General features: G+C 36.2%; 97 protein-coding genes, 4 pseudogenes and 1 other annotated feature (2 of these 102 cut by a window edge). Of the genes and pseudogenes, 74 read left to right on the top strand and 27 right to left on the bottom strand.

From position 1 onward, the window contains the following. The 6 genes from AB1279_RS20040 to AB1279_RS20015 all read left to right on the top strand — a co-directional run. Positions 1–571 carry the final stretch of an ABC transporter ATP-binding protein gene (locus AB1279_RS20040; RefSeq protein ID WP_429760622.1) on the top strand. The gene continues 1,184 nt to the left of window position 1, outside the view, so 571 of the gene's 1,755 nt are visible here — the last part of the coding sequence; the start codon falls outside the window, past its left edge; it ends in the stop codon at positions 569–571. After that, entirely contained in the window at positions 568–2,568 is a 2,001-nt protein-coding gene (locus AB1279_RS20035; RefSeq protein ID WP_429760621.1) for an ABC transporter ATP-binding protein, read from the top strand. The genes AB1279_RS20040 and AB1279_RS20035 overlap by 4 nt, the downstream gene beginning before the upstream one ends. A 5-nt stretch (positions 2,569–2,573) precedes the next feature. After that, on the top strand, positions 2,574–3,005 hold the full coding sequence (locus AB1279_RS20030; protein ID WP_429760619.1) for a hypothetical protein: 432 nt from the start codon (positions 2,574–2,576) through the stop codon (positions 3,003–3,005). 286 nt (positions 3,006–3,291) lie between these two features. Next, positions 3,292–4,098: an amino acid ABC transporter substrate-binding protein gene (locus AB1279_RS20025; RefSeq protein ID WP_429752002.1), complete on the top strand. Its 807-nt coding sequence runs from the start codon at positions 3,292–3,294 to the stop codon at positions 4,096–4,098. After that, positions 4,085–4,786, top strand: a complete 702-nt coding sequence (locus AB1279_RS20020; protein WP_429754368.1) for an amino acid ABC transporter permease — start codon at positions 4,085–4,087, stop codon at positions 4,784–4,786. Before AB1279_RS20025 ends, AB1279_RS20020 begins: the two co-directional genes overlap by 14 nt. A gap of 27 nt (positions 4,787–4,813) precedes the next feature. Continuing rightward, entirely contained in the window at positions 4,814–5,548 is a 735-nt protein-coding gene (locus AB1279_RS20015; protein ID WP_429760618.1) for an amino acid ABC transporter ATP-binding protein, read from the top strand. A gap of 49 nt (positions 5,549–5,597) precedes the next feature. On the opposite strand, the gene AB1279_RS20010 is transcribed toward AB1279_RS20015, so the two are convergent. Beyond that, positions 5,598–5,798, bottom strand: a complete 201-nt coding sequence (locus AB1279_RS20010; RefSeq protein WP_377885095.1) for a small, acid-soluble spore protein, alpha/beta type — start codon at positions 5,796–5,798, stop codon at positions 5,598–5,600. A gap of 252 nt (positions 5,799–6,050) precedes the next feature. Between AB1279_RS20010 and AB1279_RS20005 the strand changes: the two genes are divergently transcribed. Together AB1279_RS20005 and AB1279_RS20000 are read left to right on the top strand one after the other, a co-directional pair. After that, positions 6,051–6,245, top strand: coding sequence for an alpha/beta-type small acid-soluble spore protein (locus tag AB1279_RS20005; protein ID WP_230575247.1), 195 nt, complete (start codon positions 6,051–6,053; stop codon positions 6,243–6,245). A gap of 53 nt (positions 6,246–6,298) precedes the next feature. Then, entirely contained in the window at positions 6,299–6,544 is a 246-nt protein-coding gene (locus AB1279_RS20000; protein WP_336483360.1) for a hypothetical protein, read from the top strand. A 75-nt stretch (positions 6,545–6,619) separates the two neighbouring features. Here AB1279_RS20000 and AB1279_RS19995 read toward each other — a convergent pair whose 3' ends face one another. After that, the gene (locus AB1279_RS19995; protein WP_429760616.1) at positions 6,620–7,687 is read right to left on the bottom strand and encodes a YheC/YheD family protein; all 1,068 of its coding nucleotides are present in this window, start codon (positions 7,685–7,687) and stop codon (positions 6,620–6,622) included. Between the two features lie 291 nt (positions 7,688–7,978). Here AB1279_RS19995 and AB1279_RS19990 point away from each other — a divergent pair, with 291 nt between their 5' ends. Beyond that, positions 7,979–8,329 carry a YlbF family regulator gene (locus AB1279_RS19990; RefSeq protein WP_429751995.1) on the top strand — a complete coding sequence of 117 codons (351 nt, stop codon included), beginning with the start codon at positions 7,979–7,981 and terminating at the stop codon, positions 8,327–8,329. A 44-nt stretch (positions 8,330–8,373) separates the two neighbouring features. On the opposite strand, the gene AB1279_RS19985 is transcribed toward AB1279_RS19990, so the two are convergent. Then, positions 8,374–8,988 carry a DNA-3-methyladenine glycosylase gene (locus AB1279_RS19985; protein ID WP_429760615.1) on the bottom strand — a complete coding sequence of 205 codons (615 nt, stop codon included), beginning with the start codon at positions 8,986–8,988 and terminating at the stop codon, positions 8,374–8,376. 73 nt (positions 8,989–9,061) lie between these two features. Further along, positions 9,062–9,607 (bottom strand): NADPH-dependent FMN reductase, encoded by a 546-nt coding sequence (locus tag AB1279_RS19980; protein ID WP_429760614.1) that lies wholly within the window; start codon positions 9,605–9,607, stop codon positions 9,062–9,064. A gap of 166 nt (positions 9,608–9,773) precedes the next feature. On the opposite strand from AB1279_RS19980, the gene AB1279_RS19975 reads away from it, so the two are divergent. From AB1279_RS19975 to AB1279_RS19940, 8 genes are all read left to right on the top strand, one after another. Then, positions 9,774–10,646: a Cof-type HAD-IIB family hydrolase gene (locus AB1279_RS19975; protein WP_429760612.1), complete on the top strand. Its 873-nt coding sequence runs from the start codon at positions 9,774–9,776 to the stop codon at positions 10,644–10,646. Between the two features lie 172 nt (positions 10,647–10,818). Then, entirely contained in the window at positions 10,819–12,309 is a 1,491-nt protein-coding gene (locus AB1279_RS19970) for a coproporphyrinogen III oxidase (RefSeq protein ID WP_429760611.1), read from the top strand. A 142-nt stretch (positions 12,310–12,451) separates the two neighbouring features. Continuing rightward, a complete protein-coding gene (locus tag AB1279_RS19965) occupies positions 12,452–14,011 on the top strand; it encodes a fatty acid--CoA ligase (protein WP_429760609.1) in 1,560 nt (519 codons plus the stop codon). A gap of 172 nt (positions 14,012–14,183) precedes the next feature. Continuing rightward, on the top strand, positions 14,184–14,849 hold the full coding sequence (locus tag AB1279_RS19960; protein ID WP_429751983.1) for a PspA/IM30 family protein: 666 nt from the start codon (positions 14,184–14,186) through the stop codon (positions 14,847–14,849). Between the two features lie 109 nt (positions 14,850–14,958). Continuing rightward, the gene (locus tag AB1279_RS19955) at positions 14,959–15,363 is read left to right on the top strand and encodes a DUF350 domain-containing protein (protein ID WP_429760607.1); all 405 of its coding nucleotides are present in this window, start codon (positions 14,959–14,961) and stop codon (positions 15,361–15,363) included. A 21-nt stretch (positions 15,364–15,384) separates the two neighbouring features. Next, positions 15,385–15,891, top strand: a complete 507-nt coding sequence (locus tag AB1279_RS19950) for a DUF4178 domain-containing protein (protein WP_429751980.1) — start codon at positions 15,385–15,387, stop codon at positions 15,889–15,891. A gap of 12 nt (positions 15,892–15,903) precedes the next feature. After that, the gene (locus AB1279_RS19945; protein ID WP_429760605.1) at positions 15,904–16,716 is read left to right on the top strand and encodes a DUF4247 domain-containing protein; all 813 of its coding nucleotides are present in this window, start codon (positions 15,904–15,906) and stop codon (positions 16,714–16,716) included. A gap of 144 nt (positions 16,717–16,860) precedes the next feature. Beyond that, positions 16,861–17,550: a pseudouridine synthase gene (locus tag AB1279_RS19940; protein WP_429760603.1), complete on the top strand. Its 690-nt coding sequence runs from the start codon at positions 16,861–16,863 to the stop codon at positions 17,548–17,550. Between the two features lie 47 nt (positions 17,551–17,597). Here the strand turns inward: AB1279_RS19940 and AB1279_RS19935 are convergent, their stop codons facing one another. After that, positions 17,598–18,071: a hypothetical protein gene (locus AB1279_RS19935; protein WP_429760602.1), complete on the bottom strand. Its 474-nt coding sequence runs from the start codon at positions 18,069–18,071 to the stop codon at positions 17,598–17,600. Positions 18,072–18,339: 268 nt separating this feature from the next. Here AB1279_RS19935 and AB1279_RS19930 point away from each other — a divergent pair, with 268 nt between their 5' ends. Then, positions 18,340–18,708 (top strand): hypothetical protein, encoded by a 369-nt coding sequence (locus tag AB1279_RS19930; protein WP_429751973.1) that lies wholly within the window; start codon positions 18,340–18,342, stop codon positions 18,706–18,708. 83 nt (positions 18,709–18,791) lie between these two features. Here the strand turns inward: AB1279_RS19930 and AB1279_RS19925 are convergent, their stop codons facing one another. Together AB1279_RS19925 and secA2 are read right to left on the bottom strand one after the other, a co-directional pair. Next, positions 18,792–19,670, bottom strand: coding sequence for an accessory Sec system S-layer assembly protein (locus tag AB1279_RS19925; RefSeq protein WP_429760601.1), 879 nt, complete (start codon positions 19,668–19,670; stop codon positions 18,792–18,794). Between the two features lie 13 nt (positions 19,671–19,683). Continuing rightward, positions 19,684–22,047, bottom strand: a complete 2,364-nt coding sequence (secA2, locus tag AB1279_RS19920; RefSeq protein WP_429760600.1) for an accessory Sec system translocase SecA2 — start codon at positions 22,045–22,047, stop codon at positions 19,684–19,686. Between the two features lie 437 nt (positions 22,048–22,484). Between secA2 and AB1279_RS19915 the strand changes: the two genes are divergently transcribed. Continuing rightward, complete coding sequence (locus tag AB1279_RS19915) at positions 22,485–24,023, top strand: putative polysaccharide biosynthesis protein (RefSeq protein WP_429761506.1); 1,539 nt, start codon at positions 22,485–22,487, stop codon at positions 24,021–24,023. A 124-nt stretch (positions 24,024–24,147) separates the two neighbouring features. Further along, a complete protein-coding gene (csaB, locus tag AB1279_RS19910) occupies positions 24,148–25,233 on the top strand; it encodes a polysaccharide pyruvyl transferase CsaB (protein WP_429751967.1) in 1,086 nt (361 codons plus the stop codon). A 45-nt stretch (positions 25,234–25,278) separates the two neighbouring features. On the opposite strand, the gene AB1279_RS19905 is transcribed toward csaB, so the two are convergent. Then, a complete protein-coding gene (locus tag AB1279_RS19905; protein WP_429760599.1) occupies positions 25,279–26,721 on the bottom strand; it encodes an ArnT family glycosyltransferase in 1,443 nt (480 codons plus the stop codon). 346 nt (positions 26,722–27,067) lie between these two features. On the opposite strand from AB1279_RS19905, the gene AB1279_RS19900 reads away from it, so the two are divergent. The 3 genes from AB1279_RS19900 to AB1279_RS19890 all read left to right on the top strand — a co-directional run bounded on the left by AB1279_RS19900 (position 27,068) and on the right by AB1279_RS19890 (position 32,736). Continuing rightward, complete coding sequence (locus tag AB1279_RS19900; protein WP_429760598.1) at positions 27,068–28,924, top strand: S-layer homology domain-containing protein; 1,857 nt, start codon at positions 27,068–27,070, stop codon at positions 28,922–28,924. A gap of 530 nt (positions 28,925–29,454) precedes the next feature. Further along, positions 29,455–32,127, top strand: a complete 2,673-nt coding sequence (locus AB1279_RS19895; RefSeq protein ID WP_429760597.1) for an S-layer homology domain-containing protein — start codon at positions 29,455–29,457, stop codon at positions 32,125–32,127. Between the two features lie 450 nt (positions 32,128–32,577). Then, entirely contained in the window at positions 32,578–32,736 is a 159-nt protein-coding gene (locus tag AB1279_RS19890; protein WP_429760596.1) for a hypothetical protein, read from the top strand. Positions 32,737–32,972: 236 nt separating this feature from the next. On the opposite strand, the gene AB1279_RS19885 is transcribed toward AB1279_RS19890, so the two are convergent. Continuing rightward, complete coding sequence (locus tag AB1279_RS19885; protein ID WP_429760595.1) at positions 32,973–34,352, bottom strand: O-antigen ligase family protein; 1,380 nt, start codon at positions 34,350–34,352, stop codon at positions 32,973–32,975. Between the two features lie 364 nt (positions 34,353–34,716). On the opposite strand from AB1279_RS19885, the gene AB1279_RS19880 reads away from it, so the two are divergent. The 3 genes from AB1279_RS19880 to AB1279_RS19870 all read left to right on the top strand — a co-directional run bounded on the left by AB1279_RS19880 (position 34,717) and on the right by AB1279_RS19870 (position 36,282). Further along, the gene (locus AB1279_RS19880; RefSeq protein ID WP_429751958.1) at positions 34,717–35,505 is read left to right on the top strand and encodes an enoyl-CoA hydratase; all 789 of its coding nucleotides are present in this window, start codon (positions 34,717–34,719) and stop codon (positions 35,503–35,505) included. 87 nt (positions 35,506–35,592) lie between these two features. Continuing rightward, a complete protein-coding gene (locus AB1279_RS19875; RefSeq protein WP_429760594.1) occupies positions 35,593–35,931 on the top strand; it encodes a hypothetical protein in 339 nt (112 codons plus the stop codon). Positions 35,932–35,955: 24 nt separating this feature from the next. Then, positions 35,956–36,282: a nucleoside triphosphate pyrophosphohydrolase gene (locus tag AB1279_RS19870; RefSeq protein ID WP_429760593.1), complete on the top strand. Its 327-nt coding sequence runs from the start codon at positions 35,956–35,958 to the stop codon at positions 36,280–36,282. 259 nt (positions 36,283–36,541) lie between these two features. Here the strand turns inward: AB1279_RS19870 and AB1279_RS19865 are convergent, their stop codons facing one another. The 3 genes from AB1279_RS19865 to AB1279_RS19855 all read right to left on the bottom strand — a co-directional run bounded on the left by AB1279_RS19865 (position 36,542) and on the right by AB1279_RS19855 (position 38,671). Beyond that, positions 36,542–37,075 carry a chloramphenicol phosphotransferase CPT family protein gene (locus tag AB1279_RS19865; protein ID WP_429760592.1) on the bottom strand — a complete coding sequence of 178 codons (534 nt, stop codon included), beginning with the start codon at positions 37,073–37,075 and terminating at the stop codon, positions 36,542–36,544. 263 nt (positions 37,076–37,338) lie between these two features. After that, entirely contained in the window at positions 37,339–38,337 is a 999-nt protein-coding gene (locus AB1279_RS19860) for an HAAS signaling domain-containing protein (protein ID WP_429760590.1), read from the bottom strand. Beyond that, positions 38,324–38,671 (bottom strand): PadR family transcriptional regulator, encoded by a 348-nt coding sequence (locus AB1279_RS19855; protein ID WP_429760589.1) that lies wholly within the window; start codon positions 38,669–38,671, stop codon positions 38,324–38,326. The genes AB1279_RS19860 and AB1279_RS19855 overlap by 14 nt, the downstream gene beginning before the upstream one ends. Before the next feature lie 206 nt (positions 38,672–38,877). On the opposite strand from AB1279_RS19855, the gene AB1279_RS19850 reads away from it, so the two are divergent. From AB1279_RS19850 to AB1279_RS19840, 3 genes are all read left to right on the top strand, one after another. Beyond that, positions 38,878–39,927, top strand: coding sequence for a M42 family metallopeptidase (locus AB1279_RS19850; protein WP_429760588.1), 1,050 nt, complete (start codon positions 38,878–38,880; stop codon positions 39,925–39,927). A gap of 235 nt (positions 39,928–40,162) precedes the next feature. Beyond that, the gene (locus tag AB1279_RS19845; protein ID WP_429760587.1) at positions 40,163–41,257 is read left to right on the top strand and encodes a lactonase family protein; all 1,095 of its coding nucleotides are present in this window, start codon (positions 40,163–40,165) and stop codon (positions 41,255–41,257) included. A 245-nt stretch (positions 41,258–41,502) separates the two neighbouring features. Continuing rightward, positions 41,503–41,787 (top strand): DUF4183 domain-containing protein, encoded by a 285-nt coding sequence (locus AB1279_RS19840; RefSeq protein WP_429761504.1) that lies wholly within the window; start codon positions 41,503–41,505, stop codon positions 41,785–41,787. A gap of 36 nt (positions 41,788–41,823) precedes the next feature. Here AB1279_RS19840 and AB1279_RS19835 read toward each other — a convergent pair whose 3' ends face one another. The 4 genes from AB1279_RS19835 to AB1279_RS19820 all read right to left on the bottom strand — a co-directional run bounded on the left by AB1279_RS19835 (position 41,824) and on the right by AB1279_RS19820 (position 45,689). Then, on the bottom strand, positions 41,824–42,723 hold the full coding sequence (locus tag AB1279_RS19835) for a DUF4183 domain-containing protein (protein ID WP_429761503.1): 900 nt from the start codon (positions 42,721–42,723) through the stop codon (positions 41,824–41,826). Between the two features lie 220 nt (positions 42,724–42,943). Further along, the gene (locus AB1279_RS19830) at positions 42,944–43,531 is read right to left on the bottom strand and encodes a hydrolase (RefSeq protein ID WP_429760586.1); all 588 of its coding nucleotides are present in this window, start codon (positions 43,529–43,531) and stop codon (positions 42,944–42,946) included. Between the two features lie 11 nt (positions 43,532–43,542). After that, positions 43,543–44,754 carry a multidrug efflux MFS transporter gene (locus AB1279_RS19825; protein ID WP_429760585.1) on the bottom strand — a complete coding sequence of 404 codons (1,212 nt, stop codon included), beginning with the start codon at positions 44,752–44,754 and terminating at the stop codon, positions 43,543–43,545. Positions 44,755–44,858: 104 nt separating this feature from the next. Beyond that, on the bottom strand, positions 44,859–45,689 hold the full coding sequence (locus tag AB1279_RS19820) for an AraC family transcriptional regulator (RefSeq protein WP_429760584.1): 831 nt from the start codon (positions 45,687–45,689) through the stop codon (positions 44,859–44,861). Between the two features lie 326 nt (positions 45,690–46,015). On the opposite strand from AB1279_RS19820, the gene AB1279_RS19815 reads away from it, so the two are divergent. Together AB1279_RS19815 and tyrS are read left to right on the top strand one after the other, a co-directional pair. Further along, entirely contained in the window at positions 46,016–48,043 is a 2,028-nt protein-coding gene (locus AB1279_RS19815; protein ID WP_429760583.1) for a glycoside hydrolase family 13 protein, read from the top strand. A gap of 185 nt (positions 48,044–48,228) precedes the next feature. Next, positions 48,229–48,445 (top strand) — a binding site (T-box leader). Between the two features lie 72 nt (positions 48,446–48,517). Beyond that, positions 48,518–49,780: a tyrosine--tRNA ligase gene (gene tyrS, locus AB1279_RS19810; protein ID WP_429760582.1), complete on the top strand. Its 1,263-nt coding sequence runs from the start codon at positions 48,518–48,520 to the stop codon at positions 49,778–49,780. A gap of 181 nt (positions 49,781–49,961) precedes the next feature. Here the strand turns inward: tyrS and AB1279_RS19805 are convergent, their stop codons facing one another. After that, complete coding sequence (locus AB1279_RS19805; protein ID WP_429751942.1) at positions 49,962–50,114, bottom strand: hypothetical protein; 153 nt, start codon at positions 50,112–50,114, stop codon at positions 49,962–49,964. 372 nt (positions 50,115–50,486) lie between these two features. Here AB1279_RS19805 and AB1279_RS19800 point away from each other — a divergent pair, with 372 nt between their 5' ends. From AB1279_RS19800 to AB1279_RS19715, 18 genes and pseudogenes are all read left to right on the top strand, one after another. Next, positions 50,487–51,953, top strand: coding sequence for an amino acid permease (locus tag AB1279_RS19800; RefSeq protein ID WP_429761501.1), 1,467 nt, complete (start codon positions 50,487–50,489; stop codon positions 51,951–51,953). Positions 51,954–51,998: 45 nt separating this feature from the next. Then, positions 51,999–53,327 carry a 4-aminobutyrate--2-oxoglutarate transaminase gene (gene gabT / locus AB1279_RS19795; RefSeq protein ID WP_429760580.1) on the top strand — a complete coding sequence of 443 codons (1,329 nt, stop codon included), beginning with the start codon at positions 51,999–52,001 and terminating at the stop codon, positions 53,325–53,327. A 36-nt stretch (positions 53,328–53,363) separates the two neighbouring features. Beyond that, positions 53,364–54,806, top strand: a complete 1,443-nt coding sequence (locus AB1279_RS19790; protein ID WP_429760579.1) for an aldehyde dehydrogenase family protein — start codon at positions 53,364–53,366, stop codon at positions 54,804–54,806. 32 nt (positions 54,807–54,838) lie between these two features. Beyond that, positions 54,839–55,198 carry a DUF3870 domain-containing protein gene (locus AB1279_RS19785; RefSeq protein WP_429760577.1) on the top strand — a complete coding sequence of 120 codons (360 nt, stop codon included), beginning with the start codon at positions 54,839–54,841 and terminating at the stop codon, positions 55,196–55,198. Between the two features lie 141 nt (positions 55,199–55,339). Further along, positions 55,340–55,483 carry a hypothetical protein gene (locus AB1279_RS19780; RefSeq protein WP_429760575.1) on the top strand — a complete coding sequence of 48 codons (144 nt, stop codon included), beginning with the start codon at positions 55,340–55,342 and terminating at the stop codon, positions 55,481–55,483. A gap of 259 nt (positions 55,484–55,742) precedes the next feature. Further along, positions 55,743–56,681, top strand: coding sequence for a glutarate dioxygenase GlaH (gene glaH, locus AB1279_RS19775; protein ID WP_429760574.1), 939 nt, complete (start codon positions 55,743–55,745; stop codon positions 56,679–56,681). Between the two features lie 82 nt (positions 56,682–56,763). Next, positions 56,764–57,996 carry an L-2-hydroxyglutarate oxidase gene (gene lhgO, locus AB1279_RS19770; protein ID WP_429760572.1) on the top strand — a complete coding sequence of 411 codons (1,233 nt, stop codon included), beginning with the start codon at positions 56,764–56,766 and terminating at the stop codon, positions 57,994–57,996. A gap of 374 nt (positions 57,997–58,370) precedes the next feature. Then, the gene (locus AB1279_RS19765) at positions 58,371–58,754 is read left to right on the top strand and encodes a hypothetical protein (protein WP_429760570.1); all 384 of its coding nucleotides are present in this window, start codon (positions 58,371–58,373) and stop codon (positions 58,752–58,754) included. Positions 58,755–58,804: 50 nt separating this feature from the next. Continuing rightward, the gene (locus tag AB1279_RS19760) at positions 58,805–59,110 is read left to right on the top strand and encodes a WXG100 family type VII secretion target (RefSeq protein WP_429760569.1); all 306 of its coding nucleotides are present in this window, start codon (positions 58,805–58,807) and stop codon (positions 59,108–59,110) included. Positions 59,111–59,130: 20 nt separating this feature from the next. Then, a complete protein-coding gene (locus AB1279_RS19755; protein ID WP_429760567.1) occupies positions 59,131–59,862 on the top strand; it encodes a DUF5081 family protein in 732 nt (243 codons plus the stop codon). After that, positions 59,862–60,194, top strand: a complete 333-nt coding sequence (locus AB1279_RS19750) for a hypothetical protein (RefSeq protein WP_429761500.1) — start codon at positions 59,862–59,864, stop codon at positions 60,192–60,194. The genes AB1279_RS19755 and AB1279_RS19750 overlap by 1 nt, the downstream gene beginning before the upstream one ends. 31 nt (positions 60,195–60,225) lie before the next feature. Beyond that, the gene (locus tag AB1279_RS19745) at positions 60,226–61,953 is read left to right on the top strand and encodes a DNA/RNA non-specific endonuclease (RefSeq protein ID WP_429760565.1); all 1,728 of its coding nucleotides are present in this window, start codon (positions 60,226–60,228) and stop codon (positions 61,951–61,953) included. Positions 61,954–61,970: 17 nt separating this feature from the next. Then, on the top strand, positions 61,971–62,426 hold the full coding sequence (locus tag AB1279_RS19740) for an immunity protein YezG family protein (RefSeq protein ID WP_429760563.1): 456 nt from the start codon (positions 61,971–61,973) through the stop codon (positions 62,424–62,426). A 323-nt stretch (positions 62,427–62,749) separates the two neighbouring features. Beyond that, positions 62,750–62,965, top strand: coding sequence for a hypothetical protein (locus AB1279_RS19735; protein WP_429760561.1), 216 nt, complete (start codon positions 62,750–62,752; stop codon positions 62,963–62,965). Between the two features lie 35 nt (positions 62,966–63,000). Next, a complete protein-coding gene (locus tag AB1279_RS19730) occupies positions 63,001–63,441 on the top strand; it encodes a DNA/RNA non-specific endonuclease (protein ID WP_000804098.1) in 441 nt (146 codons plus the stop codon). Next, positions 63,442–63,927 carry an immunity protein YezG family protein gene (locus AB1279_RS19725; RefSeq protein WP_429760559.1) on the top strand — a complete coding sequence of 162 codons (486 nt, stop codon included), beginning with the start codon at positions 63,442–63,444 and terminating at the stop codon, positions 63,925–63,927. Positions 63,928–64,507: 580 nt separating this feature from the next. Then, positions 64,508–65,290, top strand: a pseudogene (locus AB1279_RS19720) (recombinase family protein). A gap of 158 nt (positions 65,291–65,448) precedes the next feature. Continuing rightward, positions 65,449–66,684 (top strand): IS110 family transposase, encoded by a 1,236-nt coding sequence (locus AB1279_RS19715; protein ID WP_429760557.1) that lies wholly within the window; start codon positions 65,449–65,451, stop codon positions 66,682–66,684. 282 nt (positions 66,685–66,966) lie between these two features. On the opposite strand, the gene AB1279_RS19710 is transcribed toward AB1279_RS19715, so the two are convergent. Then, on the bottom strand, positions 66,967–67,884 hold the full coding sequence (locus tag AB1279_RS19710; RefSeq protein WP_429760555.1) for an AraC family transcriptional regulator: 918 nt from the start codon (positions 67,882–67,884) through the stop codon (positions 66,967–66,969). A 194-nt stretch (positions 67,885–68,078) separates the two neighbouring features. Between AB1279_RS19710 and AB1279_RS19705 the strand changes: the two genes are divergently transcribed. From AB1279_RS19705 to AB1279_RS19690, 4 genes are read left to right on the top strand one after another with little or no spacing between them, the layout of a single operon-like run. Continuing rightward, positions 68,079–68,810 carry a ThuA domain-containing protein gene (locus AB1279_RS19705; protein ID WP_429760553.1) on the top strand — a complete coding sequence of 244 codons (732 nt, stop codon included), beginning with the start codon at positions 68,079–68,081 and terminating at the stop codon, positions 68,808–68,810. 24 nt (positions 68,811–68,834) lie between these two features. Beyond that, entirely contained in the window at positions 68,835–69,860 is a 1,026-nt protein-coding gene (locus AB1279_RS19700; protein WP_429760551.1) for a Gfo/Idh/MocA family protein, read from the top strand. 12 nt (positions 69,861–69,872) lie between these two features. Further along, positions 69,873–70,886, top strand: coding sequence for a Gfo/Idh/MocA family protein (locus tag AB1279_RS19695; RefSeq protein WP_429760549.1), 1,014 nt, complete (start codon positions 69,873–69,875; stop codon positions 70,884–70,886). 1 nt (position 70,887) lies between these two features. Further along, on the top strand, positions 70,888–71,856 hold the full coding sequence (locus tag AB1279_RS19690; RefSeq protein ID WP_429760547.1) for a sugar phosphate isomerase/epimerase family protein: 969 nt from the start codon (positions 70,888–70,890) through the stop codon (positions 71,854–71,856). Between the two features lie 57 nt (positions 71,857–71,913). On the opposite strand, the gene AB1279_RS19685 is transcribed toward AB1279_RS19690, so the two are convergent. Beyond that, the gene (locus AB1279_RS19685; protein WP_429760545.1) at positions 71,914–72,198 is read right to left on the bottom strand and encodes a hypothetical protein; all 285 of its coding nucleotides are present in this window, start codon (positions 72,196–72,198) and stop codon (positions 71,914–71,916) included. A gap of 648 nt (positions 72,199–72,846) precedes the next feature. Between AB1279_RS19685 and AB1279_RS19680 the strand changes: the two genes are divergently transcribed. Beyond that, complete coding sequence (locus AB1279_RS19680) at positions 72,847–73,776, top strand: 2-oxo acid dehydrogenase subunit E2 (protein ID WP_429760543.1); 930 nt, start codon at positions 72,847–72,849, stop codon at positions 73,774–73,776. A gap of 773 nt (positions 73,777–74,549) precedes the next feature. Continuing rightward, positions 74,550–75,997: pseudogene (locus AB1279_RS19675) on the top strand (RNA-guided endonuclease InsQ/TnpB family protein). Here the strand turns inward: AB1279_RS19675 and AB1279_RS19670 are convergent. Next, positions 75,983–76,240: a hypothetical protein gene (locus AB1279_RS19670; RefSeq protein ID WP_429760541.1), complete on the bottom strand. Its 258-nt coding sequence runs from the start codon at positions 76,238–76,240 to the stop codon at positions 75,983–75,985. The pseudogene AB1279_RS19675 and the gene AB1279_RS19670 sit on opposite strands and share 15 nt — an antisense overlap. A 427-nt stretch (positions 76,241–76,667) precedes the next feature. Here AB1279_RS19670 and AB1279_RS19665 point away from each other — a divergent pair, with 427 nt between their 5' ends. From AB1279_RS19665 to AB1279_RS19645, 5 genes are all read left to right on the top strand, one after another. Continuing rightward, a complete protein-coding gene (locus AB1279_RS19665; protein ID WP_429760539.1) occupies positions 76,668–78,248 on the top strand; it encodes an N-acetylmuramoyl-L-alanine amidase in 1,581 nt (526 codons plus the stop codon). A 557-nt stretch (positions 78,249–78,805) separates the two neighbouring features. Continuing rightward, positions 78,806–79,081: a winged-helix domain-containing protein gene (locus AB1279_RS19660; protein ID WP_429760537.1), complete on the top strand. Its 276-nt coding sequence runs from the start codon at positions 78,806–78,808 to the stop codon at positions 79,079–79,081. A gap of 233 nt (positions 79,082–79,314) precedes the next feature. Further along, the gene (locus tag AB1279_RS19655) at positions 79,315–80,319 is read left to right on the top strand and encodes a proline racemase family protein (RefSeq protein ID WP_429760535.1); all 1,005 of its coding nucleotides are present in this window, start codon (positions 79,315–79,317) and stop codon (positions 80,317–80,319) included. Positions 80,320–80,401: 82 nt separating this feature from the next. After that, complete coding sequence (locus AB1279_RS19650) at positions 80,402–81,379, top strand: ornithine cyclodeaminase family protein (protein WP_429760533.1); 978 nt, start codon at positions 80,402–80,404, stop codon at positions 81,377–81,379. A 132-nt stretch (positions 81,380–81,511) separates the two neighbouring features. Next, positions 81,512–82,048: a GNAT family N-acetyltransferase gene (locus tag AB1279_RS19645; RefSeq protein ID WP_429760532.1), complete on the top strand. Its 537-nt coding sequence runs from the start codon at positions 81,512–81,514 to the stop codon at positions 82,046–82,048. A gap of 203 nt (positions 82,049–82,251) precedes the next feature. On the opposite strand, the gene AB1279_RS19640 is transcribed toward AB1279_RS19645, so the two are convergent. Continuing rightward, complete coding sequence (locus tag AB1279_RS19640) at positions 82,252–83,142, bottom strand: LysR family transcriptional regulator (protein WP_429760531.1); 891 nt, start codon at positions 83,140–83,142, stop codon at positions 82,252–82,254. A 98-nt stretch (positions 83,143–83,240) separates the two neighbouring features. On the opposite strand from AB1279_RS19640, the gene AB1279_RS19635 reads away from it, so the two are divergent. Further along, entirely contained in the window at positions 83,241–84,548 is a 1,308-nt protein-coding gene (locus AB1279_RS19635) for a purine/pyrimidine permease (protein WP_429760530.1), read from the top strand. Positions 84,549–85,635: 1,087 nt separating this feature from the next. On the opposite strand, the gene AB1279_RS19630 is transcribed toward AB1279_RS19635, so the two are convergent. Continuing rightward, positions 85,636–86,073 (bottom strand): ester cyclase, encoded by a 438-nt coding sequence (locus AB1279_RS19630; RefSeq protein WP_429760529.1) that lies wholly within the window; start codon positions 86,071–86,073, stop codon positions 85,636–85,638. Positions 86,074–86,455: 382 nt separating this feature from the next. Here AB1279_RS19630 and AB1279_RS19625 point away from each other — a divergent pair, with 382 nt between their 5' ends. Continuing rightward, a complete protein-coding gene (locus AB1279_RS19625) occupies positions 86,456–88,303 on the top strand; it encodes a PD-(D/E)XK nuclease family protein (RefSeq protein WP_429760528.1) in 1,848 nt (615 codons plus the stop codon). A 191-nt stretch (positions 88,304–88,494) separates the two neighbouring features. On the opposite strand, the gene AB1279_RS19620 is transcribed toward AB1279_RS19625, so the two are convergent. Beyond that, entirely contained in the window at positions 88,495–89,886 is a 1,392-nt protein-coding gene (locus tag AB1279_RS19620; protein ID WP_429761498.1) for a Sau3AI family type II restriction endonuclease, read from the bottom strand. Between the two features lie 355 nt (positions 89,887–90,241). On the opposite strand from AB1279_RS19620, the gene dcm reads away from it, so the two are divergent. Continuing rightward, entirely contained in the window at positions 90,242–91,525 is a 1,284-nt protein-coding gene (gene dcm / locus AB1279_RS19615) for a DNA (cytosine-5-)-methyltransferase (protein WP_429760527.1), read from the top strand. A 1,721-nt stretch (positions 91,526–93,246) separates the two neighbouring features. After that, positions 93,247–94,068, top strand: coding sequence for an HNH endonuclease (locus tag AB1279_RS19610; protein ID WP_429760526.1), 822 nt, complete (start codon positions 93,247–93,249; stop codon positions 94,066–94,068). On the opposite strand, the gene AB1279_RS19605 is transcribed toward AB1279_RS19610, so the two are convergent. After that, positions 94,027–94,767, bottom strand: a complete 741-nt coding sequence (locus tag AB1279_RS19605; protein WP_429760525.1) for an endonuclease NucS domain-containing protein — start codon at positions 94,765–94,767, stop codon at positions 94,027–94,029. The genes AB1279_RS19610 and AB1279_RS19605 overlap by 42 nt on opposite strands. A 648-nt stretch (positions 94,768–95,415) precedes the next feature. Here AB1279_RS19605 and AB1279_RS19600 point away from each other — a divergent pair. Beyond that, positions 95,416–96,192 carry a BglII/BstYI family type II restriction endonuclease gene (locus AB1279_RS19600; protein WP_429760524.1) on the top strand — a complete coding sequence of 259 codons (777 nt, stop codon included), beginning with the start codon at positions 95,416–95,418 and terminating at the stop codon, positions 96,190–96,192. Positions 96,193–96,336: 144 nt separating this feature from the next. Here the strand turns inward: AB1279_RS19600 and AB1279_RS19595 are convergent, their stop codons facing one another. After that, on the bottom strand, positions 96,337–97,632 hold the full coding sequence (locus tag AB1279_RS19595; protein ID WP_429760522.1) for a DUF3883 domain-containing protein: 1,296 nt from the start codon (positions 97,630–97,632) through the stop codon (positions 96,337–96,339). A gap of 386 nt (positions 97,633–98,018) precedes the next feature. Here AB1279_RS19595 and AB1279_RS19590 point away from each other — a divergent pair, with 386 nt between their 5' ends. The 8 genes and pseudogenes from AB1279_RS19590 (at position 98,019) to dptH (ending at position 111,817) form a co-directional block, all read left to right on the top strand. Continuing rightward, the gene (locus AB1279_RS19590; RefSeq protein WP_429760520.1) at positions 98,019–99,320 is read left to right on the top strand and encodes a hypothetical protein; all 1,302 of its coding nucleotides are present in this window, start codon (positions 98,019–98,021) and stop codon (positions 99,318–99,320) included. Then, complete coding sequence (locus tag AB1279_RS19585; protein ID WP_429760519.1) at positions 99,317–101,113, top strand: SNF2-related protein; 1,797 nt, start codon at positions 99,317–99,319, stop codon at positions 101,111–101,113. The genes AB1279_RS19590 and AB1279_RS19585 overlap by 4 nt, the downstream gene beginning before the upstream one ends. Positions 101,114–101,499: 386 nt before the next feature. Beyond that, on the top strand, positions 101,500–102,012 hold the full coding sequence (locus tag AB1279_RS19580; RefSeq protein WP_429760517.1) for a protein NO VEIN domain-containing protein: 513 nt from the start codon (positions 101,500–101,502) through the stop codon (positions 102,010–102,012). Positions 102,013–102,205: 193 nt separating this feature from the next. Then, positions 102,206–102,477: pseudogene (locus AB1279_RS19575) on the top strand (DEAD/DEAH box helicase family protein); the annotation flags it as partial. Then, positions 102,469–102,711 (top strand): annotated as a pseudogene (locus AB1279_RS19570) (DNA cytosine methyltransferase); the annotation flags it as partial. The pseudogenes AB1279_RS19575 and AB1279_RS19570, both read left to right, overlap by 9 nt. 288 nt (positions 102,712–102,999) lie before the next feature. Beyond that, positions 103,000–105,369, top strand: a complete 2,370-nt coding sequence (gene dptF, locus AB1279_RS19565; protein WP_429760515.1) for a DNA phosphorothioation-dependent restriction protein DptF — start codon at positions 103,000–103,002, stop codon at positions 105,367–105,369. A 3-nt stretch (positions 105,370–105,372) separates the two neighbouring features. Then, positions 105,373–106,758: a DNA phosphorothioation-dependent restriction protein DptG gene (dptG, locus tag AB1279_RS19560; protein WP_429760514.1), complete on the top strand. Its 1,386-nt coding sequence runs from the start codon at positions 105,373–105,375 to the stop codon at positions 106,756–106,758. Then, entirely contained in the window at positions 106,739–111,817 is a 5,079-nt protein-coding gene (dptH, locus tag AB1279_RS19555; RefSeq protein ID WP_429760512.1) for a DNA phosphorothioation-dependent restriction protein DptH, read from the top strand. Before dptG ends, dptH begins: the two co-directional genes overlap by 20 nt. A gap of 258 nt (positions 111,818–112,075) precedes the next feature. On the opposite strand, the gene AB1279_RS19550 is transcribed toward dptH, so the two are convergent. Continuing rightward, positions 112,076–113,104 (bottom strand): HNH endonuclease, encoded by a 1,029-nt coding sequence (locus AB1279_RS19550; protein WP_429760511.1) that lies wholly within the window; start codon positions 113,102–113,104, stop codon positions 112,076–112,078. Positions 113,105–113,668: 564 nt separating this feature from the next. Beyond that, the gene (locus tag AB1279_RS19545) at positions 113,669–114,673 is read right to left on the bottom strand and encodes a hypothetical protein (RefSeq protein ID WP_429760510.1); all 1,005 of its coding nucleotides are present in this window, start codon (positions 114,671–114,673) and stop codon (positions 113,669–113,671) included. Positions 114,674–115,080: 407 nt separating this feature from the next. Between AB1279_RS19545 and AB1279_RS19540 the strand changes: the two genes are divergently transcribed. Continuing rightward, positions 115,081–115,343 carry the beginning of a hypothetical protein gene (locus tag AB1279_RS19540; RefSeq protein WP_429760508.1) on the top strand. Its footprint extends 505 nt past the window's final position, so 263 of the gene's 768 nt are visible here — the first part of the coding sequence; it begins with the start codon at positions 115,081–115,083; its stop codon lies beyond the right edge, outside the window.

Genomic DNA, 115,343 nt, shown 5'->3' with positions numbered 1-115,343 from the left:
TACAGTATCCGGTGCATCGCTTCAAAATATACACATTGATTATGTATTAAGCTGGGTTGGATATGTCCCGCAAGAACACATCCTTTTTTCGAAAACAGCACGGGAAAACATTTTATTTGGAAACCGAGAAGCAAGTGAAGAAGAGCTGCAAAAGGCAATTGAAATTGCTGCTTTCAAGAAAGACTTAGAATTTTTGCCGGATGGATTAGAAACACTTGTTGGAGAAAAAGGTGTATCACTATCAGGGGGACAAAAACAACGTATTTCTATTGCACGAGCAGTCATTCAAAATCCAGAAATTTTAATTTTAGACGATTCATTATCAGCTGTTGATGCAAGAACAGAAGCTGCAATTATTGAAAATATTCGAAAAGAACGCAGTGATAAAACAACAATCATTACGACGCATCGTTTATCCGCTGTAGAGCATGCTGATTGGATTCTTGTAATGGATAATGGGGAAATCATTGAAGAAGGAACGCATGACATGCTTATTCAACAGGGCGGTTGGTATACAGAGCAATTTGAAAGACAACAAGGGGAAATCGTAGAAGGCGAGGTGAAAATATGAGCGTTGGAAAACGATTATTTCAATATGCAATGAAAGTAAAAGCAACGATTGGAGTGGCTTTAGCAATGTTATTTATTTTCGTTATTGCTGAATTAGCTGGTCCGTTTGTTGCAAAAACGATGATTGATGAACATATCGTTGGGATTGAAAAGCCTTGGCATGAAACGATAAAAGGAGACGATACTGTTTTTTATAACGGTGCTTGGTATAAGCGAAGCGATCGGTTTAAAGCAGGAGAACAGAAAGGAAAAGAAGTTCATATTGTTCAAATTGGCAGTGATTATTATTTCATTCCTAACAAAATTGCATTTGATGGAGCACGTTCAGTGAAAGGGAATATGATTACAATTCAGAAAGGGAAAGCAACGCAAGTATATAAAGGGGCTAAGCTTACAGGTAAGGAAGTTTTCTCGTTTTATCAGCCAGAAATAAAACGACTATTTTTACTCGGAAGCGGATATTTAGTGCTTTTACTTGTTGTCTCTCTCTTTGCATACGGCAAACAATTTTATTTACAAAAAGCAGCGAATAAAATTATTCAAATTATGCGAGAGGACGTATTTTCTCATATTCAAACATTGCCGATTCGTTATTTTGATCATTTACCAGCAGGAAAAGTTGTTTCTCGTGTGACAAATGATACGGAGGCAATTCGAGAGATGTACGTAACAGTACTATCGACATTCTTTTCTAGCTTTATTTACATTATTGGTATCTTCATTGCCCTATTCTTATTAGATGTGAAGCTTGCGCTCATGTGTTTAATCCTTATTCCGATTTTATGTGTGTGGGCGATTTTCTACCGCAAGTATGCGTCTGTGTACAATCATAAAATGCGCTCACGTTTATCAGATATTAATGGAACGGTCAATGAATCCATTCAAGGAATGCCTGTTATTCAAGCGTTTCGTCAAGAACGTGCGGTAAAACAGGAATTTGAACAGCTAAATGAAGAGTATTATATGTATCAAAATAAAATTTTGAGTTTAAATGCAGCAACGTCTCACAACTTAGTTGGTGTGCTCCGCAACATTGCGTTTACAGCTGTGATTTGGTACTTTGGCGGCGCATCATTAAGTGCAGCGGGGGTAATTTCATTAGGTGTGCTATATGCGTTCGTTGATTATTTAACACGATTATTTTCACCAATTACCAATATGGTGAATCAGTTAGCAAATTTAGAGCAAGCACGCGTGGCTGCAGAGCGTGTGTTTGAATTGTTAGATGAAAAGGGAGAAAAAGTAAAGGAAGAGCACATCCCGCGTTTACGAGGAAATGTTCGGTTTGATAACGTTTCGTTTTCTTATAACGGGAAAGATGAAGTTCTGCGAAACATTTCTTTTGAAGCGAAGCAAGGAGAAACGGTTGCGTTAGTCGGGCATACAGGATCAGGGAAAAGCTCGATTATGAATGTACTCTTTCAATTTTACGAATTTCAAAAAGGGAACATCACGATTGATGGATATGATATAAAGGCTATCTCAAAACAGGCGCTTCGCGAGCATATGGGAATTGTACTGCAAGATCCATTCCTATTTACAGGAACGGTAGCTTCAAATGTAAGTTTAGAGCAAGAACAAATTTCGAAGGAACAGATTATGAAGGCGCTGCGTGATATTGGAGCGGAACGTTTTGCAAATAATATCGGGGAGGAAGTAGCGGAAAAAGGAAGTACGTTTTCAACTGGTGAGAGGCAGCTTATTTCCTTTGCACGTGCACTTGCATTTGATCCAGCAATTTTAATTTTGGATGAAGCAACATCCAGCATTGATACAGAAACAGAAGCAATGATTCAACAGGCGCTCGAAGTCGTGAAAAAAGGGCGCACGACATTTATTATTGCCCATCGGTTATCAACAATTAAAAGTGCCGATCAAATTATCGTACTGGATCGCGGAATGATTCTTGAAAAGGGTTCACATGAAGAGTTGATGGCAAAGAAAGGCCGTTATTATGAAATGTATAAAACGCAAATTGCAGGTAGTCAAAGTGCGTAACGTTCATGGAATGTTCAGAAAATTTTAAAACAATGTTTACAAGTACGACGTATTCTTCCTTTGTCTACATGATATTTTGGGATAAAGTGAAACTTCCAGCAGTGGGAGGGTTTCCCCACTGCTGGTTAGTTGAACCAATCGGGCGTTTACGGGCAGTTATCCCTCATTCAATGCTTATAGGTTATATGGATTACTGCCCGTTAATGCGGGATAAAGGGGGAATATATGATGGAGGAATTATCAGTTACATTCAACATCGCATTCTTTTTGTTACTATGTGGAATGATTGGATATTGTGTATTAGATTCTTGAGGAACTTGCCGCCTTGGCAAGTTCTTTTTTTACGTGTCCGTCAATATATCGGCGAAAGTGAGAAATTTATCGGTGCTTCGACAGAATATAAAGTGAAACTTCCATCAGTGACGTTTTTTCACTGATGGAAAGCTCTCACCAATCGGGCGTTTTTCTTCCCTGATCTTCGCCATCCTTTACTGCCCGCGAATAGCGGGATAAAGACCTTTCGGTGATGTTCGACACAAGAGAAGTTGGGCCGCTGGAACTTTAAATAAAATTTAATTTCTACATGTATTTATATAATTGTTTGATTTTGAACGAAAAGGATACACTAAGTGAAAACATTTTGATTGAAAAATATTGCGAGATTGAATACAATAATCAATATTGTTCTTAAATTCCTATCAGAATACTTGGAGGACTGTCGTTATGAAAAAATTACTTTCATTTTTCGTACTTGCACTATTGGTTGTGGGAGTTGTAGCAGGTTGCGGAAAACAAGCAAAAGATAATACAGCGCAAGGCACTAAAACAGATGCGCTTGATCAAATTAAAAAGAGCGGAGAGATTGTAGTTGGAACAGAAGGTACATATCCGCCGTTCACATTCCATGATGCAAGTGGAAAGTTAACAGGGTTTGATGTTGAGATTGCAGAAGAAGTAGCAAAACGCCTTGGCGTGAAACCGGTATTTAAAGAAACACAATGGGATAGCTTATTTGCTTCGCTTGACGCAAAGCGTGTTGACATGATTGCAAACGAAGTTGGGATTCGCGATGATCGTCAAAAGAAATATGATTTCTCTAAACCATACGTATCTTCTTCAGCAGTACTTGTCATTCCGAAAGATAAAGACAAACCAGCGAAATTCGCAGATGTAAAAGGTTTAAAAGCAGCACAATCTTTAACAAGTAACTTTACTGACATTGCGAAGAAAAATGGTGCGGAAATCGTTGGTGTAGAAGGCTTTAACCAAGCGGTTGAATTATTAAAATCTGGTCGTGTTGATTTGACAATTAATGATCGTTTATCTGTATTAAACTACTTAAAAACAAAACCAGATGCAGCAGTAAAAATTGTTGATACAGAAAAAGAAGCATCACAAAGCGGATTGATGTTCCGTAAAGGCAGCGATAAACTTGTTGCTGAAGTAAATAAAGCGTTAGATGATATGAAAAAAGACGGCACTTACGACAAAATTTCGAAGAAATGGTTTGGTGAAGATGTATCTAAGTAATGCTATATTTGATTTAGATCGGTTATCTGTTTGGGTTGATATAACAAAAGCATCCTTCATGCCTATGCTGAAGGGTGCTATTTCTGATACGATACCGCTGACGTTGATTTCATTTGCAATTGGTTTAGTGTTAGCGACGTTAACAGCACTATGCCGCATTTCTGGAAATCGCGTATTAGAATGGATTGCACGCATCTATGTATCTATTATTCGCGGTACACCGCTCCTTGTTCAGTTATTTATTATTTTTTATGGACTTCCGACAATTGGGATTACAATTAATTCCTTTCCAGCAGCGATCATTGGTTTCTCGTTAAGTGTCGGAGCGTACGCTTCAGAAATTATTCGCGCTGCTATTTTATCGATTCCGAAAGGGCAATGGGAAGCTGCATATACCATTGGTATGTCGTACCCGCAAGCGCTGCGCCGTGTTATTCTACCGCAGGCAACACGCGTTTCGATTCCGCCTCTTTCCAATACATTTATTAGTTTGATTAAAGACACATCGCTGGCGTCAATGATTTTAGTAACAGAAATGTTTCGGAAAGCGCAGGAAATTGCAGCGACAAACTATGAATTCTTAGTTGTTTATACAGAAGCGGGACTCATGTATTGGGTAATTTGCTTCTTATTATCTATTGTGCAGCAAATTCTTGAAAAACGAACAGAGCGTTATACTTTAAAATAATCCTTGTTAAAAGGAGTTTTGGTTTATATGATTTCAATTCAACATTTACAAAAAAGTTTCGGTGATAATACTGTCCTAAAGCATATTGATATGGAAGTAGAAAAAGGTGAAGTTGTTGTTATTATTGGACCTTCTGGTTCTGGTAAGACAACATTCCTTCGTTGTCTAAACGTATTAGAAACCCCTAATAGCGGTGTAATTCGTATCGGTGATGAAACACTCGATTTTTCGAAAAAGGTGACGAAGCAGGGTATTGTAGAGCTGCGCACGCAAACAGGTATGGTGTTTCAGCATCACAATTTATTCCCGCATTTTACAGCACGTGAAAATGTGATGGAAGGCCTTGTAACCGTTAAGAAAGTTTCAAAAGAGAAGGCAAAAGAAAAAGCGGAGTATTTTCTGAGAAAAGTTGGACTCGGTGATAAGATGGATTTATATCCATTTCAGCTTTCAGGTGGACAACAGCAGCGCGTAGGGATTGCACGCGCGCTTGCGATGGAGCCACAAGTGATTTTATTTGATGAACCGACATCAGCGCTCGATCCTGAACTTGTGCAAGAAGTACTAAAAGTAATGAGAGAACTTGCGCAGGAAGGAATGACGATGGTAATTGTCACGCATGAGATGCGTTTTGCTCATCAAATTGCGAATCGTGTTATTTTTATGGATGGTGGTGTGATTGTGGAACAAGGCACACCAGAAGAAGTGTTAGTACATCCGAAAGAAGAACGGACAAAGAGATTTTTACAAATGCTGCAGTAGAAAATAGAAAGGTCTCAAGCGATGCTTGAGACCTTTTTGCCATATCTATTTATTTTTGAAATCCGCCAAGGCTTTGTTCAGCCATTGCTACTAAACGCTTTGTAATTTCTCCACCTACTGAACCATTTGCACGAGCTGTTGCATCAGCACCTAATGTTACTCCAAATTCAGTTGCAATCTCGTATTTCATTTGGTCGATTGCAGCAGTTGCACCAGGTACTACTAATTGATTAGAACTTTGGTTTGTCATAGGAAATGTCCTCCTTAGTGTGAGTTTTGGTTGGATTAGCTGGAGTTGAACCAGAATCGCCCCATTTGGCGCTAATCCATCGTGTGGAGTGATTGTAATCATAGTATGGATGATACGTAGAAAGATATGCGGAATGTTAGTTTGTAAAATTTGTAAAATTAAATAATGCCAAAAATTACAAATGTCCTGTTTGCATAGAAATAATTCGCTTTTACATACTATGAATACACCAATACAAGGAGGTGATATAACATGGCTAGAAACAATAGTCTTGCAGTTCCTGGTGCACAAGCTGCTTTAGATCAAATGAAGTATGAAATCGCAACTGAGTTTGGCGTACAACTTGGACCAGATTCAACTGCACGCGCAAACGGATCTGTTGGCGGTGAAATTACAAAACGCCTTGTGTCTTATGCAGAGCAACATTTAGGTGGTTTCCAAAAATAAATCAAAATGGCTATAGGGGACGGGAATACCGTCCCTTTTTTGGAGGAATCAAAATGGCGATATGTCCGCTTTGTAATGCATTAGAATATAAAGCTTATACTTGTCCTACTTGTACGAGTATACTCCAAGATTATGGAAAAACAGTCGATTATATTGGTCCATATAGTGCTTATATGGAGCAAGAACTTTTAGAAAAAGTCGATGGATTATCCGCGCATGATTCGCAGCAATATTGCCTTCATCTTTTATATTGTCCTACATGTGAAAAGCAAACAGAAGTAACTGTACAGCTTATATGAAAATCCGTCTCAGTAAGAAGTTGAGACGGATTTTTTGTAATACAGAAAGTTTCTATAACCTATTTCATCTTCATCTTACAGTTCCTGTTTCTCTTTGAAGGAAAGTAATGATTGATAATAACGAAGAGGTGCTGTGTATATTTTTTCAGCAGCATCGATATTATGCCGAATAAAGGCTGTATAAGTAGGTTTTGCATCTATGTGGTATAACCAAACGGCACCACTTGCATCTATTACAATAGAGAGCTCTAATTCAAAAAGATGAGAAAAAGTATTTTCTAAAACTCGAGGCGTTTCTTTCGTAATAGTGTGTAGACCATCCTGTAAGAATGCAAAGTCAATTTTTGATAGGTGATGTTGCCAATTTTTAAATGCAGTAAACTTCGTTTGCTCTGTAAGGGGAAATAAGAAAGAGTAAGGTGCGTTGTCTATTTGAATGACTTTTTCTAGTTCTTCCCATGTACCTGCTTTATTTTTTTGTAAAATAGAGCGAATATGAACAGGAGATGTGGAGTGAGGTAATATAGGCTGTACTGTATAATCACCTGTTTGAAGTAACGATTGTAACCAAGGTAAAAATGTATCTTTTGTTGGGAATTTTTTTGTTGGAAAGCGATTTCGTTCTAATGCAGTAACATGAAATGTGCGATTTCGATAAAAAATGTGGTACATATTTTGCTTTGAAAGTGAATGCAATGGCTTTATAATCACATCTTTTTTTGTTTGTAATAGCTGTAACGTTGTTGTTTTACTTGCTTGTTTTATTGCAGGTATATACGGTACGAGTTGGTTGTTTTTTGTAAGAATTTCATACATATTTGCATCATTTGGAAGCTCATCATTTAAAAATATTGATTCTGGGCGGCTTTGAAGCCAATGTATGATAGGGAGTGCCTTTTTAACATTTTTTTCATCTTTGTATGAGCATCGATTGTATATACGAGATGGAATCATGAATTGCTGCTCTATCCAATCCTGTTTTTCGGTATCAAAGAGAAGTCCGTTAACAAGCTCTGTTTGCGGGTCGATGCTAAAGGGAGTAAACTGTACAACGACAATATGATAGGAGCGTGCACGTTTTGCAATTTCTGTGTAGTATTCTCGCTCGTGATGAAAACGCGATGTTAATATTCCGAGAACCATAAAAAAACCTCCTTTTATATGGCAAAAAACATGTGTTTAATTGAGTAATATTCAAAGAAATGTGTCTTATACCAACTGCATCGAATATAATGAGCAGTATTTTTTATAGTGGGCTAGTTGGAGCATTGTAGAGCAGTTATAATGAAGGGGATGTATATATGAATTACAATGTCATAAAGTGAATTTACTTCACATATCATACATAGTCTGATATCGTAAGAAGAGTATGTAAGGACTGAAAAACATATAAACAGTGTGATATTATATCACATTGCAAGGAGGATATATAAGATGGCAAAAAACATGCATGATGCTGCTTATGAATTACAAAAAGCAATTACAGAAAATCCAGATTTTCAAGCATTAAAAGTAAGCTATGCAGAAGTACAAGCAGATGCAGAGGCGAAACAATTATTTGATCGTTTCCGTATGATGCAAATGGAACTTCAGCAAAAAATGATGCAAGGTGAGCAATTAACAGACGAAGATAATCAAAAGGCGCAAGAAGTTGTAGCATTCGTACAGCAAAATGTAAAAATCACAAACTTAATGCAAGCAGAGCAACGTCTAAATGTCTTAATTGGTGATTTAAATAAAATCATCATGAAGCCGCTTGAAGACTTATATAACACATACATGTAATCATAAGAAAAAGGCACTTTCTCGTAAGCGAGGAAGTGCCTTTTTCATTTCGAAACAAACGGATGACCTTGAAAGTAAAAACGCCACGGATAGTGCACTGCTTCTTCTGCGTAATCAATATTAATGCGGGGACCGGCAGTAATGTTGTATGTTTGAGAAAGGTGATGGTCTTCGGTAACCCGTTCAACATATAACTCATCACTCGTAAGCAGCAATCCTTTTTGCTCTAACGTAATTCCCATTGCTTTGCATAACTTGCCAGGTCCATTTGTTAAGTTTTTGAACTGCGATTTTGTAATATCTGTTTTCCCGTATCTTGCTTGCTTCATATCTTCTATACCTTCTACGGGCTCTAATGCTCGAATTAACACTCCTTGCGGTATACCTTCTGGTGCCGTAATAACATTAAAGCAGTGATACATGCCATAAATAAGATATACATAAGCATGACCAGGAGTACTAAACATAATGTCTGTTCGTTCTGTGCGGCGGCCGCCATAGCTATGTGCGGCTTTATCATCAGGCCCTTTATATGCTTCTACCTCTACAATGATTCCGCCTCGCTTTACTCCGTTAACAACGTGAACGAGTTTATGTCCAAGCAATCGCTTTGCAACGTCTAATGTATCGCCTTCATACCAAGAAAGTGGCCATTTCATTTAGCAAATTCCTTTCGTAAGACTTTAAATGAGTAAAGCAGCATCCTTTTGTATGGATGCTGCTTTTAATAAATCAATCATGTAATTCTTGCAGTATACCATGAATGAGAGAAATAAGGTCTTGCTTTGTTTGTTCATCTGTGACTGTAGCATCCTTATTAAATTTAGTTCCGACAGATGAAATGAGAACGGATCCATTTTGAACAATAGTAACATCCAACATACCGAGTGTAAGTAGTAAAGATTCATGTGCCTTGTCTCCGCCGGTAATTGATGGAGAAGCTGTTATAACAGCCACTGGTTTTTTGTAAAGTTCAGCTGATGAGACAAGCCATTCTAATGCATTTTTCAAAACTCCTGGTACACTTTTTGCGTACTCTGGTGTACAGATAATGAGTGCATGCGCTTCAGCTAGCGTCTTTCGAAAATCTTCAACAACAGTTGGTGCCTGAATGCGATCAATATCTGGATTAAAATGAGGAAGTTCTTGTATTCCGTTATAAATATTATAATCAATATTTTCGGGAATAAACGCTGCTAAAGTTTTTAATACATTGGTGTTGGAGGAACCTTTTCGAATACTTCCAGAAATAGCTATTATCTTTTTGCAGTTACCCATATCATCACCTCTACAAACAGAATACTCCCTTAACTAGAAAGAAATCAAAAATATTGAACGATTTTATCGTAAACGTATTATCTGGATTCTAACTCGTTCTAATTAACAGCATCGTCTCATAAGTTAATAATAGAAAAGTGCAGCTAAGAAGAGGAGGTACTTCATCATGATTTATCGTTTATTAGCTCTTAATATAGATGGAACACTCTTACTTCCAAATGGGAAATTACAAAAAGGAACGCGTGAAGCGATTGAATTTGTAAAGAGAAAAGGTGTATATGTTACGCTGTTTACGAACCGAAATTTTCAATCCGCTCATAAAATAGCAAAATCATTAAAATTAAATTCTATATTAGTGACGCATAGCGGTGCATTTATTTCATCTTCATTAGATAAACCGTTAATTCAAAAACGATTATCAGAAGAAGTGACATTTAATATTGTGCAGGTACTCGAGCATTTTGAATGTAACATTCGCATTTCTCATGAAAGATTTTCGATTGGAAATCGGCATCAACATACGCCAAATTTAATTGCGCGGACAGTCTTATCAACTTCTGATCCGCTATTTTACCCGGTTCAATTTGTAGATTCACTCGGTGATACACTTCGTGACCAGCCGGTAGCTGCACCGAAAATTGATGTTACATTTGCGAGTCAAAGTGAAAAGCAGCGTGCGCTCACAACCTTAAAAAAATCATTTGAAAATGTCCATTTGGTAGAATGCGGGAAAGAACAAATTGAAATATTACCGCTTCATGTCTCGAAATTACGTGGATTGCAATTATTGGGTGAGCATCTTGACATTGAATTAAAGGAAATGGTAGCAATTGGAGATAGTTTGGAAGATTTAGACGTTATCGAAAGCGTTGGATTAGGAGTGGCAATGGGGAATGCTCCGGTTGCTTTAAAGAAAGCAGCCGATTGGATTACGCGTTCAAATCATGATAATGGTGTGCAATATATGATTAAAGAACATTTTCGAAAGCAGTTTCCAATTAAGTTCTTGAACAATCATATACAAATGAAGAAATGGTAAGTAAAAACCTCAGGTAAATGCCTGAGGTTTTTTAGGCTGATGGTAAAATTTCATCAAAAACTTAGGATATTTGCTTCTAAAAATTAGAAGCCTCATCCCCAATAGTTCTTTGTTGACCTACTATCAGCCTTCAAGTAAACTAAAGGAAGCTTGAAAATAGAAAAGGTGATGATTGTTGTTAATTTCAATTAAAACGTTACAAGATGATCGTTTTTTACGTCCGCTGCAAAATATTAGCGGCTTATTTTTTGAAGAAAGTACGGTAGCATTTGAAAAAGAAAATGCAAATATCATTGTTGATATAAATATAGAAGGAAATGTAACAGCTTCTGCACGTTTAACAGAAGTTGAGACAGGAAACGTGTATGAAGAGACGTTTTCTAAAGATTTATCGTCCTTTACGGAAGAAAAGGAACGTATGAAGCAAGTGAAGCACGTTGTCTCTTATGTATATCTGTCTGTTCTTCAGCAGTTAACAGGTGTGGAGCAAAAATGGGGGATTTTAACGGGTGTGCGCCCAACGAAGCTTCTTCATAAAATGTTACAAAGCGGTATGACAAAAGAGGCAGCGCATGACGAACTTCGTGAAAGTTATTTAATTCATGATGAGAAAATTGAGCTTATGCAACGTATTGTGGATTGCCAACTCGCTGTTGTGCCAGATCTATATCGTTTAAAAGAAGAAGTAAGTATTTATATTGGAATTCCGTTTTGTCCAACAAAATGTGCATACTGTACATTCCCGGCTTATGCGATTAATGGACGCCAAGGATCTGTCGATTCATTCTTAGGCGGCTTACATTATGAAGTTCGTGAAATCGGAAAGTTTTTAAAAGAAAAAGGCGTGAAAGTAACGACAATTTACTATGGCGGCGGTACGCCAACAAGTATTACAGCAGAAGAAATGGACATGCTGTATGAAGAAATGTATGAGTCGTTCCCAGATGTGAAACAAGTTCGTGAAGTAACAGTAGAAGCAGGACGTCCAGATACAATTACACCAGAGAAGTTAGAGGTGCTAAATAAATGGAATATCGACCGAATTAGTATTAATCCGCAGTCGTACCATCAAGAAACACTAAAAGCAATTGGACGTCACCATACAGTAGAAGAAACAATTGAAAAATACCATCTTGCTCGCGAAATGGGTATGAACAATATTAATATGGATCTAATTATCGGTCTTCCAGGTGAAGGAATAGACATCTTTAAGCATACATTAGATGAAACAGAAAAGCTTATGCCAGAATCGTTAACGGTGCATACATTATCCTTTAAGCGTGCTTCTGAAATGACGCAAAATAAGCGCAAATATAAAGTGGCAGGCCGTGAAGAGATTACAGCAATGATGCATGAAGCAGAAGAGTGGACGAAAGAGCATAATTACGTACCGTATTATTTATATCGTCAAAAGAATATTTTAGGTAACTTGGAGAACGTTGGTTATGCAATGCCAAGTCAAGAAAGCATTTATAACATTGTGATTATGGAAGAAGTGCAGTCTATTATCGGTCTTGGCTGCGGTGCATCAAGTAAATTTGTTCATCCAAAGACAGGTGCTATTACGCACTTTGCCAACCCGAAAGATCCAAAATCATATAATGATGGCTATATAAAGTATACAGAAGATAAACTTAAAATTTTACAAGAGTTATTCGGATAAGAAGCTGCCAGTTTGGCGGTTTCTTTTTTTATGTAAAACGCTGTCGAGAATGATCAGAAAAAGGAAGTAAAAATTAGCAGGAGATGTCTAAATGTGAACGAAATCATAAAATTATGAAAACTTTAAAGGGGGAAAATGCGACATGTATATGACGATTGGCAGAATTTTTGATCTAGCTGTGCAAAAATATCCACAAAAAGAAGCGTTAGTAGAAGCTGCAAAGAACATTCGCTGGACATATAAACAGTGGGATAATATGGTGAATAAAACTGCACACGCACTACTTGCAGAAGGGGTAAGAAAAGGGGACCGCGTTTCCGTTTACTTATATAATTCACATGAATTTGTAACAGTTTACTTAGCTTGTACAAAGATTGGCGCAATCTTTAATCCGATCAATTTCCGTTTAAAAGCAAAAGAAGTTTCCTACATATTGCAAGATGCTTCCTCTAAAGTTGTTGTGTTTGAAAAAGAAGTTGAATCAACAATTTCTATGATTGAACGTGATTTTCCGCATACTTCATTTTGGTACATTGAAGATGATGTGCCGTCTTATGCTGCTTCTTATCATGAAAAAGTAAATGAAGCGAAGGCAGAACCAATTGACATTGAAGTTGACGAAATGGACTATTGTTCTATGCTATATACGAGCGGTACGACTGGGAATCCAAAAGGCGTGCTGCATCGCCATCGGGACATGGCTGAGCATAGTATGATTTGTACGTATTATATAAAATATACACGTGATAGCGTCGGATTAAGTGTAGCACCGCTATATCACTGCGGTGAATTAAACGCTGGTTTTCTGCCGCGCATTCAAGTTGGCGGGAAAAACGTTATTTTACACCATTTTGATACGAAAACAGTGTTAGAAACAATTCAAGAAGAAAAAATTACAACGTTCTTTGCAGCACCGACAATGTGGAACATGCTGCTGCAAGAAGATGTAACAAAATACGATTTAACTTCAATGAAGATAGGGGTTTACGGCGGAGCGGCCATGGCGCCGGCGCTTGTGAAAGAATGTAAAGAACGTCTTTATATCGATCTTGTGCAAATTTACGGGATGACAGAATTTGGACCTGTTGTTGCATTTCTTGTAGAAGAAGATCAACTTACAAAAGCAGGATCAGCGGGGACACCTTGCTTTAGTCATGAAGTGCGCATCGTGAGGTCAAATGAAGATGAACCATCAGAACCAGACGATGTCCTTCAGCCTTACGAAGTTGGAGAAATCATTTTACGCGGACCAACTATGATGGCTAGATACCATAACCGCGAAGAAGCAACTAAAAAAGTAATGTATAAAGGCTGGTATCACTCCGGTGATCTTGGCTATTTTGATAAAGATGGTTATTTATACGTGGCAGATCGTGTTGACGATATGGTCATTAGCGGGGGTGTGAACGTTTATCCGCGTGAAATTGAAGACTTCTTGCACAGCCATGATGGTATTTTAGATGTTGCTGTACTCGGCGAACCAGATGAATTATGGGGAGAACGTGTAGTAGCGGTAGTTGTGAAGAAAGACGAGTCATTAACAGCTGAGGAGTTAGATCGTTATTGTAAGGAAAGTGATGAATTAGCCGATTATAAACGCCCTCGTCATTACGTATTTGCGAACGAACTTCCGCGTAATGCGAGCGGAAAATTGCAGAAGTTTGTACTGCGTGAATCTTTGAAGGAAGCGAAGAAATCGTAGTATAAAATGAAAGCACAGTTTCATTTTGAAACTGTGCTTTTCCTGTTGAGTTTGTTATAATAAACACATAATTTGGAAAATGTGAATATTCTTACTTTGTGGTAATATTTACGTTTTGTGTTGTCTACAATTGAATTTGAATTGTTATTTCATTTATAGGAGGAATTTTTTTATGTCTATGTTTAAAAGATTGCGCGATTTAACGATGTCAAATGTATATGCATTAATTGAAAAAGCTGAAGATCCAGTTAAGATGACAGATCAATATTTACGTGATATGCAAGAAGATGTAGAGGAAGCGGAGAAGAGTGTAGCTGCTCAAATTGCACTTGAGAAAAAGTTTAAATTATTATATGAAGAACAATCTGCACTCGTAACGAAGCGTGAGGAACAAGCACATATGGCTGTACAAGCAAATAATATTGATCTTGCGCGCCGTGCTTTAGAGGAAAAGAAAACTGCAGAACAAAAAATGAATGAGTATAAAACGAGTTATGAACAAAATAAGCTGGCAGCTGATAATCTTCGTGCAAAATTAGAAGAGATGCGTAAGCAATTGACGGAGTTAAAGAACAAACGTGAAACACTTGTTGCAAGGGTGAACGCAGCGAAGGCGCAAAAGAATATTAATAAGGCGATGTCTGGATTTGATTCCAATACAGCAAAAGCAGGTTTAAGCCGTATGGAGGAAAAAGCTCTTCAACTGGAAGCGGAAGCAGAAGCAAGCGGTGAAATATACAAAAAAGAAAAGTCGTTAGATGAAGAGTTTGCGAATATGAATAAAGATAAGCAGGTAGAAGATGAGTTAGCTCGTATTATGAAGCAGTACGAGAAATAATTGAACGAGAAGACACTATAGAAAATGTATGTGAAGAACCGGCATGTCGTCAAGAGTAGATGATGTCGGTTCTCTATTTTTACTTAAAAGGGGTAAGGGAGGATTTGTAATGACATGGATGAATATTGCGGCAATGTTCGTATGGACGCTCTCAAGTGCTATTCTTTTATTTGTGCTCATGTGGATAGATTCGATCTTTACTAAATATAAAGATTTAGCCGAGATAAAAAAAGGAAATGTTGCTGTAACGACCCGCTTTATTATGAAGTTTTTTGCACAAGGATATATTTTGTCACAGTCAATCATAAAATCAAACGATTTATGGCAAGCGTTATTGGCCTCTGTTGTTTCTTTTGTTATTTTATTTATTTTAGAAATGTTTGTAGAACTCATTTTGAAGAAGGTAGCCGGCTTAGATTTGGAGGAGGGGACTGTGCAAGGAAAAGTTGCTCATGCGCTTGTAGCAGGTTCATTGCATATCGTTGGTGCTCTCATTTTAGCGGCGTGTCTATAATAAGAAGCGGAGGGATAGCTTTTGAGTTTATTTAAACGTATTAAAAATATATTGAAAAGTCCTGAACCTGTTAAGCCTGAGAAAAGCGTGTTGTCTTTAGAGCCTGGGGATATTCTTGAGGTATCTTTGGTCACTTATGAAATTATAGGAAAAACTCGTATGCATGAACGAAACGAGATTTTCTTAACATTGCAGGACGGAAATACGATTCGTTATTTAAAGGTTGAAAATCGCGAAAAAGTTTATTATGAACTATATGCGCCAATTGATGGACGATTAGATTCCTTCAATGAAATCCCTACGACAATTGAAATGGATGATTTAGAATATTATCTAGAGGAACAATACTCTTGCAGGGCATCTGTTACAGGGCGAACACCGTTTGCAATATCAGGTGAACAGCATATTTGGGAGTTTCAGTCTGATAATCGGAAATTACTTAGAATTGAATGGCAAGAAGGGCGTACAATGATGTACGAAGGGGAAACAACTCTTCCTGCAGATGTGCAAATTATACGAGCGACGTAAGGGGGTGCAATCATGTTAAAACGATTGTTTATCATGATGAAAGCATCTATAGGATTTACCATTGCAGCTTCTATTATATTCGTAATCGCTCTTTTCGCTTTGTCGGGTTGCGATAATGATAACAAGGTTAAAGATCTTTATCCGTTAGAATCCGTTGTAAAAGACGGAAAGCAAGAATCATATGTATATAGGGCCGCCAATGAATCAGTCCCCGCCATAGCCAAAAAGCTAGCCGACCAAAAAAAGCCGGAGCAAATATCTAAAGAAGATGAAAATCAAATGTTTCTCGTGTATCCTGATGAGTTGTATAACATTCAGAAGGATAAGGAGAAACCATCCGATACATTAATTGAAGTAAGTAATAAGGAGTTTGTTCGTCAAAATTATCAACCATCTTTTTTAGAAGGTTACATTGTAGGAAGTATAGTCAGCAATTTATTTGATTCTCATAAATCGTATTACGGTGATTACCGCGGGTATACAAGCCGGAAAACGTACAAACCGATAATTGATTACCGTCCGCCTACTGCTCAAGAGAAAAAAACGCTGCCGCCACTAACAAAACAAGGCACTGGCTCTATCATTAAGAGAAGTGACAAAGTAAATAATTCTGGTACATCTGTCGGAAATGAAGATGGTGTTACGAAAAAGGAAAATCAAACCGTTCCGCCGTCTGAACAGAATAAAGGGAAAATTATCAAATCACCCGATAATTCAAGTGGTTCAGATGTTAAACCGAAGTCATCTAATATAAGTCCTCCAAAGAATAACTCTCCCCCGAAAACAAGGGTTGGAGGTTCTGGGACAATTACGAAGAGACGGTAAAGTGAAGTTTTACTCCTTGTGAGTGCAGGATAAAAAAACACACACCCATGAGCATGGCGTTGTGTGTTTTTTTGTAATACGCACTCATGATAGAATGGTGAAAGTGCTAGCATATGTGAATTGCAAATAGGAAAGGAATTTTGCATGAGAATTAATAAATTCATTAGTGAAACGGGTTACTATTCAAGAAGAGAAACGAATCGCCTGATTGAGGCAAAGCGAATTACTGTTAATGGAGAGATTTGTGAACCAGGTCAAGAGGTAGAGCCTGGTGACATTGTGCTTGTTGATGGGAAGCCGATTCCAACTAAGACACACCATATTTATATAGCTTTAAACAAACCTGTAGGTATTACTTGTACAGCAGCGAAGCATATAGAAGGAAATATTATCGATTTTGTTAATTATCCAGAGCGTATTTTTCCGATTGGCCGCTTAGATAAAGCGTCGCAAGGATTAATTTTAATGACAAATGACGGTGATATCGTAAATAAAATGATGCGCTCTGAGTATGGCCATGAGAAAGAGTATATTGTAACGGTGGATAAGCCATTTGACGATGCTTTCTTAGAAGGAATGGCCGGTGGTGTAACGATTCGTGATGGAAAAACAGATCCGTGTAAAATATATCGTATAAGTGATTGCGTATTTCGGATTATTTTGACACAAGGAATGAACCGTCAAATTCGCCGTATGTGCCGAGCATTCGGATATACAGTTACTAGGTTAGAACGCATTCGGATTATGAATATTACAGTAGATGGTCTTGAAACGGGAGAGTGGCGTGACCTTACTGAGGAAGAGCTGAGTGAGCTCCTTGCATTATTGGGTTAAAAAGATAATAAGAAAAACGCTCTTTCTACTTGGAAAGAGCGTTTCTCTTATTTGCGTGTAAATCCTTCTTCATCCAGGTACTGTGCCGCTTCTTTGTAAGAGTTAAATGTACCATCCAACAGCGTTCCAGCATAAACGTTCCACATATCTTCATCTTCTTGTATGAGAGTTAGTATATGTTTGTCTTCGTTGATCCACTCTTCCTCTTGGAAATCTTCAGTAAGTGTGATTTCTTCTACTGGTTCTTGTGAAAGGGCATGAAGTGATTTTTCAAGTAATGAGCGAAGTTCTTCCGCGGAAAAATCACGGATATTTACCATGCCTTTATCGTTCGTCTTGTAGCCTTTTAAATGTCCTGCGTATACGAAGCCATTTCCATTTGGATGTAAATGATACACAACGTTCTTTTTATCTAGGCGGCTTTCTTCATAATGAAAGTTAATGCGCCCTAGGGATACGTTTTTTCTTTCTAGCCCTGGAAAAGATTCAATAATCGTTAATTTTTCTTCAAAAGTTAGCATAGGACCCTCCATGATTGTAATAAATGTAATGGTTCATTATACCACGAAAGAATATAAATAGAGAAAGTTACTGAATTTGTTGATTTGTACACTTATTAGAAACGCTTCCATCAATTGGTTTTGATAAGCGAAGAAAGGTAAATTTACTAGGTTTTTAAACTAATATATTTACATTTTAGACTAGCAATATGTTAACATATTGTTTATACGCATTGAATGCGTTATGAGTTATTGTAAGAAAATGCTTCAAGCTGGAGGGAAAATTTTGATGTATAAACAGTTACCACATGGTGTCAAAATGGGAATTACGCGATCAATTGTTACTTCTTTTGAAGATTACATGAAGAAGATTGAATGGCGTGAAGAGAAATTTGACATGCAGCACTTCCTTGAACAATGGAAAGATTACATATATACACAATCGACATGGATTCATAAAGTGGATGATAAGGTAAAGGAACATGCAGATTTTCACCAAGCGTTAGCAACAAAAGTGAATGAGAAAATCGCTGAATTGGTTAACGAAGACCCGACAGAAGAGCAGGTGCACATTTTGAAGGAACATGGCGTGCAACATATAGACTCATTCTGTAAATTGGAAGCGCAATATCGTATTGATCATTTAATCGTGAAATAGTTGCCGCTACGTAGCGTATAATGAAAAGTCGTACCCCGTATAAATGGGGGTACGACTTTTTTGGTTAGTATCTAAAAATCTGATTATTGTGGTACAAAAGCTTTCCATGTTGATAAATCAATATCTTCTTTTTTTACTAAAGAAGCGGGGAAGATGAATGTCCATGGTTTTGTTGTATTTGCTTTCACTTCAAAATTTGTTAACGTAAACGAACCTTGTGCAACTACGTCTCCGGATGCATCGGCAATGTGAAGAGGAAGCTGTTCTAATTGAATACTTCGGTTATATCCACTACGTATTAGAATGGTTGTATGTAAATCACCGTTTTCTTGTTTGTGTGCTTGTAATCCTAAGAAGTTAATTTCACCTTCTGTAGGAGGTGTTAAATTCGCAACAAATTCACGTAGTTGCATTTTACTTTCTTCTGGTAGTTCTGTTTCCCATGTAGGATCTAAATCTAATTGATGCTTGTCTTTTATTTCAAATGCTAATTGCCAATCTTCATTGGATAAAGGGGCATGAGTCGTTGTTTCTTTATCGAAAGTAAATATCCAAGGCATATTCACATTTGTAGGAATGTCACCTAATTCCGACAAATCAAAGGTTTTACGTGCACACACTTGCTCATCTTTATTTAATAATAGTAGAGTTGTAGCCCCAAAGTTAATTGATTTTGGAATGCTGCTACGAATAAAGGCAGCAACGTGATAAGAGTCATCTTGGGTTTTAACTTCAATACCTGCTAATGAAATTTGGTTTTCTTGTAAGCTAGGTAACTCCTTGTGTAAAAATTGATAAATATATTTTTGTTCTTGTCCAACTTCCCCCCAAGAAGGATGGAAATATAGGACTGGTTTAATAGGTTTATTAGGAGTAGATGCTTCTTCTTGTCCGAATAATTGAGCGGACGAAACAGCCGTATCTTTTCCTGTTTTCTTTGCTTTTTTTAAGAATGATAGCATGAAATTCACCTCATTATACGTTTTGCGGGACCGCTAGATGTCTTGCGATATATAAGCACATTTCTTTTTCGAATTTACTGTACGTATATAAGAAAATGTCGAGCGCTTCTTTTTGATAAATGCGTGCTGGGTCTTCTTGTTGATATTGACGTAAGCCAATTCCTTCTTTTAAATTATGCATCGCTTCTAAATGCTGCACCCAGTTTTGATCAATGTAATGCAGGCCCATTTGACGCGTTGCTTGCTGCACTTCTAAGCGATTTTCTAATTCACGTACCTTTTCGGTATAACTTGCGATTGTATCTTGCAGTGCTGCTTGTAATTCTTCAATAGAGTTTACGTCACCTGCTGACAAAGGCGGCAATGCTTCTGATGGGAAAATGGCTTGTAGTTCTTCTGTTAAGGAAGTGAAATCCCATTCTTCCGGAAGCATTCCTTCTAGGAAATATTTCTGTGCCGTATGTTCCACAGTATGCTCAATCATCGGAATAACAAGTGAAATCATATTTGTTTCTTCATTTAAAAATGTATCACGTAATTTGTAAATGACATTACGCTGGTCGTTAATGACATCATCAAGTTTTAAGTTATATTCACGGATTGAAAAATAACTTCCTTCGCAAATTAACTGTGTACGAGTAACGAAATCATGAATTTTTGGCGTAAGGATGAGTCCTTTTTCATCCGACTTTAATGATTTTCTTAGCTTTTCCACTTCTTCTTCTGCAAAGCGGTGGAACATTTCATCCTCGATTGAAATGAAAAATTGTGAACTGCCAGGATCTCCTTGACGACCAGCACGTCCTTTTAGCTGATTATCAACGCGGCGAGATTCATGGCGCTCTGTTCCGATTACGTGTAAGCCGCCCAGTTCATGTACACCTTCACCTAATAAAATATCAGTACCACGGCCGGCCATATTTGTCGCAATCGTGATTTGTCCTTTTTGCCCAGCTTTTGCAATCAGTTCTGATTCTTGTTCTACGCTTTTTGCGTTAAGAAGTTGATACGATAGCCCTGCTTCATCTAAATATTTCGCAGCTGTTTCCGATTGTAAAATAGATGCTGTTCCAATTAAAATGGGTTGTCCTGTTTTATGGCGCTTCAAGACTTCTTCACGAACTGCCTTATATTTATCATCAATTGTCATAAAGACAAGATCGTTCATGTCGTCGCGCAGTACAGGGCGGTTTGTCGGAATTGGAATGACTTCCATCCCGTAGACGCTATTAAATTCTTTCTCTTCTGTTTTTCCTGTTCCGGTCATTCCTGATACAGTAGGATACATGCGGAAGAAGTTTTGAATTGTAATCGATGCTTGTGTTTGGTTCTCGTCTGTTACTTCAAGACCTTCTTTTGCTTCAATTGCTTGATGTAAGCCATCGCTTAAAGAGCGTCCTTCCATAACGCGGCCTGTGAAAATATCGACAAGTAAAATTTCACCATCGTGTACGATATAGTCGACATCGCGGTGGAACGTAACATTTGCACGTAATGCTTGAATCATATAATGATAGAGTGTTTGATGCTCAAGGTCGTATAAGTTATCGATATCAAACATATCTTCAATTTTTGTTATGCCATCTTCTGTAAAACTAGAAGACTTTGTTTCTGGATCGTATGTATAATGAACGTCTTTTTCAAACGATTTAATCACTTTTGCACATAAATAATGAAGTTGTGAACTTCCTGATTTCTTACCAGCAATAATAAGAGGTGTTTTCGCTTCATCAATTAAGACGCTGTCAATTTCATCGATGATGGCAAAGTGATACGGGCGTTGCACTTTATCAGCGATAGACGCTGCCGTGTTATCACGAAGATAATCGAATCCAAACTCTGTTCCGATTCCGTATGTAATATGAGCTTCGTATGCGTGTTTCTTTTCATGTGGTTCCATCAGCGGGATATTTAAACCGACTGTTAAACCGAGAAACTCATGTACTTGACCAATTAATTCTTTATCGCGTTTTGCTAAATAATCATTTACTGTAATAACATGTACACCTTTACCTTCTAATGCGCGTACGTATGTTGGCAAGGAAGCAACAAGAGTTTTTCCTTCCCCTGTAGGCATCTCTGCGATATTACCTTCTAGTAACACAAGCCCGCCAATTAACTGTACGTCATAATGGCGCAGTCCTAATACACGCTTTGCTGCTTCTCGAACAACAGCGAACGCTTCTACTTTCACATCATGAATGGTTTTTCCATTTTGAATCATCTCTTGAAAAATAGCTGTCTTTTGACGCAATTCTTCGTCAGATAATGCTTCCATTTGGTGTTCTAATCTATTCATTTCATCAACAAGTTGCTCATATTTTTTCAACTTGCGTTTTTGTTGATCTCCTAAAATCTTTTTAAACGATTTCAGCATGCTTTTCTACACTCCTCTTACTGACAATAGCTACATTATAGCACATGTTTATTCGGAAAAAAGAATAGGCAGATAATTAAAGAAAAATATGTATAGGACGCCTTTTGTTGCGTGATTTTTCATATTTTGGTTGTGCATGAAATACTTACCTATAAACAATTTAATAATAGAAGGAGGCTCTGTATGGAGATTGTCTGTAAGGGCCATGTTCATTTTGCAAATAGAAGGAAAGAGTATTCAATGTATGAGAAATTTGATATGATAATTGAATGAGGCAAATCATGTCGAATTTAGTAGAACTGATAGTAAACATGTACAGTTAGGAAAGTACATGTATGAAAAGTACCTTTTATATATACGATAGAATGGAAATGGCAGTGTATGTTCGTGCTGCTGAAATGTGTAATAGAGATGTAGAAAGAAAAGAGAAGAAAAACATGAGTAAAACGTTAGTTAAAGGAGCAGCGATTTTAACAATTACAACATTTTTATCGAAGTTGCTAGGAAGCTTCTTTCAAATTCCGCTTCAAAATATTGCTGGGGATGAGGTACTTGGTATTTTCCGCCTTGTGTTTCCGGTGTATATGCTAGCTTTAACTTTATCTGTAGCAGGCATTCCTCTTGCGATATCAAAGTTAATTGCGGAGCTTCAAACAACTGATGATAAAGAAGGTATTGCGAAACTATTTACGTCTGCTTCTATATTAGGAGCCCTTTTTGGAACAGTTGGCTTTCTTGCAATTGTTATATGGTCAGAGCCAATTGCAGCGATGTTAGGTGGACAAGAGACAAGATTTCCTCTTCTTGTTGTATCATTTGCGCTTTTATTTGCGCCGTATATGGCAGTATATCGCGGCTATTTCCAAGGATTTGGGGATATGATGCCAACAGGTGTATCACAAGTAATTGAACAGTTCATTCGGGTATTATTCATGCTGACGATTGCATACATGTTCGTACTCTCGCAAAAAAGCAGTAGTGTAATAGCAGGCGGAGCAATGATTGGTTCCTGTATTGGTGTGATCAGCTCGCTTGTGTATTTACGCTGGACGTATGTAAAAAGTGCGCACTGTTATAAAGCAACATCCTATTCATTTGCAGATTTGAAAAAGGATGGAAAGAAGATTTTGCGCGTATCGATTCCAATTGCAATTGGTGCATTGTCGATGCCGCTTCTAGGCTTAATCGATTCTGTAACAATTCCGCATGTCATGCAAGGAACAGCGGCAATGATACAAGAGCAATTTGGAATTTATAGCAGGGGAAGTGCATTTACACAATTAATTGTTGTATTTGCAAGTGCAATTGTATTCCCGCTAATCCCGTTGTTAACAACGGCTTTAGCAAAGAACGATAGAGGAGCTGCGCGTGACATGGTGCAGCGAACATATAAGTTAGCTCATTTACTTACAACGCCAATGACGATATGGCTGATCGCGTTAACAATTCCATTAAATGTAGGTTTATTTACAGATGCGAAAGGAAGCAGCATGTTAGCAGTCATTGTTGGCAGTTCGTATTTTACTTCTTTTGTGTTATTATCAATAGGGATTTTGCAAGGAATTAATCGTTCCATGCAAGCGGCGTGGATTGTAATTGGAGCCAGCTTTGTTAAAGCATTATTGAATGTTGTGCTAGTTGCTAAGTTTGGCATAGACGGAGCGGCGTATAGCACATTGTTTATTTATATACTTATTTTTATTGTGAATGATATTTGCATCCGAAAGCATATTTCGTACGGGATAAGGATAGGAGAATATGTATCAATTCTTGTAGTTTCTTGTGTACTTGGTTTAGGTATGTATAGTGTAACGACTATAATAGATGTAACAAGTTCTCGCTTTATCGCATTGCTATATAGCTGTGCGGCGATGGGGCTCGCTTCTTTGTTATATATAGTATGTGCTATAAAACTACAGTGGATTGCAAAAGAAGATGCAAAAAAGATCCCTTTACTTCGGAAGTGGATACGATAATAGAATTGTAATAGGTATAAATTTAATATTTATTTTCATTATGAATCCCTTTAGAATAAGGACTGTATAGCAGCTTAACTGAGTACAAAAATAGTTGATTGCGAAATGTTGGAGGAGATTAAGAGTGCGGTTAGTTTTATCAGGATACTATGGTTTTTATAACGTTGGGGACGAAGCGATTTTGCAATCAATTATTCAAGCATTGCAGGAGGAACATCCGAATATCGAGCTCATTGTACTTTCAAATGACCCTGATTATACGCAGAAAATGTACGGTGTAGAAGCAGTAAACCGTTGGAATATAAAAGCAATTTATGGAGCAATTAAAAAAAGTGACGGATTGATTAGCGGGGGAGGCAGCCTTCTTCAAGATAAAACGAGTGTGAAAAGTATTTTGTATTATACGGCGATTATGCGTATTGCACGTTTATTAAAGAAGCCGTATTACATTTACGCACAGGGAATTGGTCCGATTACAAAAAAGCATAATCGCTTATTAGTGAAATGGCACGTATCAAGAGCTGCATATGTATCTGTGCGTGATGAAGATTCATTCTTATACTTAAAAGAAATCGGGATGAAGAAAGATATCGCACTTGTCCCGGATCCGGTGCTGGCTTGCAAGCCTGAGAAGAAATCAGATTGGTTGCAGGAGCATTCCTTGCATGGTAATGTCATTGCCGTTAGCGTACGTGATTGGGATGCAAAAGAAGATTATAAGAAAAAACTAGCTGAAGCGTTAAAGAAATTAAAGCAAGAAGGTTATCATATTCTGTTTGTACCGATGCATGGTCCATACGATCAACAGGCATCACGAGATGTGATTAACTTAATGGGAGAAGAAGCACATATGCTTCCGTATAAAATGGATATTGATGAGAAAATGTCTATTTTATCACAGTGTTCTCTTTTAATTGGAATGCGTCTTCATGCACTTATTTTCTCAGCTGTTGCAAATACACCAATGGTTGGCATTTCGTATGATCCGAAGATTGATTCATTTTTACGACAAGTGAATCAGCCAATTATCGGCAGTGTTGATGGAGACTGGAATGCGGAAGCATTATATAATATGGCAAAAAAGCAACTTGATGGACAAGAGGGTGTCCGGCATACATTAGAACAACGAGTAGATGAATTACGAATGAAAATTTCGGAAGCATCGGGACAAATTATTCAGCATTTAAAAGAAAGTAGTCAGAAAAAGTAGGCTGCTTTCTTTTTTTTTGTAAAAAAAGAGGCTATTATGATAGCCTCACGTTTGTTCTCTTTTATTTACTCTAAAGAATGGTATGTATGTTGTTACATATTGTGTAACAACATACATACCATAGCTTTGTATGATAACGAAGCTTGGAATAATAAAGGAACGATAGCGCGTTTGTATTTCAATCAGTATGTGAACAGCTGCATAACCGAGAATAAGCAGTAAAAAGAATAAGTGCTCTTTTTTCGTATTCCCTTTTATCATGCTGGCTAAAGATATAATTGCAAATATACTAATGGTAATGTACATTAATTTTTCTGCAATCCATAACAGCTTTTGCAGCCGTGGTTTCTCATAACCTTCTAAACTCCAATACGGAGCGGCATCATAGCTTCCCCACATCACTTTAAATTTATCTTTAAATAAAACGAGTAATTGCTTTTTATCTGCAGTCCGTTCTTTTATAAGGTTTTTTTCGATATCGAAACGTTCTTCACCGACTTCATATTGATTCACAAGTTTATAATCAGGAACAGAAAATTGTCCTGTTGTTGTATGGTTGAATCCTAATACAAATTTCCAATATGGATCGCGGTTTGATAATGGATATTGTGTAATTCCAGCTGCAATCAATGAATAGCTGCATACATAATGAACGATATAAAAAACGCCAATGATTCCGATTAGTTTTTTGAAGACCATTGCTTTTTTTACGTTTTCATTCCCGATTATGTAAACGATACATAAGAAAATTGCTAATGCAAGCAGAATGACACTGCCAAGCGGTCTCATAATGTCTCCAAGAGAAAGTAAAATACCAACAAATATCCATGCATACACATGAGAGATTCCTTTTTTTATAAGAAGATAAAATCCTGCATAAAAAAGAAAAGTTGAAAAATGTTCATTCGTTAATACGGAGCACATTAGAATGTTTGGCACATAAACCGCAAAGATTAAGCCGGCGATTCTGCCGCAGTACTCGTTAAAAAGACGTGCAGCAATGCGGTATGTAAAAAGGGTGATCCCAGTGCAATATATAATATTAAGAAATTTAAGTGCAAATGTACCTTCTCCGAAGATCTTTAACACACCAGCCTGATACATCGTAAATCCTAATTGATATACCCAAGTTGTAAAATATGGTTTATCTGCAAACTGAAAATCTCCATGAGCGGCATCGACTGCACCAAGATACATCTTTTCGAAATCTTGTACGACGTTCGTATGTATCATTAACACCCAAATGAGCCGCAAACTAAATGCTAGCAAACTTAAGAATATGATGGTTTGCCTCTTTGTTAAATATCGATTCATCCACCATGCAATGATAAGAACACCGATTATGCCAGGTATTAATCCGAGCAGCATAAAGGGAGAATATTCAGGTGTATTCACTGCTGATTGGAGTGAATACAGTAATGTGATGATAAAAAATAATAATGCGAGTATGCGTAATGATTGAGATGAAAATTTATATAGCCTAGCCACTTTTTATCCTCCGTTATAATATGTGTAAATTGTTGTAAAGCAGGAAATATATGTGAAGTAATCTATCGTTCATTGTTCGAAATTTTTCTACTATGTACAACCTTATAATTATAGCATGGAGTTTTACCTCGTGTACAAAAGGGGTAAAGTTATCGTTATATAATTCAAATTAATTTATTTTTTTATAAAAATATATTGATTTTGGCGCTGTTTTTTGAGTATAAATAGAGTAAGTATGGCAAAATTCTACACATTATTCTATTTTTTGTTTATTTTAGCAATATATGTAGGTTATAATCGATTTGAAACTAGTAAACTATTATAAATAAATTTTAGGGGGATACCAGTGAAGCGATTTTCAAAGGGTGTCACGGCGTTTATGTTAACGGGGTCTTTACTTTTGAGTCCTGCAGCAAGCTATGCAGCGACTGATGATATAACAGGTCATATGTTTGAAAAACAAATGCGAGGCTTAATTGATCGAGGGATTATGTCTGGGTATGGAAATAATATATATTTACCAGATAAAAATGTATCAAGAGCAGAATTTGCTACTTTAATAGCGAAAGCATTACAGCTTCCTAAAGCTGATTCGAACTTTACAGATGTACCAGCATCGTATGGTCTATATGAAGGTGTAAGTAAAGCAGCCGCGGCGAACATTATTTCAGGACGCGGAAACAATACGTTTGGTCCTGATGATAATATTACGCGTGAAGAAATGGCGGTTATGGTGCGAAACGCTTTAGCGTATAAGAAAATTAACATACCGTTATCACCATTAACATTTACAGATGCGGCGCAAATTGCATATCCAGAACATGTTCAAGTTGTTGTAGCAGCTGGCATTATTAAAGGGTATCCAGAAGATCACACATTTAGACCGAAGCTTCCAGCAACAAGAGGAACAGCAGCAGCCTTCCTTAGCGGTATGATTCAATCGATTGAAAATAATGGACCAACAACTCCGATTGAAACGAAGCCTTATGTCATTACAAATGTGAAAGTAGATGGAAAAGAGCAAGAAATAGGGCGCTATTCATCTTATGAAGAAGCAGTAGCAGGCGCACAAAGTCAAGGTGTGAATGCGGTGAAATATAACGGTGAATTTATTTGGATTCATGATGGTTATGCAGTTGCGAAGAAAACAAGCGGAAATACAATCAATATATACGGTGAAGATTTACAAAAGGCTGTAACGTACGTGCAATACGGTACGGAACTGAAAGTGTTAGGCGTTGAAGGAGACCGCGTGAAAGTTCAAATTTCTGATTTGAACGGTTATTACGTGAAAAAGGATGAAGTCACGTTAATTCCTACAAATCAAATGAAAGAGTCCTACTATTATGTAAAGGCAGAAGATGGCTATTTATATCATAAATACTATAACTTCGCTTCTAGTTCACCAAGTTATACGGAATATAGATACGGAAAAGCACCGTCATTTATGAAGCCGGAACAAAAAGTGTACAGTGTGGACGGGAAAACATTTGGCAACGAAACGTTCTATCAATATTTTAACTACGTATCACTGCGAACAAAAACAGCGTATACAGCAGAAGAGCTAGATAACTATATTAAATGGCGCCAGCCTGATTCGCCATTAATTGGCTTAGGTAAGAAATTTAAAGAAGTAGAAAGTAAGTATAACGTGAATGCACTCTTCTTATACTCACTAGCTGTTCATGAAAGTTTGTATGGAACAAGTCAGCTTGCGAAAGAAAAAAACAATTTATTTGGACTAAGAGCGACTGATGATAGCCCGTTTGGTAATGGTGAAACATTCAATAGTAAAGAAGACTGCATTGAACATGCAGCAAAAGTATATATGAATGAAGGCTATTTGAATCCAGGACATTGGCGCTATACAGCTACTTACACAGGCAACAAAGCTGGCGGTGTAAATATGAAGTACGCTTCAGACCCATACTGGGGAGAAAAAGTAGCGGGGCATATGTTCCGATTTGACACGTACTTAGGTAAAAAAGATTATAACAAGTACAAGCTTGCTCGCATTACAAACGGTGCAGACGTGACAAACAATGCGAACGAAAAATTGTATCACGTAGGAAACGGCACAATTGTAACAGTTACAGGCGAAGAAACGATCAATGGACAAGCCTGGCTGAAGGTCGTTTCAGATGATCCGACTGTAGCAGAAGGATATATCGCCAAAGAAAATGCCGAATATGTGAACCAATAATTGAAGAAACAGGTAGGATCTATTGAGAAACTACCTGTTTCTTCTAAAAAAAATCGACAAAAAAGAATCTCGTTTGTCGAAAGTGAGAATTATAATTGTCGAATGATGTCGAGTTATAAGACTGTTTTAAAATAAAAAAATAGTTGGCATATTTATTGTTTATGTTATAATAGTATTCGTATATTAGTTATTACATATATACGGAACCTTATTTATACTGCTATTGCACTATTATGGTGCGGGATCGTATTGCTGCTGACCTGAATGAAAAAACAGGAAAGGGATGCTCAATAGGAGACCGTTTTCTTTGTCGAATTTTGCGATATAAAATTCTTTAAAAAAAGGAAAAAATGGCGTATTATGTACATGGTTCAACAAATTGGTAAACTAGTTATTTGTTAACACTATAGTTATTTGTTGACATTTACATTATTTTTTACCAAGTAAATACTTATTTAGGGATTTCACTAGTTTCCCAAATACATATTTCCGAAGCTAGTATTATATTTCTCAAGGAGGAAATAGATAAAATGGCAAAAAACAAATCTTTCAACAAATTAGTTGCTGGTACAATGACAGCTGCAATGGTAGCTGGCGTAGTAGCTCCAGTTGCTGCATCTGCTGCAGAAAACACATTCAAGGATGTTCCTGCTGGTCACTGGTCTGAAAAAGCGATCAACGACATGGCTGCAAAGAAAATTATCGCAGGTCAAGGTGACGGTACATTTGGTTTCGGTCAAAACGTAACTCGTGCTCAAGTTGCTACTTTCATGGTAAAAGCAAAAGGTCTTGAAATTACATCAGATGCACCATCATTCTCTGATGTTGCAGGTAGCATGTATGAAAAATTCATCGCGACTGCTGAGAAAAACAAAGTTATGGCTGGTTTAGGCAATGGCAAATTTGGTCCAGAGCAAGAATTAACTCGTGCACAAATGGCACAAATCCTTGTGAATGCATACGGCTTCAAAGCTGACGAAAACAACAAAAAAACTTTCAATGACATCGATGGTTTAGGATGGGCTACTGCGAAGTCTTCTATCGAAACTCTTGCTAGCTTAAACATCGTATCTGGTAAAGGCGACGGCAAATTCGATCCAAACGCTACTGTAACTCGTGAAGAAGCTGCTCAATTCATTTACAATGCAATGAACTATGTGCCTGCATCTACAGAAGTTAAAGCTGAGTCTGTAAGCGCAACTAACTCTACTACTTTAACAATTGCAGGTACAAACTTAAATAAATTAACAAAAGATGATATCACTGTAGCTAACAACACAGTATCTTCTGTAACTCCAGCTGCTGACGGAAAAACTGCTACTGTAACACTTAAAGATGAATTAGTAGTAGATCAAACAACTAAAGTTACTGTAAAAGGTGCTGACTTCGACGTAACTTACAAAGTAGAAGCTTCTACAGCTGCTGTTGATGTAGCTACTTACGATGATGATACTGCTAACCAATTTGTATCAATCAGAGTTGACGGTAAGAAAGTTACTGCTCAAGAATTAATCAATGCTGGTTATACTGTATCATTTGATGCATTTGATAAAAAAGATGCAAAAACATCTATCAAGAGCGATTTACTTAAATCTGATGCAACTGGTGAATTAAACACTAACTTAGCATCTAAATTTACAATTCCAACATCAGGTTTAGATGTATATGTAAAAGTAACATTAACAAAAGGCTCTGAAGTAATTACTTCTGACCTAGCAAAAGTTACTATCAAAAATCTTGATTTAGCTGCTGATGGAATCACTAGCGCTAGATTAGTAAACTATGGCACTGATGGACATGATGGCACATGGGCTAACGACTTCTATCAAAATAGCTCAACGCTTGTTACTGGTGAAACAGCTGCTTTTGATCAACTGAAAGTAAAAGCAGGTTCTGATGTAAATGAAGTAACTTCTGGATTTACTGTTAAATCATCTGATGATTCTGTAGTATCAGTAAACCAAGCTGGCGTATTAACTGCTCAAGGCCCTGGTACAGCAACAATCACTGTGACTTACGGTGGAGCTACTTACACTAAAGCAATCACAGTGAAAAATGGTAAACGTGAAGCAACTACAGTTTCTACAAGTGCTAATGCAGTATCATTATCATCTAAAGCTACTAAAACAATTAGCGTTAATCTATTAGATCAATATGGTGATCCAATGGTTATCAAAGGTGGTAATGTAACTTTAGAACAATCTAATCCTACTGTAGTAGGTGCAGTACTTACAGATTCAACTGATCAATCTGGCGAGGCTGATTTAACATTTACTGGTAATGATAAAGGTGCTGGTACATCTTTAGTAACATTCCGTAATGCAGCTGGCGTTAAAATTGGTTCAACTACAGTAAAAGCTACTGTAACAGCTAATGATACTTTAGCTCAATATTCACTTACAGCTGATGATGATATCACTGATACTGATTTAGCTAATATCAATGCTGCAGTGAGTTCTACTACTGTTACTAAAGAGCAAGTTTCTACTGATGCAACGCTTGATTTACAAGCAGATAAATACCTGAAAATTAATTTAAAAGGTTTAAATGCTGATGGAGTAGCAGTAAGTAATCCTCAAACAAAAGCAGCTGAGTACGATGTAAAAGTTGATGCTTCAGCACCTGGTGTATTAACTGCTGCTCAAGTGCATGCTGCTGATGGATACCTTGTTGTAGAAGCTGGTACAAAAGCTGGTACAGCGACAATTACTGTAACAAATAAAGCAGACAGCAAAATTGTAAAAACTTTCAAAGTTACTGTAGAAAACGTTGGTTATAATGCAACTGGAGCTACATTAAAAAATGTTGAAGTACCAACTTATGCTAAAACTTTAACTTACAAAGACTTCTTAACTTACAAAGAAGGCGGCCAAGATCCAGTAATTTCTGGTATTACATTATCTAAAGCTGTATCTCAACCTGTACGTCTTGACGTAACTGGTAATGCGACAAATGCAGCTGGTGTAAATGCAACTAACGGCTCTTTATACATCGATAAAGATGCAAATGGTAAATTTGACAATGATGATGTTCTTGTAGGTTCTGCAGTAATGACTACTACTGGAACAATTGCTGGTGCTCCTGCAACTGATGTTGTTACTGGTGTTGCTGTAGCTTCTGGTGACAATGGTACAGTATTATTCAAAGTTGTAGATAAAGCTGGTAACGTAGTTGCTACTAAAGGCGTTAAAGTTGATTTCTAATTAACTCTTAGTCATCTGTTTGACCAGATTAATGACTTAATAAAAAATTCCCTAGCCTCAAGAGGTTGGGGATTTTTTATATATTAAGGAGAAGATCCAATATGTTTTACAATCATAGTGATTTTAGACGAACAGGTCTCTTGTCTTATTCCACAGCTATGTAGTTTCTTCATACATGAAACCCTTATTAAACGCCTTCCATAATCTTTTCTAAACGATGCTCAATGCTCATATGTAACTATGACTCGCAACATACAAATATTCCCCTCTTTCATACTTATCATAAGAAAATATGTATATATGAGCAAAAAGATATTTTTCAAATATTCGTAAGTGATATTTCTATTGTATATAGGTGAAATTTTAAATTTGTACGTGTTTATTGGTTTATTTACCTGTATTATTATAAAAATAAACTAACAGGCTCTATGTATGTGACGTTGTTCGTGTGTGAAGGGAGTTGTAGATGCACAAGGGATGGCTCCGGCAGCGATTGTGGAGCTTGGGAAGGTACGGTTAGAGAAACAGCTGCAATGGTATGGAAATCATTATACGGTGCGAGAGTTAGGGGATCGCCTTTGTCGTTTGTCCCGCATTAACGGGCAGTAAGATCCTCCACCTTAAGATTCAGAGAAAAGCGAAGAGGATAGGTAGAGGATAACTGCCTGTAAAAGCCCGATTGGTGAGAGCTTTCCATCAGTGGGGGAAAGCCCCCCACTGATGGAAGTTTCACTTTATATCAATCAAAATAAAACATGATGTTATGAAATTTTCGTTCCTACATAGAAAATTGATTAAAAGAAAAACCCCTGAGACAAAATGTTTATCTCAGGGGTTTTATTATGTTACTCCGCCTCTAAATCAACAATCAAGTACGCCAATACGACAACAAAGAAAATACTTACAGCAGGTGCGGTAAATACGTGTCCAGCTGTGTATGCGATGCCGAGTGCGAGTACTAATGCGCTAGCAAGCAGCATGTATTTTGTAGTTAGGATAGACTTGAAGTTCGTGAAAACACGAATGGCAAGTCGGATGCCGAAGTAAGCGAACGGCAGTAGATACATGATGAATCCGATGATTCCAAACGAGAAGAATAGATCATAGAAGTCCATTTCTACCATTTTCGGTGTTTTTTTATAGTTACTTGCGTAACCCATTCCTAGAAGTTTTTGAGACATTGGTGCTTCTTTAAAGTACTTTTTATGCACTTTTAGGAATTTATCACGGTCGCTATAAATTAAGCTGTTTACTTCGTCCTGTGTTAATTCGCCATTTTTTGGTTTTTCTTCTTTAACGGTTTTGCCTTCTTTTCTTGCTTTTTCATCGCTTATTTCTTTTTTATATGCATACATTTGTAAGTGAATGCCCATGTTTTTAGCGATTGGAGTCATCGGTGTTATGGCAAAGACTCCTCCTAGCATGACAAGGGATATAATTGTATTTACGAGTGGTTTTGTGCCTGTCGTTACTTCTTTTCGATTCATCATGTGCTCGATAAATGAGAAGACTAGTGCAACTCCTAATGTCAGGATAATTGCGCCGTATCCAACTTTTGTTCCAACCATCATACTAGCGTACACTGCAAGCATTGTTGGAATCCAGTAGTATGCTTTCGCAAAAGAAGTTGTTTTATGAACCGAATAAAGCGCAACGACCGGCAATGTAATAGCTAAGATTGCACTTAGTTCGTTTGCTGCATAAAACCATCCTTTAGAGCCAAGTTTTCCCCAAGGGTAGCTTTTATAGTCTGTTCCAGTTGCGATGGAAACGACCATAACGATACTCATGAACAATACTGCATATAAGAAATATCTTAACATTTTATGATATGCATGCTGCTTGTCCCGTAACGTTTGAAAGACGAGAATATATCCGAACAACATAACGGTTGGATACATACATTTCGCAACGAACTTAACTTCTTCTCCGAGCGCAAATGGATGTTTAACAAGCATATTATTTAGGAATCCTGCCCCAAGTGTAACACCTAATAAACATATATATACGAGGTACTTTTTATTATTAGGCTGCTTCCAATTGATGAACAGATAAATCAGTACGACAGCCATAACAGCAAAACGTACTACAACACCAAATGTTGCACTCATGTGCAGCATATTAATTGATAAGGATGTTAGTAAATCTAAGACGGGTTGCAATGCAATGAATAGTAAAAGGAAATACTCGAAGTAATGTTCCTTTTGTGTAAACTGCTTAATCATTTTATCCTCCCTCATTGTAGAAAAGATGAATTTATTTATTTGTTTTTACATACCAAAAATAAGAATACACTATTTTCAAGTAATGGTAAATGACCGAACGGGGGAGAGTGTATATTTGGCGGTACAATGAATCAGCTTTTGGGAGGGATGTGTTACATTTTATCTCCCAAATAGCTTGTTTCTTGTCATAAGATCTGTTTCTTCTATTATATATAGTATCGCTATTTGAGAAAAAATGAAGTTCGGGTGCTTATTGTCTGCGAATGTAGGTTTAATTTGACGGAAAATTAAGAAAAAAGAAGGTTTTTGAAATCTCTTTCTGTAATTATATAAGTATAACAGATTAGAGAAGGAGAGAGGATGTATGACAGTTTCAAGCAAAGCGGAATCAGTAATTGTGCAATACGAAGGAAGAGTTGCGACGATTATGTTAAATCGTCCAGAGGTGTTAAATGCGTTAGATGAGCAGACGTTAAAAGAGTTATTACAAAAGCTAAAAGAAGTGGCTGAAAGCTCTGTACATGTCGTTGTGCTATGCGGAAACGGCCGCGGTTTTTCTGCGGGCGGCGATATTAAGTCGATGTTAGCAAGTGGTGACGAAAGTGCTTTTGAAGGAATTATGAATACCATTTCGGAAATTGTTGTGACGCTTTATACAATGCCAAAGCTTGTGATTAGTGCAATTCATGGCCCAACGGCAGGACTTGGACTCAGCATTGCGTTAACAGCTGATTACATAATGGCTGATATTTCATCCATTATTGCGATGAACTTTATTGGAATCGCTTTAATTCCAGATGGCGGTGGACATTTCTTCTTACAAAAGCGTCTAGGAGAGCATGGAGCGAAAGAAATTATTTGGGAAGGAAAGAAACTATCAGCAAGCGAAGCACTTGAAATCGGGATGATTGATGAAGTAATCGGTGAGAATTTCCAAGATGCTGTAAAACAAAAAATCAATGAATGGCTGCAAAAACCAATTGGCGCAATGATTCAGACGAAGCAAATTTTAGCCGAAGTGAACCGATCCGCATTAGAACAAACACTTCAGCTTGAAAAACGCGGCCAATATGCAATGAGAAAAACAGCGGATCATAAAGAGGGAATTACAGCATTTTTAGAGAAGCGTCCGCCTGTGTTTAAAGGGGAATAAAAGTTTTCCAAAATGAGAAAGTGTTAACACATTTTTTTAGTATAATGGTGTTAGCACTTTTTTCATGAATGATAGAAGGAGAATGGGATGAGTTTAATAAAACAAAATCGAATGATCATAGCAATTATCGGTGCATGGTTACTCGTATATGTGCTGTTACATTGTACACCAACTGCAGCGATTCGAACAGCAATGTTCATGTCTGGAAATCCGAAAGCAGCTGTGTATAGTGAGATTGAGAAAATGCGAGATCAGTATGATGGAGTTGTGCCAGATCATCTCCGTTCTGTATACGGTGTACCAGAGAAAGAATATGAAAATTATCGTTTTACAGAAATGCGCCACGCTTCATCTAGCATCGATATGTCGGGAGCTTGTGTAAAAAAACATTGGTTTCTATACGATGCAGAGCTAGGTTGTTTTTAAGTAGAAGAAAATGGAGGTGTTACCATGTCAATTTATAATAAAGTCGTACGCGACCGTGTACCAGAAATGATTTTAATGTCTGGTAAAACATATACATCGAAAAAGTTAAGCAAACAAGAATACATACAAGAATTATCGAAAATCGGAATAGAAGAAATGCGTGAATTTGCGTCCGTGCAGGACCGTGATCATGCATTAGATTCTTTAGCAGATGCATTAGAAGTTATTAAAGCAATGGCACAAGCAGAAGGTGTAACGTTAGAGGATGTTGAGCGCATTCGCAAAGAGAAAGAAGCAGAGCGCGGCGGATTTGAAAAAGGTGTATATTTAGTAGAAGTGAGTGAAGAGTAGAAGGCATCGCAGTACATGCGATGCCTTTTCTCTTGCTATTCGTGGGCAGTAAGACCACAATCTCAAGATTGTGAGAAAGATAGGTGGGGGATGAAAAATACTGATGGATGTAGCTTTGAAATAAAGTTTGATAATTTATAAATTATCAAAGTCCTTTTCTTCAATTAAAGCGCCCGATTGCGGAAGACCGTTCTGTACATCTGTGATTGAGATATATTGCAGAAATGTCCCCGTTTGCTTAAAAACACCTCGTAGGTTCTCATGGGGTGATTTTTTGCCAGATAATTCGGGCGCATTCTTCTGGCGATGTCTTTGTTGTGTCGACTTTGATGTCATAATGTATGCCAACGTGAACCGAAGTCGCTTGTGAAACTGCCATTCCTGCAACGCGGTTCGCTCGTTCCCTTTCACGAGCGGACGCTACAATAGGGTCACAGAAAACACCAACCCACAGCACCTGCAACCCTTCCAAGGCAGCTTTCCAACGATTACAAGAATCTACTCCGCTAATGAAGACATCGTCGATAATCACTCGGGCTCCTCTACGGACCATCTCGCCAATACCATGCATCCATGCAGATTCTAATGTACGAAATTCCGTACCTGGACTGACAGACCCATCGTCACCGAATGTAATTCCACTGTCTGCTTCCATCATTGCATCGGGCATGGCGTCGATTAAATCGTCGATACTGAACCTTAACCATGACGTTGGCAATGAATTTTGAAGACATTTTGCGATAGTGGTTTTCCCGGAACTCGATCCACCATTCAGAATAATTACGTCTACCATACTTTTAACCTCCCTTTGGAACATAAGTTTAAGGGCTTCTTATGTCGCTATGCTGTCCTTTAAACTTACTAACAATTAAGTCAAAATACCATCACTTTCACAAGAGTTATTCCAGAATATGGACCTTTAACGGAACAACTCTATTATTACTCAACAGTTTCTTAATTAACTATGAAAACGGTTCGACTTTATTTCAAAGATACAACTGCAACATGATTATTCCGATTTTAAAGTACGTAATAGTAGTTTGATAAGCAAATATATTAACGAATTCTAGCCTTGCGGAAGCCATCAAATATATGACTTACTGCAGACAAAATAAACATGAAAATTCCAAAACCAACTACCCATGTTTCAAATTGATTAGCTGTTATGTTAAATACATTAGTCATATACGTAATAAAATCTTGGGTCATCACATTCGGATTTATTACTATAATAGTGAATACAATGGTGGTGATAAGCTGGAGTGCAGTATTACAAATTGCAATTCCTTTTGTCCATTGTCCCTGTATTAATTTATAGAGAGCTAATGCTATTTCGAAACCAATTACAACAAGAACGATTGGCCAATATCCAAGTAAAACGTCCTGATTAAAAGTAGGGGTCACGAATTCAAGTCCGTCTTTACCGCGTTCATATACACCTACAAGATGATTCGCATAAAAATAAAGAGTTGACCAAATCGCTGTCCACATTAAACTTCCAAATACTTCGCCCTTCGTAATCGTTTTTTTCTTAGGAATAGTAGGGATATTTTTCAAATCATCAGGTGTCCATTTTTTAAATCTTGCTGTTAATGGCTCCTCATCTTTTCCTTTATCTGCTCTTTCTAAAATAGCAAACACAAGTGTTAGCCAAAAGAATACGTGGATCCCTACTTCAATGATGCTCCCTATTCCTTTGCCTATAAGACTAAAAACAATACTTATAACCGCTTGTTTTCCACTATATCCAATAAAATGTTCGGCAATCACCGAGATTAACGAAATGACAGCGGCAATCGGTAAAATCATTTTTAGTAGTGTCACATATATATCAAAATAGCGTGGACCAATTAAGTGCATTGGCCAGTCTCGATAACCATTAGCCATTGTGACTGGATTCCCCAATTTTTCAAGAACTGCCTTTACATCTTCTTCACTGTAATCATCAGGCAGCATATCCTCTATGGTTGACCGTAACTCTAGAGCAATATCCTCACGATTTTTTTCAGGCAGTCTCCGAGTAACTTCTTGTATATAAATATCAATTAGATTCATCGTCTTCCTCCCTTTTTAATAAGCTATAGAGCTCTTTCGAATTCTTAAGCCATTCCTTTTTTAACTGCAAAAAGATCTCTAACCCATATTCACTTAAAACATAAAACTTACGAGGTCTACTCTCGGATGTATCCCAACTACTCGTCACTAATTCCTGTTTTTCTAATCGGCGAAGCAATGGATATAAGGTACTTTGTTCAATGGTAATGCCCGATTCCTCCAATAACTGAACAAGTGAATATCCATACTGGGGTGTTCGTAATTGACTTAAAACAGCTAATGTCAACGTTCCCCTCCTAAGCTCTGTCGTTAATGAATTCAATAACGTACTCATTCACCCACCTCACTTTTTATATACTATATGTCATACAGTGTATAATTCATGCTATGCATCATACAGTATTATTGTTACAACATTATTTGACATAAAATTTGATTAATCTTTTTTCAAGTCTACAATGGAAGCCTCACTTTATTTATATTTTACGATTTTTCCATTATACTGAATATTAGCAAGGTAAAAGAGAGGGGAAAAAACATATGATACATAACGCAAAAGACACGATGGAGCTTATTAAACAACTCGTTTCAATCCCAAGTCCATCTGGAAATACAAACACAATTATTCGTTTTATTGAGGACTATGTAAAAGAGTGGAATGTAGAGACGAAGCGCAACAATAAGGGCGGCCTTATTATGACGTTAAAAGGGGAAGATGACACAAAGCACCGTCTACTTACCGCTCACGTTGATACGTTAGGTGCAATGGTAAAAGAAATAAAAGCTGACGGACGTCTGCGACTATCAATGATTGGCGGTTTTCGCTGGAATGCGGTAGAAGGGGAATATTGCGAAATTGAAACAGCAAGTGGTAAAAAATATACAGGCACAATTTTAATCCATCAAACGTCTGTACACGTATACAAAAATGCTGGAGAAGCAAAACGTGACGAACAAAACATTGAAGTACGTATCGACGAGCGTGTATCTTCACCGGAAGAAGTACGTGAACTAGGCATTGAAGTAGGCGACTTCGTATCATTCGATCCGCGCGTTCAAATGACAGACAGCGGCTACATTAAATCTCGTCACCTAGATGACAAAGCAAGCGTTGCCATCTTACTTCAATTAATTAAAAGATTACAAGATGAAAAGATTACACTACCATATACAACGCATTTCTTAATTTCTAATAATGAAGAAATCGGTTACGGCGGTAACTCCAATATCCCAGAAGAAACAGTAGAATACCTCGCGGTGGATATGGGAGCACTTGGCGATGGACAAGCATCAGATGAATATACAGTGTCAATCTGTGCAAAAGACGGAAGCGGCCCATATCATTACGCAATGCGTAACCATTTAGTCGAACTTGCGAAAGCAAATAACATTGAATATAAAGTAGATATTTATCCATTCTACGCTTCTGATGCATCTGCCGCAATTCGTGCCGGAGCAGATGTGAAGCATGGACTCATTGGTCCTGGAATTGATGCGTCTCATGCTTATGAGCGTACGCACGAGACGTCGATTGCGCATACAGAGTCATTAATTTATGCGTATGTGATGTCAGAGATGGTAGGGGAGTAATATTTGAAAGAAATATAGAGTAAGTAAAAAGTGAAAGAGTAAATCTTTCACTTTTTTTTGTAAATTTTTCGGCTTCGGAGTCTTAATCAAAAAAACAAAAGCCTGTGTTATGGAACGAACGGAGCAGGTTAGTGGGAGATGAAAATCTACCTATCTTTTAAACCGAGGTACATCAATTTTTGGAATTGAAATGGTAAAAGAACCATATAAAATTATGAAAGGAGGAGAGCAGATAATGAACAAATATTCTCGTGCGAGTATGGTTTATATGATGACCAATAATGAAGTAATGAATCAAATCATTGCCTTTTACAGGGACATGAATGGAATGCTCACCTTTATGGGTTCCTACCCAACTTATGGAAGAGGTACTGGCATAAGGGAAGTCTCAACTGCAACTGCAAACGATGGCGTCGATCCCCTTGCGTCACAAGGTTCTCTAACTTTGTCCCGTGATGGCCGTTTCCTACTTGCAGTTAACGCAGGCAGCGGTAGTATCAGTAGTTTCATGATAAACGATAGCGGAGCGCCCGTTCTCGTGGATGTGAAGCCATCAGGAGGTGCTCAACCCAATAGCGTAGATGTGTTTGGTAATCTTCTCTATGTTTCCAATGTAGGTAATGCCGCTAACAATTTTGCATCCAATATCACTGGTTTTCACATAGATGATAACGGACGCCTTACTCCTATTCCCGGATCAACCCATTCTCTCAGTACTTTCAATGCACAGCCGGCGCAGGTTCTCTTCACTCCAGATGGCAGTAAAATTCTTGTCTCCGAGCTTACATCAAACCATCTTAGTATATTCCATGTAAATAAAAATGGTACGATTACAGGACCAATCGTTAATGATTCTTATGGTCAAGGACCATTGGGCGCCTATTTTCTATCGTCTGGAATCCTCTTAGTTACAGAAGCGATTTCAAATGCGCTGTCCTCTTATTCATTGACTAACGATGGTATCCTTCATGTGATCAGCGGCTCTGTACAAAACGGATATAAGACCGCTTGTTGGGTTGTAACAACGAGGGATGAACGTTTTGCATATACTACCAACACCTTAAGCGGTACCATTTCCACCTACCGAATCAATCCCAATGGAGCACTGTCGGTGGTAAGGCATATTACCAGTACACCAGCAGGTACGGCACCAGGTCTGCCGATAGATGCTAGAGTAAGTAAGGATGGACGGCATTTTTACACCCTTAACGGAAATCAGGGCACCGTCTCAGTATTTCATATCCAAGATGATGGTACGCTTGTCAGATTGCAGGTTGCTGCTTGGACTAACTTTCCTTATTTCGGATCGCAAGGTTTAGCTGTTCTTTGATTCTATTGGGTTCACTATATTTGGTAGAATAGAAATTGAACTGCCCCCACCTCAAGATTGAGAGGAAGCGAAGAAGCGAAGAAGCTAGGTGGGGGGATGAAAGTTTTGTTTTATGTAATAATATGAATTTTTAATATTAAGTATCCATGAAAACAGGCAGCTGCCGTTACTAAAATAAAACATTTACATAATATGTAGCGTAGGATAAGCCCTACTTAATTTAAAAACGAAAGGAGTGAAATAAAATAGCGATTATTAAACCTTATTTAGCAGGTAAAAGATTCAATTCAACAATTGGTGCTGGAACAGGAACAGGAGCAACTTTTAACATTTTAGCAACTGCTTTTAGCAATGACGCGGGAACTGCTGCTACCGCATTTCCTGCATCATTTGCATATTATAATCTATACCTGAACGGACAATTACAGCCTGGAGACACTTCAACTGTAACCACAACAGCTATTACAATCCCTGGTGGAGATGTTTTAGATGCTGGTGTTCCGGTCATGATTGAATTTGTTGTAAACTAGTAATAAAAAACGGATTCTTTTTAAAGAATCCGTTTTTTATTGGTTGATTAGTATAAACTGAAGTGTAATTGGACTGCCCGCTGGTGGCGCTTCATCAGCAAGTATCGTTAATATACCCGCTTGTACGTTATAAGAACTTTGTGGTTGAATAATACCGTTAATAAATAAATTCATATAGGATACTTGATTTGGTGCTAAGATTTGAGTCGTTCCGTATTGAGGTAAACCATCAGCGTTTGTGTATACAAGACTCGTGCCGTCTGAAACTGTGAAATACATGAGATTAGTTGCAGGAACCAGGCCCTGGAAGGAAGGCCCAGTAGGTCCGGTCGGTCCAGTAGCCCCAGTAGTTCCAGTGGGTCCAGTTGATCCGGTCGCTCCGGTTAATCCAGTGTCGCCAGTAGTCCCAGTAGGTCCGGTAGCTCCAGCCGATCCAGTCGCCCCAGTGGGTCCGGTAGCGCCATCAGCTCCAGTAGTTCCAGTGGGTCCAATTGGTCCAGTCGCTCCGGTTAATCCAGTGTCGCCAGTAGTCCCAGTAGCTCCGGTCGGTCCAATAGCCCCAGTGTTGCCAGTAGGTCCGGTAGCTCCAGCCGGTCCAGTCGCTCCAGTAGGTCCAGTTACTCCATCAGTCCCAGTAGTTCCAGTAGGTCCGGTAGCTCCAGCCGGTCCGGTAGCTCCAGTAGCTCCAGTAGGTCCAGTAGTCCCGGTAGTTCCGGTGGGTCCAATCGGTCCAGTCGCTCCGGTTAATCCAGTGTCGCCAGTAGGTCCGGTAGCTCCAGTTATTCCATCAGTCCCAGTAGGTCCGGTTAATCCAGTGTCGCCAGTAGTCCCAGTAGCGCCAGTAGCGCCAGTAGTCCCAGTGGGTCCAATAGCGCCAGTAGCCCCGGTCGGTCCGGGTTCCGGGAGAGGAAACGCACAAGGAAATAGGTTCAAAATAGTGCCCCCCTTTTTTGCAAACAGAGTGCATATATTATAAGTATATGAATATATATAATATTTGTTTGTACATTGGTCATATTTCTTTATCTCACCATTTTTTGGTAGTAGGAATCCTACCTCAATTCATCAGAATATGAAAAATCCCTGCTTTTTGATCAAAAGCAGGGATTTTGGCGTTTGAATGAGTATAGTTTATTTTGAAATTAGATGTTTTGATCTAGTCGTTAACAAGAAGGTCAACCACTTTTTCAGTTGTTCGAATTTGACCGATTCTAGGGAAGATAGATTTACAAACATAATCATGTTCTTCTGTTGTTGAAGCTGTCATTGCATCTTCTACAAATATTTGGTTATAGCCATGTTGATATGCTTCTCGTGCTGTAGTATCCACACCAATTGAAGTAGAAATACCGCATAGTACAATCGTATCAATTCCGCGGCGTCTTAACTGTAAATCAAGGTCAGTACCATAGAATGCGCCCCATTGTCTTTTTGTAATAGAATGAGCATTTTGCACATTTGTTAGTTCGGGAACAAAATGATCCCAGCCTTCTGGAAATTGCATTGGAGGGATTTGTGAATCTATATTTGGTTTTAACATATCTTTTCCATCTACAGATGAAACTTTTACAAGAACTACAAAGGCTCCTTTGTCTGTAAATGCCTGAATTAATTTGCTTGCATTTTTAACAACTTGTGCACCAGTATAAGGATAACGTGGTCCGTTTACAATTCCATTTTGTAAGTCTATCACTACAAGTGCTGTTTTTTCTGCTTTTATTGATTTAGTTTGTATATCTTTCATTTTCTTCTCTCCTATTCATGCATGTATGCTTCTTCTTTTAAACTAAGTTTTTTATATACTTTTAAATAAACCCACAGAGCATTTATCAGTAACAATGCACTTGTAATAAAAAATACATATCTGATACCCCAATAGGCTGCCACTTGTCCGCCTAAAACTGAACCTCCAAATACGCCTAAATATCCTGCCGACATAGTAAAACCAAAAACTCTACCTGTAAGAGAAGCTGGTGTAATTCTCTTAATCAAAGTATTAACAGAAGGAGTTAATCCTGCTGCTGCTAATCCTAATAAAAAGCGAAGGCCTATGAACTGCCAAGGATTTTTTACGAAGGCTTGCGGTATAAAAATGAGTCCTGCCATTACAAGTGCAATGAATATAACTTTTTGCGCTCCTATTTTATCAGAAATTTTCCCAAGTCTTGGAGCCGCAATGATATTTGCTAGCCCTGAAGCTGAGAATGTGATTCCAGCCAACAGAGCAACATGACTGGTATTTGGGGATAACTGGCTCACATATACTGTTATGATTGGTTCAATAGAATATAATGCCAGAGTTAATACAAAAAAGGTCATAAGCATTGTAATCGTCAAGCTTTTTTCAGGAATAGTATTCCATATTTCCTTGTTGCTAAGCGCTTTTTTATCTTGGCGAGTAAAAGATTCCTTTACAAATAAAGAGGTTGTAATAAATGAAATCAGCAGCAGTGCACCTGTAATAAAAAATACATTTTGCAAACCAAAGTTACCTTCTATAAAACCGCCAATCATTGGTCCAAGCAAGGAACCAGCAATATTTGCTGTTGAAAGTGTACCTAAAGCCCATCCAGCGTGTTCGTTATCCGTCTGAGTTGCAATTAATGTAGTACAAGCTGTACTATAACCTGTGATAACGCCCTGCAATATTCTTAATCCAATCAGTTCATATACATTTTGTGCAAACCCCATACTAAATATAACGATTGCCATACCAAGGCTTGCCCGCAAAAGCATTGGCTTTCGTCCGTATTTGTCAGCAGCCTGCCCCCAAATAGGTGAGAAAACAGCTGAAATTATATAGGTAACACCAAAAGCAATTCCTGAAAATTGAGCAATTAAAACTGAACTGTGAACTCCAAGATGCCTTATATAGAGCGGCAATACTGGCGCAATTTGGCTCATTCCTACACTTGTGACAAACATCCCAAACCAGCAAATGAATAAGTTTCTTTTCCAAATCTGCAAAAAAATAAGCCTCTCTTCTGCTTATAATTCCGTTATTGTACAAAAGTAATGAACAATAACATCATCATTTTAGCTTACAGATTGGCTTTATAACATGCATTATATTATAATCCATGGACATTTTTGTTATAGAATTCTGAAGGGCTTATTCCTTCAATCCCTTTGAATATCCGGCTAAAATAAAATTCATCGGCAAATCCAAGTGTTTGTGCTACTTCTTTTACTTTTTTGTTGCCTTCAATAATAAGTTCTTTCGCTTTATCAATTTTTATTTTGTTAAAAAAACCAATTACAGAATATCCTGTCGTTTCTTTGAAAGTCCTTGATAAATAAGTAGGTGACAACTGCACCATCTCTGATAATTCAGTCAATGTTATTTTACTATTTATGTTTTGATGCATGTATTCAATGATTTTTTCCACTTTTAAAGAAGTTGAGTTCTTTCGATTTTGCTTTTTTCTATTTTGATAAATGGCAATTAACAATTGTTGAAGCAAAGTTTTCGTCATAAACTCATATCCAGGTAACTTCGCATTCCAACTGCTAACTAATTTCTTAAATATAGTATCAATCTGATAGTAATCCTTTAATTCTTGTGCAAAGTGCAGAGGGAGCAGCTCAACTTCGTTAGTAATATCCCATTTATTTTCATTAAATCTCACACTTGCGTAACTAAAGTGCACTGTTACACAACATATTGGTTCTTCCATATCTAGTTCTATAGAATGTAGTACATCAGGACAAAGATAGAACAGCATACCTTCTTTAATTTCATACCTTTTCTTCTCAATAATAATACTGCCTTTTCCTCTAGTAAAAAAAACGAGTGCATGATGTTGGAGTGTTCGGGTGATCTTCCTTGAGTTTTTTCTTGCTTCATTAGATTCCCTGTAATTGCAGTAATGAATATGAAAAAACAGTTTGTTTATCTTCATGTTTCCTCCATAGTTAAATGTGATTTGTAACGGAATTATATCTCTTTATGAACTTGTCATGCTATGTCCAATGTATTCTTACCATAACCCCATTAAAGATTACCGCAAAATAAAAACTATACCGCAATCGTATCAAAGTTTATCACAAGTCCCCAAAAGGTTCTGCATAAGATGTGAAGGGTGTTTACTATTATTCAGCTTTTCTAAATTGGAAGAGGGGAATAACTGATAGAATTTTTAATTTCAGAAAATTAATTCATTTACTTTTGATAGATTACTTATATAATAGATTTGAAAGCACTTACATTTTTTATAGGAGGTTTGCGATGAAAAGAGTAAAGAAGGGCAAAAAACGCACATTAATGCAAACGATTGCACTATCTACACTTGTTTTAGGGACATCTTTGCTGTACACGCCATCTGCATCATTGGCCTATGCTGCAACGAACGATAATAATGTGGAGTGGAATGGCTTATTTCACGACCAAGGTCCTGTCTATGATAGCGTGCCGGAACCGACATCTGTTCAAAGTGTGACGCTGAAATTCCGTACATTTAAAGGTGATACTACCGGTGTGAATATAAAGTACTATGATGCTGCTGATGGAATGTTCCATGTGATTCCTATGTCATGGATGTCCAACGATGCTACGGGAACATTTGATTATTGGCAAGGGACAATTCCGGCTAGTTCTTCGCAAAAGTATTATCGCTTCCAAATTACTGATGGATCTTCTTCTGTTTGGTATAATGCCAACGGTCCTTCTGCATCTGAACCATCATCAGGTGATTTTTATATTATCCCAAATTTTAAAACACCGGATTGGATGAAGGATGGTGTTATGTATCAGATTTTCCCTGACCGCTTTTATAATGGTGATTCCTCAAATGATGTGCAAACGAATGCATACAGTTACGATGGTACGCCAACTGAGAAAAAAGCTTGGGGAAGCAGTGTCTATGCCGATTCTGGCTATACGAACAACCTTGTGTTCTTCGGCGGTGATTTAGCGGGAGTAGACCAAAAGCTTGGTTATATTAAACAAACGCTAGGAGCTAACATTATTTATTTAAATCCGATTTTTAAATCTCCTTCTAACCATAAGTATGATACACAGGACTATATGACTGTGGATCCGGCATTTGGAACAAACGCAACTTTGCAAGCGTTATCATCAGACGTTCATAGCACAGCAAACGGAACAAAGGGATATTTAGTATTAGACGGCGTATTTAATCATACAGGAGATAGCCATGTATGGTTTGATAAGTATAATAATTTCTCCACTTTAGGAGCTTATGAGTCTCAATCCAGCCAATGGTCTAATTACTATACATTCCAGTCTTGGCCGAATACATATGCTAGCTTTTTAGGATTTAACAGTTTGCCTAAGCTAGATTATGGAGCTAGTGGCTCAGTAGTAAGAAACCAAATGTATAATAATAGCGACTCCGTAGCGAAAACGTATTTGAAAGCTCCATATAACATTGATGGTTGGCGATTAGATGCAGCACAATATACAGATGCTGGCGGAGGTAATGGCAGTGACACTGTGAATCACCAAATTTGGGCTGAATTCAGAAGTGCAGTGAAATCTGTAAACGCGAATGCAGCGATACTTGGTGAATATTGGGGAAATGCAAATCCATGGACAGGTCAAGGGAACCAATGGGACAGTACTACGAATTTCGATGGATTTACGCAACCGGTTTCTGAATGGATAACAGGGAAAGATTACAGTAACAATGCAGCTTCCATACCAGCTTCCCAATTCGACAGTTGGCTAAGAGGAACACGTGCTAATTATCCGACAAATGTTCAGCAAGCGATGAGCAATCATTTATCTAATCACGACATTACTCGTTTTGGTGAGCGTGCTGGCGGTGATATTTGGAAGACATATTTAGCACTCATTTTCCAAATGACGTATGTTGGTACGCCAACCATTTATTATGGAGATGAATACGGCATAATGGGCGGTGCAGATCCTGATAACCGACGGACATTTGATTGGTCCCAAGCGACTACTTCCAATGGCGCTGTATCTTTAACACAAAAGCTCATCAGCATTCGTAACCAATATCCGGCATTAAGAACGGGGTCGTTCATGACGCTGCAAACAGATGATACAAATAAAATATATTCCTATGGTCGTTTTGATACAACAAATAGAATTGCAGTTGTGCTTAACAATGATTCTGCCATCCATAACGTAACTGTTCCTGTGTGGCAGCTAAGCATGCAAAATGGAAGTGTTGTCACAGACAAACTAACTGGTAAAACGTATACCGTACAGAACGGAAACGTTACCCTTACAGTTGATGGACATTACGGTGCAATTTTAGCGCAGTAAGAACCTCATTTCAAGATTCAGAAAAGAGCGAAGAAGATAGGTGGGAGATGAAGAAAGCCCCTACTAATAGGGGTTTCACTTTATCGCGTTAATAGAATGAAATGAATTCAAACAATTTAAAAATATTTCTGTATAGAATTGACAATGGATTTTTACTTCTCTATAATTGGCTATAATTTAAAATATCAAATATGTCGAAAGAGCCCAGTAGCAGTTTGTCACTGTTATCGAGAAAGCTAGGGGTTGATGGAACCTAGCACAAACAAACTTGTGAATTACACTCTGGAGTATCTTAGGTAATGCTAAGCGGAGTAGCAATCGATACTATTGCTGAGAGTGGTACGAATAGTAAATACTATTTGTGCAATCTGGGTGGTAACACGGTTAAAAATCGTCCCTATGTCTAGTGTAGACATGGGGACTTTTTTTATATTCAGGTAAGAAAAACTTACAAATTAAAGGAGCGGGGAAGACATGAACATCATTGACGAATTGGAATGGCGCGATGCCATCAATCAACAAACAGATGCAGAAGGGTTACGTAAACTAGTAGAAGAGAAAAAGATTTCCTTGTACTGTGGTGTAGATCCAACTGGTGACAGTATGCATATTGGACATTTAATTCCATTTATGATGATGAAACGTTTCCAATTAGCTGGGCATCATCCAGTTATCTTAATTGGAGGAGCAACAGGAACAATCGGTGATCCAAGTGGACGTCAAACAGAAAGACAACTGCAAACATTAGAACAAGTGCAGCATAATGTTGATGCGTTAACATCGCAAATGCAAAAGCTATTTGACTTTGGCGGAAATAGCGAAGTGAAAATGGTGAATAACTACGATTGGACACATGAAGTAAGCATTCTTGAGTTTTTACGCGATTACGGTAAAAACTTCAGTATAAATAATATGCTAGCAAAAGATATTGTAGCAAGCCGTTTAGAAACAGGGATTTCATTTACAGAATTCACATACCAAATTCTACAAGCGATGGACTTCCATCACTTATACAAACACGAAGATGTACAACTGCAAATTGGCGGCAGTGACCAATGGGGTAATATTACAAGCGGTTTAGACTTAATTCGTAAAAAAGAAGGACCAGATGCAAAAGTGTTTGGTTTAACAATTCCATTACTATTAAAATCAGACGGTACGAAATTTGGTAAAACAGCAGGAGGAGCAATTTGGTTAGATCCTGAAAAGACAACACCATTTGAATTCTACCAGTTCTGGGTGAACACAGATGATCGTGATGTAATTAGATACTTAAAATTCTTCACATTCTTAACGAAAGATAGAATTGATGAATTAGCAGTTAAAGTTCAAACAGAGCCTCATAAACGTGAAGCGCAAAAAGTATTAGCAGAAGAAATGACAAAATTTGTTCATGGTGAAGATGCATTTTTACAAGCAGTAAAAATTACGGAAGCATTATTTAGCGGGGATATTAAAGCGTTAACTGCGGATGAAATTGAACAAGGCTTTAAAGATATGCCAACTTTCCATGCTGAAAAGGAAACAAAAAATATTGTTGAATGGTTAGTAGATTTAGGAATTGAACCTTCTAGACGCCAGGCGAGAGAAGATATTAATAATGGAGCTATTTTGATGAACGGAGATAAAGTAACAGATGTAAATACAGATGTTACGGTAGAAAATTCATTCGATGGCAGATTTATTATTATTCGTAAAGGTAAAAAGAATTACAGCTTGGTGAAATTAGGAGAATAATAGGCTGTAAATATATAAATGCAAATTGAAAAAACGCTTTAGGTGGGAGAGAGCACCTGGCCATGTTTAGAAACGGTCAGGGCTTTTTCCTGCCAGCAAAGGGAAAGTGAGTGCAGGTTATTTTTAATCCGGCTATTCGCAGACTTTTCATCAGTGGGGAGCACTGTTGGATAATTTCACTTCATTGCAAAAACGTCATTACGATTCCGTAAATGGATAATCCAATAAAAGTCGGAATGCCAACAATAACAATTTGCTTTACGCATTCATACGCCTTCGGTTCGACAAGCGGCAATTCTTTTTCATCCATTTGACGATACTGTTCACGTTCCATATTATCCCACCTTTATGATTGTACGATAATATATGCAAACAAGGCGGTCTATGTTAATTTCACTGAATTTAAAATAAATGTTGAATATTCAGTATATTTGTAATAATATTAGTTTATTAACGGATGACAGTGATTAGCCTCCCTGCAAGCCCGGATATTGTTGCAATGAATTGAATAGAAATGAATTGGCTTCTTTCCACTTGAGCTTCCTTAGCAGGAAGACGAGCCATAGGGATAGGGACAGTAAAATCCAGTGTAATTCTTTACATTGTTTTTCTGGCTCTTTTTATTTTTCTATAAAATGGAAGTTTCCCTTTATAGGACGGTTTTTAGAAAACGTTATCAATGCCGGGCAATGTTTCAATCTTATGTATGCTAGAAGGATTTGTGAAAATAAATACTTATAGGTTGGTGATCTTTTTGGTTAAAGGAAAAAATGAACTGCAAAAAGACTTGAAAACCAGGCATATAACAATGATCTCAATTGGTGGGGTTATCGGAGCAGGATTATTTGTAGGGAGCGGGACTATTATTCAATCAACAGGTCCAGCGGCAATTTTGTCTTATATTATTGGTGCTTTAATGGTTGTACTCGTGATGCGGATGTTAGGAGAGATGGCTGCGGTAAATCCTGATAGTGGTTCTTTTGCAACATATGCTCATAAGGCAATTGGACCTTGGGCTGGTTACACAATCGGTTGGTTATACTGGTTTAACTGGGTCATTATTATCGCAATTGAATCGGTATTGTTAGGGGCGATGGTCAACAATTGGTTCCCTTCCATACCAGCATGGATAGCCAGTCTTTCCATGATTATTTTGATGACGATTACAAATATCTACTCTGTAAAGCTATATGGAGAATTTGAATATTGGTTAGCTTTTATTAAAGTTGCAGCGATTCTTGTATTTTTAGGGTTAGGAATTGCGATGATTTTTGGAATTGTCCCTGGTGTGGACAGGCCTAGTTTTTCGACAATCTCTGAAAACGGCGGCTTTTTTCCAAAAGGGATTGTGCCTGTATTGCTGAGTGTTGTATTTATTTCTTTTTCTTTATCAGGTAGTGAAGTAGCTGCGATTGCGGCGGGAGAATCTGAAAATCCAGAGAAGAATGTTATCAAAGCAATTAACAGTGTTGTATGGCGTCTTATGCTTTTCTTTGTAGGATCTGTCACGATTTTGGTCATTTTTATGCCGTGGAATAATGCGGAATTATTGAAGCTTCCTTATGCAAGTTTATTTCGGATGGCAGGAGTCCCTGCTGCTGCGGAAATTATGAACGGAGTTGTGTTCCTGTCTTTGCTATCTGTTTTAAATTCAGGATTATACACGAGTTCTCGCATGTTATTTTCACTTTCGAAAAAAGGAGATGCTCCTCTTGCTTTTTCAAAATTAAACAGTAGAGGTGCACCAATTTGGGCGATTGTTGCGAGTGTATTATTTGCATTCGTTTGTGCTGCGCTGAAGTTTATATCTCCTGATAAACTGTTTGCTTTTCTAGCAAATAGCTCAGGCGGCGTTACGATGCTTATGTATATGTTTGTTGCAGTTTCTCATATTCGATTAAGACGAGAAGCGGAAAGAGAAGACCCGAGGAAACTAAAAGTGAAAATGTGGTTATTTCCTTATCTCACATACGCAACGCTTCTTATGATTGTTACGATATTTGTTTCACAAGCATTTATAGACGATATGCGTATGCAATTTTATTTAACGATTTTAGCTGCTGCTATTGTGATAGCATCCTATTTTCTAAGAGTTAGAAATAAGCCTATCAAGGAAGAGAAAGCAGGATTTCCAATTTTAAAAGGTTCGGGGATTGGTTTAGAGAAGGACTAAGTCATATGTAATACAAATTAAAAAACGAAAAAAGGGGTAAGTTCAATGTTAAAAGAAAAGAACAATATTGTAACTACAAAATCTGATATTTTAAATGAAAGAAGAAAAAATGCGGTGCCTGCAGGTCCATATAATATTACCAATTTATATGTTCAATCTGCGAAAGGGGCGATTATTACTGATATAGATGGCAACGAATTAATCGATTTTGCAGGCGGAATTGGGATGCAAAATGTAGGGCATTGTCATCCGAAGGTAGTAAAAGCCATTCAAGAGCAAGTAGAATCTTCTATTCATAGCTGTTTTCATGTAGCGCCGTATGAAAGCTATATTGAGTTAGCTGAAAGATTGAACGAATTAACGCCAGGAGATTTTAAGAAAAAAACAATGTTTGCAAACAGCGGAGCGGAAGCGGTAGAAAATGCTGTGAAAATTGCTAGAAAGGCGACTGGGCGCAGTGCTATCGTTTCGTTTGAACGCGCGTATCACGGACGTACGCTTATGACAATGTCCCTTACGAGTAAAGTAAAACCTTATAAACATGGATTCGGTCCGTTTGCACCGGATGTGTACAAGCTTCCTTATCCATATTATTACCGCGCAGAAGATGGTATGACGAAAGAAGAAGTAGACGGGCAAATTTTAGCGTATTTTGAACGCTTTATGTTAGAGGAAGTGGCAAGTGATAATATTGCGGCAATTATTTTAGAGCCGCTTCAAGGTGAAGGTGGATTTATCGTGCCATCTGCTGCTTTTATGCAAGGGGTAAGAAACCTTTGTGATAAATATGGAATTATCATGATTGCAGATGAAATTCAAACTGGCTTTGCTCGTACAGGAAACTTGTTCGCAATGGATCATTTTGGGGTAGCTCCTGATTTAATGACATTTTCAAAATCCATCGCTGCAGGTATGCCGCTTAGCGCAGTGACAGGAAGAGCTGAACTCATGGATGCACCTGGCCCGGGACAACTTGGCGGGACTTTTTCAGGAAGCCCGGTTGCTTGTGCGGCTGGTCTAGCTGTTTTAGATGTCATTGAAGAAGAAAACTTAGTAAAACGCGCTCGGGAAATCGGCGATCGTATGATGGAAGTATTCAATAGTTGGAAGGATAAATATGAATTAATTGGCGATGTGAGAGGCCTTGGTGCCATGACGGCTATGGAACTTGTAAAGGATCGAAATACGAAAGAGCCAGCAGCAGAAGAGGTTAAAGCAATTATGCAAGAGACACATAACAAAGGTTTAATTACAATCAGTGCTGGTATTTATAGCAGTGTACTTCGTTTCTTACCGCCGCTTGTTATAACAGATGAACAGCTTGAAGAAGGATTGGCTATTCTTGAAGCAGCATTTGCTAAGGTATCTAAATAAGAAGAAGCAATTATTTTTCCAGTTGGAGGTAGTACAATGAAGTTTTTCAATTATATAAATGGGCAGTGGAAAGAGCCATCTACTCATCAATATTCTAAAAACTATAATCCGCATAATGGAGAAGTATTAGGAGAATTTCCATTAAGTTCAGCAGACGATACACAAGCCGCAATTGCATCTGCGAAAGAAGCCTTTCAAAATTGGCAAGGGTTATCGTTTCAAGAGCGGGCAAGTTACTTATGGAAAGCGGCAGCTATTTTAAAAGAACGAGTGACTGAAATCGGTCATGATTTGACGAGTGAAGAAGGAAAGACACTCGCTGAAGGGATAGGAGAGACGAAACGAGCGATTAGCATTCTTGAATATTATGCAGGGGAAGCGAATCAGCCTGTGGGAGAAATGATTCCTTCGGTCAATCCGAAAACGATGCTTTACAGCAAACGGGTAGCGGTTGGGCCAGTAGGATTAATTACACCGTGGAATTTCCCAATTGCGATTCCAGTATGGAAGATGGCTCCGGCACTTATTTACGGAAATACTGTTGTTATTAAGCCTGCTGAAATTACACCAAAGTCAGTATTTCACCTTGTGAATGCTTTTCATGAGGCGGGAATTCCTGCCGGCGTTATCAATTGTGTATTTGGGAAAGGTTCAGTAGTTGGAACGGAATTAACAGAAAACCCTGATATAAAAGCGATATCCTTTACCGGTTCTAATGGCGTTGGAAAAACAATTCAGCAAACTGCTGTTGCGAACGGCAAAAAAGTACAACTAGAAATGGGCGGGAAAAATCCGTTAGTTGTATTAAAGGATGCCGATATTAGCAAAGCAGTAGAGATTGCGATCAGAGGTGCATTTATGTCAACAGGACAAAAATGTACAGCGACAAGTAGAATTATAGTTGAAGAGGAAATTTATGAGGAATTTCGTAATGCACTCGTGTTACGTACAGAGGCTCTTAAAGTTGGAAATCCATTAGAAAATAATACGTTTATGGGGCCATGTGTATCCGAGAACCAGCAGCAAACTGTTTTATCGATGATTGAAGCAGGTAAGAAAGAAGCTTCTTTAATTTGCGGGGGAAGTGTACCAACAGAAGATAAGTTAAAACATGGGTTTTATATTTTACCTACTATCTTTGAAGATGTACCTCATGATGCACGAATTGCGAAAGAAGAAATTTTCGGTCCTGTTATTTGTTTGTTTAAGGTGAACAATTATCAAGAAGCAATTCACCTGGCTAACGATACGGAATATGGACTTAGCGCATCCATTTGTACCAATAATTTAAGTCTTGCGCAGCAATTCATTGATGACATGGAAGTTGGAATGGTTCATGTAAACTCCGAAACAGCAGGAGCAGAGCCGCAAGTTCCGTTTGGCGGAATGAAAAACTCTAGTGCTGGTCCGCGTGAACAAGGGAAAGCAGCTGCAGAATTTTATACAAGGATTAAGACAGTGTATGTAGATCAAGTATGATGACAAAAGATGCATAATAATGGGGGATGAACATGCGTAAAGGAACTTTTTTCATGGCAGGACATGCAAGGCTTCCGAAAGGGATGGCTGTACGCAGCGTCTATGAAACACTAACGATTACAATAGAGGCAGATCACAAATATCATGTAATTATCGAATCGTCATGTACCCTTGCGACAGGACACGGGAGAGACTTTATTTCTCAAATTTTAAGAGGATATAGTTTACGAGATGGCATTGAAGACATCATTCAAGAAATCTCTCACCATTATCAAGGAAAAGCGCAAAATGCAATCATCAGTGCTTTAAAGGATTTGTACCGCCAATATACAAGTTACGTAAACGGTGAAAGACTTGAAGAGGACTATGAGGAAATAGGTCCGCTAAAGTAAAACGAAATAATGAAACTGTCGAGTTTATTGCACTTTACTGTTTAAAGAGCGTTCGTAAACGAGAGCCAGTTGTATTCCAGCTTATTTGATGGCGGAATATAACTGGCTCTTTTATTTTTTATACAATAAGGAGGCAGGAACATGTCAAAATCAAGTGAAGTTCAAGGTGTAAAAGAGCAGGTAAAGCCAAAAAGAGGATGTAAGGAAACTCATGCAGTGAAATCTTGTAAAATGTGTAAGGCATGTAGTCGAAATAAAGTTAAGTACACGGGCGAAAATAAATGATATAAACACATTGACATTCAGAAAATTTTAAATTATTATTTAATTATAAAGTGATAAGATCCATACGAGAAATAACCCTTCTCTACATCCGATCTTCGCTTTCTATTTTGCACATAGTTGAATAGAAAAACTGTCTATTATTATTGTACTTTAAGAGATTAAAGAACACTCGTAATTTTAAGCCAGTTGTACGTTTCTACAATTTATAATTGTGGATGCGTATGACTGGCTTTTTAGTTTATTTGGACTAAGGAGGAAGATGTTGATGATCACGGAACAAGAAATGAAAATGAAATTTGCAAAGAAGTATGAGGGATATGAAATTGTGCCTCATCCAGAACATAAACGCTTGTATCATATTGTGCTAAATCAACAATTGCTTGGGCAATTTTTCGAAGAGATAAAAGAACATTCTGAGCAATCATTGCAATATATTCCTTATTCTCGCTTTATCCTTGCTGATCAAATGAAAAAGATCTTTGGTGCAACCTTCATGGAGAATGTTCGAGGGATTATTCATGACCGTGAAACGGGCGGATTTACAATTGGTGTACAAGGCGAAACGACCGATGCAGAAGACTATGTGAAATTTGCAACGGCGTTAACACACTTAATTGGTACGTCTAACTTTGATGCAATGACAGGAACGTATTATGCTAGATTTAACGTGAAAGATACAGACAGCAGTGATTCTTATCTTCGCCAAGCGTATCGTTTATTCACACTTCATACAGATGGAACGTTTGTTGACGAACCGACAGATTGGCTTCTGATGATGAAAATCGAGGAAAAAAATGCAGTAGGCGGAGAATCACGTTTACTTCATTTAGATGATTGGGAGGAGCTCGATAAGTTTCGAAATCATCCACTAGCATCCGTCAAAATGACGTATAAAGCACCGCCAAGTAAGAATGCACAAGAAATCGTATACCGTGAAACATTTTTTGATGTAAATAATGCGCCGTGTATTTGTTTTATTGATCAATTCGCTTATCCTGATAATATTGAACAAGCAACATATCTTAAAGAGCTATCACACTCTGTAGAAAACTCACCAGCAACGCATGCATTAAAATTACCAGTTGGCGATTTAGTTCTATTAAATAACCTATTTTGGATGCACGGGCGAGCTCCTTTTGAGAAAAATAAAGATTTATATCGAGAGTTAATGCGCCAACGCGGCTGCTTCTCTAAATAATATGTATGGCGGGTCTTGAAACAAGGCCTGCCTTTCATGATATACAGGTAGACGTACATATAACATGTAAGGAGGAAGTTTGATGTATGATTTTATAATTATTGGCGGCGGGATTGTTGGGCTTTCAACTGGGATGGCTTTAACGAAAAAATTTCCTCGTGCCAAAATCGCAGTTATTGAAAAAGAGACTATACTTGCACATCACCAAACTGGACATAATAGCGGTGTGATTCATTCCGGCATTTATTATAAGCCAGGCAGCTACAAAGCTAGATTTGCAAAAGAGGGAAATGCCGCAATGGTGCAGTTCTGTAAAGAAAACGGAATTGCTTATGATATGTGCGGAAAGGTGATTGTCGCTACAGAAAAAGAAGAACTTCCTCTTTTACAGAACCTATATGAAAGAGGGCTGCAAAATGGTTTGGACATTTCTCAAATTGATCAAGGAGAATTAGCGGAAATTGAGCCTCATGTAAAAGGGTTAGGAGCGATTCGAGTTCCTTCTTGCGGAATTGCTGATTATAAAGGAGTAAGTTATGCGTTTGCACATATCATCCAAGAGAACGGAGGAGAGGTGCACTTAGATACGAAAGCGGAACATATTTTTGAGAAAAAAGATTTCGTTACCATTGAGACAAATCAAGGCGTTTTTACAACGCGGTTTCTCATTAACTGTGCCGGCTTACATAGTGACCGAATCGCAAAAAAAGCAGGATTACTAACAGATATGAAAATTGTCCCGTTTCGAGGCGAGTATTATGAACTTGTTCCAGAAAAACGCCATCTCGTAAAACACTTAATCTATCCAGTTCCAAACCCAGATTTTCCGTTCCTAGGTGTGCATTTTACAAGAATGATAAACGGAGACGTACATGCAGGGCCTAATGCGGTCTTAAGCTTTAAACGCGAAGGATATACAAAAAAAGATTTTGATTTAAAGGACTTTATGGAAACAATGACCTATTCCGGCTTTTGGAAAATGGCAATGCCGAATATGAAAGAGGGCATGAAAGAAATGATTCGCTCTTTTAGTAAACAATCATTTCTCAAAAGCTTGCAGCGCCTAATACCAGAGCTGACAGATAAGGATATTGTTCCAACTCATGCTGGTGTAAGGGCACAGGCGATTCTATCTAATGGAAACATGGTAGATGATTTTTGTATTATTTCAGGCACTAACTCTATGCATATTTGTAATGCCCCATCGCCGGCTGCAACAGCAAGTTTGAAGATTGGGGAGGCGATTGCAGAGCAGATTCCAGATTCAATAGCAGATATGGTGAGTTCGTCGGGGGCGTTTCAGGTAAAAGCTTGAATAAACAATATTTAATAAAAGGATGGTTTTGGTTCATATACCGAAACCATCCTTTTATGTTTATTGATAATGCTGGTAAATACATAGTCTTATTTCACAAAATATGGTAAATGTGTAAGTGATTTGATAAAATGACGGTGTTGAACATTATTTTTATAAAAAGTGGAATTATGGTTAAAAAATACAAATTTAGCATGTTGAACTCATCCCGCATTAACGGGCAGTAAGACCCCCACCTCAAGATGTGAAGAAAAGCAAAGAAGATAGGTGGGGGATAACTGCCCGTAAAAGCCCGATTTGTTCAACTAACCATCAGTGGGGGATAAAGCCCCCACTGATGGAAGTTTCACTTTATAAAAATGGGAGGTTTAGAAATGCCAGAAAGTTTTTTAGATCGTGTTGGTAACTTCTTTCATATTGGGTATACAGAAAATGAAAGAAAACGTGATGAATATTACCGGTTATATGAATATTTAAAATCCGAGGAAATACAAGTAAGGCAACATATTGAGAAAGCAGAGTCCGCAAAGAGAAGTTATGAAGCAAAAAGTAACGGCTTGCCGTCTGAAAAAATTCCAGCTCGGGAATTTGAGGAGAAACGTCAACAAAAAGATAATATCTTATCGGGAATTATAACTCATTTTAAGCAGTCTTTAGATAACGTTACATATGCTAAAAATAAAGCATACAGTAAATATTTAGAGTATAAAGCAAAAGCAGAGGCAGAAGAACGGGAAGCTGCGGCACGGAAAAAATAAATGCAAACTATGAATTCGCACTGCATTTTAATAGAAACGGAGGTTTAAACATGAGTGGGAAAGAAATTGAAATTTCTGGTGAGAGGGCGGTAAATGCAATTGCCTATGCACAGCAAATTGAAAATAGTGTAAAAGAAGCACTCCAGCAGGCAAAAGACTTACAAGCAACTGTGACAAGCTCTCATTGGCAAGGAAAGACGCGAGATGCATTTCTATGTTATTTGGAGTTAATCATTCAGTTAAATGCAGATATGGCAGACGCACTTGAAGATCATACGAAAGCGTTGAAAGATCTCGACACACATATTCAGACATTCTCTAACACAAATGAAGTACAAATGATTAAAAACCTGTAATAGAAATGAGGGATCAAACGATGCAAAATCACATAAAAAGCTTCAGTCCTTCTGAATTATATGTATTAGCTGGTGCAGCTGGAGTTACCTATTTATTTGGTTTACCTGAACGGGAAAAACTCATAATGGATGATGCCGATTGTGTAACGAAAGCAACCGAAAGTTTAAAGGGAAAAGGGCTCATTATGGAAGATGGCGGACTGACAATGGCTGCATTTCAACTCATTGAATTACTGAGAGCGTATCAAGAAAGTCAGGAATATACGCGATTCAATAACCTCTTAGTAGGATTTTTACCAAATGACAAAGACCGAGTAGCTGTACTAACAGAAATAAAGCCAAATGAGGAATATGAACTCCATTACATACCGAAGCGGGATGTGTATTTATCGTTATTAGAAAGAATTCCATTTCTAATGAGAGAACCGAGAGAGAAAGATACTACGTTTTTAACAAGTAAGATGATGAAGGAAGAACAGGAAACATTTGAAGAAATGGATTTATCACAAAAAGAACTATTAGCAATAGAAACTTTTCGTCGACCGCGTACAAAAAGTTTAACAGAACAAGGAAAATGGGATTGTTTCTTATACTTCACAGAGAAAGACGATTATATCCAAATTGATGTAGAACGGAAACGATATGAATGGATTAGTCTATATGCTTTAAATAAGAAGATATATGATGTGTTAAAAATGCCGTATAAGAAATTTATTGATCCAAAAAGTCTATCATTAGGAGGAATAAATTGATGCACGTACAAATGACGGATGGCAGTTCAGAAGGAGGCGGCTCACAAGTTTTAGTTAATTTCACAGAAATGGTTGATATCGCAACGCGCCTGCAAAATATTTATAACCTGTATGCTGATGTCGTAGCGAAAAATATTGATAGTCTCGCAAACTGTGATTTTTACAAAAAAGGAGAGGCAACAAAGGTCATCTCGCAGTACAAAGATATATTGGGAAAAACGATGGAACTCGCAGATAACTATAGACAAGCGGCACTCCTTGTGAATTATACGCTAGAAGAAATGATCAAAAAGGATGAAGAATTGCAAAAAATCTTAGGTACTAGCGGTTAACCACTATACGGCAAAGGGGGATGAAAAAGAAATGGATGTGCATTACAAGCCAGATCCTTGGCAAGAAATGAAAGAAGGAATAGACCAACTAACAAAAGAGGCACTGAGAGAATTAACAAAAGTCAATGATCTTTTAGAAGAAATAGAGTCAAAAATACATTCTCTTGACTCCGACCGAAGTATTAACTTTCAACATAGCAGTCAGCAAAAAAAAATCAATCAGTTACTCGACGCCTATACGACACTAGGAAACTACTGCACACAAGCAGGGCGAGTTGTATCGAGACATATTGACGAACCTTTTTATAAGGACATGGACAAATTTGCGGGGAAAATGAGAGATCTATCGATTCGAAACTACTCAACAAAAAATCGAATTGGCTCTACCTCTACGACAACGATGCCAAACGCACATGGTTATGGCATGGCACAAACGATTACGACGAAAAAAGATAAAATAACGGTGGACGATATTTTTAAAGACTCCGTAGCATTTGATAAAGTTCTCCGCGCCCAGTATAAAGAAATAAAACAAGAAAATCCAGATGCGAAGCTAGATTACGCCGAATATCGTAAACTAGTCCCATCCATGCGTGGATTCGAATACAAAACGAGAGAAGATGAACAAAAAAAGCTGGAGATGTGGCGTGATCTTGTAATAGGAGCTGGACTTATCATTTTAACCATTGCTTGCCCGCCAGCTGGACTCACAGCCGCAGCTCTTTATGGCGGCTTACAACTTAAGAGTGCATACGACGGAAAAGACTGGGGAACCGGCAGAAAGTTAAGCGATGCCGAACGAGCAGAGAACGGGATATTCGGAGCGCTTGATGCCATCCCAGTCCTTGGAACAGCGGTAAAAGGATTTAAAGGATTAGACAGCGCTTTATCCTTGGCAAAACTATCAAAAATGCAAGAGGCAGGCAAAGTATTTAATCCAAATACAGGGAAAAATGTGGTACAATCGTTGCATAATAGTAAGAATATTATGCTTGACCGTATGAAACTAGGAAGCCTAAAAGTAGAAAAATACGGAAATGACAAGATGTATCAGCTTGGCGGAAAATTGGCGAAAAGCATAGATAATATGACAGCCAAAACCAAAAGCTTTGAAATCAATGAACATGGTGTAATAACGGCTAAGCAAGGTGGTACAGACTTCCATAGCTGGGTTAATAAGCATCATACAGAGAGTAGTAAGATTATAGATGATAAGATAAAGAGTGTAGAGGGTTCGCTTGCTAAGGGTACGGTTAAAGGTAGTACTGGAGTAAGTGAAGTTAAAACATTTGTGGACAAAGGAAAACAGTTTACAAATGGAAGAAAAAATAGGTTAAAGCCTGATATTAGGTATAAAACGGGAGAGTATGATTACTTTTACGAAACAGATAATCTTGGAAGAATTGAAAAATTTGAAACAGATAAGTTACAATTAACTGAGAGAGAGAAGAGATTATCACATAGCAAAAATACACCAGGAAAAGTAAAAGGACAAGACCATGCAGGGCATTTGGCAGGTGATAGGTTTGGAGGCTCACCTAAAATTGACAATCTAGTTTCGCAATTATCTGATGTTAATTTGAAGAAATATAAAAAAGTTGAAGATAAATGGGCTGCAGCTTTAAAAGAAACACCACCCAAAAAAGTAACAGTTAAGGTTGATATAATATACTCTGGGAATGATGTGCGTCCAGACAAATTTATAGTTAATTACACTATAGATGGTAAGCCAGGCAGTGCAAAATTTAAAAATTTATAAAAGGAGTGTAATGTAGTATGAAAGAATTTGAAGATAGATTTAGTGAATTGCAAGCTGATATGATATCCATATGTATGGAATATGTTGAAAATAGAGCCGATAAAGTATATGTTTACGCTTCATGTGAAGAAGATATGATATCTAGTAGTTTCTTTTATTTAATTAACAATAAGTATGTAGAGTGTCATAAGGTTAATGATGCATTGGAAAATGGAGAAGAAAGATATGATGTATCTCCAGAACGAATGTTTCAGGTGCTACAAATTATAGGTGAAGATATCGAAGAAATTGAAACATTATGCAAAGAATACGAAAAAGATATGCCAACTGAGATGAAATTAATATACGATGCTAAGAGTGGCAAGTTTAAAGCTGAATATAAGTATGATTTAATACATACAAATGAGGATATAAAAACAGCTGATGATTTTGCTGATGAGTGGTTTGAGGAAGTGAAAAATAATAACCTTTAAAAAATTTACAGTAATAGATATATCTAAATTGAATTAATAACTCATGAAAGTTGTAGCATCAATTTGTAGAATAGCATTTGGATAGTATTTAGTGACTTATAAAGGTTACAGCATTTGCATACAGGAGTGACAAGGTATTGCTGTAATTAATTTAAAACATGTTATGAAGTGTACAGAAAAATAATAGGCTGTTAAAAAGTATATACTCCATGATGGTTGTACCATCATGGAGTACTGTGTGCAATGAAAGAATAGAAAACGAAGTATGAGTTTAGGCGAGATGACATTTTATTGGGTGGCGAATATAAACACATGGAATGAACATGAAAGTAATGAACTCGTACAAGCTCGTAAGTTTTAACGTAGTAGTTGTTACGACATATAAAAGGTATCATATTGTTACTATAAAACTTACAAATTTATACTACTTAAAAACAAATGAACTTAAAGCACTTGTCTCCTATGGGCAACAAGTGCTTTTTATTTTAAGATTACAACATAGGGTACGGGTAACACTAGTAAGGCTGCTGATGATGTAGTTAAAGATGGTAGTCACTTTTTAGATGAATTTAAATTGAAACCTAATGTGAAATATGAAACGAATGGATATCTGTATCAAACGGATGAACTAGGACGAATTGAGAGAGCTTCTGGAGAATTAACGTTAGACATGGGAGAACGTAATAGTAAGCATCAGTTAGCTGCTGGAGGCGAAGATAGAGTTAAAGCTCCTAGTACTCAAGGAGATCATGGTGGACATTTAATCGGTACGCAATTTAATGGATCTCCGCTTATTGATAATATAGTTGCAATGAATGGTAATGTTAATGTAAGTGCTTATAAAAAATTGGAATCTGCTTGGGCAAAAGCTTTAAGAGATAAGCGGGAAGTTATAGTTGATATTAGACCTGTATATGAAGGGAATTCTGTAAGGCCTGTTAGCTTTAACATAAAATATAGAATTGATGGAGAAAAATTTAAAGCTAGTTTGAAAAATGTATATGGAGGAAAGTAAATGAATACAGAGAACTTGGAAAGTATTTATCAAAAAGTAGCTATACAGTTAAACAATATTATTCCAGAACCATGGGAAAAAGTAATGGTATATTCAGAAGTTGATGAATATAGTGATTCGACGGTATTTTTCTACTATCCAAAAAATAAGCAGGAACCGATATACAGTTTAGATATTGAAGATATGGAAGGGATTGATGAAGACGAGACTAATCGTCAATTGAATCTTCTTGACAGCATCTTTAGAAAGTTATGGGAAGAATTTAAAAGAAATAAGCAGGAACTTTGGACTAATTTAACATTTGAGTTATATTCTACTGGTAAGTTTGATATTGAATTTGATTATACTTTATTAGAAGAAGAAAATAATTATAATCATTATGAGAGATTAATTATATGGAAGTATAAAAAGTTAGGGATTTCCCCTGATGAAAAGAGAGAAAGCGATGTGAAACTAATTAGAGAATATATTAATACACAAAAATGACCTCTATTAGAGTTATAGATATAAGGTGTTTGAAAATACATACTCCATGATGGTTGTACCATCATGGAGTACTATGTGCAATGATAGAATAGAAAAAGAAGTACGAGCTTAGGCGAGATGACATTTTACTGGGCGATGAATATAAACACATGGAATGTATATTAAATTAACGAACTCGTACAAACTCGTAAGTTTTAACGTAGTAGTTGTCATGACATATAAAAGGTGTCATACTGTTACTACAAAACTTACAAATTTATGCTACTTAAAAACATATGAACTTAAAGCACTTGATTGTCAATTAAAGGCAACAAGTGCTTTTTTGCGTTTTAGCGTAGAAATTTAAAAGAGCATTATAATTTTATAAGTGCATTAAGTGTTAAATTTTTATTGTTGTTTTATAGATTGTAATGGCTATGTACAGTGTACGACGATAGTAGAGGGAAAAATAAAGGGTTGTGTTATTTTTTGAAGTCATCGTAAAGTACGTTTTAACGGATGGACGTTATGCACACGTTATCCGCAAAAAACGGGTAAACGTTACAGGGACTTTAATTGCTGTAACGGGAGAGGACTCAATATGGAAGAGAAAGTAGTTGGTTATGTACGTGTTTCAACAGAAGGACAAGTACGTGAAGGGTATAGCCTAACGTATCAAGTAGAAGAAATTGAACGGTACTGTATTGAAAATGAACTACAACTGCTTCACATATACGAAGATAAAGGAATCAGCGGAGCGACAGTAGATGAAGATGGATTAACAGTTGAACGTGAAGGTCTACAAGAGCTATTGTCGGATATGGCATATCATCAAGTGAGCAAAGTTATTGTACTAAATACATCTCGGTTATGGCGCTCTGATATGGCAAAAGTGTTAATACAACGAGAGCTAAAGAAATACAAGGTAGATGTGAAAGCAATTGAACAACCAAATTATAGTATATATACGCATGACCCAAATGACTTTTTAGTAAATGGCATGTTAGAACTACTAGACCAATATCAACGTCTTGAGATTGGATTAAAGCTAAGTAGAGGGAGAAAGAAGAAAGCGGAACAAGGTGGATATGCAGGTGGGGGTGTGATGTTTGGTTACAGGGCAAACAAAGGACAAAAAGTGTTAGAAGTGGATACTAATAAAGCAATCGTTGTACGTAGGCTATTTGAGCTACGACACTTTTTTTAGCATTGGTCACTTACTCAATTGGCAGAAAGACTGAATACGGAAGGCTATTGTACAGAGAAAGGGAAGCGGTTTACGAAAGTACAAGTGAAACGCATGTTAGACCGAGAGAACTTTTATCGAGGGGTATATACATACGGGCAAATACAAACAAATGGGAAACATCCAGCAATTATATAACAGTCGTACTTAAAAAAATTGCTCATTTTACTATATGTACTTATGAAATTATGAAAATGGATAGGCTTGCGTACCTATGCGCATCGGAAGATGAACGCTCGAACTAAGGTTGCCGACATTTTTATATATGACTAAATCATTGAATAGAGGGATGAGTTATGCAGAATAGACAGAACTATTTGTATGTAGGAGTAGATTTACATAAGCAGCATCATACGGCTGTTATTATTAATTGTTGGCAAGAGAAATTAGGAGAAATACAATTTGAGAATAAACCATCTGCATTTTCGAAGTTTTTATTAGAAGTAGAGACATATGTGAGTGATGGTTTATCAGTTGTATTTGGTTTAGAAGATGTTGGTGGTTACGGAAGAGCATTAGCGAAATATTTAGTAGACCATGAACGAGTTGTGAAAGAAGTAAATCCAGCTTTATCATTTTTAGAACGCAAAAGTGAGGTAATGATTAAAAAGAACGATAGCTGGGATGCGGAATGTGTAGCACGCATATTGGTAAACAAATTTAATCAATTACCAGATGCAAAGCCAAACGATTTGTTTTGGTCGATACAACAATTGGTTTCGAGAAGGAATGCATTAGTAAAAGCACAAAGTGCGTTAAAGAACCAACTACATATTCAATTAAACCATCATTATCCAAGCTATAAAAAGTTTTTCTCAGAAGTAGATGGGAAAACAGCACTAGCATTTTGGCAGCAATATCCGTCACCCTCTTGTTTAGGGGGGGCGAATATAAAGCAATTAACAGCTTTTTTATTAGATGTTAGCAACAATACATGTTCAGTAAAGAAAGCAAGCGACATATTAAAATTTGTAAAAGAAGATGGACAAACAATGAAAGAGTATCAAGAAACACGAGACTTTTTAGTAAGAAGTATTGTACGGGATATTGAGTTTAAAAAGAAGGAAATGAAATACATCGAAAGAGAATTAAAACGGTTAGTAAATCTACTAGATTATCAATTAGAGACGATGCCGGGAATAGAACTTGTGACGGCATCAGCATTAATAGCTGAGATAGGAGATATAAGACGATTTCTAAATGCCAATAAATTAGCAAGATTTGCGGGGATTGCGCCTGTTTACTTTGGTTCTGGTGGGAAAGGTAAGACACATAAAAGCAAACAAGGAAACAGGGCGCTACACGCTTTATTTTATAATTTAGCAGTACAGCAAGTGCAAGTAGCGAAAGGAAGTAAGATGCCACGGAATCCAGTGTTTCATGCATACTATCAAAAGAAATTAAAAGAAGGAAAAACAAAAGGACAAGCATTGGTATGTATTATGAGAAGGCTTGTAAACATTGTATATGGCATGATGAAATATAAAACGGCATATGAGTTGCCGGTAGTACAAGAGAAGGAAGTAGTTTAATAAGGTTTTATATGGTTTGTTTTTTTATTGTAAAAGTTTAAGATTACAACATAGGGTACGGGAAAGGATGGAACAGCTTGCTACTAAACCACCATACTCACCTGTTCCAGAGAAATGGATAAAAAAAGATGAGACTGTGAAAATAGATGAGGATGGAATTTAGGTATATACAAATAGGAAAGGACAAACTGTGAGGTATCTTGATTTCACCCAATATACATACCCTACTGTTAAATTAGTAGAAATTGAAATTGCAAGTTCAACGAATCTAGCGTACGTTGTTCAATATTTTTTAGCCTCCAATTCATTTTGCATACGTTGTTTAAACTCCTTTGGAGAGCATTGATTATACCTTTTGAAAAGTTTATAGAACTGAGCCATGTTAGAGATACCAACCTCATAGCCTACATTTGTAATACTAAGATCACTTGTCATTAATAAACATTCAGCTTTTTTTATTCGCTTATAATTAACGTAATCAATAAATGAAGTACCGATAATTTTTTTGAAATATTTTATGAAATAATGGTAGCTAAGTCCTAGTAATGAGCAAGCTTCTTCTACAGTAATCTTATCTTCCAAATGTTTGTCTACGTATTCAAGAACTGGCCGCAAGCGGTTCAGACCAATTCCCTCTGTATAGTTTAATATGTTGCGTGTATCATTTCTTAAGAGTAATAGCATCATTCGTTTAATCGCAGAACTAATGGCAATTTCATATCCTCTCATTTGTGTTTGTGACTCCTGATAGATTTCCATGATTAAAGTATATATTTCATCTCTTACAGTTTGTTTTTCTTCAAAAATATAGTTTATTTCATTCAAAGGTTTGGTTTGTTCAGAGAAACAGTATATGTACGGCATGATACTTTCATCGAAGTGTTTCCCTAAATCGATTTGAAACACCACATATCGTAAATCATCCATTAGCGGTTTATGAGAACGATGTGGTTGGGATGCCCCTAAAACGATGACATCGCCTGGGCCCATTAGAACATACTCGTTTTTACTTTGTATCCCCAAATTTCCTTCAACGACGGCAATAAATTCTACTTCTTTATGATAATGCCAAGGGTGTTTCTCTATCGTACTGAAATGATGTTTTTTCATATTAATTTCCCATATTTTTAGAAACAGCAACGGATTTTGATAAATGACTTTTTCATTAATAACCTCTAAATCGTTTTTTATTAAAGTCATACGCAATTTCTCCCCTTTAAAACATGCCACTTTTGTAAATAAAACATATCATAATTCTTCTTATTTTCTCTTTCAATTTTTAATAACCAAAAAAATGATGACACTTTTGAATAAAAAGACAGCTAAATTAAGCATATCCTTCATTCCTTATCTTTTCTATACTAATCACAAATAAAGGAAAAAGGGGTGTTGTCATGTTAAAGGTAACTGTATGGAATGAAAATCGACATGAGCAAATCAATCCTGTTGTAGGTGAAATATATCCGAATGGGATTCATGGCACAATTGCAGCATTTTTAACGGAAGCAGGGTTCGAAGTAAAAACGGCTACTTTAGATGAACCAGAACATGGATTAACAGATGAAGTATTACATCAAACGGATGTATTAGTATGGTGGGGCCATATGGCACATGAAGAAGTAGCAGATGAAATCGTTGAAAAAGTAAAACAACGTGTATTAGGCAGAATGGGATTAATTGTTTTGCATTCAGGTCATTTCTCCAAGATTTTCAAAACATTAATGGGAACAAGCTGCGATCTAAAATGGCGTGAAGCGGATGAAAAAGAACGTTTATGGGTTGTAGAGCCAAGCCATCCAATTGCAGAAGGAATTGCAGAATTCATTGAACTTGAACGTGAAGAAATGTACGGTGAACATTTTGATATTCCGGCGCCGGATGAATTGATATTTACAAGCTGGTTTGAAGGCGGGGAAGTGTTTAGGAGCGGCTGCACATATAAACGAGGGAACGGCAAAGTGTTCTATTTTAGACCAGGACATGAAACATACCCAACGTACCATAATAAAGAAATTCAACGCGTGATCATAAATGCAGTTCAATGGGCCAAACCAGTAGAAAGAAAACGTCCTGTCTACGGCAATGCCAAGCCGCTTGAACAAATTGCTGTAAAAACGAATAAGTAAATTGAAACAAAGGGGATAAAAGTCATGGAGAAAATAAAAGTAGCGGTTATTGGTTGTGGAAGTATTGCAAAGTATCGTCATTTACCAGAATATCAATTCAATGAAAATGTAGAACTAGTCGCAGTTTGTGATGTAAAGGAAGAACGTGTAAATAGTGTGGCAAAGCAATATGGCGCGGCAGCGTATACAAAGTACGAAGAACTGTTAGCCAGCGGCATTGTGGATGCGGTTAGTGTATGTACACCAAATTATCTGCATGCGCCTATTTCGATTGCAGCTTTAAACAGCGGCGTTCATGTATTATGTGAAAAACCGATGGCTACGTCAGAAGAAGAAGCAAAAGCAATGATTGAAGCAGCAAAATCAAATGGTAAGAAACTAATGATTGGACACAATCAGCGCTTTGTCGCATCTCATCAAAAAGCGCGTGAGCTAATTAAAAAGGGCGAGATCGGTAAAATCCATAGCTTCAGCACAGCTTTTGGCCATAGTGGACCAGAAGGGTGGAGCGCGGACGGTAAAGAAAGCTGGTTCTTTAAAAAAGAAGAAGCATGTATTGGTGCAATGGGAGACTTAGGCGTTCACAAAACAGATTTACTTCGTTACCTACTGGGAGAAGAATTTGTAGAAGTTGGCGCATTTGTTGAAAGTAATGCAAAAGATTTCGCTGATGTTGATGATAACGCGGTATGTGTATTAAAAACGGAAAGTGGTGTCATTGGAACGCTTGCAGCAAGCTGGGCTTATAAAGGGAAAGAAGATAACTCAACGATTATTTATGGTGAGAAAGCAATTCTTCGTCTAGAAGAACATCCAATTTATTCATTAATTGTTCAATATGCGACAGGAGAAGTTGTTAATTATGAACTAGGGAAAATTCAGTCGAATGATGAAGGCGGACAAAGTAATTCCCATGTGATTGAACAATTTGTACAAGCAATTTTGCATGATGAAGAACCAGCTGTTCCAGGTGAAGAAGGGTTAAAATCTCTTTCTGTCATTTTAGCAGCTTTACAATCAAGCAAAACAAAACAAATTACGCGCGTATAAGAGGTGAGTACCGTGAGAATTGGCATAATTGGAGCAGGAGGAATTGCCACTGGGCGGCATATTCCAGCGTTTAAACAACTAGATAATGAATGCGTCATTTGGGGTGTGAGTGATATTGATCATGAAAGAGCGAAAGAGATAGCGAATGAGTTTGATATCCCGCAAGTATTTGCTGATTATAAAGATATGCTTACAGAAGTAGATGCCGTATGTATTTGTACGCCGAATGCATTTCATGCGGAAATTGCGATTGCAGCTTTGCAAGCAGGCGTTCATGTATTATGCGAGAAACCAATGGCACTATGTAAACAACAGTGTGAAGAAATGCTGGAAGCTTCCAAAAAGGCAGATAGAAAACTAGCAATTGCCTATCATTATCGTTTTATGAAAGAAGCACAAGCAGCAAAAAGAATGATGACAGAAGTAGGCCGTCCTCTCGTAGCGCGCGTAAAAGCGATGCGGCGCCGCAAAGTTCCTGGTTGGGGCGTATTTACGAATCAAGAACTGCAAGGCGGAGGAAGTTTAATAGATTACGGCTGTCATTTACTTGATTTATCCCTTTGGTTAATGGGGAACCCAAAACATACAGCGGTTCTTGGAAGTGCGTACAACGAATTAAGTAAAACGCCGAATCAGTTAAATCAATGGGGAGCATTTGATCATGAGACATTTCATGTGGAGGATCATGTAACCGCTTATATAAAATTCGAAAACGGTGCTTCATTGCTGCTGGAGACGTCTTGGTCTGCCAATATTGAAGATGATGAAGAACATGTTAGCATTTCCGGGGTAGACGGAGGGATTAACGTTTTTCCACTTGAACTTTACACAACGAAAAACGGCATGTTGCTGAATAGTACGGCAGCTTGGATAGAGGGAGAAGAAGATTATAGTTTCATGCAGGCTAAAAATTTCATTGATGCCTGCAAAGGAAAGGCTGAGTTAGTAGTGAAACCTGAGGAAGCACTTCAAGTATCAGCTATTATCGATGAAATATATGAAACGAGTAAAACAGGGGGGGAATAAAATGAAACTAGGCGTATTTACTGTATTATTTGCAGATCATTCATTTGAAGAGATGTTAGATAAAGTAAAAGCGGCGGGTCTTCATGCGGTTGAAATTGGAACAGGCTGCTATCCTGGAAATCATCACTGCCCACTAGATGAACTGCTTGAAGATAAGGACCAAAGAGAAGCATATCTAAAAAAAGTAACAGACCGAGGACTGATCATTAGTGCATTTAGCTGCCACGGCAATCCAATCTCACCGGAAGAAGGATTTGCGAAAGAGTCTGACGACACGCTTCGTAAAACGATTCAATTAGCATCGCTATTAAACGTGCCGGTCGTAAACTGTTTTTCTGGAACAGCAGGCGATCACGAGGGAGCGAAATATCCAAACTGGCCTGTTACCCCGTGGCCAAATGAATATGCGGATGTATTAACTTGGCAGTGGGAACATAAGCTGATCCCTTATTGGAAAGAGCTCGGGGAATATGCAGAAAAACATAACGTGAAAATTGGTTTAGAATTGCACGGCGGATTTTTAGTGCACACACCGTATACGTTATTAAAACTTCGTGAAAAAACAAGCAAAGCAATTGGCGCCAACTTAGATCCAAGTCATTTATGGTGGCAAGGGATTGATCCTGTCGGAGCCATTAAAATTTTAGCAAAAGAAAATGCGATTCATCATTTTCATGCAAAGGATACGTACTTAGATCAAGATAATATTAATATGTATGGCCTAACAGATATGCAGCCGTATGGAGAAGTACAAACACGCGCCTGGACATTTCGATCAGTCGGATGCGGCCATGACATGAAAGAGTGGTCAAATATGATGAGTGCACTTCGCACGTACGGATATGACTACGTAATAAGCATCGAACATGAAGATCCAATCATGTCGATTGAAGAAGGATTTAAACGTGCGGTTACGAATTTGCAAAGTGTATTAATAGAAGAAACACCTTCGCAAATGTGGTGGGTGTAGTACAATCAATCCGAGTTCAAAGAAGAAAGCAGGTTCATTCGGCCTGCTTCTTCTTTTTCATACATGTGTATCTGTCTGATCCAGCAAGTTTGCCAGTATCGTGCTGTTCTCTTGATCTGCATCGTACTGTACAATATCGTCATACTCAAACAGTTCGAATGCTTCGCCAAATTCTCGTTCCATGAAGTCGATAAATTCCCCAATGTTTTCTCCTACTTCTTTATTACGGCGAAACTCCATCATAATTGCTCTAAATCGGTGGGGAGGAATGTCGCATTTAATATGATAAGACTTACTGATGCCAAAAGAATCCCTTGAATCGTATAAGGTATATGTATACAACAGAGAGCCATCTCCTTTTTTACATGATATGTATATCGTTCCATAGTTGCATCCATTTCATCCGCTTTACCGATACGAAATGGATCGACAGTGCTGGAATTGCCAATAGCCTGCAGGCCAAATTGGCAAACAACGATTTGAACAGCTTTGTGAATGAAGGGAAGGCGCAAAGCAGGAAACACATTTCAAGTGAAGCTGCAACCTATTTGCTGCGAGACGCTCAGTATGTGTTATCACAACAATAGCGCATTTATGAAAAGCATAGCTTGAGTTATAAGCAAAACAGACGACCAATTCTATGGTCGTCTGTTTGTTTATTAGGGGTAGAACGAGCGCTGCAGGATCAATTACAGCGTGTCTGTGCATTCAATCTCTATTAGCATCTGGAACATAGTGTATTTATCTCAAGCTATTGAACAAGATTGGCAAACATTAAGAAGAGTTACTCTCTCGTACTTCACCTTATTCATTTATGAGGTTTAGTTGGATTCATATAAGAGGTGTAAACATTTAAGTAACAATGGAAACCCAATTCGGGATATTTCTAACGTGATTGCTGCATATTTAGCTACTTATAGTGGAAAATAAAAAAAGGGTTTTGTTTCCAGTAGGGTCCCACATAAAGTGAACAAAAAAAGGAGAATAATTATGGATTTAAATGATATTGAAATAAAAGAAACCCTCAGATTTGACCTGCAAAGAAGGGCAGTTTCGCACACGACATCAGAATCGTGGCAAAATGTGCCGCATGTAACATACATATACGAACCTGATATTACGGACTTTTACGAAGAATTCAAAATGCTCTCAAAAGCGAGACGCGACCTTGGCTATAAAATCTCAGTGAACACAATTATGATGAAGGTAATTACAGAAGGATTATTAGCTGCACCAGATTTAAACTCATATATTGAATATGACCATACGAAAACAGAGGGTATGACACATATTTTAGGGGAGATTAATATGTCAATCCCTTGGAGTTTACCCGATGGCAGAATGATTACTCCAACTATCCCTAACATTGAAAAAAAGTCGTTAAATGACATTTCTAACTATATTGCAGAGCTGGCAAAAAGAATTGAAAAAACCAACATAGATGAAATGTTTTATCAAGCTGTATTTACTGACACCGTAAATAAATTGAAGAATTTCAATCTTAGCGTCTTAAGAAGGGTTTTAGCAGCAAAGGTTAGTAAACATAGTATCAAAGGACTGGAAGGGAAAGAAAAAGAAAATTACTACAAAATACCAGAGCATGAACGTTTGACGGAAAAAGATATAATGTCTGGAACTGTTACGGTTTCAAATATTGGTTCTTTGTATAAAGAACAAAGAGGTTTCTTCGGATTACTTGAAATCATACCTCCTCAAGTTTTTGCGGTTGGGCTAAGTTCTATCCAGGAAAAACCAGGGGTGTTTTTGAATCAGAATGGGCAAAAGGAGATTGGTATTAGAAAAATACTGCCAATGTGCTTAGTTTTTGACCATAGAGCAGTTGATTTTAGCTCAATTATTCCTTTTTTAAAAAGAATTGATGACATATTTGCTGAACCAGATATCATTCATAATTGGTGACTTAAACCCATAACTTATAAGCTTCTTTCATGTACCACGCCTACCAAGCTAAAGAGAAATTGTATCTATAAAACGAAAAAAACGTTATTCTTTTTGTAGAAATGTACAGAAAGGATGACGTTTTGGCTATGGATTTTTTAAACTGAGAAGTATGATGATCGCAACCTTTAGCCATAATTATAACTAAAGTTTTTTTTATTATAAGAAATTACAAGGAGATAATTTTATGGAAAATAATAAAAATGCAATCCTCGCTTTTGTTGTTTTAGCTTTAGGTTTAGTGTTTTTTGTTGGGGGTATGGTTCATTGGATATGGTGGTCATCTTGAATAGTCACATGCACAAAATCCTTGTTTTAGGGTAATTTTAAGTCTTTAACTTGAAGGGCATACGTTAAGACCCCAATAAGATAATTAGATGCTAATTACAAAAAACTTAACTGATATGAAAGTCTACTCCATATTTATGAAGACCCAACTTCTTAGCTATTGCTTGTGAAGAGAAATTATCCCACGCTGTACTGTAAAGAGGATGTAACCCTTCTTCTTTGACTTCGTTTGCCCAAGCAATCACACTTTTTGTTCCGTATCCGTTTCCTTTATCGAAAAATTGGCAAGAAAACTCCATCTTCAAAACGTGTAGGGCATAGCCCAGTTTAAGGTGGGGATGAATTGCCCTTGCATTCGTAAAAAATTTTTGGAACTAATGCGAATGTATGTTCTTTTTTGTCGTTTTGTAGTATCATGAAGGTAAGAAGATAGGGAGGTGAAAATCATGACAAAAGAAAAAGAATATGCAACCTATCAAATTTGGATCAAGAAAGGTCATAAGTTATACTCCTACTTCCTAGAAATGTGCCAAAACGCAAAGAATCTCTACAACACGACAAACTTCTATATTCGCCAAGTGTATATGGCCTTACGTACTGAGAAACCATTACAGCCACTTCAACAAGAAGTCTTCCATACATTACAAATGTACATCGAAACCATGAATGAAAATCAACTTCGTGCATATCAAAAACGTGTGCAAAAGCAGAAAGAAAAACCTGTTAAAGAACAAAAAGAAATGAAATGTAACTTGTTTATATTACCGACAAAAGAGAAATCGTTCCTATCTTATTATTTCTTAGATTGCTTGTTTAAAACAATGAAACAACAAGATTATATGAATTTGCCAGCACAAACGAATCAAGCAGTTATGAAGAAGCTATATCAAAACTGGAAATCATTCTTTGCATCCATCAAGGCATACAAGAAACATCCTTCCACTTTTACGGGCAGACCCCGTATTCCAAAATATATCAAATCATCTATGAAAGAAATTGTTTTCACGAATCAAGTGTGTAAACTCCAAGATAAATACATTCGTTTTCCAAAAACAAGCATAAAATTAAATGTTGGTAACTTGTTTGGGCGGATTGGCAATCTCAAAGAGGTACGTGTTTCTCCTACTTACGGGAAATTTAAGGTGGAAATTGTGGCAGAACAACCCGAGTCAGCACCTGAGCATGTGGACACCGCTATATGAGTATTGATTTAGGAATCGATAACATTGCGACTATCACAACGAATACAGGGGCCACTCCTGTGTTAGTAAAGGGCAGTGTCATCAAAAGCATCAATCAATACTACAACAAGCAAAAGGCTTATTTATTGGGTATTCTTCGTCATGGAAAAGAACCAAAAGAAGGCCCACACACATCAAACCGTTTAGAGAGGCTTCATGAGAAACGGTTTCTGAAAATAAAAGATTTCTTTCATAAAATCAGTTACCACATTGTTCAAATGGCGATTCAACAGGAGATTTCTTTGATTGTGATTGGGAAAAATACATCATGGAAACAAAACAGTGAGATGGGGAAACAACAAAATCAATCGTTCTGCCATATCCCGCATAATCTACTCATTGAAATGATCAAGTACAAGGCGGATCGGCAGGGAATTACGGTACAAGTTGTGGAAGAATCATATACAAGTAAAGCATCCTTTTTAGACAATGATGATATCCCAGCCTTTGGTGAAGAAGACATTCCTGTATTTAGTGGTAAACGAATCACGCGTGGTTTGTATCGTACGAAAGAGAACAAACTACTGAACGCAGATGTGAATGGTTCCTATAACATCTTAAAAAAAGCAGTTCCAAAGGCGTTTGCCGATGGAATAGAGGGGTTGTGCCATCAGGCAGCTGTGTCAACTCCACTCGTGTTAAGCATCTCTTGAAGGTGATACACGAGAAACCCCCACTTCAAGATTCGAGGGAGATAAGTGGCGGGAGTTTTCATCCATCTTTGAATTTGGGAACATTGTATTGAAACGAATGACATTTCCTTCTCTAGTACGACCAAGAAAAAATAAAGGGGCAACAAGACCTTCAGGCTCATTTATTTCTGTCATTCTGCCTGAACTATCATATTTAAATAGGACATCTGCCTGTATTTCCATTAGCTTGTATTCTTGAGCCAAATTACATCTCCACCTTTCATATCCTGAAAACTGAATGTATCGGACTGCTCTGTCACAATTTCCACAATAATTTGTTTTGAGATCTATATTTAATGCATCCAAAATGTCTAAAGAATATGGCATGTTTATATAAACTCTCTCCCAATAAACTATTCTAATAACCCAAGAAGAATGTACTCTTTGTGGGTTATTGAATCTGTTACTTTAAGGTTCTGTTCCCTTTGAAATTGTTTCTATTTATATCTGTATATGTAGCCTTTTCTAATTAGGATAGAAATATATTTAAATATATTTACTATAGAATATAGGTGTTATAAACTATTATAAGTGGTAACGAATGTACTTTTTTGATTTCCTGAAAATTGAAGATTAAGAGATTCATATGAAATTTCTTTTTAAGAAGATTTGGAGAGGAGAATTGTTTTTTATGAAGCATCGAGTAGTAGCGGCAGGTATTCTAGTAGTAAATTTATTAACCTATCCAGTTATTGGGTTAGCTCAAACAAATACATTTTCAGATGTACCTGATTGGGCAAAAGAATCGGTTACTTATTTAGTTGATAAACAGGTGATTAGCGGAATGCCAGATGGTACATTTGCACCAGATGGTACATTAACACGTGCTCAAGCGGCAACAATCATGACAAAAGCTTTAGGGTTACAAGTTAATGGAAATGCGAAACCATCTTTTAAAGATGCACAGAATCATTGGGCAACTCCGTACATCGCAGCTGCTGAAAAAGCAGGGATCATTGCAGGGGAAGGAAACGGTATATTTAATCCGGATGAACAAGTCACTCGTGCCGCTATGGCAGCGATGCTTGTGAATACATATAAATTGGATCAAGACGTTAGCGGAACGTTACCTACGAAATTTGCAGACTTAAAAGGCCATTGGGGTGAAAAGTTCGCTGGTATTTTAGTAGAATTAAATATCTCTGCTGGTACAGATAATGGCTGGAAACCGGATGCCCCTATAAAACGTGTAGAAGCAGCACAGCTTACTGCCAAAACGAATATGTTGAAAAATGACGGTCAACAGCAAACGAAAAAAATGTACATAGATAGAAAGTTCATAACATATCATCAGCCATCGCTATCATCAGGTATTACATCAAATCAACATGAACCTCAAACCGTTATCGTAAAAGAGGAGCAAGATGGCTGGATTAAAATTGTAACGGATCAAGGAGATAAATGGACGCCGTTAAAAGAGAAAACAGAGTATATCAATAAAGCCTTTACTACATATCAAGAAGCATCACATTCGTCTAAAGTGATGGGGAAATATGATCCGCAAACCGTAACAGTCATTGAAGAAAACGGAAGTTGGATTCGTATCCGTACAGACGCTGGTTTCCAATGGATTGATAAAAATCAATTAAATCAAGCAAACTTCTTAGAAGGAAAAGCAATTATTATTGATCCAGGTCATGGCGGTGTAGATCCAGGCCACGAAGGCGTAAACATGGATGAAAGTAAAATTGTATTAGACACATCCTTACGCGTACAGAAATTATTTGAACAAAAAACACCATTTACTGTATTGCTAACACATAATAATGACACAAGACCAGGAACAGATGCAAAAGATTCTCTAAAAAAACGAGTAGAATTTGCGCAAGCGAATCATGGGGATATCTTTGTAAGTATTCATGGCAATGGTTTTGACGGAACTGCTCAAGGTACAGAAACATACTATTACAAAGCAGCAACGAGTCAAACAAACCCACATGTAGATGAAAGTCGTATGCTAGCAGAAAAAATTCAAAATCGTCTTGTGAATGCACTTGGAACAAGTGACAGAGGCGTAAAAGATGGCGACTTATATGTTATTCGAGAAAACACAATGCCTGCTGTATTAACAGAACTAGGATTCGTTGACAACAAGATAGAGGGTGAAAAACTATCCTCTCCAGAATGGAGACAACGCGCTGCAGAAGCGATTTACGCTGGTATCTTAGACTATTATGAGTGGAAAGGTAATGACGTTTCTTCTTACCGTTAATAACAGATTTGTAGAATGGAAATGAGAAAGAGGCTGCCTGAAAGTGGGACAGCCTCTTCTTATAAAATAATACAGCTTACTATATACACACTTCCGTAAATCCTACTCTCTCACTTTTTAAGCTTCTTTTAAAATCCTATACAAATGATTTCCAAACTGGATTTTTTGTGAAGCAATCCATTCTAACAAGCGCGGATGGGTACCAAAACAAATATTAAGTACACCGAATGGGGAACAAATCGCGGCTGCGTTAACAGACTATTCCGAACACGAATTGACTGTTACTCCTAGTATGTTAGTCGAAAAAGAATTGGAACTCAATGAATGGAGTTTTGTTCATACCACACAGGATGAGAAGGGCTGGGTACCTAATAAAGTATTAGCTATATTAGATGATAACCCTTCATTTATACTAGAATAGCTATTATTCATTATTCGTTATCCGAAAATGAAACAACTTAGAACTTCATTTCAGATAATTTGTAAACAGTTTTACATATCCTTCTACAAAATAAGGAATGGTAATAATGAACAAAATAAAAGGTAGGAGGATAATGATGCATAAGGATTTTCAAGATAACTTCATTCGAATTCATATGTTATATCACGCAAATGAACAAAGCATTTCAACTAACCAAATGAAACAGGAACTTGAAAAACATGGGTACCAAGTTAGTCAAAATGAAATACAGCAACAGTTACAGCATTTAGCTAGCGAACAATTTTTAACATCCTCTCAAGAATCAACTTATTCCATTACTTCAAATGGAAAGCAAGAGTTGAAAGATGTACAGAACAAATTAAAAATACTGGATGAAGAAGTATTACATTAAAAAAGAGCCAATTAAGGCTCTTTTTACTTTCGTCTATTCAAAGAAAATATACACGTGTATAAAAATTTGTTATGAAAAGGGTAAAAATTTTTAGACAAAGTGCAAATACCGTTGATTGGTTATTGATAATATTTAGTCCCTAAATTCCGGCACAATATTTGCTAATAAAAAATAGGAAACTTTTAAAATAACAAGCATCTCCTATGAGAATACAAATATCGGAGGGACAAGAAATGAATATTAGCAAAATGTACACAACAATCGATGCACATGTAGCCGGGGAACCGTTACGTATTATTACAGGCGGATTACCAGTGATAAAAGGAAAAACACAATTAGAAAGACGAGCGTATTGCATGGAGCACTTGGATCATCTTCGCGAAGTTTTGATGTATGAACCGAGAGGGCATCACGGTATGTACGGTTGTATTATTACGCCTCCTGCAAGTCCTCATGCGGATTTCGGGGTATTGTTTATGCATAATGAAGGATGGAGTACAATGTGCGGCCATGGAATTGTTGCTGTAATTACGGTCGGAATTGAAACTGGCATGTTTGAAGTGACAGGAGAAGAACAAAAATTCATTATTGATAGCCCGGCAGGAGAGGTTATCGCGTATGCAAAATACAGCGGAAATCAAGTGGAATCCGTGACATTTGAAAATGTTCCTTCTTTTGTTTACAAGAAAGATGTTCCTGTAAAAATTGACGGCTATGAATTTCAAGTAGACATTGCTTTTGGCGGAGCTTTCTATGCTGTTGTAGACAGTAAAGAATTTGGTTTGAAAGTAAACTTTAAAGACTTATCTGCCATTCAAATGTGGGGCGGGAAAATAAAACATTACATTGAAAGTCAAATGGAAGTAAAACATCCTCTCGAAGAAGATTTAAAGGGAATATACGGCGTTATCTTTTCAGACGAACCAAATGGAAAACATGCGACATTACGAAATGTAACCATTTTTGCTGATGGGCAAGTAGATCGCTCTCCTTGCGGCACGGGTACTTCAGCTAGACTGGCCACGCTTGTTGAAAATGGGGTGCTACAAGAAGGCGGAAGTTTCGTCCATGAATGCATTACTGACGGACAATTTATTGGGGAAGTATTGTCGTCGACAAAAGTAGGTGAATACGAGGCAATTATTCCAAAAGTGACTGGTCAGGCGTTTATTACAGGATTCCACCAGTTTGTAATGGACCCAAGAGATCCGTTAAAACAAGGTTTTTTATTGGTTTAATGTCTAGAAAACAAGGGGATTGAAGAGGAAATGGTGAAGTAACTGTTATATTGGTAAATGATTCAGGAAAGGACGAGGTAATATGTTAGTCATAAATGCAGCTGAACAAAGAAGTTTAGTAGATATAAATGAAGTAATTGAATATACGGCGATTGCCTTACGAGAGTTTTCTGCAGAAAGAACGATTACTCCGATTCGCCATTCTTTACCATTTTCTAATTCGAAAAATACCGCATTAATGATGCCTTCTGTAGCTGAAGACCTTGGTGCGCTTGGGTTAAAAGTAGTAACGGTAGCTCCAAATAATCCTAAAATAGGAAAGAAGACAATAAACGGAGTTGTCATGCTATCTGATTTTGAAACAGGAGAACCACTTGCTCTTTTAGAAGGATCATATTTAACAATGATTCGAACAGGAGCATTATCAGGTGTAGCGACGAAGTACCTAGCCCGTCAAAATGCGAAAAACTTATGCATCATCGGTACAGGAGAACAAGCGAAGGGGCTTGCTGAGGCTATGCTCGCTGTGCGAGACATTGAAAACATTATGCTTTATAACCGAACGGAACAAAAAGCAGTCGAATTTGCCGAGTATATAAAAGGGAAATTTAATAAACCTGTCTACATATACACAGATGCGAATGATGCAGTACGCGAAGCAGATATTGTTGTCACAACAACGAACTCCTTAACACCAGTATTTTCAGATACATTAAAACCTGGCGTTCACGTAAATGCAGTCGGTTCATTCAGACCGGCAATGCAAGAACTACCATCTCATGTCATTTCCTCAGCTCATAAAGTAGTAGTCGAATCAAAAGAAGCAGCACTAGAAGAAACCGGTGACCTGCAAATTCCAATACAAGAAGGGCTTTTCAAAGAAAGCGACATTCACGCAGAACTCGGACAAATTATAAGCGGCGAACGAACTGGCAGGGAAAGCGACCAAGAAATTACTGTATTTAAATCTGTCGGACTGGCCGTTGTGGATATTGTAGTGGCGAAGTATTTTTATGAGAAAGCTGTTGAGAATAAGGTAGGGACGAGGGTTGAGCTATAACCAGAGTTTGATATAAAAAACACACCTCCATACAATGAATGTATACGAAATGGGGGTTTTTGTTTGGTAAACTTATGTTTAGAGCTAGGGAAGTATCATTTATAGCATAAAGAAAAGAAGAGGAGACTATAGATGGATATTTTAATTCAACAAGAGCTTATTGAAGACTACAATAAGACGGAAGAAATTGTGAAAAGAGCCTTTTTTAATGAAGAATTTAGCGATAAAAAAGAACATATACTTGTAAATCGGATTCGGAAATCAGATGCATTTATTCCGGATCTTTCATTGGTCGCATTCAATCAGGATAAGGATATAATTGGCCATATTCTGTTGTCTAAAATAAAGATTGTAGATGGTGATCACGCTGTCGATTCTTTGGCACTCGCTCCAGTTGCTGTTGTACCTGAGCAGCAGAAAAAAGGAATTGGCAGTCACTTAATTCATGCTGCGTTAAAAAAAGCAAAAGAACTGGGGTATCGTTCCGTAATTGTGTTGGGACATAAAGAATATTATCCAAAGTTCGGCTTTCAACCAACTAACTTATGGAATATACAAGCTCCATTTGATGTGCCTGCCGAAATATATATGGCCTTGGAGCTAACCGACAATGCACTTGAAAATGTCAAAGGTATCGTTCATTATTCAGAAGCTTTTTCGGAGTTATAATAAAGAGGCTGTCCATAGAATTCGCTTTCTATGAACAGTCTTTTTTGTATGATGAAATTTGTCGGAAGGTCTTTATTCTGTAAGGATAGATAAAGCATTATGACTTTATCTATCTTTTTTATCGTTATGGGGAACGATGAATTTCCTAGCTTGATGGCGATGTGGTGGTACCCTAGGTAGGAACTTCAAGTCATGGTATTTTTTTAATGGGACAGGGTACCTGTCCCTCCATCCCATATGTCAGATGCTACATTTATTAGTGCTTTTACTGAGGGAGGAGCTTCTTTAATAAAAGGACAAGACAGCCCAATTGTCCGCCATACAGTAGGTTTGATTTCACGAATTTTAACACCCGCCATGTTGATAGGAAGCGCTAATTCCGGTCCAATCGTGATACCAAGACCTTCTTTTACCATGTTCATAATCGTCCCACCGTCCTGTACTTCAAACCGAATGTTTGGTTCTAAATTTGCTTCCTTAAACATATTCCCCACGATTTCTTCAGATCCTAACTTTGTCATAATTAATGGTTCATTTGCCAGAACTTTTAATGTGATATAATCATGTTCAACCAATGGATGTCCTTCTGGGAATGCAACCACCATTTTATCCTTTATCAGTGGAATAAAATCCAATTCAGAATCTGGTATGGAAGAAAAGCCAACATCAACAACGCGAGACAACAGCCACTCTTTTACCTCCTGATAAGTCCCATCGAAAAGCATAATTTCTACCTTTGGATATTGTAACTGAAAAGCGGCTATCATTTTAGGCAGTAAATGAAGGGAAGCACTTGGGAAACTTCCGATTCTAATGGAGCCAGCATCCATTCCTGAGGCTGTAGCTGCCTCCTGTTCAATATGTCGCAAGCGATTAAGAACTTCCCGAGAATGTATGAGAATCTGCTTTCCAACTTCAGATAAGAGCAAACCACGTCGACGATCACGAATCAAAAGAATTACACCAAGTTCTGATTCCAGCCCTTTAATCGCATGACTTACCGCTGATTGTGTCATATTCAATTCTTCTCCAGCCTTTGTAAAACTTTTTGTTTCTACAACCTTAACAAAAACCACTAATTGGGTAATGGTCATGAGCAACACCTCATGTAAATATAAAATATATTAATTTGATTCATTATATAATATTGTCTTATGATTGTATATGGGTAACAAAAAGGAGTGGAATAAATTTGAAAATCATCTTTTCATCCCTGCAATGGGCATTATTTATATTAATGAGCAGCGTAGTAGTTCCGGTCGCTATTGCTTCCAACTATGGGCTTGATTCAATTGCAACTGTTGAGTTTGTTCAAAGAACATTATTTGTTCTTGGGTTAGCAGGAATATTACAGTCATTCTTTGGGCACCGTCTTCCAATTCAAGAAGCACCTGCGGGGCTTTGGTGGGGTGTCTTTTCCCTTTATGCAGGATTAGGTACGGTATTATTCGGATCGCATATCGAAACATTACGAGTTCTACAATATGCCTTTTTATTAAGCGGCGTTATCTTTATTCTTTTAAGTGTTTTCGGGTTGATTGAAAAACTCGCACGTTTATTTACTCCAACTGTTGTTGGCATATACTTAATTCTCATAGTGATCCAATTAAGCAGTTCATTTTTACAGGGAATGTTCGGACTAGATGGGCAAAACGATACCGTTCATTTAAAGGTTCTTTTACTTTCGTTTTTAATTGTAATCCTTTCTTATTGCTTTTCGAAAATCCCTAAAATCGGACATTACTCTGTTCTATTTAGTATTGTTTTTGGTTGGGCGCTATTTTCCTTATTTGGACTTGCTAGCCCTGCCATCAAGGTAAGGGAATTCATTCATTTTCCTAAAATATTTGCATTTGGTTACCCTCGGATTGAACCTAATATGATTATTATGGTCATTTTTATTACATTATTGCTACTTGCGAATATGTTAGCTACAGTACGTGTGGTTCAGCAAGTATTAGAACGTCATAAAATAGAGGTTGATAAAAACCGGTTGAAACAAACCGGAGTTATTTCAGGGATTAACCAATTATTAAGTGGGTTATTTTCGGCAATAGGTCCTGTTCCTGTTTCCGGTTCAGCCGGATTTATTGCAACAACCAAAATAACAAGCAAGAAACCATTTATCTTTGGTTCACTTTTCATAATTACCATTAGCTTATTTCCACCGTTTACTGCATTTGTTGCAGCAATTCCTAAAGCAGTTGGGTACGCTGCAATTTTCCCGATTTTTGCTAGCACCATTGGTTTAGCGTTACAGGAATTTGAAACGGTCGAAAATAAAAAGAACCTATTTCAAATTGTCGGCATCTCTCTTTTTGCGGGAATCGGTGTTATGTTTATTCCTGCTAAAGCATTTGCCACCATATCACCGATGCTTGTATCAATCCTTAGTAATGGCCTAGTATTTGGTGTCATTATTGCCGTCGTAGCCGAAAACATAATAACTAGAAAAAAAGTAAAACATCAGGAAGTCACTAAATTCCAAGGAACCGCATAAAGAAAGGCCAGATCCAACTAACCTTTAGATTTCTAAAATATAGGTCGGAGGATCGTCCACATTCCGTGGCACGTCTCTATAGAAAAAGCGCTATGTATCGCCGTTTATCACCTGTTTATCAATACGATGACAATTCGTACACATAGCGCTTTTTGTGTTTTCTATAGGTCCTTATTTTTGACAATTTTAAGACCTAATAGGTGAAAGCAGGAGAGCCCGAATTTAAATAAGCAGTCACGTCGAGCTGGAAATGTGAGATTAACAATGAAAAATGAATGATGTAAGATAGAATCGGCATTGATAGCTAAACCCGCTTATAGAAGCAACTCAGTTATTCCATTAAAGGGGGCGATTGTGGAGCAATACAGGTAGAAAATGATTAAACTTTTTATAAAACCGAAACATAAATCTGCTGGATAAGAAGCCATTTTGATCAAACTTTTTTTAAAATGGCTTCTAGAGCGTTGAATTTTGGGGTTAGGCCACCCATCAATTTAAGAACTCATTAAGGTCAACTGTAGAGGGCTATTGATTATTTTTTCACTAGGTTAACCCATACATGATAAAAATATGTATGACAAATAGACCCTAATGGATCTAAATTTTTGATACTATGTAGCTCGCTTATTTTCACTCCTAACAAGCCCCCTTAAATGTTCATGATAACTTGATTATATAACGCTGGGTTTCCATTATCATTTCACCCAAATGAACTTGAAGCAAACTGTAAAATACGTTTTTCGCTAAAGTAGTCTACAGCTTGCAGTGGCTTCTGCACGTTCTCTCTAAAAACTTGCTGTTATTTGTGATACGGTTCATCGCGCTAGGTCCATGATTTATATATACAGTTTATAAACATATTTCTAGCTAAAACACGTGGATAAACTTGTGTTTTAGATCATGTCCAGAAATATAGGATTTTCTGGACAAATCGGATTTGAGTCCTTAACGTACAGGAAATTTTTTTTTCAATAAGGCATTACAACAATAAAGGGATATAAAACAACTATTAAAAACACCGTCTAGGTTAACTGGACGGTGTTTCATGTTCAATTCAAGTACCCTTTAGCTTAACAATACTTTGAGTTTAGTCGGTTTTAGGCCAATCCCAACCAAGTTGTAGGAATAATCCTAAACGATCGCTGACTGCCCGAATCTCACTAATCTTCTGATTGGTTACAGTAAATATGCAAATTGCCTCGTTCTCAAACTTACCATTAGTCGGTATTGGCATTCGAGGATGGCTCCCAGTATGGACACCACTTTGGGTGATTCGTGCAACTACGCGGGAGTTTTCAGCAATAAGTTCCTCAATATGGAAGTGTAAGGGATTAAAGGCCGCCAACTGCTGCCTTATACCATCAAAGGCTGCACCAGGCTTATCGTCCTCGCCATAGATAATTTTATTATAGTCAATTACGTCTTTAGACATAAACTCTATTAATTTCTCAGGTTGGCGAAGATTAATAACCTTGAAGAAATTCTCTACTATCTTTTTATTGCTCACAAGCTCTGAAATATCCATCTTTTAAACCACCCTTTTAAAATTAATAAGTTAATTTCCCCTCATAGGTTTATTCAGGAATACTATCCTTTAGTACAAGTAAATAATTTGCACTATACTGCCTTTGTTAGTGTAATAAGAAAAAACGATCCTGCATTTTCTGAATTGAATCCCGAATTATGGACACTGTGAAAAAATTCATGATTCGGGGTTTTTATGTGATGGGTATTCATTTGCTAGTTATATTGAGAACAGCGCCTCCTGAACATCGTTTTGAAGAACGTACTTGGCATTCGTGTGCTAGTGAGGAATTTGGTGTACTTTATTAATGTTTTTTGTCGGAATTGAGATACAATGAGGATAGATACATTCTCTTATTTAATACATAACGGTGGTGCCAAACATGGACTATAATTTTGAAGTTTTATCACTTTTAGATCATTCATTTGAGTTTGAGAAGCTGCATAGTAAGTTGAATCGTTTTAATCCTTTTAAAATATTAAGGGTAGATAAATTTGAAATTCGTCACTCGAATATAATTTCTTGGCTGCTTGATCCAAATGGCAATCATAATTTGGGGGCTTTTTTTATAAATAAGTTACTCTCTAAAGTATTTGTAAAAGCAGAGAATGAAAATTTAATTGGTAAATATGACTTCATTAAGTTACATAAACAAGCTCTGCATGATTTGGAAGTTCTTCGTGAAGTGCAAACAACGGATAATAAACGCATTGATATTTTAGCTGTATCAGAGTCTCAGAAGATTGTAATCTTGATTGAAAATAAATATAAGTCGTCAGAATCAGATGGGCAATTACAGAACTATTTAACATTTGTTCATGATACATACGAAGGCTATACGATTGTTCCAATATTTTTAAGTTTGGATGGTATCGCTCCAAGTCATTCAGATTATTTTATTTTAGATTACGAAGATATATTAAATATATTAAAAGCATATTTGGAGATTAACAGTACCTACATTTCTAATTCGATTCAAGACTTTCTTTATTACTACTTGGATGTATTAGAAGGTGAACTTGTTCGAGATGAAGAAGATGTTGAACTGGCAATGAATGTGTACAAAAAGCATAAAGATGCAGTGGATTTTCTATTTGTGGGTAATGCAGGAAAGACATTAGGAAAATCTGCGCATAGTGCAACATTAAATATCATTGATCAGTTGAATCCAGAGGAGCGTGAGTCTTTCCGGAAAATATACGCGGCTCATGCAGAAACAATTAATTTTGTATATGAAATAGGAAATAGTGTAATGAGAGAAGCATTCTTGCAATTTGTTCATCAAAATAAGATTCCAGACACTTGTTATCGTGAACATATTCGTGTCCCTTCTTTTATTTTCCTTGAATGGAGACAGCTTGATGATGTTCTAGGAACACCAAAAGGAGACTGGTGGTTAAATAACGCTCTTATTATATGGTTTGAGAGAAAAGCAGACGACCGAATGAAATTAATTATTGAAGTAGGTCCATTAGAGTATGAAAAAAGATTACAGCTATTGAACAAATTAGAAGAGAACGGGATATCTATTAAAGGAAGATCGAAAGAACCAGGATCTATGTATATTAGAATTTATGCTGCAAATGAAGAAATTTACAGTTGGACAGATAAAGAAGAAATTCTTCGTAAAATGAACAAAATGTATAATAGCAATGGTTTTAATGAAGTCATTTCATCAATAGCTGAGGCAATAACAAGTATTGTATATGAGGAAGATACTGAGGAAAACGAAACTTTTCATTCTGATTACATACAAAGTAATCAAGCAGATAAGGGTACTTTAGCTGCTGCATTTCAAATGTTTATTACACAACATAATCTGCAAGAAGAATGTTACAACATACATCATAGACTACCATCGTTCATTATGCCAGAGTTCCGATTACTTGAAGAAAAATTCGGAGTACCACAATGGAATTGGTGGTTAAATAATTGCCTAATTATGTGGTTTGAACGCTTAAAAGACGGTAGATTGAAATTTATCATAGAAGTAGGTCCACTGGAATCTTATAAAAGAATCGCGTTACTTACAAAACTTGAAAACAAAGGCATGAAAATTAGTGCACGAGCTAAAAATCCAGATGCCTCTTATACAAGGATTTATACGAGTACGAGTAACATTAATGATTGGTCGGATACGAAGGAAGTATTAAATAGTATGAATGCGTTGTTTGATGAAGAAGCATGCCGTGGGGTTATAAGTTTGTTGATGGATATAGCAGGTGAATGAATATCTTACTTTGGAATGGACGCTAAAGTAGAAAAATAGAGTAGTGTTCATATATAGTTGCATGCTATGGTTTTGAAAAGCTATCTTTATGGGCATTAGATTAATAAAATGATATAAAAAGACAAATAATACTCCTTCCTATTTAGCTGCATACTGAATAAAAAGGAGTATTGTTTTATTTTAAGGAAGGGTTATTTGTTATTGTCATTAATAATACTAGCTATATAAGTATTATTTAACCAATAGCATTGTTTTGTAATTTTTTGTCCATCAGGTAGTATTATTTTATCTGAACCGTCTTTACCTTTTGGGCGTATGTGTGCGACGCCGTTAAAATTGCTCTTGGGCAAATTATTTGTTTCGATTTTTTTATCGCCACGTTTCTTATACTGAATTTGAATGCCTTCTTTTATCACTTTGTTGACTTCTTCCCACAGCTGTTTCATTTCAGTTTCTATTGTATGAGCAGGCATATTCCAAAGCTTGATTCCTTTTAAATAAAGTTCACGTTTTGGGTTTTCTTTTTTTGTTTGTCTAAATTCAAAAACAACAAATAAAAATTTTGTTTCATAAAATCTTTCACGTAAATGACTTTCTTCCCATGATTCATTTGTCCACTGATTAAAATCAATATTTTCAAATGACATGCTTTGTTCAGGTTTACCACTTGGCTCTAAGCGTATTGTTTTAAATTGTATATTTGCTTTTGCGAACTCTTCAATATTATCAAGGCGTGTTCCTTTAATCCCTAGTAAAGAACTTACTAATGATGGAACAAAGCTTTTAGAACTAGGTTTATAATCTACCAATAATTTTTGTGCAATTTCTTTATCAGTCAATCCTATATATGATTCAAATTTAGAGTAAAGAATTTCTTCTAGAGATTTGCTTTTTAACTCGTTTGCATTTGTAAAACTTACTAGTTCTTCATTTTGAATATATCTGCGTACTAGTGCTGTCATATAAGACGGTTTTAATGAAAATGCGCGTTGCATTGCTGGTGTCTCGGAATAAGGTTGGGGGCGAAGAGAATTCTTATTGGATCCTTTTGTACAAGCTCCTAAATAGTTTGTATCCCCTTCTGATAATTCATGTGCTTTTCCAGAGCGAATTTTAGTGACGATTGTTTCCCAATCTTGTTTAATTATTTCTAAATCAGCTTCTGGGTATGTGAAAAGCACACTTTTCGTAATATGAAAATCTTTACGATCCACATCTGCTAGCCATTCATAAAACATAAGCAATAGTTTTTCGTTTTTCTTCCAAAAGCTTGATGTTTCAAAATGTGTATCAACTTCTTCCATATAGTTGATAATATTTAAAACTAAACGTTCTTTAGCTGATAAGGAACCATTTTTATTTTGTTTAAATGGAGTTACTTTTAGTTCAACACCAAGGTGTTTGAAATCAGCTTCTGCTTTTGAGTTTATTTCATATCCGAAAAAACTTTCTTCTACTACTTGGCCGAGACCACCTTTTGATTTTACATTTGCCAATCTGTTAGTAAGGTCGATTTCCCCGAATGTTTTTCCTTCCGCTTCTTTAGCTTTGTGCATTAGTTCTTCTACTGTAGTGAATTCCATTGTGAATTCCTTTCTCATGCGTATTGATTTATTAAAATTAATTGCTGAATGGTTTATTCGAAACAATATGTATAAAATTATGCTATAATAAAAAGCTGTTTTTCATTTTTTATAATTGTCATATCAATAATATAAAAAGGGAATATATGTATATAATAATTTTTATTTTCGATCTATACAAGAAGTGCTGTTTCGTTTATAATGTTCCTAAACAAGCACTAGTGTTCTTATGTATACAATATTAAGAGAAGATTGTCTTTCCTTGTTTGGATAACATTACAGCTAATCTTCCCTATACATTTTTATTATAATGAAGCATAGGTAAATAAGATACCGAAAGGATGTTCGTGTATTTATGATGAAAGTAGTAGAACTTTTTGCGGGAGTGGGAGGTTTTAGATTAGGTCTTGAAGCAAATGAAGACTTTGAGGTTCTTTGGGGAAATCAGTGGGAACCGTCTACTAAAGCACAACATGCATATAATTGTTATGCAACTCGCTTTGAAAATAAAGGAATACATGTAAATGAGGATATAGCTAAAGTTTGGCAAGATATACCTGAACACGATTTATTAGTAGGGGGGTTTCCTTGTCAAGATTATTCTGTTGCACGTACTTTATCGAATGAACAAGGAATACAAGGAAAAAAAGGTGTTCTTTTTTGGGAAATTATGAACATTGTTAATAACCGTAAGCCTAGGTTTGTTTTATTAGAGAATGTGGATCGATTATTGAAGTCACCTGCGAAACAAAGAGGCCGTGACTTTTCTATTATGTTAGCGAGCTTCCGAGATGCGGGTTATACGGTGGAGTGGCGAGTAATTAATGCTGCGGATTATGGCTTCTCGCAAAGAAGAAGAAGGGTATTTATTTTCGCTTATTTAAACGAATCGCATTTTGCTTCTGTTCAAAATGGGAATGAGTCATTAGAAATCTTATATAAAAATGGATTCTTTGCACCGATATTTAATGTACATGAAGCGCCTCTGGAGAACAAAAAAAGAGGAGAATATACTTTGCCAAGTGACATTGTAGAAGTGTCTGATACGTTTAAAGCAGAATATTATAACGCTGGTGTAATGAGAAATGGACAAGTATATACTGAAGAAGTTCTTCCAGTAACTGAAGACTCTGCAACATTAGGTGAAGTTGTTCAAAAAGCATATGAAAACTTTGGACCAGCTGATGAATCTTATTATTTAAAAATGGATAAGGTGAATAAAAAAGGTCGAACAGAGTTTGAAGAGCTTCAGTATTTGAAAGGTCCGAAAAAAGAAGAAAGAGTATCAAAAGCAACTGGACACAAATATTTCTATGCTGAGGGAGGTATGGCCTTCCCGGATGATTTAGAAAAACCAGGCCGTACAATGTTAACAAGTGAAGGAACATGTAATAGAAGTTCACATGTTATTGAAGATCCATATACAAGAAGACTAAGATATTTAACTCCTGTAGAATGCGAATTACTGAACGGGTTTCCTATGGATTGGACAAACACAGGTATGCCACAGAGAAACAGATATTTCTGTATGGGTAATGCACTTGTTGTTGGGTTAGTGGAACGAATGGGTAAACGGATTTTAGAAATCAATAAAGAAGAGGAAGAAATGGGTGGTTGGGTACAACTAAGTTTACTTTAAGAATTTATAATGGGTTCTTATAAAGAGAGTTGTACCTCCTACAAGATAGAAAATTTTTAAAAACAGGCTGATTCTGTATCAATACAGAGTCAGCTTATTTGTATTTCTTAAAATTGGATGTGGAAGTGGAGGAAGTTATGAAGAACAGATATGGTTTTTAGTATTTTAATATTATGGTATAAAGTCTAAAATAAATGGTGAGAGAATTCTATGCCTCTATATTCAACACTGTCTTTGGTTTTATTTGACTCTTAGTTGGCTTGTTTTATACAACACCTCATCGTTTCCAAAACAGCAAATTCTTTGAACACATTAAATACATTATGCCCTTACCTTCAAGAACTAATTATTGTTTTTTGAGGGGACTTGATTATGCAATTTTTGGTTTATACGGAATGGTAACAAAAAAGAAGGTTTTTATAGCATATTAGCACATGATTCAATTCAATACCCATATGAAGAAGTAAAATATGCTTTAGAAACATTGTGGAAAAGAGCAGATTCGACGAAAATGACAATTAAAGAGTTGGAGGCACAGCTTCAAGAAATAGGAGATTGGATAAATGCTGTAGAGAAAGCGACAAAAAAATATCAGCCTAACTGGGTAGGATACTACTGAGCGAATTTATTCAATTTTATTTATATAAGATATATTTTTACTACATGCTAACATTTTCGCTACATAAATAAAAAAACGGTAGAATTATGTTAAGATGTATCACTTATATGAAGAAAACATTTGATGTATTGTGGTTTATTGCTACTACAAATTATTTTTAAGGTTTCTCATAAATTGAGAAGCCTCTTTTTCTATTTTGGATTCATAATATTATTCATTTTAGTTAGATATTGTGACGTGTATAAGTTCAATAACAACTTGTTTATATTATAAAAAAATAGAGTAGTAGTATTAGATTTATAATTAAAGTACTGTATTTTGGAATTATTTACAACTGAATATTGATATAATACATAGTATAGTATTCGTAATAAAACGAGAGGAAGGAGATACTATACCTTTTGAAACAGGGGATTGAGCAGATAAATTTGGAAATAGGTATGAAGGGAGATGGATAGTAAAGCAATTATTTAGACTAATTAATGAAGAAATATCATTTGTTATTGTAGAGGCTATTGGTGAAGAGGAGAGTAAGAGGGAGATAATCGTAGATATTTTAATTGAAAATGATAGCCTATTTAACCCCTAATTAAAGTTGAAAAAGTATTATTTATTCAATTTTAATATTCAAGTGAATATCAATTTTTATAAATATAAGCTGAAGTGTAAATGATGATTCTCTAGTGAAAACTAAAAAACACAGTATAATAAAAATATGGGGATTATATGTTTTGTAAGAGAATTAAATATAATAACTTATGTAGACATAGAGGAAGGTTCGGAGCTAAGTACGTTACTTGTACTGTTTTTACTAATCTAGAATTACAATGTATGTAGTTTTTGTTTTCTTAGATTAAAAATGAACAATCAAATTATCCAATAGATAGCAGATTATGAATGAAATTGTAAGATATATAAATATTAGATGGGGGAGAAGGGAAATATTCAATTGAGCTTAAGGATAAAATTAAAACAAAGCAGGACTGAAGAGCTAATTTAAATAAATTTATTATGGAAAGAGATGATTTTGGATTATAAATCAGTTGGGAATAAAAAATTTAATTAGTTTTAAGTAAAAATATTATTATGAGGGGGTTAGAAAATGTGGTTTGAAATGAGATACTATAGTACATATTTTTTTGCTAATGCACTTAACAATATTGTACATGGATCAATTAATTATCAAGAAAAACTTGAACCTTTTCTTGATGGAGAACTATTTTGTTATAAATATAGTAAGAATAGTGCACTTCACAGATTTATTGAGTATTGCTTTGACATAATACTTCATGAAACAATTCATCAAGAACTTGAAGATATAATTACAAGGCATTCATATATTCTTTGGATAGATAATGCATTATTATATCATAATATTGAAAATTCAGGGATCGACCAATGGCTTGTTGATAAAGGAAAAGCGAAAGTTACCCTTAATGAAGATGATATCGTTGAGTATTATGAATACTTAGAATCTATAGGTGTAATGTCTAAGTTAAAAGAAATTATAGTTGAAGAAGTGTTTTATATATTATTTCTAAACCGAGAGTTTTTAATGAAATTTAATCAGTTAATATCAGATTATCAAAAAATGAAAGAATGGGATGATATAGAAATTAATAATAGAGATTTATACATACGGCCAGGATATCTACAGAGGGTTACACCACCAGGTTGGGTGAAAAAAGCAGTCTTTTTTAGGGATAGGGGTGTATGTGTTGTCTGTGGTACGGACCTTTCAAATATATCTCGCATTTTGGAAGATAGAGAAATTCACTATGATCATATAGTTCCTTTAGAAGATGGTGGAATAAATGACATAAGTAATATGCAGTTAACATGTCAGCCACATAATCATGAAAAAGGAACGGGGGCCTATACTTCAAACCGTTATCAAAAATGGTTTGAAAGGGGTAAAGAATAAGATAAATTCGTTACTAGAAGTATCTCTTAGTAACAAATCTAAACGTGATTCATCTGAAAAGATATGCTGTGACTTTTCTAATTTATAGTTTTCATCAAGTATTGCAGGATTAGAAACGATAAATTTTTCGATACCTTTTTCTAAAACTTGAAATACTTCTTCGGCAGTTAAAATTCTATTAGCAAGTCTACCCTTATTTTCATTTTGTTCAATTAAGTTTAATAAATAATCAACATCAGATTGATTTAATTCCTTCCAAGTACGAAGTGCAGAAGAAATTGCACTTAACAAAGTTTGACCAGGATTAAGATTTGCAGGCCTTGATAATTTACTTAATAACTCAGGTGTGATTTCCAAGGGTACTTGAAGAACTTTAGATAGAATAGGATTTCCAAACGCAATACATTCACTCGATGCTAGTTGTTTCAACTCTTTCTTTAGGTGAGGGTTATCATATTTATTCATTATTAGACGATTATGTTTTACATCTTTTACAAGTGCAACTTCTTCAATCACATAATATGCAGTTATATAGCGTTTGTTATGTACTGTCTTATGAAAGAATAGATAATTTCCCTTGTTCACTTTTAGGAGCTTTTCAGTATTGGCTCCTGATTCTCCATATGTATACTCTTTTAGCATTGGATCCTCATGTCCAAGATTTCTTTCAGCATCTTTATAACCAATTAGATAATTCAATACTAATCCCCCATATTAACTCTAGTATCATTATAATTTGATTGGAATAAAATGGATATCATGAATTGTTTAAGTAGCATCTGTTGTTCTTTCATATATTCGTCTCACTAACATACACTTCGGGCATGTGGAGTGCTGTCATTACTTATTAGAAGAGGTTAATAAAAGATGTAGCAGTGAGTATAGGTCCCATACTAAGGGGCCTTTTTTATTGGGAACCTGCGTGTCTAGCATCCATAATATTCCATATATAGTCCTGCACTAATTTACCTGACGCTAAAGTATCATCTTTTTGTAATGCATTTTTAGCGAATGTCATGAATTTTAGTTAAAATATGAAGTATATTTTGGAATTTTTTATACAGGCTTGATTTAATATGCTAACATTACGGTAGATGAATTAGTGGGATTAATTAGTACATTAAATTTGTTATAATTAATAATTGAGATTTATGTTCGTTGAATACTTGCTGCTATTAAATAATTAATTGAGCGTCCTATTATTGATTATCGGGTTAGGAGCATCAAAAACGTTCAAAATCAAACATGTTCAGCACCCTACAAAAAATAATACTAAGATTAGTGAAGTAATCATTTTGGATGATTGGATAAATTTATTTTAAAAAGAACTGAGGTTAAATAATACAAATGAAAATGGATAAACAGCAGGCTGAAGAATGGAAACAAAGAACTTCGGGTGAATTATACATAGCTGATGAAGAACATTTTCGACACAGCGACTTATTTTTAGAGAACTATACTGATGTAAAAGAGGCTATTACGTCAGCTCTTAACGGAAAGGTAACTGAACAAAAGTTCAATTATGAGTTCAAAAAAACTAAAAGAAACCCCTATTATAAAGGAAGAATTGAAACTACTCCTCTAAATAAAGGGATTAGAAATAGATTTAAAAAATCAAAATTAAAATTTAAATATGAGGTTACATTTAAAGAAGGTGTTTTTTTGGATTCTTTACAAACAGGTGGATTTGATTTTGCTCACATTGATGACCAATACAATTTGGTTAATTTTAGAAATCTATGTTCTGGTAGAAGGGCTGTTTTTGATGGACAAGAGTTATGGCAAAAAGAACTAGATAAACGACCGCTTTGGCATGAATTATCAAAAAAGATGAATTTAGACACACCTACTGGTACTGATTTAAACTTTAAAAAGCAAATTCCAACTATTCTCGGTGAAATTCAATTTGGTAACTGGGGTCTAGTTTATCGAGATATATTAAAAGTAATTCAAATTGAACGAGATGAAGATGTAGATTTATTTATTTATATAACTGCAACAGGAAACCTTGCTAATGCGATAAGTGGTGGAACAGTAAATTTCGAAAAATCTAAGAATATATTTGAAGAGTTTAAAAGCGTTTTAAGTATGCCCATTTGGTTAATTGGTATAGATATAAAGTAAAAAGGAGATATTATGGTAATTATTACAAAGTAATTATAAGATTAATAATAATGTTTAATAGAGTCATTATAAAATCATTATATACGTATTTTTGGGTAGTCCCTGTTTTAATTAAAAGTTGTTTAAAATAGGGACTACAGGATTTTACTTAATTTTTGCGAAATATTCTGTCTGTACTAAATCGAAATGTTCTTCTATAGGACCCTTTAATTTAAAATATTTAGGTTTATTACTATTTAAATCGTATACGCGATAAAGATAGAATTGTTCTGCAGATTCTCTTGAAAATCTTACTTCAGAGTCTGAAATGAGGAATCCTTTATTTACTGTTTCACTAGAACCCTTCACTTCTATATAAATCTCAGTTCCATCTATTTCGAAAGATTTGATATCATATCCAAGACCATCACCCTGTGTTTCTGAAACATGTTCTACCTGTTCAGCTAAATCTGCACGATTAGCTGCTATTAGTTTTTCTTTTTCAATATTTAACACCATTACTTCTGCTGCATCACCAACAATTTTATTTCTCCTTTGTTCTCTCTCATAATTTCGATTCGTCGCACATCGACCTCTTCTTTGGTTATTTGTTCGTTGAGAATCATCTTCTTGTTTTTGGGAAAAAGGTGGTTCAACCTCTATCAAAGTTTTATCTTCTATTGATATTTTGTAATCATCTGTATCCGCTTCATCTAAAGCTGTGTTTGTCTTAGCATTACTATTATTAAAATAAATCCTGTATCCTAAAATTCTATTAAGTTCTTGTGCTTCATCTTCAAAGGCTAAGATTTGTTCGCTTTCAATAATTTGTAAAGTTCGTAGTGCCATTTCTCTCAAAATATTGGAGATACTTTCTAACTCTATTACTTCTTCTAAAAGTGTACGGCTTTCGAGTAACACTCTTAGCAATGGATCTTGGATACGTGCTTTTGCTGTTATTTTTGGGAAACTGTTAACCTTCGCCATATAAAGCCGATCATATGCGCTTAACAATTCTCTAAATTTTATATGATTATTAGCCAACTTACTGAATTGGAATAGGTTGATCATTATATTAATTTTCCGTCTTTCTTCATACATTGTTCTTGCATCTTTGAGCATTTCAATTATTTTTTCTAAACTTTTATTTGCAAAGATGCCTAAGAAAATGGATTTTCCACTTTCCTTACCTTTGATACCTAACCAATATAAAATTCTCGAAGAAATAGAACCATTTGTCATTACTTTTCCATCAGAGTCTACTTGATAATTTAAAGTGAGTTTATCTATTTCTCTATGTTCTAATCCTTCTATTAAATGCGCATTCATAACATCAATATGAGTTTGAAGACTATTTCGAATGTGTTCTGAATCTCGCTCATCGCCTTCGGTTAAATTAGATAACATCTCCATAATTTGTTGATTAGTCATTTCTTGTTCTGTTTCATTTACTGAATCCACAAAATATAACTCCCTTATATTTCATATAAAATATATTTATTCTAAAATAAATATACCATAAATTCTGAATGTTTAAATTCAGGTATAAAATACGGCTAATTCATATGGTGGTAAGATAGAAATCAAATATATAGGAAGCGATTAAAAAAAACTCGTTTGTGGAAGTGAAATAACTTTACTATTCAGGGACTGTTAACAATTAATTCAGATGAGGATTTAATACCAACTCTAGAAATTTTAATGTCTTTAAATTTAAAAGCTACTCTTTAAAAGTCTTTAATATCGATGTTCTATGTATAAGGGTATTTAGTTTATTATTGAAAATTAATAGTATGAAGATGGGAGAAAAGTCTCATAATTTAACTATGGGAAAAGGGAGTGAATTTATGGAAGCAAAAAAAATCAACCAAGAATCAATCGATGAACAAATTAAGCTGTCTCTTAGAACGCTTGATTACAAGTACCATCCTTTGAAATTTCGAGGGGAAATAAAGTCCCTCAAAATCGTGCTAGTTCCAATTGAGGATATCTATTACCGTCCGAGGAACCATCGGATACAATGTGCTATGAAAGAATGTATTGCTAAGACCAATGGTCGACTAACGGAAGAGATACTTTCAGCAGATATCCGCCGAAAAGAAGTTCAGGAGATGGTTGAAAAAGCTCTGTGTTTTGCTTTAGGGGAAGACAGTGCTCAGTTGGAAGACAAATTGGTAAAAGAGCATCAGACTACACCTCTAATTCTTTCACTTGGTAACATCTTGGTAAATGGAAACTCAAGGTATTTCATTATGAAAAAGTTATACGAGCTTGCCCCTGTGAAATATGCTCATTTCAAAGAGATTCGATGCGTATATCTTCCGGAAGACGCAACGGAATCAGAAATCGATGAATTTGAAATCCAAGAACAGCTTGAACCCGATGTGACTGTGAATTATTTATGGTATGAAACCGCTAATTGGATGATGGAATACAAGCGATCTAGCCATAAAGCGAATGAGGAAGTGGCAAAAAAATTCCGCCTTCCGAAACTCGATGCAGTCAAGATGATGCATGCTCTCGAAGAAGGTCTTTTGTATTTGAACCATATCGGAAAACCGCATCAGTACCGTTTAATAGAACATGAAAGATCTGCCCTTGAAGCGCTTTACGATATGAAGAAAAAACTAGGGAAGGAACCCGCCAAGCAAAAACTAGCGGAACATCTTTGCTACGGGTATTTAATCCTTCCGATTGAGGAGCGACCTGAACGTCTGTTTTTATATTTCCGCCGTATCGGCAACTTTTTAGAAAAGATTGAAGAAACTTTACTTGAAATTGGTCCTGTTGCGGATGCGTTATTGGAGTTCCCTAGTAAAATTGATGAGGAAAAAGATGAAATCGATGCCTTGTTTGGAGATGAAGGGGATTTAAGCAATGCTGAAAAGATACTTACAACCCTGAAAAATTTGGAACCTCAGAAACAGGGACAGGTTCGGGTAATGATTGACAAAGTCATTGACATTGAAAAAATAAAGGCGAAAGACAAAGAAAATAAATTAATTCCTGAAATGGAAATGCGCCAAGCGATTGACCATATACAGAATTCTTTTGCCCATTATTCAAACGAACATGCTCAAAGGGTTGCAGCCTATATTGACCAAGCCCTGAAACTTCTAACAGAGTATTCAAAGAAGGTGCGAAAATGAATGTTGAATACCTTCAGGATACCAATGAATTCTTTATTGATTTCAAAGGTTATCATGAATCCATTGTTTATAACTTTAAACAAATTTACCAACTTCAGGAAGAAGATGAACCTGTAATTCCTGCATGGAAATTTTTAAATCAGATGAATGCATTCGGGGCGTTTATCCGCATCCATAATTTAAAAAAAGAGGTAACGATTAGTGATACAGCTAAAAGCATCTTAGTCAAAGCGAAACAAAGCCAGCAGGAAATAAAAGATACCTCTTTTTTCGGTATGTTTCTTACAGAACAGGAAGTTTCTGCTACTTTAAAGGATATCGGATTCACCAGGATATTAAAATGGTATCAGATGCGGAATGTAAAACTCCTTCTTGAGAAAAGTGCAGATGCGGATTATTCAGTTCCTGGATCAGGGAAAACAGCCTGCGCCTATGCCCTTTACGGGATTCGGAAAAAAAAAGAGAATAATTTGGTTATGATGGTAATTGGTCCAAAAAATGTGATTGGTTCATGGGAGCAAGAAAATATCTTTTGCTTCTCCTCTCCCCTGACCACCTGCCGTTTAGAAGGAGGTTTTGCAAAGATTGAGGCACTTCTTTCAGGGAAATTCGATGTTTTTTTCATTACCTATGAACAATTGCTAAATGTTCACACAATAATCTCCTCTTTTCTTCGGAAAAACAAGGTGGCTCTCTATTTGGATGAATGCCATAAGATGAAAGGAGGGCTTAGCTCAAGAACTGGAACGGTTATTTTAAACCTAGCCCATCTTCCTAAATACAAAACCATCATGAGTGGTACACCCATGCCGAATTCCTTGGAAGACTTAGTCAGTCAACATCAGTTTTTGCTTCCTTCTATTAAAACGAATGCAGATTCCGTAGCTCAGCAAATGCAGTCCCTATATGTCCGTACTACCAAACAAGAAATGAATCTTCGTCCCTATACCATTAAAAAGACTATTGTTCATATGAATAAAGAACAAAAAGCCCTTTATGACCGTTTAATCGGGGAGGAACTGGACCGTTTGAAATATGAATCATCCTATTATATGGACATGGTGAAGCGGATTAGACGATATGCAATTAAGATGATCCAGCTTTCATCCAATCCTCGTCTTCTTTTGAAATCTTCTCCAGAACTTGCGTATGTGAAAGAATTTGAGGAGGCGACCAAACAGTTAAGTCCCAAATTGATGGTGGCTATTGCCCGCGCCTACGAACTTGCTTCAAAAGGGAAAAAAGTCTTAATATGGAGCAATTTCATTGATACTATTAAATTGCTAGAAAGGAAACTTGCCCCTTTAAAGCCTGTGACTATTTTTGGGGAAACCCCGACAGGCGATGAGGATGATCCGTATACAAGGGAAGGAAAAATCAAGCGTTTCAAAGAAGATGAGCGTTGCTTTGTCATGATTGCCAATCCGATGGCGGCTTCGGAAGGAATCAGTCTTCATCAAGTTTGCCATTATCAGGTGTTCATCGACCGCAATTATGATTCAAGACTGTTCGAGCAAGCGATTAACCGAACGCATCGGGTAGGTCTTTCCGACGAACGGGAAGTCGTGATTGAAATCCTCCTATTAAATGGAAGCATTGATGTTAATGTGGATAATCGATTGGATTTGAAACTGTTTAATATGTACCAGGTTTTAAATGACGAACGTTTATCGGTTGAAAATGAAGGAGAGGTAACAGACTCGGATTATGAGGAACAATATGGGTTTTACAGCGGGATGAATTTAGATGATTCCAAGAACTTATTAAATTCATTGCTTCTGTCAACAGACTAACCGGAGGGAATGCTATGTACTCCATTGGAACACTTCTTTCTTGTTTTGAATTTTTAAATTCGCTTGCAAAAGAACCCGTATCGGTAAAAATGTTCCAGGAACAGACCAACTATGTCTATACCACGCCCCATACGGTTCTTAAATTATTGAATGCTTCGTCCTGTATCGTAGAAAATAATGGATTATGGTATCTTACAGAGAAGGGAAAAAAGTTTCAATCTAACGAAAACCTTTTTTCTTCTAAAATAGGTCCATCAACAAAAGAATCCATGAAAAGTTTCCTGAAAGATTCTCTTCTTCATCTTCAACCTTTATGGATTAAACAGGTATACAAGGGGAGACTGGAGTGCCTGAAAAGAATCAAGAGCCCACAGGAGAAACGGGACATGGCAATATTGCTTCAGGAATTGGAGCTTCTTCGTGAAACCACAGATGAAGCCATTGAATGGTGGGAAGAATTGGTTTGTTATTTTGCTCCTAATGACGAAATGAAAAAAGAAACAGGAAACCAAGGCGAGAAATTAAGCAGAGAATACGAAAAAGAACGAGTCGGTTCATACCCTCATTGGGAAAGTAAATTTTCAAGTTTTTCAGGTTATGACTTACTGTCGACTGTTTCCTATACAAACCAAGAGAAGCTACATATTGAAGTGAAAAGCGCACAACATTCTTTTGTTTTTTATTTAACAAGAGGAGAATGGAAGAAAGCACAAGAAACAGTTCATTATGTGTTTCATTTTTGGCATCTGGCAATGGGAGAGTTATATATTTTCACACCTCATGATATTTCACACCATGTATCAGTTAATCAGGGAAACGGTGAGTGGACGGTTTGTGAAATTGAACTATCCAAGGAAGAACAAATGACATTTCGAGAAAAGACGGTAAAAACTGCTTAAAAGAGGCAGTTTTTTGTCTTTTATGTATTGATTACAATTTGAGATATTTTAGTCAATTTTTCATACAAACTATTTGTAAAGGATACGGAGATTGGGATTATATTTCACAGCTAAGTTGATGAACACTTTTAATTAATCATTTAAATTCACTATTAGTATTTGGTAAAAATATTTTGTATAAGGGATAATTCTGAAAGATGTATCAAGAGAAGATGCGATCGCTTTATTAGATAACGGGGAACTTGATGCAGTCTTTACGGCTGATTTATTTAATGAAGGTTTGGATATTCTTTCTGTTGATACGCTTATATTTGTTCGCCCAACGGAGTCGTTAATGATCTTTATATAGCAAATTGGATGTGGGTTAAGATTACATGAAAAAAAGAGTATTGTGTAGTGATTGATTTAATTGCCAATTATCGAAATATAGATGTAAAAATGCAAATGCTTCGTGTTGACGGAGGCATGGCCTTCCCGGATGATTTAGAAAAACCAGGCCGTACAATGTTAACAAGTGAAGGAACATGTAACAGAGGTTCCCATGTTATTGAAGATCCATATACAAGAAGACTAAGATATTTAACTCCTGTGGAATGCGAATTACTGAACGGGTTTCCTATGGATTGGACAAACACAGGTATGCCACAGAGAAATAGATATTTCTGTATGGGGAATGCACTTGTTGTTGGGTACAACTAAGTTTACTTTAAGAATTTAGAATGGGTTCTTATAAAGAGAGTTGTAATTCCTACAAAATAGAAAATTTTAAAAAATAGCCTGATTCTGTATCAAGACAGAATCAGGCTATTTTTATTTCTGAAAATTGGATGTAAGAGTCGGGAAGGTTAGGATAAACACATATTATTTTTAGCGTTTTAAATATGACGGAAATGTTGTGTTTATACCTAATAACAACAAATATTCTATAGATATTGTATAATATGGACTATATAAAATAGTATTTACATATTAAGAGGTGTTATGTCATTGGACAAATATATATTTGATTTTTTGCAAGGCATTTTGCCTGAGTTAGCGGAAATAGGAAAGAGCATCGAAGAGAGTTTTTATCAAGATCCGCAAACGGTTTTAATAAAGGGAAGAGTATTTTCTGAAGTACTGTCAAAGCGTATTGCTGCAGAACATGAATTTTATGATTTAGAATATGCAAAACAAGTAGATAGAATTCAAAAGTTAGAAAGGGAAGATATTTTACCAAAAGAGATTGCACGTTCTTTCGATACAATTCGATATTTAGGGAACAAGGCAGCGCATGAACACATTGAAGGTGGATTAGAGAATGCTTTTAAAATGCACAAAAATCTATTTCAAATTGCAGTGTGGTTTATGGAAGTGTATGGAAGTTACGAATTTGTTGCTCCGATGTATAAGTATCCGCAGCCTAAAACTAACATAGATATTGTAGAAAGATTAGAAGAGAAATTATCTGCGAGTTTAGAAGAGAAGTTAAAGGTTCTTATGGAAGTGGCAGCTCAAAAACAAGAAATTAAAAAAGATGAAGTGTTGCCGGTGGTTGATGAAGTTGAGGAACAAGATAATAACTCTGAGAATAACGAAGTTATTACAGCTATTCATGTTGAAGAAGTAGAAAAGGCACATTATGTAGAAGATTTCATTCTTGAAGAAGGTGAAAGTTATTTACTTAGGGAGCTTTCAAAATTGAGAGAATCATCACAGGAAGCAATAGAAAACCCTAATGCATTTAGTTCTTTTAAAGAGTATTTACATGTTGAAAGAACGATACAACATGATTTAATGTCTGCTTTAACGAATGCAGCAAGAAAAAATGAATCCCAATTAATATTCTTATGCGGTAGCGTAGGTGACGGGAAGTCTCACTTATTATCATATGTAAAAAATAAACACCCTGAATTAATGGCTAATTTTTCTGTTCATAATGATGCAACTGAAAGTTTTGACCCTCAAAAGAGCTCTCTTGATACATTAGCAGAAGAACTAAAACCTTTTAGTGATAGTGAAATTGAAAAATCGGGATGTAAACTTATTTTAGCTATCAACTTAGGGGTACTTCATAATTTTATTGAATCTAATTATGCAAAAGAAAACTATCAAACTTTAACAAGGTTTATATTAGCTTCGGAAATTTTCGAGTCCTCTACTGTTACTGGAAATCAAGCGAATAATTATTTTCAATTAATTAGCTTTAGTGATTATCAACCGTTCGAATTGACTGATATTGGGCCAAGGTCGGATTACTTTTCAGCAATTATGGAACGATTAGTAGTGGAATCAGAAACAAATCCATTTTATCGAGCTTATTTAAAGGATAAGGAACGTAATATAAGTGGATTTTTTATGACTAACTACGAATTGCTTCAGAGAAAAGAAATTCGAGATGGACTCTTAAGAATATTAATAGAAGCGATTGTAAAGCATAAAATGATTATCTCGACACGATCTATGCTTAACTTTATTTATGATATTTTGGTACCTTCTCATGGAAAAGATGAGCTTTTAGGTGCTGGAATAATTGAAAAAACAGAAGCTCTACTACCTAATTTATTATTTGGTGGACAAGATAAATCACAATTATTAGCTGTTATCGCAAAGATGGATCCGATTCATCATCGTTCAAATAACGTTGATCAAATGTTAATTGAGCTTAATAATTCCGTGAATATGAAGGATACTTTTCAAAAGCATTTAGATTTACGATGTCTTGAACGGTGGGTTGATGAATTAGAAGAAATGGGATCTTTCTTTGAATTAAGTGGTTCATCTAAACAAATATTTAATAAAACGTTAATTCGTATGTCTTTCTTTTTGTCGAAGACGTTAAATGAAACATTTGTAGATGAAAATTATAAGAAATACATGGAATATTTATATGCATTTAATACTGGAAATCGAGCTAGTTTAAAAGATATGTATAACTTAGCGAAAAAATCGATTTTCTTGTGGAATGGAAGTCCGAAAACAGATTATGTGTATATGGATAATTCAAATGAGGCTACACAAGTTGCTCAATCTCTTATCCTTAAACCATCTGTAGCACATTTACAAGAGGGAGAACAAGGAGTTTTAAATCGCTTTAAATTGAACGTGGTACTTGCATTTTCTAATAAAGATAAAGAGCATACAGTTCCCTTAGAAATTGATTATCCTTTATATGAAATGATGGTTAAGTTGTTAAAAGGGTATCGTCCAAATAAAAAAGACAGGGAAGATTGTATTCAATTTGTTGAATTTGTAGACAGAGTGATGAAATTAGGAGATAGAGATAAGGAACTATTGTTTGTTCAACTAGATGGAAATGGAACGTTTAAATTAGCATATGACGAAGATTTTGAAGAATTTACGTTTAGAAGGGAATAGACAATGATTGGAAGACAGAATTTAAAGGATTTAAGAAGTTCTTTAAGTATCAAACAAAATCAAGTGGGTTTAAAACATACAATAAATAAAAAAGCACCTCTGTTTCCTTTTACGACGAGGGGAACAGAACGGGCTAAGTTTATGAAAGGGTTCCAAGGTGTTTTAGGGGAATTCACACGCCTTGTGAGTGGTAATCAATTAAAGGAGGAACTTAATCTTGAAGATTTGATTAGAAAGACTAGTAAGATTATAAATGTATCGAAGGACGATCAATCGCATTTTGAACAAATATTACGTACATTTTTACAGGATAATTATAGTACGATTAAAATTTTTCATCCGCACTTGTTTCAATATTTGTCACTCAGTGAGGGTGCTGATAAAAAAGGGGAACAAGAAATTGCAAAGTTTCTCATTGATATATTGTTAGATGAAAAAGATGAAGTTAAGAGTGTGTTTTGTAAGGGAGAGTCCACAGATTTAATTTCTCGTCTTGTTTTGGATCAATTAGAGCATTTAGAGCCATATGAAAGAGATGGACGTTATGTGAATCAAATTCCCTATATTTCAAAATTGTTTAAAGATGATTTTATGTTCTTAGCGAAACATAAAGACTATTTTAAAACGCATTACTATTTGTTTTTAAGTTATTATTATTTTCTTTATATTACACAGTTAAACTTAAAGCTTTCACAAGGTTCGAGAGCTAATTTTGAAAAAAATAATGAAGTGTATTTTACACTGGACTGGGAGTCTACGAGTAAAAATCGAAAAGGATATACCCAAGGCTATCAAATGATTAAGGATGCAGCACGTCATTTGTTAATCCATATCAACTGTTTAGAGCATTTGAATTCTTTAATGGGAGTCGACAGAGCTTGTTGTTATCCGCAATTAAAAGAAGTATATGAGCAGCTGGAGAATCAGGAGAGAACTTTATTTTTAGAAATGCTTCGTGACTGGGTAATGGAATATAGAGGGCACCTCTCTTTAGAATTATTCGAAGAAAACTTGGAATTAGACTATGATGTGCTTGTTCATGCTTTATTCAGTAGTATAGAAGAGGCATATGAAAAAGATACAATGCAAGGACCTCGCCATAGATACTCTTTATCAATAGAAGAAATCGGGAAAAAGTATTTCTTAAAAACGAGAGGATCGCTTGGTTATATGTTGAACATTAGTCAAGATATGCTACTGCTTATGACGGCATTAAGCTTAAAGGATGAACGGAAACCATTAAAGCAAGTATTTGCTGACTTAGAAGCTCGTGGTCTATTCTTTGATCGATATTCAAAGGAAGAAATTGTACAGTTATTCGATAAACTAAACCTAATAGATAAAAAAAGTGATAGTGGTGATGCGCAGTATGTCAAACCAATTTTATAATTACCTTTCAGAGAAATTAATCGGTTATTTGAAGCAGGAGAACCTCCGAGGAGGTGAACGATTTTATTTGCAGTTTGACAATCATGAGCAAGTAAAATCGTTTTATGATACGTTGCAAGAACATGAATTATCTAAACCGTTTCATTATCAGCATAAACAAGGAGCCCCTTATACAACAATCTCTATTAATATTTTAGAAGAGATGAAAGTTGTCGTAGCGACTACATCGGAAAATGTTACTCCTGACTTTTTAGTAACACTTCGTAACGCAGTGGGAGAACAGAAAGAAGACTGGGAAAAGACGGCTTTACTGAGTATATGTCATGAAACATTAGATAGTATTAAGGGCGGTAGCAGTGACCTTCAAAAGGAAGGGATGCCATTTAACGTAAAGTCAATTTTAAAAACACTAAAAGATGAAATTGAAGCATCTACGTTAAAAAAAGAAGAAAAAGAAGTATTATCATTTTATTTACGAAAAAAATTAGATGATACAATTGTGCGTCCTTCATTATGGGATTATGAAGAGATTCTTGGGTTTTTATCCAAAAAAGAAATTGATAGAGGGGATTATTCAAGTTTAGGCCTCTTCTACGATGAAAATTTAAATCAATATACTTCAGCTCAAATGAAGAAAAGACTAGAAGAGAATGCTACATTTTTTGAGAAAGTGCAGCATATGCACGAGTATGAACATCTTGAAAGTCAATTAGAGAAGTTATTTGATGAAAAGGGTGTTTCACGTTTAAGAAAAGATGATTGGCAACAAACAGATTATGTTTTTGTGAAAGAATCAAATGATAAGATGCTGGTGACAGATCGTCCACTTGAATATATTGAACCAACAAAAAAGAAAACAAAAGAAGGTCTTGTATATTGGGAAAAAGCACAATCGGATACAAAAGCTGGCCAGCGTAAACGCTACTTAGTCATTTTTAATCCGGAACGTGTTGAAGAAATTAATATGACCTTTGAGTTTGACGATAAGCTGAAGAAAGAATATATTCATAAGAATTCTGAAAAATTATGCACGGTATCTGGCAAGAAGTTGTCTGTCAACTTAATACATAAACAAAATGAAACATCATTCCACAAAATTGTGTATACACATAGAATGCAAACGAAATCAAAGTATGAGTTTCATATTGCTGTTGTAGAATGTGAACCTTCATTTTTACAAAAGCTTCAAACGTTGTATGAAGTAAATGTAAGTAAAAAAAGATTGGTCATAAATAAAATGGAAGAGAGTATTATCTTTGGTGATATAGCTTGCGATCCAGAAGAGGTATTCATTGAGGAAGATGGACAAGTTGTAAATTGGCAAGATGGAAGTTTTGAAGTTTCTGAAGCTTCATCTGGATGGAATGATGATAGCTTATCCTTTTCAATTCAAATAAACCAATCTACACTCCCAATTCTTCTTAAGGAGCAGGTAGCGAAAACAGTCCCTGTATCAGGCGGAAGAGTATGGAAGTTGAAAAGAGAGCACCAAGAAAACTTTAAATACGACGAGATTACAAATAAATTAAAGCAAGGTGCAAGGGAATTTTCAGCGAAAGAAGGATTCCGCAATTATTTAAAAGATGAAAAAGCTTGGATTGAAGATGAAATCTTTTATGCAGTAAGGGGTATGTCCGGTTTACAGAAAATAGAGTTAGCCCTTAATGAAAGTGTGAAAGATGCTTATACAAATCTTATTACTTACTATAAGCATAATAAAACAGTTCCTAGTCTTTGCTTTATGGATGATCAATTACGCGAGCTATCAATAACGTATTTGACTGCATTTAATGACAGTATTGCAGGTATACAAGAAAATATGATGTTAAAAGAGGAAGAAAAGAACTTATTTAAGGTAGGGGTTATTGAGGAGGAACAACGCATTATATTAACTCCTTTACATCCACTCAATATTGCTTATCAATTGAAAATTCACGAAGAGATTAAAAGTGAAGTAATTGAAGCGCATATTTTGAATCGTTTACATCCTAATAATTTATTGCCATATATATATGGACAAGGTGATGAGTTATATCGTCCGATTTCTCAGAATGATGCACCGGAATGGATTGTTTACGAACCAATTCAAAAAGTAGCAATAGGTGAATCGAATGCTTTCCTAGCGAATGTAGTTGAAGAAAAATTACATCAATTTGTAGAGCATTTTCAATATTTATTCTTACAAGAGTCGAAATCGCCGATACGAATAAATGTCATTAACATAAACAATGACAGAGAAGTTGTGCGTGGATTGGTAAACTTTATTAAGAAACAAATAGATAAAAAAGGGCCAACTAAGATTATTCCTGTAGAGGTAGCGTTATACCATGAACAGAATATGCTTAGTGACTTTGAGAAGTTTTCGGTATATGATGATGTTCAAAAATTTGAGGAAGCATTTGATTTATCGTTAGCGTCCAAGATTCTTGATGCAGCTGACGTACTTCGATTAATTCGAGAGAACGTTTTTTATTACAAACTTACAGGTACGCAAGAGTACGGATATGCTCATATCTCATTCTACAAAATGATTTCGAATGAAAAACATGCAAAGAGTACGATGGAAGATATTGAAACAGGACTATCATTGAATGGTTTATTGTCTTCTTTATCATCTATCAGTACGCAAGCGGATTATCGAACAGGATTTGGGTTAAGGAATGTTTTAAATGAAAATCATTTGCTAGTTCAAACTGCTAGTGGGATAAATGAGTTAGGAAGCAATTTAAATAATGATGGCACGAATCCGTATCGAAAAAACGAGACAATTGTTACAAGAACATCTATTTATGATGAAGAAGTGCTTAATCATTTATATGAGTCTTCGTACTGGGTAACGTTTATTGAACCAAATGTTGGTCTAGACTTCTTCCAAGATTCATCACGCAATTTATTAGTTATTCACTATAGTGATCAGTACTCATCGTCAACTCAATATGATGCAATCACAGTAACGGATAAATCAAAACAGTATCAAACAATTATTGAACAGTATTTAGCGGAAAAGGATATTGTTTCTACATCAGAAAAAATAGACACAGCTATTAAAGCTTTCAATAGTTTAAATGGTGAGTGGCTACTTAGAATTATAGGAAGCAAAGGACAATTTTCACGTGAAAAGCTCAGCATAATCTCTGCAGTGAAGTATATGTTAAGTGCATTAGATCATGAAAATATTTTATGGGTTCCAATTTCTTTAGAAGAAATATTACGTGTTGCTGGTGCTGTAAAATTAACGAAGAGTGAAGGCGTATTTTCAGCGAAGAATCTAGGTGGTAAAGGTGCCCATAGTGATGACTTATTGTTAATTGGAGTCGAAATAAGGGATAATAATCTGTTCGTTCACTACTATCCGGTAGAAGTGAAAATTGGTTTAAATCAAGATAGCGCGATTGCTAAAGCCAAAAAGCAAATTTATGGAACAAAGCAACTGTTTGATACACAACTTTCCAAAACAAATGAAGATGGAGTGCATTTATTTAAACATAAGTTCTTCCGAAACTTCTTTGTACAGCTATTACTAGCAAATACAGAAAAATTCATTGCAAATGAGATTTGGCCAGAAAAATCTTATGAGAAGATTGAAGATGTGAAGAGTAGGTTGCTAAATGATGATTATGAAGTAAATGGACATTTAGATACCATAATCGGTAAAGGTGCTATTTTATCATTTAAAAAAGACCAGACGTGGAGATTTGTTAAGGTAGAGGACGATATTTTATTACTTGAACTCACAGAAGAGGACGGATATACAGGTGTTGTTGAAGAAATTGAAGAACTGAAAATGAAAATTCACTCTGGTCGAACAGATATCAATCCAGAAGGGTTATTAAGTAACCGCTACAGCTCGGATGGGGAAGTAAAAAATTCTCCGAATCCAGTCGCTCCGAAGCCGGTGCAGTGTGAACTGCCAAAGGAAGAAAAATGCCTAGATGATATTCGAGTATTATTAGGTGAAATAGATGGATCGACTCAAAAAATATATTGGGAGTTTGGAAACCCGGATCTAGCTAATAGACATATTTTAATTTCAGGAAAGTCAGGACAAGGAAAGAGTTACTTTATTCAATGCTTACTTCTTGAATTGGCTCAAAATGGAATTTCAAGTATGATATTTGATTACACAGATGGATTCAAAAGCTCCAAGCTGGAACCAGAGTTTAAGGAACAGTTGCAAAATAATATTGAACAGTTCCTAGTAGCGAAAGATAAGTTTCCAGTTAATCCGTTTAAACGTAATCAAAAAGAACTGGATGAAGGTATCTATATTGATGAAGATAATACGGACGTTGCTGAGCGTATTAAAAGTGTATTTTCTGCCGTTTATAAAGATCTCGGTATCCAACAACAAAATGCGATATATGAGGCAGTAATGCGCGGTTTAAATAAACATGGTGAACAGATGAATCTTGAATTCTTATTAGCTGAATTAGAAGAAGATGCTTCTGGTCCAGCTAAAACAGCAAGGTCACAAATTAAGCCATTTATTGATAAAAATCCGTTTAATCATAATGCGTTATATGATTGGGGAGATCTGCTTAATCAAAAAGGGAAAGTATTCATTGTTCAATTAACAGGATTTAATCGTGATGTACAGCTGATGATTACAGAATTTATTCTATGGGATATCTGGAACTACCAGTTGCACCACGGAGATAAAAATAAACCGTTCCCTGTTATTTTAGATGAAGCACAAAACCTTGATCATCGAGAAAAATCTCCAAGTGCCAAAATTTTGACTGAAGGAAGAAAATTCGGCTGGTCAGGTTGGTACGCTACACAATCATTAAAAGGACAGTTCACAACAGATGAAATTTCAAGATTACAGAACTCAAGCCAAAAAGTATACTTCATGCCACCAGAGAATGAAATTAGTGCTATTGCGGCTAACCTAGCTCAAGACTCTGCAGTTCGTAAAGAATGGGAAAAGAGATTGGCGACATTAAAGAAAGGCCAATGTATCACTTTTGGACCGATGCTGCAGGCAGACGGCACATTGAAGCAGGGGAACCCTGTTATTATTAATATTAGTTCTTTACAGGATAGATTGAATAATTGATTAGTGGTGGAATAGGGTATTTTTCTAGTTAAGGGATTAATATAAAAGAAAAGGATTATCTCGAATTATAGCTGAATCGAGATAATCCTTTTTGTTAATTTTATAAATTTCTTTCAAGGGAAGATAATAACATTCAATTGCGATAGAATTGTCCTAACTGCAGCTAGAATATTCATTTACTATATTAGATACATCAATTAAGTCGTTAGTCTTGTCCTTTACACCTAAAAGTAAATACCCGCCTCTACTTTGCACCTCTTATTTTTTATTTTTTAGTAGGTTCTTTAACTGTACTTTACTTAACCAAGGCCTTTTTCTATGTAACATTCGGTGACAGTTTGAACACACTAAAACTAAGTCATTTAATTTTGTTCTGGTATTTTCCTTATATTCAGAAACAGGAATAGTATGATGACACTCCATATAACCTTTACCTAAATCACCGTATGTTTTAAAAAAATCAAACTCACAAATTTCACATTTTAAATTATTTCCTTCTAATGCAAGCTGTTTTTTCTTTTTAACAACACTACTATTGCGTTCACGTTGCTTATGTAACCTATACAATACCTGTCCCTCAGGAAATTCTTCTTCTTCATCAATATTTATTGATTTAGATACTTCTTCCTTTTCATATGTAACTCCCGATACTATACTTTGGGCTATATCATGGAGTTTGTTTTTCTCATTATAAAATTCGTTCCACACTTCTCCTTCTAATTTAGAACCCCTTTCCAACCCTTTTCCTTTATAGTTAGGGTCAAACCGGAGGAAATTACACATTTTCATATATACACCATTGGGATTTCTAAAATTAACAAGATTAACTTGGTTTCCATGTATAGGAAGAGAGTTTAAAAGTTTACTTAATTTCACGACTTCAACATGTTTACTACTTATTTGATTAGGATTATGTCTAAAATATAAGTCTAAAGCTAATATTAACTCATCACGTTTCCAGTCAGGATTTCTTTTCTTTTCAGGAGCCCCAGTGGTATTAGTGGTTGAAGGATGTCTTTCAAAATTTCGCAACCCCCAAAGCCCCTTACCTTTACCACCTATTGAATAGAAAAGGTCCATCTCTCCATTCACTGTATATTTAAAAATATCAGTGTCGCTAGAATGAATATATATATTCTTCCTTATTTGTGATTTCCAGTCAATATATTTAGAAAAATCAATCTTACCAATTTCTTCAACCATATTATATATATCTACTAAAGAAGCTTTTCCACCCAATTTATTTAAGGCTTCTATAATTTCATCCACCCAAATATTATGCGACATAAATGCCAGCTCCTTAATGAACAGTTATTAATCTTTTTATCTTTGAATCTCTAAAAACTATAACTAGTTGGTTATTGTAAGTTCAGCTAATATTTTAAAAGTAGGGATATATAATTAGTCTTTACCACTTTTGTAGAATATCTTTATACAGTCCTTCAAAAATACCTTGCTTACGGATGTGTTCCAAATTTTGTTAATAAATTTGTCTATAAGATTTCATAATTTGCATATTATTGAATCATTCAACAGTGTCCTTGCTACACTCTATAACTTTTCTATCAAAGTGTCTCAAATTCTTATATTCTTTCTTTTCATAGAAGGCTAAAATGTATTTCGATGTCAAAGGAAAAATCTATACTTTCCTCCATCTGCTTTCTCCGGATAGCTGTACTCTGAATGCTATCCAATGTTGTTACCAATCATGTTTCTATGCTACTTTTGATACTTCTTGCTTAATTACTTATATCAAGGAGCTGCGAGTTGATATAAGTAATTTAATCATCCACAGTCAGTTTATTTTATTGTATTTTGTGAAAGGAGTCGAAAATTGAAATCTTTAGCAATCTATATTTTTAAACCATTAAAGTATGGATTTTGATTTGCATTTTTAACAAACCCCCGAAATTTATTTGTATAATCATTAACTTCCAAAAGGGAGAAAACATCTTTATATTTATCGACATTATTATATTCCGAAAAATATTTCTTATATGTCTCATCTAGATTCTTGTACCCTTTATCGTCTCCTTTTCCAAAATGAGGATAAACCTTTATTCCATTTTTTTTCTTCCAATATGGATAATTTCTGTATAATTCTGTATCTGAGAATAGCATATTAACAAACCCCATTATCATATCTCTAGACCTATAATTTAAATTCTGTATTTTATTGGTTACAAAATTTGTATTTTGTTGAAAATCAGTTCGCCCATAGTTAATTTCTTGTTCAAACATTAACCAGGATAGGGTTATTAAAGCATCTCTTTCATCTTGGTTCTTTATGTTGTTAAAAATGTCATCGCCTCTCCATATGCTCAAACAATTTATATAATTAGAGTATCTTTTTAAATCCTCAAAAAGGTTATAGTGGGTAGCGTCTCCATTATAAAGAGTGCTGTATCGACTCCCTGTATATAAATAAAAATCAAAAATTGATTGTTTAGAAGTCCAAAATTTCCTATCAGTCTTTATCCTTACTAAGCTATTTAACTTTTCTTGCATTTCTTGTGCATTATCTTTGTACTTTTTTTTGATATATGATATTCGATTTACAGTTTTGTCATAAATGTTTTTTGAGACCTTCCCAGAATAACTTCTATATTCAATAAAAAACGGCCCATAGTTTGAAGATTCATATACTTTATAAGCAGGTCTTATAATAATCTTTTTATCATTCCATTGTGAAGGATACCAATAATATGTGATTTTACCTTTCAAGTCTTCATTTAAGTTGTTTTCCCAGAACAATGAATTAAATTCTTCGGGTTTATTGAATTCTGTTAGTATTAATTGATGAAAAGCTTTATGTAACTCAAGTAATAAATTAGCGTATCTTTCATAAATAACCATGTAATTCACTCCTAAATTGGTTAGCCTAATTTTACCCCTAGTAAAGGTAATAATAAGCTAATAGTCTTTTCGAATGGTAAATATTTTAATTTTAATCATACTATAAACTATATATTTTTTTATAATGGAAAATCGGAATTCTGTATATATATTATAAAATGATAATTAGATATATTAAAGGGATTCTTTAGGTTATGAGAATTTATACTGGATGAAGCTGTGCATACTAGTTAAGTAAACAAAAAGAAGAGAGTACAAAAACAATAAAAAATATTCATTGCTGCAGAGGGTATCAATGGATGCCATGTGGGAATAGGTACATAATAAATAATTATATAGAAGTTTCTAATTTAGTAATGTAATATTTTAATTGCTTATATAGTTCTAGTTAAGGTGGTATGGTTCAGATGCAGAAGTTACTATTACGGTGGAAGTTTTCTAAAAACCGATTTAAAGCTGTACGAGTGGAATTGCGCGTATTGCTCTACATTGCTGTGGCTTGGATAGCTGCTTATGAATTTTATTTAGTAAATATCCCAGAGTGGTTTCCTAAAGCGGCTATTCTAGGAGTAATTACCGACAAAATTTGTTTTGCTTACATAACGGCTTTTATCTTTTTCTTTGTGAATGTACATTTATCAGGATATGTATATAAAGTGAAAATGTTTAA

Origin of the sequence: Bacillus sp. S14(2024), assembly GCF_050473785.1 — a bacterium.
In the GTDB taxonomy this organism is placed as follows: domain Bacteria; phylum Bacillota; class Bacilli; order Bacillales; family Bacillaceae_G; genus Bacillus_A; species Bacillus_A yunxiaonensis.
Note: the sequence above shows the minus strand (reverse complement) of the source record. Positions and strands in the feature narration are given on the sequence as shown.

Coding starts and splice junctions, on each gene's coding strand:
- AB1279_RS20010 (WP_377885095.1), bottom strand. CDS start 5,798: ATGACAAACCAAAGTTCTAATCAATTAGTAGTACCTGGTGCAACTGCT.
- AB1279_RS19550 (WP_429760511.1), bottom strand. CDS start 113,104: ATGTCGCATAATATTTGGGTGGATGAAATTATAGAAGCCTTAAATAAA.
- dptH (WP_429760512.1), top strand. CDS start 106,739: ATGTCAAACCAATTTTATAATTACCTTTCAGAGAAATTAATCGGTTAT.
- AB1279_RS19870 (WP_429760593.1), top strand. CDS start 35,956: ATGTCAATTTATAATAAAGTCGTACGCGACCGTGTACCAGAAATGATT.
- AB1279_RS19790 (WP_429760579.1), top strand. CDS start 53,364: ATGAAGTTTTTCAATTATATAAATGGGCAGTGGAAAGAGCCATCTACT.
- AB1279_RS19680 (WP_429760543.1), top strand. CDS start 72,847: ATGGATTTAAATGATATTGAAATAAAAGAAACCCTCAGATTTGACCTG.
- AB1279_RS19660 (WP_429760537.1), top strand. CDS start 78,806: ATGCATAAGGATTTTCAAGATAACTTCATTCGAATTCATATGTTATAT.
- AB1279_RS19665 (WP_429760539.1), top strand. CDS start 76,668: ATGAAGCATCGAGTAGTAGCGGCAGGTATTCTAGTAGTAAATTTATTA.
- AB1279_RS19820 (WP_429760584.1), bottom strand. CDS start 45,689: ATGAAGATAAACAAACTGTTTTTTCATATTCATTACTGCAATTACAGG.
- AB1279_RS19925 (WP_429760601.1), bottom strand. CDS start 19,670: ATGCTATCATTCTTAAAAAAAGCAAAGAAAACAGGAAAAGATACGGCT.
- AB1279_RS19850 (WP_429760588.1), top strand. CDS start 38,878: ATGATACATAACGCAAAAGACACGATGGAGCTTATTAAACAACTCGTT.
- AB1279_RS19735 (WP_429760561.1), top strand. CDS start 62,750: ATGAAAGTAATGAACTCGTACAAGCTCGTAAGTTTTAACGTAGTAGTT.
- AB1279_RS19965 (WP_429760609.1), top strand. CDS start 12,452: ATGTATATGACGATTGGCAGAATTTTTGATCTAGCTGTGCAAAAATAT.
- AB1279_RS19785 (WP_429760577.1), top strand. CDS start 54,839: ATGCGTAAAGGAACTTTTTTCATGGCAGGACATGCAAGGCTTCCGAAA.
- glaH (WP_429760574.1), top strand. CDS start 55,743: ATGTTGATGATCACGGAACAAGAAATGAAAATGAAATTTGCAAAGAAG.
- AB1279_RS19620 (WP_429761498.1), bottom strand. CDS start 89,886: ATGGAATTCACTACAGTAGAAGAACTAATGCACAAAGCTAAAGAAGCG.
- AB1279_RS19585 (WP_429760519.1), top strand. CDS start 99,317: ATGAATGTTGAATACCTTCAGGATACCAATGAATTCTTTATTGATTTC.
- AB1279_RS19715 (WP_429760557.1), top strand. CDS start 65,449: ATGCAGAATAGACAGAACTATTTGTATGTAGGAGTAGATTTACATAAG.
- AB1279_RS20025 (WP_429752002.1), top strand. CDS start 3,292: ATGAAAAAATTACTTTCATTTTTCGTACTTGCACTATTGGTTGTGGGA.
- AB1279_RS19780 (WP_429760575.1), top strand. CDS start 55,340: ATGTCAAAATCAAGTGAAGTTCAAGGTGTAAAAGAGCAGGTAAAGCCA.
- AB1279_RS19755 (WP_429760567.1), top strand. CDS start 59,131: ATGCAAAATCACATAAAAAGCTTCAGTCCTTCTGAATTATATGTATTA.
- AB1279_RS19980 (WP_429760614.1), bottom strand. CDS start 9,607: ATGGGTAACTGCAAAAAGATAATAGCTATTTCTGGAAGTATTCGAAAA.
- AB1279_RS19690 (WP_429760547.1), top strand. CDS start 70,888: ATGAAACTAGGCGTATTTACTGTATTATTTGCAGATCATTCATTTGAA.
- AB1279_RS20015 (WP_429760618.1), top strand. CDS start 4,814: ATGATTTCAATTCAACATTTACAAAAAAGTTTCGGTGATAATACTGTC.
- AB1279_RS19885 (WP_429760595.1), bottom strand. CDS start 34,352: ATGATTAAGCAGTTTACACAAAAGGAACATTACTTCGAGTATTTCCTT.
- AB1279_RS20030 (WP_429760619.1), top strand. CDS start 2,574: ATGGAATGTTCAGAAAATTTTAAAACAATGTTTACAAGTACGACGTAT.
- AB1279_RS19745 (WP_429760565.1), top strand. CDS start 60,226: ATGGATGTGCATTACAAGCCAGATCCTTGGCAAGAAATGAAAGAAGGA.
- AB1279_RS19860 (WP_429760590.1), bottom strand. CDS start 38,337: ATGAATCTAATTGATATTTATATACAAGAAGTTACTCGGAGACTGCCT.
- AB1279_RS19985 (WP_429760615.1), bottom strand. CDS start 8,988: ATGAAATGGCCACTTTCTTGGTATGAAGGCGATACATTAGACGTTGCA.
- dcm (WP_429760527.1), top strand. CDS start 90,242: ATGATGAAAGTAGTAGAACTTTTTGCGGGAGTGGGAGGTTTTAGATTA.
- AB1279_RS19930 (WP_429751973.1), top strand. CDS start 18,340: ATGTATAAACAGTTACCACATGGTGTCAAAATGGGAATTACGCGATCA.
- secA2 (WP_429760600.1), bottom strand. CDS start 22,047: ATGCTGAAATCGTTTAAAAAGATTTTAGGAGATCAACAAAAACGCAAG.
- AB1279_RS19765 (WP_429760570.1), top strand. CDS start 58,371: ATGCCAGAAAGTTTTTTAGATCGTGTTGGTAACTTCTTTCATATTGGG.
- lhgO (WP_429760572.1), top strand. CDS start 56,764: ATGTATGATTTTATAATTATTGGCGGCGGGATTGTTGGGCTTTCAACT.
- AB1279_RS19855 (WP_429760589.1), bottom strand. CDS start 38,671: ATGAGTACGTTATTGAATTCATTAACGACAGAGCTTAGGAGGGGAACG.
- AB1279_RS19865 (WP_429760592.1), bottom strand. CDS start 37,075: ATGGTAGACGTAATTATTCTGAATGGTGGATCGAGTTCCGGGAAAACC.
- AB1279_RS19975 (WP_429760612.1), top strand. CDS start 9,774: ATGATTTATCGTTTATTAGCTCTTAATATAGATGGAACACTCTTACTT.
- AB1279_RS19580 (WP_429760517.1), top strand. CDS start 101,500: ATGGCAATATTGCTTCAGGAATTGGAGCTTCTTCGTGAAACCACAGAT.
- AB1279_RS19705 (WP_429760553.1), top strand. CDS start 68,079: ATGTTAAAGGTAACTGTATGGAATGAAAATCGACATGAGCAAATCAAT.
- AB1279_RS19700 (WP_429760551.1), top strand. CDS start 68,835: ATGGAGAAAATAAAAGTAGCGGTTATTGGTTGTGGAAGTATTGCAAAG.
- AB1279_RS19935 (WP_429760602.1), bottom strand. CDS start 18,071: ATGCTAACTTTTGAAGAAAAATTAACGATTATTGAATCTTTTCCAGGG.
- AB1279_RS19995 (WP_429760616.1), bottom strand. CDS start 7,687: ATGGTTCTCGGAATATTAACATCGCGTTTTCATCACGAGCGAGAATAC.
- AB1279_RS19805 (WP_429751942.1), bottom strand. CDS start 50,114: ATGGAACGTGAACAGTATCGTCAAATGGATGAAAAAGAATTGCCGCTT.
- AB1279_RS19625 (WP_429760528.1), top strand. CDS start 86,456: ATGGACTATAATTTTGAAGTTTTATCACTTTTAGATCATTCATTTGAG.
- AB1279_RS20035 (WP_429760621.1), top strand. CDS start 568: ATGAGCGTTGGAAAACGATTATTTCAATATGCAATGAAAGTAAAAGCA.
- AB1279_RS20005 (WP_230575247.1), top strand. CDS start 6,051: ATGGCTAGAAACAATAGTCTTGCAGTTCCTGGTGCACAAGCTGCTTTA.
- gabT (WP_429760580.1), top strand. CDS start 51,999: ATGTTAAAAGAAAAGAACAATATTGTAACTACAAAATCTGATATTTTA.
- AB1279_RS19655 (WP_429760535.1), top strand. CDS start 79,315: ATGAATATTAGCAAAATGTACACAACAATCGATGCACATGTAGCCGGG.
- AB1279_RS19875 (WP_429760594.1), top strand. CDS start 35,593: ATGAGTTTAATAAAACAAAATCGAATGATCATAGCAATTATCGGTGCA.
- AB1279_RS19600 (WP_429760524.1), top strand. CDS start 95,416: ATGAAAATGGATAAACAGCAGGCTGAAGAATGGAAACAAAGAACTTCG.
- AB1279_RS19845 (WP_429760587.1), top strand. CDS start 40,163: ATGAACAAATATTCTCGTGCGAGTATGGTTTATATGATGACCAATAAT.
- AB1279_RS19815 (WP_429760583.1), top strand. CDS start 46,016: ATGAAAAGAGTAAAGAAGGGCAAAAAACGCACATTAATGCAAACGATT.
- AB1279_RS20020 (WP_429754368.1), top strand. CDS start 4,085: ATGTATCTAAGTAATGCTATATTTGATTTAGATCGGTTATCTGTTTGG.
- AB1279_RS19830 (WP_429760586.1), bottom strand. CDS start 43,531: ATGAAAGATATACAAACTAAATCAATAAAAGCAGAAAAAACAGCACTT.
- AB1279_RS19750 (WP_429761500.1), top strand. CDS start 59,862: ATGCACGTACAAATGACGGATGGCAGTTCAGAAGGAGGCGGCTCACAA.
- AB1279_RS19710 (WP_429760555.1), bottom strand. CDS start 67,884: ATGACTTTAATAAAAAACGATTTAGAGGTTATTAATGAAAAAGTCATT.
- AB1279_RS19590 (WP_429760520.1), top strand. CDS start 98,019: ATGGAAGCAAAAAAAATCAACCAAGAATCAATCGATGAACAAATTAAG.
- AB1279_RS19960 (WP_429751983.1), top strand. CDS start 14,184: ATGTCTATGTTTAAAAGATTGCGCGATTTAACGATGTCAAATGTATAT.
- AB1279_RS19640 (WP_429760531.1), bottom strand. CDS start 83,142: ATGACCATTACCCAATTAGTGGTTTTTGTTAAGGTTGTAGAAACAAAA.
- AB1279_RS19725 (WP_429760559.1), top strand. CDS start 63,442: ATGAATACAGAGAACTTGGAAAGTATTTATCAAAAAGTAGCTATACAG.
- dptG (WP_429760514.1), top strand. CDS start 105,373: ATGATTGGAAGACAGAATTTAAAGGATTTAAGAAGTTCTTTAAGTATC.
- AB1279_RS20000 (WP_336483360.1), top strand. CDS start 6,299: ATGGCGATATGTCCGCTTTGTAATGCATTAGAATATAAAGCTTATACT.
- AB1279_RS19630 (WP_429760529.1), bottom strand. CDS start 86,073: ATGGATATTTCAGAGCTTGTGAGCAATAAAAAGATAGTAGAGAATTTC.
- AB1279_RS19545 (WP_429760510.1), bottom strand. CDS start 114,673: ATGGTTATTTATGAAAGATACGCTAATTTATTACTTGAGTTACATAAA.
- AB1279_RS19610 (WP_429760526.1), top strand. CDS start 93,247: ATGTGGTTTGAAATGAGATACTATAGTACATATTTTTTTGCTAATGCA.
- AB1279_RS19895 (WP_429760597.1), top strand. CDS start 29,455: ATGGCAAAAAACAAATCTTTCAACAAATTAGTTGCTGGTACAATGACA.
- AB1279_RS19650 (WP_429760533.1), top strand. CDS start 80,402: ATGTTAGTCATAAATGCAGCTGAACAAAGAAGTTTAGTAGATATAAAT.
- AB1279_RS19880 (WP_429751958.1), top strand. CDS start 34,717: ATGACAGTTTCAAGCAAAGCGGAATCAGTAATTGTGCAATACGAAGGA.
- AB1279_RS19940 (WP_429760603.1), top strand. CDS start 16,861: ATGAGAATTAATAAATTCATTAGTGAAACGGGTTACTATTCAAGAAGA.
- AB1279_RS19800 (WP_429761501.1), top strand. CDS start 50,487: ATGCTAGAAGGATTTGTGAAAATAAATACTTATAGGTTGGTGATCTTT.
- AB1279_RS19740 (WP_429760563.1), top strand. CDS start 61,971: ATGAAAGAATTTGAAGATAGATTTAGTGAATTGCAAGCTGATATGATA.
- AB1279_RS19945 (WP_429760605.1), top strand. CDS start 15,904: ATGTTAAAACGATTGTTTATCATGATGAAAGCATCTATAGGATTTACC.
- AB1279_RS19915 (WP_429761506.1), top strand. CDS start 22,485: ATGAGTAAAACGTTAGTTAAAGGAGCAGCGATTTTAACAATTACAACA.
- AB1279_RS19760 (WP_429760569.1), top strand. CDS start 58,805: ATGAGTGGGAAAGAAATTGAAATTTCTGGTGAGAGGGCGGTAAATGCA.
- tyrS (WP_429760582.1), top strand. CDS start 48,518: ATGAACATCATTGACGAATTGGAATGGCGCGATGCCATCAATCAACAA.
- AB1279_RS19645 (WP_429760532.1), top strand. CDS start 81,512: ATGGATATTTTAATTCAACAAGAGCTTATTGAAGACTACAATAAGACG.
- AB1279_RS19955 (WP_429760607.1), top strand. CDS start 14,959: ATGACATGGATGAATATTGCGGCAATGTTCGTATGGACGCTCTCAAGT.
- AB1279_RS19990 (WP_429751995.1), top strand. CDS start 7,979: ATGGCAAAAAACATGCATGATGCTGCTTATGAATTACAAAAAGCAATT.